The sequence below is a fragment of the Caballeronia sp. LZ003 genome (assembly GCF_031451465.1).
GTDB lineage: Bacteria > Pseudomonadota > Gammaproteobacteria > Burkholderiales > Burkholderiaceae > Caballeronia.
This window is the reverse complement of record NZ_JARUXJ010000001.1, coordinates 224990-340332: the sequence shown is the minus strand read 5'-3', so window position 1 is coordinate 340332 and position 115343 is coordinate 224990. Positions and strand designations below refer to the sequence as shown.

The window sequence follows — 115343 nt, the reverse complement described above, 5'->3', positions numbered from 1 at the left end:
CAAAGGCATCTCGGTCGTGGGGGTGTCGCTCACAGTGCTCATTCGAATTCTCCAATTAAGCTTCTAACCGCTATTGTAGGGCTCTTCCTAACATCGTGCTCGATGTCCATGAAATCAATGGGCTAAAGCAAATTCGACACAATTTGGCGCAGCGCGCGTCAGAACAAAAAAAGCCGCCGGCACGTGCGGTGCGGGCGGCTTTTTCGGGCAACTTCGCGTCCAGTAAGACGGAGGCGAAGCGCCAAAGCGCTTAACGCTTCGAGAACTGCTTCCGGCGGCGTGCCTTGTGGAAACCGACCTTCTTACGTTCCACTTCACGCGCGTCGCGGGTGACGAAGCCAGCGTTCGACAGTTGCGACTTGAGCGTTGCGTCGTAGTCCATCAGCGCGCGGGTGATGCCGTGGCGAACCGCGCCTGCCTGACCCGTTTCACCGCCGCCCGACACGTTGACCTTGATGTCGAACGTGCTTGCGTGATTCGTGAGTTCCAGCGGCTGACGCACGATCATCAGCGAGGTTTCGCGCGAGAAGTAGTCGGCGATGGGCTTGCCATTGACGACGATATCGCCCTTGCCCGACTTGATGAAGACGCGAGCGACGGCGCTCTTGCGGCGGCCCGTACCGTAGTTCCAGTTACCGATCATGTGGGCTCCCCTTAGATCTCGAGCGCTTTAGGCTGTTGAGCCGTATGCGGATGCGTTGCTTCGGCGTAGACCTTCAGCTTCTTGATCATTGCGTAGCCGAGCGGACCCTTCGGCAGCATGCCCTTCACGGCCTTCTCGAGCGCGCGGCCCGGGAAACGCTCTTGCATTTTGCCAAACGTCGTTTCATAGATGCCGCCCGGGTAGCCCGAGTGACGATAGTACTTCTTGTCCGTAGCTTTATTGCCCGTGACCTTCAGCTTGCCGGCGTTGATGATGATGATGAAATCACCAGTGTCGACGTGCGGGGTGAATTCAGGCTTGTGCTTGCCGCGAAGACGGCGTGCCACTTCGCTGGCGACACGGCCGAGAACCTTATCCGTCGCGTCAATCACGTACCATTCACGCGTCACCTCATGGGCTTTTGCGGAAAACGTCTTCATGATCGATCCAAAAATTTAAATCTGCCCTTGGCTGTTTTCAGCCTTTTACCTTTGTTCGGTCCTGCTTATATGAGCGTTCAAGAACTTGCGTTCAGGACGCGCTGCAGGCTCTCCCTGACTTCTCTTCGCGGGCGTGGAACGAAGAGAACTTTGAATTATAAAGGGAAATAGTCGCGGAGGTCAAAAGAATGACGCTTTTGGGCCCGCCACAAGGGCGCTGTGGGCGAAAAAAAGCCCGAGCGCTGAGGGCTCGGGCTTAATCCACCAAAGGAGGAGGTGGAGGAGACGCGGTAGATGTGTCTAACTGCGACAATCAATGAGACGAGTATAGGCACGGTCATGCGGGGAGACAAGAAGATTTGCATCGTGAAAGATGAGTTCATAATGTGGAATTTCCATAAAGGTGCAGTGCGCGCGACTTCCCCTTATAAAACATCGCGATAGAACGGATTCAGCGGTCATCCAGAGCGATTTACCCCGCTAGAGTCCTTCCTCCACTTCGCGAATCTGTTATCCGGCGGCATTACCCTCACGTAAAGGTTTGCTCGTCAACCGGTAGATGCGCGCATGCGCAGCCATCCCGACGACCGCGAGCCGCTACAATGAAAACCCTGTAAACGTAGAACGCTGGAGCCTGAGCATGGAAAGCAAAGTGAGCTGGATGGGACCGGACGGCATGGCGTTCGCGGCCGAAACGGGCAGCGGTCATATCGTTACGATGGACGGAGCGCCCGAAGGCGGCGGACGCAATCTCGCGCCGCGTCCGATGGAAATGGTGCTGCTTGGCACCGGCGGCTGCACCGCCTACGACGTGGTAATGATCCTGAAAAAGAGCCGCCAGGAGATTCAAGGCTGCTCCGTCACGCTCAAGGCCGATCGCGCGAGCGAAGATCCCAAGGTCTTCACGAAGATTCACTTTCACTTTACGGTCACGGGCAAGAATCTGAACCCGGCGACCGTCGAGCGCGCGATCAACCTGTCGCATGACAAGTATTGCTCGGCGTCGATCATGCTGGCGAAGACCGCGGAACTGACGCATTCGTTCGATATCGTCGAAGTCTGAGCGAGCGCGCAAGCAAAAAAGAGCCGGCGTCACGCGCGTGACGCCGGCTCTTTCTTTTGGAATACGACAAAGCGGGCCGATAAGCCGGATTCTGTGCACGCAATACGCCCGAAAGCGATCGCGCGTGGCAGTCATTCCTCTAGGCGCGCCATTGCTGACGCGCTCAAGCTTCCTACCCGCAGACGAACGGGGGCACCGTCCTGCATCTCGAAGATGCGCGCCTGCCTATTTGGAATTGCTCCGGGTGGAGGTTACCGTGCCGGCCAGTCTCACGATGGCCGCGGTGCGCTCTTACCGCACCGTTTCACCCTTACCTGATCTCCCGACTTGCGCCAGGAGCCATCGGCGGTTTGCTTTCTGTTGCCCTGTTCCGCGTGTTGCCACGGATGGCCGTTAGCCATCACCCTGCCCTGTGGAGTCCGGACTTTCCTCGCCCTCGACGCACGAAACGTCGAAGCCGCGACTGCCTGGCCTGCTTTGCGGGGTCGATTCTAGCATCGGGTGTCTACCGCATCTCGAGGAATAGCTTTTTGCCTGGCGAATCGTGCGCGCTGCGTTGGCCGCGACGTCTCACGCGCTGCGTCTGCCCGAACGAAACACTGTCGTATCGTCGTAAAACTCGGGGGATTCGTTTGCTTGCCACCAGCCCGGCACGCCAAGCACCGGTATCGGCGAGAAAGCGCGGCTTTCGATCGTCCCGGCATTCAGGCTTGCCGTTACGCGTTCATCGAGCAAGGCGCGGCGGGCGGTATCGTCAAGAGAGAAGTAGTCAGCGGGCACCGGCACGAGCCACGCGTGACCCGTGCACGCCTTGTACGGCGCAACGAGTTTTTCCAGCAGCGCGTGTCCGAAAATGCGCGCCTCACAGCGCTTACCCCACGCCGCACGGCCCTCGATGAAGAGCGCACGCCAGTCGAAGCGGCGCAAGGCATCGGCGAGCATTGCGTCCGAGTAAGCGAAAAACACCGCGTTTTCGTCGAAAAGCGTAAATGCATCGCGCACGCCGCCGCGCGTCGGACCGATACCGCGTGTCTCGATCTGCTCGGCCTGTCGCGCATTGAGCGCCGCCTTGACGCGCGGATACGCAAACCACATCTGGCCGTTGAAAAAATCGTGGAGGTTATGGCGCGTGGGCACGCATCCCGTTTCGGCGATATGCCCTTCATATGACGCCCCGTCCGGCAAGGCTTCCTGCGCGATAAACGCGAGCGGCCGAGCGCGCCCCGTGACATGCGCGGCGGCTCGGGCGTCGTCGTTCATGACGGACAAATAGCGCGCCGGGCTATCGAGCGCGGCGGCTTGCCAGCGCCTGCCGCGCGTTTCGATCGATGGTAACCACGGGCGCGTCCAGTCGATTGCCGCGAAACGGCCAACGCCGTCTTCAGCCGCCGCCCCCGACGCGCCGCTCACTCAACTTGCCTCCACGAAGCGCCATCCGATCGATTCCCCCCCACGCAGCGGCACGACCTCTTCGTCGCCGACGGAAAATTCGGCGGGCAGCGTCCACGATGCGCGCTCGAGCGTCACTTTCTCGGCACTGCGCGGCAGGCCGTAGAAATCCGCGCCATGAAAGCTCGCGAAACCTTCCAGTTTGTCGAGCGCGCCGGCTTTATCGAAGGCTTCCGTATAGAGTTCGAGCGCGTGGAGCGCCGTGTAACAGCCCGCGCAACCGCACGCGTGCTCTTTCAAGCCTTTCGGATGCGGCGCGCTGTCCGTGCCGAGGAAAAAGCGCGCGTTGCCGGAAGTCGCCGCCTCGACCAGCGCCACGCGATGCGTCTCGCGCTTCAACACCGGCAGGCAGTAGTAATGCGGCCGGATGCCGCCCACGAGAATGGCATTACGGTTGAACAGCAGGTGATGCGCGGTGATGGTCGCGCCGATCGTGCCATCGGGACCTTCGGCGTCGCGCACGTAATCGGCGGCGTCCTTCGTCGTAATGTGCTCGAACACCACCTTGAGCGCGGGGAAATCGCGGCGCAGCGGCAACAGCACGCGGTCGATGAACACCTTCTCGCGATCGAAGATATCGATATCGCCATCGGTCACTTCGCCGTGGATGAGCAGCGGCATGCCCGTTTCCTGCATGACTTCGAGCGTCTTCGCGCATTTGCCGAGGCTCGTCACGCCCGCGTCCGAATTGGTCGTCGCGCCCGCCGGATAAAGCTTCACACCGTGCACGAAGCCGCTTTCGCGCGCCCGGCGGATCTCGTCAGGCGGCGTGTTGTCGGTGAGATAGAGCGTCATCAGCGGCTCGAAACGCGCGGCGGCTCCGTCTTTCGACAGCGCGGCCAGAATGCGCTCGCGATAAGCCGCGGCCATTTCCGTAGTCGTCACGGGCGGCTTCAGGTTCGGCATGATGATCGCGCGACCGAACTGGCGCGCCGTATGCGGCAGGACGGCGGCGAGCATCGCGCCGTCGCGCACGTGCAGATGCCAGTCGTCGGGACGCGCAATCGTGAGTGTCGTGAGCGAATCGGGCGAGGCGGAATTGGACATGGCGTGATGGCGGCGGAAACGTTGGAGTCGGGAGATCTAAAGACCTGGCAAAAACATCCGTGGAAAATTGACAACGCCGCGTTTTGCCCGACGCCGTTCGAATTTTGGATGACTGCCCCGGTGATATGCTTGTCGGACGTATTGTAACAACGGGCTCAATGCCCTTACCGGCTCTCGCTTTCAGCAACATGTGCCAACTTCTCGGAATGAATTGCGCCGAACCGACCGATGTGACGTTCTCGTTCACCGGGTTCGCCGCGCGTGGCGGGGTCACGGATCACCACGCGGACGGCTGGGGTATCGCGTTCTTCGAGGACAAGGCGTGCCGGCTTTTCATCGACCATGAATCGTCCGCCAAGTCGCCGCTCGCGGAGATGGTGAAGCGCTATCCGATCAAATCGAAGAACACCATCGCGCATATTCGCAAGGCGACGCAAGGGCATATCCTGCTGGAAAACTGCCATCCGTTCCTGCGTGAGTTGTGGGGACGGCACTGGATCTTCGCGCACAACGGCGATCTCAAAGACTACGCGCCCGAACTGAACGGCCTGTATCAACCCGTCGGCAACACAGACAGCGAGCTTGCCTTTTGCACGCTGCTGGAAGGTTTGCGCAAGGCGTTTCCGCGCTCGCAACCGCCGCTGGAAGAATTGTTCGACGCGCTCGCTTCGCTCACAGGCGAGATCACGAAGCACGGCGTGTTCAATTTCCTGATGTCCAACGGCCAGGCGCTCTTCTCGCACTGCTCGACGCATTTGTACTATCTGGTTCGCAGTTGGCCGTTTTCGACCGCGCATCTGATCGACGCGGACATGTCGATCGATTTCGCCAAGTACACGACGCCGGAAGATCGCGTGGCGGTCATCGCCACCTCGCCGCTCACCGATAACGAAGTCTGGACGCGTTTTACGCCCGGCGATCTCGCCATGTTCCAGAAAGGCGCGCTCTCGCGCACGGTGAACATTCCGGTGCCGGATGAAGTCGCGAAGAAGGCCGCCGAGCCGCTTGCCAAAGCGTGCGTGGGATCGGCACTGAAGATCGAGGAAATTCAGTCGACGGCGTCGGTGGAAACCGAACTCGGGATCGAATAAAACGAATCGAACGCTGAATATAAACGGCCTTCCTCACGGAAGGCCGTTTTGCATGACGCCGCTAAAACGCGTCAATGCAGGATTTTCGCCAGAAAGTCCTTCGCGCGATCCGACTTCGGATTCGCAAAGAACGCTTCCTTCTGGTCGTCCTCGACGATCAATCCCTTGTCCATGAAGATCACGCGATGCGCGACCTTCTTCGCGAAGCCCATTTCGTGCGTCACGCACATCATGGTCATGCCTTCCTGCGCGAGTTCGACCATCACGTCGAGCACTTCGTTGATCATCTCGGGATCGAGCGCGGAGGTCGGTTCGTCGAAGAGCATGGCAATCGGGTCCATCGACAGCGCGCGGGCAATCGCCACGCGTTGCTGCTGACCGCCCGAGAGCTGGCCCGGAAACTTGTCCGCGTGCGCGCGCAGGCCCACGCGATCGAGCAGTTTGAGACCCTTCGTCGTCGCTTCGTCGTTCGAACGGCCCAGCACCTTGATCTGCGCGAGCGTCAGGTTCTGCACGATCGACAGATGCGGAAACAGCTCGAAATGCTGGAACACCATGCCGACCTTCGAACGCAGCTTCGAGAGATTGGTCTTCTTGTCCGTGAGCGATTGACCGTTGATGGTGATCTCGCCCTTCTGAAACGGTTCGAGCCCGTTCACGGTCTTGATGAGCGTCGACTTCCCCGAACCCGACGGGCCGCACACCACGACGACCTCGCCTTTCTTCACTTCGGTCGTGCAGTCCGTCAGCACCTGGAACTGCCCATACCACTTGGAAACATTCTTGATAGAGATCATCTTGCGACCTTTTTCTGAAGACTTTTTACGAGTGCCGATGCCAACACGCAAACCACGAAATAGCACGCGCCGGCGAACAGCACCATCTCGACGGTCGTGCCGTCGCGGTCGCCGATGTTCGTCGCCGTGCGGAAGAAGTCCGCGAGACTGATCACGTAGACGAGCGACGTATCCTGGAACAGGACGATCGCCTGCGTGAGCAACAGCGGCACCATTGCGCGGAAAGCCTGCGGCAGCACGACGAGTTTCATCGCCTGGCCGTAGGTCATGCCGAGTGCGAACGCCGCGTTCACCTGACCGCGCGCCACCGCCTGAATGCCCGCGCGAATGATCTCCGAATAGTACGCAGCTTCGAAGAGCGAGAACGCGACCATCGCGGAAGCGAGGCGAATGTCGATATCGGCGGATAAGCCGAGCACATTCTGCAGCAACTGCGGCACGATCAGGAAGAACCACAGCAACACCATCACGAGCGGAATCGAGCGGAACACCGTGACGTAAGCGCTTGCGAACCACTGCAAGGGCTTCACGCCCGACAGACGAAACAGCGCGAGCACCGTGCCCCAGACAATGCCGATCACGATGGCGAGCACCGTGATCTGCAGCGTGATGATGGCGCCCGTCCACAGCGTGGGCCACGCGCCCACAATGCCGCTCCAGTTGAATTGATGCATTACTTGCCTCCGATGTAGCCAGGCAACCGGGTTTTCGCTTCGACCCAGCGCATCAGGTTCATCACGACGAGGTTGATGAGCATGTAAGCGAGCGTCACCGCGATGAACGACTCATACGTCTGCGCCGTGTAGTCGACGAGTTGCCGCGCCTGCGCCGAAAGGTCGAGCAGACCGATGGTCGACGCGACCGCCGAATTCTTGAACACGTTGAGGAATTCCGACGTGAGCGGCGGCACGATGATGCGATAAGCGACCGGCATCAACACATAGCGATACGTCTGCCATTGCGTGAAACCCATCGCGAGACCCGCGTTGCGTTGACCAGGCGGCAGCGCGCTGATGCCCGAGCGCACCTGTTCGCACACGCGCGCGCCGGTGAAGAGTCCGAGACAAATGATCGACGAGGAAAAGAACTGCGCCGATGGCGGCAGTTGCTTGAACCAGTTGCCGATGGAAGGCGGCAGCAACTCGGGTATCACCAGATACCAGACGAAGAACTGCACGATCAATGGAATATTACGGAAGATCGCGACATAGACAGTGCCGATGGCCGCCAGGAAGCGATTCGGGACCGTGCGCAAGATGCCGAACAACGAGCCGACCACAAGCGCGATCACCCAAGCCGCGAGCGACACGGTAATCGTCACCCAGAAGCCGGAAATCAGCCAGCCGAGATACGTGGTGGGCTCGCCGGTCGAAACCGGACTCAGCAGAATGCCCCAGTTCCAGTGGTAAGACATGGACCTCACTCCAAAAAGAAACGGAAGAAGCAAGCTCCTTCCGTCTCGTTCGCTCGATAGTCGAACCGGTTAGTCGATTACTTTGTCATTCGGGCTCTTGAAGAGAGCCTTGATGTCGTCGCTTTCCGGGAAGTTGAGGTTGAGGCCCTTCGGCGGAATCGGGCTTTCGAACCACTTCTTGTAGATCTTGTCGGCGTCGCCCGAGGTTTCCACCTTGGCGATGGCGTCGTCCACGACCTTCTTGAACTCGGGGTCGTTCTTGCGCATCATGCAGCCGTACGCTTCATGCGATTGGGGCGCGCCGACGATCACGAAATCGTTCGGCGTGTTGGACTTGGCGCGTTCGCCCGCGAGCAACGCATCGTCCATCATGAACGCTACGGCGCGGCCGGTCGACAGCGTGAGGAAGGACTCGCCGTGATCCTTCGCGCTGATGATGTTCATGCCCATGCTCTTGTCCTGATTCATCTTGCGAAGCAGGCGCTCGGAAGTCGTGCCGGCGGTCGTCACGACCGTCTTGCCCTTCAGGTCCGCCCAGTCCTTCACGCCGGAATCCTTCTTGGTCATGAGGCGCGTGCCGATCACGAAAATCGTGTTCGAGAAGGCCACTTGCTGCTGACGTTCCGCGTTGTTCGTGGTCGAGCCGCACTCGAGGTCCACCGTGCCGTTCTGCACGAGCGGAATACGGTTTTGCGACGTGACCGGCGTGAGCTTCACCTTCAGATTCGGCATGTTGAGCTTCTGCTTGACCGCTTCCACGACCTGCAGCGCGAACTCATGCGAATAGCCGACGACGTTCTGCTTGTCGTCGTAGTACGAGAAAGGAATGGACGACTCGCGATGCCCCAGCGAGATCACACCCGTGTCCTTGATTTTCTTGAGCGTCCCGGCGTCTTGCGCGTGAGCGCTAGCCGCGATGAATCCGAGCGCGGCGATGAGCAGCGCAGCTTTTTTAATCTTCATGTGTTCGATCTCCTGTGGCAAAAATCGGGGCAAGTTTAGCAGGGTAATTATTCTGAAAGAATGATTGTTAACCCACTCTGTCTTATTTTCGGGATGTCGGCGGAAAGGTCACCGGCATTGGCGCTTGAGCACTTACTTCAGTCGAGCCGCGTCGCGACAGAAAACCGCGATGTTATAGCAATCCTCATGCAAATGCGGGCGACGTCCCGAAGGAGCGTCGCCCGCAAATTTCATCGATCGTTCATGCGGCACGCGTCATGCGAGCCGCTTGCCTCATGCCACATCCGACACGAGCGCGTGGCCATGCGATCAGGGATACAGGCCGCGCATTTCACGCGCCATGAGAATGCGCGTACAGGCCACGATGAAGGCCGCCGTGCGCACCGAAACCTTATGCTCGCTCGCCACTTGCCAAACCGCCGCAAACGCTTCACGCATGACACGTTCGAGCCGCTGGTTGATCTCGTCCTCGGTCCAGAAGAAGCTGGAGAAGTCCTGCACCCATTCGAAATACGACACCGTCACACCGCCCGCATTCGCCACCACGTCGGGGATCACGAGCACGCCCTTGTCGTGGAGGATGTCGTCGGCGGCCGTCGTGGTCGGGCCGTTCGCGCCTTCCACGACGATCTTCGTTCTGATCTTCGGTGCGTTCTTCTCGGTGATCTGGCCTTCCAGCGCGGCCGGAATGAGGATGTCGGTCTCGATGGTCCAGAACTCGTCCGCCGATACCGGATCGGCGCCAGCAAAGCCGCCAACGCCGCCGTTCTGCGCGACGTGCTCGGCGAGCGCGAGCGTGTCGATACCCTTCGAGTTGTACAGCGTGCCCGTGTGATCCTGCACGGCGATGACCCGCGCGCCCGCTTCCTGGAACAGCCGCGCCGCGATTCCGCCGACGTTGCCGAAACCCTGCACCGCGATACGCGCGCCTTCGATCTCAAGCCCCATGCGACGCGCCGCTTCCGAGCCGACGACGAACACGCCGCGCCCTGTCGCTTCCTTGCGGCCGAGCGAGCCGCCAAGCGCGATCGGCTTGCCGGTCACGACGCCCGTAGCCGTTTGCCCCTGGTTCATGGAGTACGTGTCCATCATCCAAGCCATGATCTGCTCGTTCGTGTTCACGTCCGGCGCGGGAATGTCCGTGTTCGGCCCGATGATGATGCCGATCTCGCTCGTGTACCGGCGCGTCAGACGTTCGAGCTCGCCACGCGATAGCATGCGCGGATCGACGCGAATACCGCCTTTCGCGCCGCCGTACGGCACGTTCACTGCCGCGTTCTTTACCGACATCCACGCGGACAAAGCCATCACTTCGGAAAGCGTCACGTCCTGGTGATAACGCACGCCGCCCTTGCCGGGACCGCGCGACGTGTTGTGCTGCACGCGATAGCCTTCGAAATGCGCGACGGTGCCGTTGTCGAGTTCGATCGGGCAATCGACTATGAGAATGCGCTTCGGGCGCTTGAGGGTTTCAAGCCAACGGGAGAGAGAACCGAGATACGGTGCGACGCGATCGACCTGCTGCAAGTAGTTGCCCCAGGGGCCGAGATCGTCGGCATGGAGGTACGACGGGATCGCGTGTTTGGCGTCCGGCGCTTGCAGCGAGTGCTTCGAAGAGGACAATTGATGCTCCAGCGGTGAAGGAATGCGCCCATTGTCGAAAAACAGCGTGCGCAATGCCAATGCCGTTTGCTCATTCGATCATGCGTTTCTTGCATAACGTTGCAAACGCTTATCCACCGGGCTTTTGCGCCGATGCATCGAGCACTTCTTCGCCTACTGCATCCCATAGCGCGCGGATCAACGCCTGACGCGGTTCCTCCCCTTGAGCGGCCAGTTTGTCGCGGTAGAGGCGGATCTCCATCGTCAGCGTGAACTGACCGGCGCTCGTGCCGCGTGTTCCCCTGTCGAGCCGGATCAGCTTGCCTTCTTCCACTGCGTCTTCGACCGCGCTGTGCGGCAGGAACGCGACACCGTGACCGGCAAGCGCCATTGCCTTGAGGCCTTCGGCCATGTCGGTCTCGTAGACCTTGTCGAGATAGAGGCGCGTGGGCGCCGTCGCGATGATCACCTCCGTCATGCGGCCGAGATACGCGTTCTGCGTGTAGGACAGATACGGCGCGGGCGCATCCGCGCTTGCGGGCAGCGTGTAGCGCGCGCGTCCGCCCTTGTTGGGCGCGGAGAATGGACTGATCGGTTCGCTACCGAGCGTGAGCATGTCGTAACGCGCGGGATCGAGCGCGACGGGATGACTCGGATGGTGATAACCCATCACGAGATCGCAGCCGCCTTCGACGAGCGACAGCACCGCGTCGTGCACGTTGAGCGCGCGCAAGCGTGTACGGATGCGCCCAAGCCGCGCTTCGACGTGTTCGAGCCAGCGCGGGAAATAAGTCAGCGACAACGTGTGCGGCACCGCGAACTCGATGGTCGCCGCGGGCACGCCGCCTTGACCGCGCAGCAGCATGCGGGCTTCGTGAAACTGCGAAAGCATGGCGAGCGCTTGCTCGTAGAAGACCTGACCGGCTTGCGTGAGACGCGTCGGATACACCGAACGGTCGATGAGCTCGGTGCCGAGCCACGCTTCGAGCGCCTGGATGCGCCGCGAAAACGCGGGCTGCGTGATATGCCGAAGTTCTGCCGAGCGGCTAAAGCTGCGCGTCTCCGCGAGCGAGACGAAGTCTTCGAGCCATTTGAGTTCCATCGTGGATGAGCGCCTTGCGCGCGCTATGCGGCGAAGAAAGCATTTTATAGGGATGCGCCCTGCACGCCCCATGAACCTCACGCAAGCGCGACGCACCATACCCATGCGGCTCGCGCACGAACGCGGTGCCGCAGCGCGCGCCTCGTCGCGTGGACATAAGGCGGGCAAGCGGCTCGCAAGCGTAAGCGGCACATGCCCTCAAGCCTCGCCGATAAGGGCGTCGCGCAGCCAGCCGATTGCGCACACATTTCTTTGGCATGGTGCTTGCAAATTTTCCTGGTCCCGCTCAAGCCGATTGCTCGCCTATGCGCTGCATGCTGATCGGTCAACCAGGCAGAAGCACTTCGCCACACGCCTACATCTGGAATTCGCAATGTCCAATCTGATCGCATCGCTCAAGAGCGGCAACTGGCGCTCGCTGCTCGCCTGTTTCCTGTACTTCGATACGGGCTTCACCGTCTGGGTGCTGTATGGACCGCTCGCGCCGTTCATCGGCCGGGACATCGCGATGACAGCGGCGCAGCAGGGCTTTCTCGTCGCGGTGCCGGTGCTCGCGGCGGCGATTCTGCGCGTGACGCTCGGCAACCTCTATCAATCGACCGATGGCCGTCGCGTCGCGCTGATGGGCGTGGTGCTCTCGTCGATTCCGTCGATCGTGCTGCCGTTGTTGCCCGGCGCGCCGTCGTATGCGCTCTTGCTCGTGCTCGGCGTATTCCTCGGCATGGGCGGCGCGAGCTTCGCCGTCGCGTTGCCGATGGCCGGCAGCAATTATCCGCCGAAGGTCCAGGGGCTGGTGCTGGGTCTCGCGGCTGCGGGCAACATCGGCGCGGTGCTCGACGGCTTCCTGTTCCCGCATCTCGCCGATGCGTTCGGCTGGCAGCTCGCCACCGCCGCAGCGCTGCCGTTGCTCGCGCTGACCGCCATCGCGCTGTACGCGTGGGCATCGGATCTCGGCGAGAAAAGCGGCAGCACAGGGCGCGCGCTGTCGAGTTTCACGGTGACGCTCGTGAGCCTCATCGTGCTGGTGCTGGCGGTAAGCGGCGGCATCTTCGGTGCAGGACGCACAGGCGTGTTGCTGCTGCCGGTGATAGGCGCGATCATCGCCATCGCGGTGTTGCCGGGCCGGTATCGCACCGTGCTGCGCGAGCGCGATACGTGGGTCATCATGCTCATCTACAGCATCACGTTCGGCGGCTTCGTCGGCATGTCGTCGTATGTGACGCTGCTGCTTACTTCGCTCTATCAGATGCCCAAGCTCGAAGCCGGGCTTTTCATGTCGCTGCTCGCGTTTCTCGGCGCGATCGTGCGGCCCTTTGGCGGCTATGTCGCGGATCGCGTGACCGGTGTGCGTGCGCTGCTCGTGCTGCTTGCCGTGATCGCCGTGGGCGACTTTGCCTTTGCTATCTGGATGCCGCCTGTCGCCGGCGGTTTGGCATTGCTGATCTGCCTGTATATCGCGTTCGGGCTTGGCAACGGCTCGACGTTTCAGCTCGTGCCGCATCGCTGGAAGGGCAAGACGGGCTTGCTGTCGGGGATCGTAGGCGCGGCGGGCGGTATCGGCGGATTCTATCTGCCGGTGGTGATGGGCATTGCGAAGGAAAGCACCGGCAGCTATCAGATGGGCTTCGCGACTTTCGGCGTGATCGCTACGTGCGCGTTCGGTGCGCTGTTCGTGCTGCGCGCGCAGTGGCTGCGTTGGTCATCGACGGCGGCGCTCGGGGCCGAAGGCATGGCGATGAACGGCGCGCATGCGATGGAGTAGCGCGTATTCCGAGGCGAGGGCGATCAAACCCCCGCCGTATCCCGCTGCCCCATCGCGGCGACATCATCGCTGCCGCGCTGCTGCTGAAGCGCCCACATTTGCGCGAAGAGACCACCCGCACGCAGCAGTTCCGCGTGCGTGCCGCGCTCCACGATGCGCCCGTGATCCATCACGATGATCTGCTGCGCATGCACCACCGTCGAAAGCCGGTGCGCGATGATAAGCGTGGTCCGCTCGCGAGCGATGTTATCGAGTTCATGCTGGATTGCGCGCTCCGACTTCGAATCGAGCGCGGAAGTGGCTTCGTCGAAGATGAGGATCGGCGGATTTTTCAAAAGCGTGCGCGCGATGGCCACGCGCTGCTTCTCGCCGCCCGACAACTTGAGGCCGCGTTCGCCGACCGGCGTGTCGTAACCCGCGGGCAGCGTTTCGATGAAGTCATGGATATGCGCCGCGCGCGCCGCCGCGATCACTTCGTCGCGCGATGCAGTGGGCTTTCCGTAAGCAATGTTGTAGTAGATCGAGTCGTTGAAAAGCACGGTGTCTTGCGGCACGATTCCAATTGCCGCGCGCAACGAATCCTGCGTCACGTCGCGAATGTCCTGACCATCGATCAGAATGCGGCCGCCCGCCGCGCGGTCGAGATCGTAGAAGCGAAACAGCAGCCGTCCCAGCGTCGATTTACCGGAGCCGCTATGACCCACCACCGCCGTCGTCGTGCCAGCGGGAATGGCGAAGTCGATGCCATGCAGGATGGGCCGCGCCGCCTCGTAGGCAAAGTTCACGTTCTCGAAGCGCACCGCCGCGCCCTTCACCGCAAGCGGCCGCGCATCGGGCGCGTCCGGCACTTCGCGGCCCGCGCCGAGCAGCGTGAACATGCGGTCGGTATCGGTCAAAGCCTGCTTCAGTTCCCTGTACACCACGCCGAGAAAGTTCAGCGGAATATACAACTGCAGCATGAAGGTGTTGATGAGCACGAGGTCGCCGAGCGTGAGCCGTCCGGCCATGACGCCTTGTGTCGCGCGCCAGAGAATGAACACGAGCCCCGTGCCGATGATCGTCTGCTGCCCGAAGTTGAGCATCGACAAGGAACGCTGCGACTGGATCGCCGCCGTTCTATAGCGCTGCAGGTTCTCGTCGTAGCGGCGCGCTTCCCACTCTTCGTTGCCGAAGTACTTCACCGTTTCGTAGTTGAGCAGGGAATCTATCGCGCGGGCGTTCGCCTTCGAGTCGAGATCGTTCATCGTGCGGCGAAAATGCGTTCGCCATTCCGTCACCTTCACAGTGAACACGATATACGTCACTAACGCGATGAACGTGACGATGGCGTAATACGCTTCGTACTTCGTCGCGAAGAAGGTGAGCACGAGCCCCACTTCGACGAGCGTCGGCAGAATGCTGTAGAGCGAATACGACACGAGTTGCTGAATGCCGCGCGTGCCGCGTTCGATATCGCGCGACATGCCGCCCGTTTGCCGCTCCAGATGAAAGCGCAGCGACAGCGCGTGCAGATGTCGAAACACCTTGAGCGCAAGCTGGCGCACCGCGCTCTCCGTGACCTTCGCAAAGAGCAGTTCGCGCAGTTCGGTGAAGATCGAAGTCGACAGCCGCACGAGCGCATAAGCGATTACCAGCAACCCGATTCCGCTAATCAGCACGAGCCCCGGCGCGTCCTGCGCGCGGCCAAGCGCGGTGAGATGCTGCACGGACGAGAGGCTATCGACGATATGCTTCATCACGATAGGCACGCCGAGGTTCGTCACCTTCGCACCGATGAGACACGCAAGCGCGAACGCCACGCGCACCTTGTACGTGGCGAGGTAAGGCAACAGCGAGCGGATCGTCTGCCAGTCGCGGCGCGAGCCCTTGGCAGGCGCGTCCGTCTCTCTCGTGGGGATGCGGCGCATGAGTCGTATTTTTCGGGCGCCTTCGGGCACGTTGCGCGGGGGCGGCGTTTCAGACGCTTGGGGTTCTTGCGGGAGCGCGATCTACGCGTGCTATCCCGGTACAATTCGCGAGACTCGCTGGCTTGCTGCTCGCGAGTCATCTATACATATGCATTGTCGCAGAAGGTTCAAGGCCCCGCTCACGGCCGCTGCGACGCAACACCGGACCCTTTCCATGCCCCAAGAATCCAGTCTTCCCCAAAAGCCGGTCGCCCTGCGTGTCGTCCCGCAGCCCGCCGACGCCAACGTGCACGGCGATGTCTTCGGCGGCTGGATCATGGCGCAGGTGGATATCGCGGGTTCCATTCCCGCGAGCCGGCGCGCGAACGGACGCGTGGCGACCGTCGCCGTGAACTCGTTTCTGTTCAAGCATCCGGTATTCGTCGGCGATCTGCTGAGCTTCTACGCGGACATCGTCAAGACGGGCAACACGTCGGTGACGATATCCGTCGAGGTCTATGCGCAGCGCATGAGTCTCGCGGAAGAAGTGGTCAAGGTGACGGAGGCGACACTGACCTATGTCGCCACGGATCGCGATCGTCGCCCGCGCGTGTTGCCCGCGCTCGATTGACCTTCTCGCAGACGTCTATTCGGTCAGGCCGAATTCGCGCATGGCCGGCAAGAAGTCGTGATTGAGTTTGTCTGCGTTGCGCGAGAGCTTGGCTAGCGCGTAACGCTGGAAGCGATCGAGCTTGCCCCAGCGCGACAAGCTCGGCGCGCTCACACCAGCTAGACTGCTCTGACGAATCACGGATTCAGGCACGGCATCGGCATGTGCCCAGACGGGATCGGTGTCGCGCTCGATTTGTTCCGGCGTGGCATTGGCATGTGTTTTCAGCATCTCCTCGAGCGCGAGATCGAAGTTCTTTTCGAGTTCCGCATCGTCTTCCACGGGAAAGCGTGCAAGCAACGCGCGATCTTCATACGGAAGCTGTTGCCATTCCTCGAGCGCGATACGCATGCCAAAGCGATCCAGATTGAAGCGCACGGCAAGCGGAATAAAACGCAAGTTGTCCGAGGATTCAACCTCGAAGCCGAAGAGACGAGCGGCGTCGTAAAGTCCCATGACGTTAGCCTCGTTGGATTGAGGGGCGCGCGCGGCGCGCATCGCCCGCTTAAGTTATTGTAGGGCTCTGAATCTGGCTGGAACCGTTGCAAATGAACCGCTGGCGCGCGCTTTAGAAAACGCGGACAGCATGACATGGCAGCAAGTGTCATACCCACACTTTACTTGAACGCGGCGGCCATGCGGTAAAGAAGGAGCAGCAAGTGAGTCGACTCGATACCGACGATCAACCCGGCTATGTCGAACGCAACGTGCGCAGACATCGCAAGGGCGAGAGCGCGATCGTCACGGATAACGTGGGCCAGGAATGGCCCGTTGCGCTCGTCTACAACGGCATTTCGCACGCGGTCATGATGTGCACGCCGCGCGATCTCGAAGCCTTCGCGGTGGGCTTCTCGCTGACGGAAGGTATTGTCGAGCGGGGCAGCGACATTCACGACATCGAAGTCTATTACCGCGATGAAGCAGACGCGCTGCCTCATGCCGAAGTGCACTTGCAAGTCGTGCAGCAGGCGTTCGTTTCGCTGAAGGACAAGCGGCGCGCATTGGCGGGCCGCACGGGTTGCGGCGTGTGCGGGATCGAGAGTATCGACTTGCTGGATTTGCAGCCCGAAGCCGTGCCGGATACTGGCTTTCTCGCGAAGCTCGCGCCCGATGCCATCGAACGCGCCGCGCGCGATCTGCCCGCGCATCAGCGGCTGACGAAGCTCACCGGCGGCCTGCACGCCGCTGCATGGAGCGACGAAACAGGCGCAGTGCTGCACGCGTTCGAGGATGTCGGCCGCCATAACGCGCTCGACAAACTCATCGGCCATCTCGTGCTGCAGCGTGTGGACACGACGCAAGGCTTCGTGTTTCTGTCGAGCCGCGCAAGCTACGAACTCGTGCGCAAGTCGGCGCGCGTTGGCGTTCCGATGATCGCGACTATCTCCGCGCCGACTTCGCTTGCCATCGCCATCGCGAAGAAAGCGAGCCTGAGGCTCGTCAGCTTCGCGCGCGAAAACAGCTTCGTCGAGTACGACGCGGACTGAGCGCGCTTCAGGCGTTTTGCGCAGGCTTTATTCGAACGCGCTGAAGTTCGGTTTGCGTTTCTCGAAGAACGCCTGAAACGCCTCACGCGCTTCCGGCGCGGCGAGCATGCGCGCAAAGTGCCCCGCTTCCTCGCCCATGCGCGCGGTGACTTCCGCCGCCTGTGCGCCCTTCAGCAAGGACTTGGTCGTGCGCAGCGACGACGCCGGCAACGCGGCCAGCTTCCTCGCCTTGCCAAACGCGTAGGCATCGAGTTCGGTGGCAGCGAGCACGCCGTTGACAAAGCCCATTTCGGTGGCTTCCTTGACATCGAACGCTTCGCCGAGCAGCAGCTTTTCCGCCGCACGCTGGTATCCGGCGATACGCGGCAACAATAGACTCGATGCCGCTTCCGGACACAAGCCGAGCTGCACGAAGGGCAGCGAGAACTTCGCGCCCTCGGCCGCGTAGACGAGATCGCAATGCAGAAGCATCGTCGTGCCGATACCTACCGCCACACCCGATACCGCCGCAACCACCGGCTTCGGCATCGCGCTCAGGCGGCGCAGGAATTGAAACACGGGCGCGTCCTGGTCTTTGGGCGGATCGTTGAGAAAGTCCTCGAGGTCGTTGCCCGCGCTAAAAGCGCCGCCGTTGCCGCGAATCAGCACGGCGCGCACGGAAGGATCTTTCTCGGCTTCGTAAAGACCGTCCGCCATCTCCTGATACATCGCAGCCGTGATCGCGTTCTTCTTCTCGGGGCGATTCAGCACGATGCAGAGCACGCCATCCGCGCGTTCGATGAGAATCTCCATCTTCCGTCTCCTGTCGTGATGGTCCGCTAACGCTCGACGCGCTGGCGGACCACGTCATCACAGCCGCTCGATGATGCCCGCAGCGCCCATTCCGGTGCCGACGCACATCGTCACCATGCCGTACTTCAGATTGCGGCGGCGCAGGCCATGTACGACGGTCGCCGCGCGAATCGCGCCGGTCGCGCCGAGCGGATGCCCGAGCGCAATCGCGCCGCCGAGCGGATTGACCTTCGAAGGATCGAGCCCGAGGTCCTGAATCACCGCGAGCGACTGCGCCGCGAATGCCTCGTTGAGTTCGATCCAGTCGATGTCATCCTGCTTGAGACCGGCGGCCTTCAATGCAGCGGGAATCGCTTCCTTCGGCCCGATGCCCATGATCTCCGGCGGCACGCCGCGCACTGCAAAGCTCACGAAGCGCGCGAGCGGCGTGAGGTTGAATTGCTTCAACACTTTCTCCGACACGACGATCAACGCGCCCGCGCCGTCGGAAGTCTGCGAACTGTTGCCCGCCGTCACCGAGCCCTTGTTCGCGAACACCGCGCGCAGCTTCGCGAGACCTTCGACGCTCGTATCGGCGCGCGGACCTTCGTCGAGCGTGATCTCGCGGGCATTCACGCGCACTTCGCCCGAAGCGAGATCGGGGAAGCGTTCGTTGAGCGTGTAAGCCGCGATTTCATCGGCGAATTCGCCCGCCTTTTGCGCCGCCAACGCACGCCGATGCGACTCCGCCGCGAACGCGTCCTGCGCCTCGCGGCTCACCTTCCAGCGCTCGGCCACGCGCTCGGCGGTCAGCCCCATGCCGTACGCAATGCCAACGTCCTCATTGCGATCGAAGATATGCGGCGACAGCGACGGCTTGTTGCCCATCATCGGCACCATGCTCATGGACTCGCAGCCGCCTGCGATCATCGCGTCGGATTCGCCCACGCGGATGCGGTCCGCGGCCATCGCGAGCGCCGTCAGACCCGATGCGCAGAAGCGGTTCACCGTCACGCCGCCGACCGTGTTCGGCAGACCCGCGAGCAAGGCGCCCATGCGCGCGACGTTCAGCCCTTGCTCGGCTTCGGGAATGGCGCAGCCGACGATCGCGTCTTCGATCACGCTCGTGTCGAGTCCGGGCACTTGCGCCACAGCCGAGCGGATGGCGTGGACCAGCAGTTCATCCGGGCGCGTGTTCTTGAACACGCCGCGCGGCGCCTTGCCAATAGGCGTGCGGCTCGCGGCGACGATATATGCGTCTTGCAATTGCTTGCTCATTATTTGCAGCTCCAATAGGTCGCGTGTTCAGTTACGAACCGGCTTGCCGGTCTGCAGCATGCCCATGATCCGTTCCTGCGTTTTCTGCGTGCCGAGCAACTCGACGAACGCGCGGCGTTCGAGCGCAAGCAGCCATTCTTCATCGACGAGACTGCCGGCTTCGACGTCGCCGCCGCACATGGCTTCCGCTATGCGGCTCGCGATTAGATAGTCGTGCTCGCTGATGAAGCGGCCATCGCGCATGTTGACGAGCGACGCCTTGATGGTCGAAATCGCCGAGCGGCCCGCCACCGGCACCTGTCTCACGCGCAAGGGCGGGCGGTAGCCGGTATCGGCGAGCGCGCGCGCTTCCTTCTTCGCGATGTCGAGCAACTCGTGCACGTTGAAGACGATGGTGTCCGTGGGCTTGAGATAACCCATCGCGCGGGCATCGAAAGCGGAGGTGGAAACCTTCGCCATCGCGGCGTTCTCGAACGACTTCTGCAGGAACTTGAGCAGATCGGTCGTTGCGTTGACGGCGTTCGCGGCATCGGCGGCGCGCAACGCGGCTTCCTTCAGGCCACCGCCCGCAGGCACGAGACCCACGCCTACTTCGACGAGACCGATATAGCTTTCGACGTGCGCCACGCGCTTGGCCGAATGCAGCAGCAACTCGCAACCGCCGCCAAGCGCGATGCCCGACACGGCAGCGATGACCGGCACATTCGCGTACTTCACGCGCAACATGCCTTGCTGGAACTTCTTCACGAACGGGTCGATGCCCTTCGCGCCGCCCATCATGAACGCGGGCATGGCTTCCTCGAGATTCGCCCCCGCCGAGAACGGACCGCCCGGCGCGCCGAGCGCAAGCGAAGTCGGCTGCCAGATCACCACGCCGCGATACGCTTTCTCGGCGAGTTCGATGGCTTGCGTGAGACCGTCGATCACGCCCGGGCCAATGGTGTTCAGCTTCGTCTTGAACGACACGATGACGACATCGCTTTGCTCGTCATCGAGCCAGGCGCGCACGCTTTCGGTTTCGAAGAGCGTCTTGCCGAAGGTCTTGGGATCGGCGCCGGTCTCGCCGACGAGCGGCGCGCGAAATACTTGCTTCTCGTACACGGACAAGCTCGAGCGCGGCACGAAGCGGCGTTCCCGCGGCGACCACGAACCCTCGCTCGTATGCACGCCGCCTTTTTCCGCGACGGGACCGTCGAGCACCCACGCGGGCAGCGGCGCTTTCGAGAGCGCCTTGCCTGCATCGATATCTTCCTGCACCCACTTCGCGATCTGCTGCCAGCCCGCGGCTTGCCAGCTTTCGAACGGCCCTTGATTCCAGCCGAAGCCCCAGCGAATGGCGAGATCGACGTCGCGCGCGTTATCCGCGATCGATTCGAGATGCACCGCGATGTAGTGGAACACGTCACGGAAAATGGCCCAGAGGAACTGTGCCTGCGGATTGTCCGTCTCGCGCAACAGCTTGAAGCGCTCGGCGGGCGGACGCTTCAGAATGCGGCCGACGAGTTCATCGGCCTTCGCGCCGCCATCGACGTATTGCGCGGTCTTCGGATCGAGCACCTTGATCGCGCGCCCTTCCTTGCGATAGAAACCGGCGCCCGTCTTCTGGCCGAGTGCGCCGTTTTCCACCAGTTTCGCGAGCACGGGCGGCGTGGCGTAGATGGGCAGGAAGGGATCGTCCGGCAGGTTGTCCTGCATCGTCTTGATGACATGCGCCATCGTGTCGAGACCGACGACATCCGCGGTGCGGAAGGTGGCGGACTTGGCGCGACCGAGACGCGAACCCGTGAGGTCATCGACCTGATCGAAGCGCAGACCGAACTTTTCCGCTTCGGAGATCACGGCGAGAATCGAGAACACGCCGACACGATTCGCGATGAAGTTCGGCGTGTCTTTCGCGCGCACCACGCCCTTGCCGACCACGCTCGTCAGGAACGTTTCGAGTTGATCGAGGATATGCGGTTGCGTGGTTGCGGTCGGAATAAGTTCGACCAGATGCATGTAGCGCGGCGGATTGAAGAAATGCACGCCGCAGAAGCGCGCCTTGAGTTCATCCGGAAAGCCGTTCGACAGTTCCGTGATCGAGAGACCGGACGTATTGCTTGCGAAGATGGCGTGCGGCGCGATGTGCGGCGAGACCTTCTTGTAGAGATCGTGCTTCCAGTCCATGCGTTCGGCGATGGCTTCGATGACGAGATCGCACTCGGCGAGTTTGACGATATCGTCTTCGTAGTTAGCCGGCTCGATGAAGTTCGCGTCGTCCTTGATACCGAGCGGCGCGGGCGAGAGCTTCTTGAGATTGTCGATGGCTTTGAGCGCGATGCCGTTCTTGGGACCTTCCTTGGCTGGCAGATCGAATAGCAGCACGGGTACGCGAGCGTTGATCAGATGCGCGGCGATTTGCGCGCCCATTACGCCGGCGCCGAGCACGGCGACTTTGCGAATGTTGAGAGTGCCCACGAATAAGCCTCCAAAAAAAGGGGTTGTGCGCGACTTGTATCGAATGGCTGCGCGCTACCCAATGAGCACCAAAACTAATGAACAAAACACGTTAGTCATTGGAAGTGCTCAATGGGCCTGTGATAAATAGCGGGAAACCGGTTGTTCTTCAGAAGGCGGGCTCGCCCTGAGATGAACCTGAGGCGTTGGACATTGGGAGCGCTCAAAGGGTTTGTGGTGAATAGCGGGGAACCAGTTGTGCTTCAGAAGCGGGTTCAGAAGCTGCTTTCTTTGGTGACTTTCTTTGCTGCTGCAAAGAAAGTTACCCCTCCGCCGGGGAGGCGGCTACTGCATGTAACCGCACGAAAGCAGCACAGGCTCCCCTAAAACAAATCAAAACAAAGCCTCGTCGTAATCCATCATAGGCTTGGCCCCCGCGCGAGCAGCACGAATAGTAGAGGCTGTCTCGGGCAGCAGCTTGGCGAAGTAAAACCGTGCAGTAGCGAGCTTGGCTTTATAAAAAGCATCGTCAGAAGAAGCGTTATCGAGCGCGACTCGAGCCATCCGCGCCCAAAAATAAGAAAACACCAAATGCCCGACCGTACGCAGATATGGCACCGCAGCCGCGCCCACTTCATCGGGATTCTGCATGGCTTTCATGCCGATCTCCATGGTGAGCTTCTGCACCTTGTCGCCGATATCCGCGAGCGGATTGATGAACTCCTGCATCTCCGGCTTGACGCCCTCTTCCTCGACGAAATCCGCGACCAGCTTGCCGAAGCGCTTCAACTTCGCGCCCATGTCGCCGAGAATCTTGCGACCGAGCAGATCGAGCGCCTGAATGGAATTCGTGCCTTCGTAGATCATGTTGATGCGCGCATCGCGCACGTACTGCTCCATGCCCCATTCGGAGATGAAGCCATGACCGCCGTAAATCTGCATGGCCATGTTCGTGCCTTCGAACGCGTTATCGGTGAGAAACGCCTTGATGACGGGCGTGAGCAACGCGACTAAATCCGCCGCCTCGCGACGCGCCGCTTCATCCGCGTGCGAAAGTTCCTTGTCGATATTGAGCGCCGCCCAATAAGCAAACGCGCGCCCCGCTTCGGCATAAGCTTTTTGCGTGAGCAGCATGCGCCGCACGTCCGGATGCACGATGATCGGATCGGCCGCCTTCTCCGGCGCCTTCGGACCGGTGAGCGAGCGCATCTGCAAGCGCTCTTTTGCATAGACGAGCGAGTTCTGATACGCGACTTCGGTGAGACCAAGACCCTGCATGCCGACACCCAGGCGTGCCGCGTTCATCATCACGAACATGGCGTTCAAGCCCTTGCTCTCTTCGCCGACGAGCCAGCCCTTCGCGCCATCGAGATTGATCACGCAGGTGGCGTTGCCGTGGATGCCCATCTTGTGTTCGATCGAACCGCACTTGACGCCATTGCGTTCGCCCAGTGCGCCGTTCGCGTCCGGCACGAACTTCGGCACGATGAAAAGCGAAATGCCCTTGGTGCCGGCAGGTGCGCCAGGCAGACGCGCCAACACGAGATGGACGATGTTCTCCGCCATGTCGTGCTCGCCGCTCGAAATGAAGATCTTCGTGCCGGTGAGCGCAAAGGAACCGTCGCCGTTCGGCTCGGCCTTCGTGCGCAGAATGCCGAGGTCGGTGCCGCAATGCGGCTCGGTCAGACACATCGTTCCGGTCCATTCGCCCGAAACGAGCTTCGACAGATACGTGCTCTTTTGCTCCGGCGTACCATGTGCGTGCAGACATTCATACGCGCCATGCGAGAGGCCGGGGTACATCGTCCAGGCCTGATTCGCGGAGTTGAGCATTTCGTAGAGCGCGTTGTTTACGAACGCGGGCAAGCCCTGTCCGCCAAACTCGGGATCGCAGCCGAGCGCGGGCCAGCCCGCCTCGACATACTGGCGATACGCCTCCTTGAAACCGGCGGGCGTGCGCACGACGCCATCGCCTTCATACGTGCAGCCCTCGCGGTCGCCACTCTGGTTGAGCGGAAAGACGACTTCGGCGCAGAACTTGCCGGCTTCTTCGAGCACCTGATTGATGGTGTCCGCGTCGAGATCGGCGTGCTTCGGCATGTTCTTCAGTTCTGCTTCGACATCGAGCAATTCGTGCAACACGAACTGCATGTCGCGCAACGGGGCGGCGTACTGTCCCATGAGTCTCTCCAGTTTCTTCGGGCTTCTCGTCAGGCGCCGCCAAATCGTTGTGCGATTCGTGCGGCGCCGCTAACGGCTATCGGGTTGTGGTGAAGCTAAAGTCGCCGTGGCGCCCACGCTTGCCGCGATACTGCTGTGCACGCGCGCGGTCGATTCCGGCGACTGATACGAATCGATCGTTTTTTCCAGCGCATCCCGCGTCAGTTGCACGGCTTCCGGCAAGTGAAGGAAGCGCGCGTCGTGATGCAGGCCCAGCGTGAAACTGTACAACTCGAAGAGCATCAGTTGCGGATCGGTATCCGGCTTCAAATGCCCCTCGTCCTTCGACTGGCGAATTGCGCGCAAGAGCGCCTCTCGCCAGGTCGTCACGCTGCTTACCAGTTGCTCTCGCACGGCGCTCGCCGCGCGGTCGTCGTACTCCACCGCGCCGCTGATATAGATGCAGCCCGTGGTCACCTCCTGGATACGCTTTTCCATCCAGCGATCCATCATGGCGCGCAGCCTCGGCAATCCGCGCGGCTCTCGCAGGCTCGGGAAGAACACTTCGTCCTCGAAGCGGCGGTGATACTCGCGTACCACTTCCACCTGCAAATCTTCGCGCGATCCGAAATGCGCAAACACTCCGCTCTTGCTCATTTGCATCCGCTCGGCCAGCAACCCGATGGTTAGCCCTTCCAGCCCGTCCCGGCTCGCCAATTCAAGCGCTGCGTCGAGAATCGCGGCCCGCGTCTGTTCGCCTTTTCGCATGATGTCTCTACCGTCCTCTCGTGACCCGATTTAAAACGAACGGCCGTTCTATTATTATGGCCAGTCGCCAATGAAACAAGAAAATTATTAGAAAACCGTTTCTAACCCGCCGCCAACGTCAATAGGATAAGTCTCAACATTAGCCGCTCGATTGTCCCTTTTTAATTGATAACTGCATGCTAGTGACTGCCCGAGTTCCCATTTTCTGAACCGGTCATGTTGCGGTGCATGAAGGAACAATTTGCTGCTGGTCAGCAGCAATCTACACGAATCGGGAGCCGAAATCGTAGTGATCAGTCGTATTGACCGATCGTGATGACTTTCATCATCAGACGATAAGTGTTGTAGGCGAACCAGCTCAGCATGCGCTCGGTGACGGGGCGCGCGGCGTAATGCTTCTGGTCGATAGGACGGCCTTCGTCGAAGGCGTTGAGGATAGCGTCGTGCAAACCGGCGATTTCCGGGTGATTCACGAGCACCATGTTGGCCTCGTTGTTCAAGACGAGACTGAGCGCGTCTAAATTGGAGGAGCCGATGGTTGCCCAGTCGGAATCCACGACGGCGACCTTGCCGTGAAGCATGGTTTTCTCATATTCGGCGATACGCACGCCGTGCTTGAGCAGGTTGCCATAGAGAAACGGCGTGGCGTAGTCGAGCGCCACGAATTCCTTGCGGCCAATCAGCAGTGAAACGCGCACGCCGCGCCGTGCCGCATACACGAGCGCACGCCGCAGTTTCCGTCCAGGCATGAAGTAAGGATTCGCGAGCAGCACTTCGCTTTCCGCATGCGAGATGGCACGCAGATACGCCTTCTCGATAGCTCGCCGGTTCAACAAATTATCGCGCGCGACGAAAGCGACGCACGGCTGATCGACGGCGTGGATTTCGCCGAGCTGGGCGCGTTTGCGCGCGCGCATCGAACGGCGCGCGCTCCAGCGGCTTTGCTGCGGCTCGGGCTCGCATCCCGGCTGGCGCGGCTGACGCGGTTTCACGCCAAGACGAATACGTTGCCATTGCAAATCGATCGCTTCGCCTACGTCCTTCACCACCGGACCTTGCGCTTCCATCGCGAAGTCCCAGCGTGGTTGTTCGAGGCGCGTGCCGTTCTGATCGTAATCGTCGACGATATTGATGCCGCCGCAAAACGCGTAAGTCTCGTCGACGATCGCGAGCTTGCGATGCGTGCGCGACCATCCTTGCGGCCCGAACAAAAGATGCGGATTGTAAATGCGATGCTCGACGCCGCTTTTCTTCCAGAGCGTGAACATCGGCAGTTTGCTGTCGGTGCCGATGCCATCGGTGATCACGCGCACCGTCACGCCGCGTTGGGCCGCGCGCACGAGCGCATCGGAGACGGCGCGGCCGATGTCGTCGTTGGCGAAGATATACGTTTCCAGCGACACCGACGTGCGCGCATTGTCGATGCGCTCTATCAACGCCGGGAAGAACTGCACGCCGCACTTGAAGATACGAACGTGATTGCCCGACGTGAAGCACAGACGCGACGGCCGACGGCCCGAGAAAAGCGCCTCGCGCAGCCGCTTGAATTTGCGTCGCGGGCGAATGTCCATCACCGGCTATGCGCCGCGAGGCGCTCGGGCAATTGCAGAATGGCTTCGCGGTTCGACCACGAGAAGCAGCGATCCGCGGCTTCGCGCAGAGGCAGCCACAAGTGTGAAGTGTGTTCGCGCGGCGCGAGTGTCACTTCGAGACAGTGCGGCACGAGCAGGCTGAACTGGTGTTCGGTATTGTGCGTGACGCCTTCGGCATAGCGATGCCGCCACCGCGGATAGATCTCGTACTGAATGCTGTGATTCCAGTCGAGCAACGCGTTCTCCGGCACGAGCGGACTGCCGATCACGATCCCCGTTTCCTCTTGCACTTCGCGCGCGGCGGTCTCGGCAAGCGGCTCGTCGATACGGTCCTTCGAACCCGTCACGGACTGCCAGAAGCCCTCGTGATCCGCGCGTTCGATGATGAGCACATCGAGCATTGGCGTGTGGATGACGACGAGTACGGATTCAGGGATTTTCGGCGGCTTGAGCATGACGGTTTATGCGCGCGTTTCATTGTGTGCCTCTATGGCGAATGACTGTAACGCAAAAACAGAAAAAGGCGCACTTGGCGCCTTCTTCATCGTGCTGTAGCGAACGCGGGTTACTGCGCCTTCTGCTCCGGCTGACGCAAGCGAATATGCAACTCGCGCAACTGGCGCTCGTCCACTTCGCTCGGCGCTTGCGTGAGCAAGTCCTGCGCACGCTGCGTCTTCGGGAACGCAATTACGTCGCGGATGGAATCGGCGCCGGACATCAGCGTGACGATACGATCCAGACCGAACGCAATGCCACCATGCGGCGGCGCGCCGTACTGCAACGCGTCGAGCAGGAAGCCGAACTTCAGGCGCGCTTCTTCAGCGCCGATCTTGAGCGCGCGGAACACCTTGCTCTGCACGTCTTCCTGGAAGATCCGCACCGAGCCGCCGCCGATTTCCCAGCCGTTTAGAACCATGTCGTACGCCTTCGCGAGACAGCGGCCCGGATCGGTTTCGAGATATTCGAGATGCTCGTCCTTCGGGCTCGTGAACGGATGATGCGCGGCCACGTAACGGTTCTCGCCTTCGTCGTATTCGAACATCGGGAAGTCGATCACCCACAGCGGCTTCCAGCCCGTTTCCAGCAGACCCGTGGACTTGCCGAATTCCGAATGACCGATCTTCAGGCGCAGCGCGCCGAGGCTGTCGTTCACGACCTTCGCGCGATCCGCCGCGAAGAAAACGATGTCGCCGTCTTGCGCGCCGGTACGCTCGAGAATGGCTGCGAGCGCTGCGTCATGCAGGTTCTTGACGATCGGGCTCTGCAGGCCGTCACGACCACGCGCCTTGTCGTTGACCTTGATCCACGCAAGACCCTTCGCGCCGTAGATACGCACGAATTCCGTGTAGCCGTCGATATCGCCACGCGAAAGTTCGCTGCCCTTCGGCACGCGCAAGGCGGCCACGCGGCCGTCTTTCGAGTTGGCGGGCATGCTGAACACCTTGAAGTCGACGTCCTTCACCGCGTCGGTGAGATCCGCGAATTCCAGCTTTACGCGCAGGTCGGGCTTGTCGGAGCCGAAACGACGCATGGCTTCCGAGTACAGCATGACCGGGAATTTCTCGGGCAGCGCGACGTCCATCGTCTCCTTGAAGACGTGGCGGATCATGTTCTCGAACAGATCGCGAATTTCCTGTTCCGTCAGGAACGAGGTTTCACAGTCGATCTGCGTGAATTCCGGCTGACGGTCGGCGCGCAGGTCTTCGTCGCGGAAACACTTGGTGATCTGGTAGTAACGGTCGAAGTTCGCGACCATCAGCAATTGCTTGAACAATTGCGGCGATTGCGGCAGCGCGAAGAACTGGCCCGCGTTCACACGCGACGGCACCAGGTAATCGCGCGCGCCTTCGGGCGTGCTCTTGGTCAACATCGGCGTTTCGATGTCGATGAAACCTTGCGCGTCGAGATACTTGCGCACTTCGATCGCCACGCGATAACGCAAACGCAGGTTCTTCTGCATCTGCGGACGACGCAGGTCGAGCACGCGATGCGTGAGGCGCGTGGTTTCGGAGAGGTTGTCGTCGTCGAGCTGGAACGGCGGCGTGACCGATGCGTTCAGCACTGTCAGCTCGTGGCACAGCACTTCGATCTTGCCGCTCGTCAGATTGGTGTTGATCGTGCCTTCCGGACGGTTGCGCACCACGCCATGAACGCGCACACAGAACTCGTTGCGCACGCCTTCGGCCACCTTGAACATATCGGCGCGGTCCGGGTCGCAGACGACCTGAACGAGCCCTTCGCGATCGCGCAAGTCGATGAAGATAACGCCGCCGTGATCGCGGCGGCGATGCACCCAGCCACACAGCGAAACGGTTTGGCCCAGCAGGGCCTCGGTCACCAGACCGCAGTATTCAGATCGCATCGACATGATGTTTGTGTCTTTCGTTGTTCGTTGATCAACGGCTCGCGCGCTGTGGTCATGTTCTTGATTGACTGACTGACTCACGTTTGGCGCGCGTGCCGGCATTACATCGGCGGCTCGGTGGGGCGGCGGGCAGGCGCGACCGGGATCGGTGCGCTCGGCGCCGGGGCTACCACGCCCATCGAGACGATGTACTTCAGTGCGGCGTCGACGGTCATATCCAGTTCGACGACTTCGCTTTTCGGCATCATCAGAAAAAAGCCGGAGGTCGGATTCGGCGTGGTCGGCACATAGACGCTCACGTGATCGCCCTCCAGATGATTCAGGACGTCGCCACCCGGAATGCCCGTCAGGAACCCGATGGTGTAGGAGCCCTTGCGCGGATATTCGATGAGCAACGCCTTGCGAAACGCATTGCCGCTCGACGAAAGCAGCGTGTCCGACACTTGCTTCACGCTCGTGTACAGCGGCCCGACCACCGGAATGTGGCGCACGATGGCGTCCCACCACAATACGAGTTTCTGGCCGATGAAGTTCTGCGTCAGCAAGCCGACGATAAAAATGAACGCGATGGTCAGTACCGCGCCCAGTCCAGGCAAATGGAAACCGAAGATGCGCTCGGGCTGCCACGATTCGGGCAACAGGAGCAGCGTCTGATCCATGGTTCCGATGACGAGGCCGAGCACCCACAGCGTGATGGCCAAAGGCACCAGCACGAGCAGGCCAGTCAGAAACACGGATTTCAGCGTAGTCTTTTTTGTCGTCACGTTGTAGTCGCTAAGGTCTTAGCCGAAGGTTGCACCGTTTCAGTTCGAAACGGCTGGCGGATGCCCGAATCGACGAGCGCGACAGCGATATTCGCCCGGAGATGCCGAACGGCATGCATATCGCGCAATGGCCGCGCTCTTGCGTTCAGCCGCTCAGGCCGCGCCCGACGTGGATGTGCCGGAAGAAGGCGTACTGCTTGCGGGCTTCGACGCTTCCGAGGACGACGCCTTCGCGCCGGCGTCATTCGAAGCGTTTGCATTGCCTGAACTGCCAGCTTCCGACGAAGCCGCGGGCGCATCCGAAGAGCCGTTCTCCGATTTGGCGGGCGCCGCCGCGTCCTTGGCCTTGCCGCCGTTATTGCCGCCGCGAAAATCGGTGACATACCAGCCCGAACCCTTCAACTGGAATCCGGCGGCAGTGACCTGTTTCGAAAACGTGGCCTGTCCGCAAGCGGGACATTGCGTGAGCGGTGCGTCGCTCATTTTCTGAAGCACGTCTTTTTCGTGGCCGCAGGAGGCGCAGCGGTACGCGTAAATCGGCATGGTGCTATCCCTACAATGATCTGTCGACGCTTGCAAAGCCTTGAATTATAGCCGCAAACGGATTTTGACCCGCGATTTTCGGGGGCTTCCGGCTACGACTTCCTGCCGCTAAATGGAGGCGTCGATGCCGAATTTCAAGCGCGCCGCCAGGTCATCCAGCGTTCGCGTCCGGCAAATACGGGAATGGAGTCTCGAACTTCCCGCTCGTCGACGAGTTCGAAGTGCGGCGTAAGAAGCGCGTGAAGTTCATCGCGTTCGATGCCGAACGGCGGACCTTTCGGCGTCGCGCCGAGGAAATAGAAGCCCGCGAGCAGCGCGCCGGGTTCGAGCAAATCGGCCATGCGCTGCGCGTAATCGGCCCAGCGGTTTTTCGGCAGCGCGCAAAGAAACGCGCGCTCGTAGATCCACGCGGGCGAAAACGGCGGCTGATACGCGAAGAAATCCGCCTCTTCGACGTTTTTCCCATACGCGCCCAGTTGCGCGCGTGCCGTTGCGACGGCGACCGGCGAGAAGTCGATCGCGCGCACCGTCCAGCTTCGCTCGGCCAGATAAAGCGCTTCATACGCGCTGCCGCAACCGGGAATCAGCACATTGTGCAGAGCGCGCGACGCCACAAACGCCTTGAACGCCTCCTGAACGCCCGCCTGATCCCACGGCATGAAACGCCGGTCGAAGCGTTCGTCCCAGAAATCAGGCGAATTGGGATCGCGATGATCGAAAGTTGGGACGTTGGGATCGCTCATCCGCCGTGCCCCAGCCACAACTGGGCGATAACCACGCCCGCACCCGCCATGGCAACGAGTCCGACCGCGAGCAGCGTAATCAGCAAGCGGTTCGTGCGCTTTTGCTCCGCGAGCAAGAGGCGCATGGTTTCGTCGCTGCTGCCTTTGGGCGCGTCGTGATGCTCGGCCAGAAGGTGATGAATCAGGCGCGGCAACTGCGGAATGGTCTTGCTCCATTGCGGCGCTTCTAACTGCAGACGTTCGTACCAGCCGCGCCAGCCGATCTGTTCGTTCATCCAGCGTTCGAGATACGGCTTCGCGGTCTTCCACAGATCGAGTTCAGGATCGAGCGAACGACCCAGGCCTTCGACGTTCAGCATCGTCTTCTGCAAGAGCACGAGTTGCGGCTGAATCTCGACGTTGAAACGACGCGACGTCGAGAAAAGCCGCATCAACACCTGACCGAGGGAAATATCCTTGAGCGCGCGATCGAAGTACGGCTCGCACACGGCGCGGATCGCGCTTTCCAGTTCCTCGACGCGCGTGCTCGGTGGCACCCAGCCGGATTCCAGATGCAGCGTGGCGACGCGATGATAGTCGCGCTTGAAGAACGCCAGAAAGTTCTGCGCGAGATAGTTCTTGTCGAAGTCCGACAGCGCCCCGACGATGCCGAAGTCCAGCGCGATATAGCGCCCGAAGGTTGCCGGATCAAGACTCACCTGGATATTGCCGGGGTGCATGTCGGCGTGAAAGAAGCCGTCGCGGAACACTTGCGTGAAGAAAATCTCCACGCCTTCGCGCGCCAGCTTCGGAATATCGACGCCCGCCGCGCGCAGCGTTTCAACCTGGCTGATCGGCACGCCGACCATGCGCTCCATCACGAGCACCGTGGGCGCGGACAAATCCCAGTACATTTCCGGCACGAGCAGCAGATCGAGACCCGCGAAATTGCGCCGCAACTGACTGCCGTTGGCGGCTTCGCGCATGAGGTCGAGTTCGTCGTGCAGATACTTGTCGAATTCGGCGACGACTTCGCGCGGCTTCAGCCGCCGTCCGTCCGGCCACAGGCGTTCGGCCCAAGTCGCGGCATCGCGCAGCAAGCCGAGATCCGAATCGATCACCGGCAGCATGCCGGGGCGCAACACCTTCACGGCGACCGACTTGCCCGCGTGCTCGCCGTGCTTGATTTTCGCGAAATGCACTTGCGCGATGGAAGCCGACGCCACCGGCACGCGCTCGAAATCGTCGAACAACACTTCGATAGGCGCACCCAGCGATTTTTCGATGATCTCCATTGCCACCGCCGAATCGAAGGGCGGAACCTGATCCTGCAGCTTGGCGAGTTCATCCGCGATATCGACGGGCAGCAGATCGCGCCGCGTCGACAACACCTGACCGAACTTGACGAAGATCGGGCCGAGACTTTCCAGTGCGAGGCGCAGCCGGATGCCGCGCGCCACTTCGAATTTGCGGCCGAACGTCGTGATGCGCATGAGATAGCGCACGCGACGATCGTTGATGCCGCTCATCACCAGCTCGTCGAGCCCGAAGCGGACAATCGTGAAGAATATTTTGAGGAAACGCAGAAAACGCATATTCGGTTTCGCTTCAGCTCGTTATTCGCGCGAGTCGCGCACGGACTCGCCACCGGGCCGCGCTGAGGCGCCGCGTTCCGGTTGTCGTCTTTCCAGTCTTTCGATGCGCTTTTCGAGGCGCGCCAGGGCGTCGCGCGTCGCGGAAAGCTCGGCGTTGAAACCGTCGAGCGCGCTTTTGCGTACGAGTTGCGGACGTTCATCGAGCAGATATTCGGCGACCGTATCCAGCAGATTGCGGCCGGTGCGTTGCGCCTGCTCCTGAACCGTCCGCGCGATTCGCCCGACGCGATGCGCGGGCGCGTCGCCGATGGCGCGCGCCAGATCCTCTTCCGGGTCCCAGCGCAAGTTTTCGGCGAGTTTGGCGAGCGTCGTGGCGAATTCGGCATCGCCTTCGATTCGAACGTGCTTCATCACGGCCGCCTGGCCGCCTTGCAGGAACGCGGGCAACGCGTCGAGCGGAACCGCGATGGTGACATCGAAACGCCCGGCTTCACCTTCGCTCGTCGCGGCAAAGAGACCGCCCGGTTGCACCACGAGCGCGATGGGAACAGGTCCGCAAGTCAGCTTGACGCACTTGCCGGCGTAAGGCTTGACGCGTTCGAGCGCCCACGGCTCGCGCACGAGCAGATGGTTCACCGCGGCCGAGAAGGCACCGGATGCGGTCTTGAAGGCAGGATTTAATGCAAAACGGGCGGATTCGTCTGCGTTCGTCATCGGCTCTGAGATGAAAAAACCCGCGCCAGCGGTGACCGGCGCGGGTTTCTATTCTACCTTCGCAACCGGCGTGATACCGGCCGCCGCCCCCGGTCTTTCGACCGGGCGCAATTGGATCGACAACTCAACTGACTTGCTGAATACCTGCCAGCAGCCAGCCTTCGTTGCCCGTCTTCTGCTTCGAAAGATTCCACACTTCGACGAACGGTTCGGCCGCTGAACCCTCGGACTCGCGAATGAGGCCGTGGAAACGCACGCTTGCCAGATACTCGTTCGCGCGGTCTTCGACGCCGAGCAGATCGGCATTGAGTTGCACGACGTCTGTACGGTTTGGCGTGCTGCCGCGCGCATCGACGTCGAGTTTCACTTCGGCGAACATTTCGGGCGTCGTGAACTCGCGGATGTCGTTGACATTGCCGCGATCCCACGCGTCCTGCAGGCGCACGAAGTAGACCTTTGCGTTGCGCACGAACGCTTCCGTGTCAAAGCCGGCCGGCACGTTCGGGTTTGTCACCGGCGGCTGGTTCGGCGAATCGATATAAGTCGCGCCGAGGCTCGTGGAACGCGGCGTTTGCGGCGGCTCCTGGTTCAAGTCGGTACGCGCCATTGCGCCGTAAGGCGACGCCGCGCCCGAAGCGCCAGCGTATGCGGGCGTGTTGCCCTGATTCGCTTGACGGCGGCGCATGAAGAAGCGGAACAGCATGACGGCCGCGAGCACGATCAAGCCGATGATGATCATATTGGCCATGGCGCCGGCGAAGGCTTCGCCCAAGCCGAAGTGCGACAACAGCGCCGCGATGCCGAGACCCGCCGCCAAACCTGCGAGCGGTCCGAGCCAGCGGTTGCGTGCCGGTTGCGCGGCCGCCGCCGCGGCGGGCGCGGCCGGTGCGCGCTGAGCTTGCGCGGCCTGGCCTTGCTGCATGGACTGTGACGGCGGCGTCGCCTGATGCTGCTGCGTGGCCGTTGCCGACTGACGGCCCATGCTGCGGCCGCCGCCCATGCGACGGGCATCTGCATCTTCAGTGTAGATTGCGCCAACCGTGATAACGCCAGCGAGCGCCAAGATTCCGGCCTTCCTGAACATGCTGCTCAGGAAACCCCGGGATTGGGGTATGCGCGAATCGGACATTTCGAATCCTATTAAGAGTGGAACACTAAAATTTGGTCCCGACGTGTAACGCTACCACGCCACCTGACAAATTGTAATATTCGACTCGATCCAAGCCAGCTTGTTCCATCATTGTTTTTAAAGTTTCCTGGTCGGGATGCATGCGGATAGATTCCGCAAGGTAGCGATAGCTGTCCGCATCCTTCGCGACTTTCTCTCCAAGCCACGGCAAAATCTTGAAACTGTAGATATCGTACGGCTTCTTCAGCGGCTCCCAAACCTTCGAGAACTCCAGAACGAGCAAACGACCACCGGGCTTCAGCACACGCTGCGTTTCTGCAAGCGCGCGCTCTTTGTGAGTCATGTTGCGTAGGCCGAAGGCGACTGTAACCACATTGAAATAATTGTCCGGGAAAGGAATCTTCTCGGCGTCGCACAGGAGCGCGGGCGTAATCACGCCTTTGTCGACCAACCGGTCGCGCCCGACGCGCAACATCGATTCATTGATGTCCGTGTGCCAGACTTCGCCGCTTTCACCCGCTTGCCTCGCGAAAGCCATCGCCAGATCGCCCGTGCCGCCTGCCAGATCCAGCACCTTGTAGCCCGGCCGCACTCGCGCCTGCCCGATCGTGAAATGCTTCCAGATCCGATGCAGTCCGCCGGACATCAGGTCGTTCATCAAGTCGTAGTTGCCCGCGACGGAGTGGAACACGCCCGCCACTTTCTTCGCCTTGTCCTGCTCGTCGACCGTTTCGTATCCGAAGTGGGTCTTGCTCATCGCGCTGATTCCTCGCCTGTCGTTTGTCGTGTACCCGCGCAAGCATCGCGCCGGGTCCGCGGCGTTATGCCGCGTATTTGGATTGAGTTCGAGTTTAGTGGCAATGCCCGCCGGACGCCTTCGCCGTCATGGGCGCGTCGCGGTCGAGGCCGGCAGCTTCCAGTTTCGCCAGATACTCGCGCCACAAATCGTCCTGCCGCGTCGCCAGGTTGTGAAGAATGTCCCAGGAATAGATGCCGGTATTGTGCCCGTCCGAAAAGTTCAGCTGCAGCGCGTAGTGACCGACCGCATCGACGCCGATCAGCGTGACATCGCGCTTGCCGGTCTGTAGCGTTTCCTGGCCGGGACCGTGGCCCTGAACCTCGGCGGAAGGCGAATAAACGCGCAGCAGTTCGAATGGCACGCGATACGACGTGTCGTCCGCATATTGCAGTTCGAGCACGCGGGATTTCGAATGCACGACGACGCCGGTGGGAATCGGCGTCGTGGAAGTGAGTCCGCTCATGGGGAGCCCTGGCTTTTGATGATGTTGTCTTATGGAGAGCCGAAGACCTGATTCAGCTCATGGCGCACGGCTTCGCGCAGCAAGGTGGCCTGCGCGCGGCGCTTCGAAAGCTGCGCTTCGGAAACGGTGCGCTGACGCGGCGCCCAAATGGGCAGGGGAAAGCGGGAATCGTTGGAAAAGCGCGGAATGACGTGCCAATGCACGTGGGGCACCTGATTGCCGAGACTCGCCAGATTGACCTTCTCCGGCACGAGAATGCGCCGCATGGCGCGCTCGACGCAGTTGACGGCGGTCATCAAGCGCGCGCGGTCGGCGTCTTGCAGATCCGACATCTCGGCGATATGCGCGCTCCAGATCACGCGGCACAAGCCGGGCCAGTCGGCCTCATCGGCGAGGACGACGCGCAATGCGTCGTCCGCCCACAGTACCTCGCCGCCGTCTTCACGGCAAAACACACAGTCCATCTCAAACCTCTAGCGAATCGAAACCCGATTTCGCTATTACACCAGTACGCGCTCGATACCGCCATTGTTCGCGCGCTCGACATACTGTTCCATCCAGTTCTCGCCGAGCACCTTGCGCGCCATTTCCACGACGATGTAATCCGCCTCGGTGTTGGCGTCCTCGTTGTAGCGCGACAAACCCTGCAGGCAGGACGGGCAGCTCGTGAGGATCTTGACGTCGGTGACGGCATTGTCCGGCTGCGGACCATCGCCCGCTTTCAGCACCGAACCCGGCTGCGCGCCCGCCGCACCGGCCGAGGCGTTCGCCATGTTGATGGCGTTCGCGCCCGCCTCCGCGACGAGCGGAATGCCGCGCAACTTCGCCGCGCCCTTGCGCATTTCCTCTTCCTTGCGAAAGCGCACTTGCGTGGAGATGTCCGGCCGCGTCACCGCGAGCGTGCCCGACTCGCCGCAGCAGCGATCATTTTTTTCGATCTTGTAGCCGTCCTGCTGCGAACCCATCAGCTCGTTGACGAGTTTGACCGGGTCCATCGTCTTGATCGGCGAATGACACGGGTCGTGATACATGTAGCGCGTGCCCTTCACGCCGTCGAGCTTGATGTTCTTTTCGAGCAGGAACTCGTGGATGTCGATGATCCTGCATCCCGGGAAGATCTTCTCGAATTCATAGCCCGCGAGCTGGTCGTAACAGGTGCCGCACGACACGACCACGGTCTTGATATCCAGATAATTCAGCGTATTGGCCACGCGATGGAACAACACGCGGTTGTCCGTGACGATCTTCTCGGCCTTGTCGAACTGTCCCGCGCCGCGCTGCGGATAGCCGCAGCACAGATAGCCCGGCGGCAGCACGGTCTGCACGCCCGCTTCCCACAACATGGCTTGCGTGGCGAGCCCGACCTGCGAGAACAGACGCTCGGAACCGCAACCGGGGAAATAGAACACGGCTTCCGAATCCACCGTGGTTTTCTGCGGATTGCGGATGATCGGAACGATCTTGTTGTCCTCGATATCCAGCAGCGCGCGCGCCGTCTTTTTAGGCAGATTGCCCGGCATCTTCTTGTTCATGAAGTGGATCACTTGCGTGACCACCGGCGGCTTGCCGACCGTCGCGGGCGGTTTGGCCGTCTGCTTCTTCGCGAACTTCTTGAGGATGTCGTTGCCCAGACGCTGCGCCTTGTAGCCCACGCCCATCATTGCGGTGCGCGCGACGTTGATCGTCTGCGGATTCGTCGCGTTGAGGAAGAACATGCCCGCCGCGTTGCCCGCGTTGAACTTCTTTTTGCCCATCTTGCGCAGCAGATTGCGCATGTTCATGGTGACATCGCCGAAATCGATCTTCACCGGGCACGGCGTCACGCACTTATGGCAGACCGTGCAGTGATCGGCGACATCGTTGAATTCGTCCCAATGCTTGATCGACACGCCGCGGCGCGTCTGCTCTTCGTACAGGAACGCCTCGATGAGCAGCGAAGTCGCGAGAATCTTGTTGCGCGGGCTGTAGAGCAGGTTCGCGCGCGGCACGTGCGTCGCGCACACGGGCTTGCACTTGCCGCAGCGCAGGCAGTCCTTGATCGATTCGGAAATCGCGCCGATATCCGACTGCTGCATGATGAGCGACTCATAGCCCATCAGGCCGAAGCTCGGCGTGTACGCGTTGCGCAAGTCCGCGCCTTCGAGCAATTTGCCCGCGTTGAAGCGCCCCTGCGGATCGACGCGCTTCTTGTAATCGCGGAAATCGCGGATTTCGTCATCGGTCAGGTACTCCAGCTTCGTGATGCCGATGCCGTGCTCGCCCGAGATCACGCCGTCCAGCGAACGCGCGAGCTTCATGATGCGCGCCACCGCGTGATGCGCGTCCTGCAGCATCGCGTAGTTGTCGGAGTTGACCGGAATGTTCGTGTGCACGTTGCCGTCGCCCGCGTGCATGTGCAGCGCGACGAACACGCGGCCGCGCAGCACTTGCTTGTGGATGGCCTGCGCTTCGTCGAGGATCGGCTTGAATTCGCCGCCGTTGAAGATTTGGCGCAATTCGCCGCGAATCTCCGTCTTCCATGAGATGCGCACGGTGCGGTCTTGCGCGACGTGGAACACGCTCGCATCCGGCTGGGTATCGACGCGATCCGCGAACTTCTCGGCGAGCCCTTCGTAGCCGAGATTCACGAGATAGTGCTGCGCCTCGCGCAAGGACATGTCGAGCTTGTCGCCGACGAAAGTCCAGCGCTCACGCACGCGCTTCATCAAATCGAGCGCCTGTTGCACGCGATCTTCGAGCAATTCGGCGGACGGAATCTCGTTCGCGTCGTCGCTCTTTCCGAGCGGCAGCTTGCCGGTCTTGAAGAACGCCTCGAGCGCGTCGACCAGTTGCAGCTTGTTCTTGATCGACAGCTCGATATTGATGCGCTCGATGCCGTCCGTGTACTCGCCCATGCGATTGAGCGGGATCACCACGTCTTCGTTGATCTTAAACGCGTTGGTGTGCTTCGCGATGGCGGCCGTGCGCGAACGGTCGAGCCAGAAGCGCTTGCGCGCCTCGGCGTTCACCGCGACGAAGCCTTCGCCGCTCTTGCCATTCGCCATCCGGACGACTTCGGAGGCGGCTTGCGCGACGGCATCGGCGTCGTTGCCGACGATATCGCCGATCAGCACCATCTTCGGAAACGCGTTGCGCTTGCTCTTGGTCGCATAGCCGACCGCGCGCAGATAGCGCTCGTCCAGATGTTCGAGTCCCGCGAGAATCGCGCCGCCCTGCTTCGACGTCTCGAACAGATAATCCTTGATCTCGACGATGCTCGGAATGGCGTCGCGCGCCTGGCCGAAAAATTCGAGACAGACGGTGCGCGTGTGCGCGGGCATCTTGTGCAGAATCCAGCGCGCCGACGTGATGAGCCCGTCGCAACCTTCCTTCTGCACGCCCGGCAAGCCCGCGAGGAACTTGTCGGTGACGTCCTTGCCGAGCCCTTCCTTGCGGAACGTGCGGCCGGCGATATCGAGCGCCTCGGTTTTCAGGAGCTTTTCGCCGGGCGCGCGTGTGCCGTCGAACCAGTCGAGCCGGAAGCGCGCCACCGGAATGTCGTGGATCTTGCCGCAGTTATGTTCGAGGCGCGTGACTTCGAGCCAGTTGCCTTCCGGGTCCACCATGCGCCACCAGGCGAGATTGTCGAGCGCCGTGCCCCACAGCACTGCCTTCTTGCCGCCCGCGTTCATCGCGACATTGCCGCCGACGCACGATGCATCGAGCGATGTCGGATCGACGGCGAACACGAAGCCCGCCTGCTCCGCCGCTTCCGTGACGCGTCGCGTGACCACGCCCGCGCCGGAGAAAATGGTCGCGACCTTGTGATCGACGCCCGGAAGATCGGTCATCTCCACCGGCCCGAGTTGTTCGAGCTTTTCCGTGTTGATCACCGCGGAAAACGGCGTGAGCGGAATCGCGCCGCCGGTATAGCCCGTGCCGCCTCCACGCGGAATCACGGTGAGGCCGAGCTCGAAACACGCCTTGATGAGACCCGCGATCTCCGCCTCGGTGTCCGGCGTGAGCACGACGAACGGATATTCGACACGCCAGTCGGTGGCGTCGGTGACGTGCGAAACGCGCGACAGACCGTCGAACTTGATGTTGTCCTTCTGCGTCTGTTTGCCCAGCACGCGCGACGCGCGGCGGCGTAACTCGGCCATGCGGCCGAATTCGGCGGAGAAGTCGTCCACGGAGCGGCGCGCGGCCGCGACCAGCAGTTGCACGCGTGCGGCGCGTTCCTGGCCTGCGTCGTCGCCGTGTTGCGAAAGATCGGCGTTACGGCGCTTTTCGATTTCAGCCAGCCGATGGTTCAGCGCTTCGACGAGCAAGACTCGACGCTTCGGGTTGTCGAGCAAATCGTCCTGCAGATACGGATTGCGGCGTACGACCCAGATGTCGCCGAGCACTTCGTACAGCATGCGCGCCGAGCGGCCGGTGCGTCTTTCGCCGCGCAGTTCGTCGAGTGCGGCCCAGGCTTCGTCGCCGAGCAGCCGCATGACGATCTCGCGATCGGAAAACGACGTGTAGTTATAGGGAATTTCGCGCAGACGGGGCTCGACGTCGAGCGGCAAGGCGGCATGGGCGCCGTTCGGATCGAAGGCTTGAGGTGCGTTCATGTTCGACGGTTCGGTGAGCCGGCGAGCGCGTCAGGAAGCGCAAAGTCACCGGCGATGCGCGTGGGGGCGCAGATTTTTGGATGAGACTGTTCTGTAGGAAGGCCGCCGCATCGCGCAAATCCGGCAATGACACGGATGTAATGACGAGCCAGATGCGACACGGCGCCTTCAATGAGTCCGGATCAACGCCACGATCGCGCATGGCGCGCATGCCGCTCCGCCGCAGCGTGAAGCACGCGGGGGACATACGCCAGTAAATCGATCCGAAGCTGCCAGTGCATCTGCCGATCCTGATTTGTAAAACGAAATTCTAACCCATCGCGAAAAAGGCCGTTCGTGACGGCTAGCAGGCAGAAGGGGCATTTGCGTGCCCGTTCACGACATGTTTCGGGCATTTTCCGCGCTTTTACTCCCGGCCGGTCGGTCGGCGATAAGGCGTCGTAGCCGGAATGCTGCTTCTTCCGCGCTATCATTCATGCTTTCGCCCTCAAAAAGCAGCGCGCAGCCGGCCTGCGCGACGATTTCGACGCATGACACATCCAGACTACCTGAAGAAAGTGCTGACCGCGCGAGTCTATGACGTCGCGCGCGAGAGCGAGCTCGAACCCGCGCGCAGTTTGTCCGCGCGCCTGCATAACGCCGTCTACCTCAAGCGCGAGGACAACCAGCCGGTGTTCTCCTTCAAGATTCGGGGCGCCTACAACAAGATGGCCAACCTGCCCGCCGACGTTCTGGCGCGCGGGGTCATTACGGCGTCGGCGGGCAATCATGCGCAGGGCGTGGCTTTGTCGGCGGCGCGGCTCGGCTGTCGCGCGGTGATCGCCGTGCCCACGACCACCCCGCAAGTGAAAATCGACGCGATCCGCGCGCATGGCGGCTCGACTGTCGAAGTGGTGCTGGCGGGCGAATCGTATAGCGACGCCTACGCGCGCGCCGTGCAGCTCCAGGAAGAGCGCGGCCTCACCTTCGTCCATCCGTTCGACGATCCCGACGTGATCGCCGGACAAGGCACCGTCGCCATGGAAATCCTGCGCCAGCATCAAGGTCCGATTCACGCGATCTTCGTGCCGATAGGCGGCGGCGGCTTGGCGGCGGGCGTGTCGGCGTACGTCAAGGCGATCAGGCCGGAGATCAAGGTCATCGGCGTGCAGACCGAGGATTCCTGCGCGATGGCGCAATCCATCGAGGCGGGCGAGCGCGTTACCTTGAGCGAAGTCGGCCTGTTTTCGGACGGCACGGCGGTGAAGCTCGTCGGCGAGGAAACCTTCCGCCTGTGCAGCGAGTTGCTCGATGAAGTCATCACCGTCGATACCGACGCGCTTTGCGCCGCCATCAAGGACGTCTTCCAGGACACGCGCAGCGTGCTCGAACCGGCGGGCTCGCTCGCGGTGGCGGGCGCGAAGGTCTATGCGGAACGCGAAGGTATCGAAGGAAAGACGTTGATCGCGGTGACTTCCGGCGCGAACATGAATTTCGACCGCATGCGCTTCGTGGCGGAACGCGCGGAAGTGGGCGAGGCGCGCGAGGCCGTGTTCGCGGTGACGATTCCCGAGGAACGCGGCAGCTTCAAACGCTTTTGCGAACTCGTCGGCGATCGCAGCGTGACCGAGTTCAACTACCGTATCGCGGATGCGGCGGCCGCGCATATCTTCGTCGGCGTGCAGATCAAGTCGCGCAACGAGACGGTGCAGATGCGCTCGGCGTTCATCGAGCACGGGTTCGCGACGGTCGATCTGTCGCACGACGAACTCTCGAAGCAGCACATTCGCTACATGGTCGGCGGCCATTCGCCGCTCGCGCATGACGAACGCCTGCTGCGTTTCGAATTTCCCGAGCGGCCGGGCGCGCTCATGCGCTTCCTTTCGTCGATGGCGCCGGACTGGAACATCAGCCTGTTCCACTATCGGAATCAAGGCGCGGACTACAGCTCGATTCTCGTTGGCATTCAGGTGCCGCGGGCGGATAACGCCGAGTTCGAGCGCTTTCTCGCGACGCTCGGTTATCCGTGGTGGGACGAGCAGCAGAACCCCGTCTACAAGCTGTTCCTGGCGTAAGTCGAGACTTCATGTCCAAGTTCACGCTCGAAGACAAACTCGTCGTCGCGATTTCGTCGCGCGCGCTCTTCGACTTCGAGGAAGAAAACAGCGTGTTCGAGGCGGGCGATCTCGCGCGTTACGAAGCGCTGCAACGCTCGCGGCTGGACAATCCCGCGAAACCGGGCGTGGCATTCGGACTCATCCGCAAACTGCTCGCGCTCAATGCGGGCGAGCAGCGCGTGGAAGTAGTGATCCTTTCGCGCAGCGATCCTATCAGCGGCCTGCGCGCGTTCCATTCGTGCCGTGAGCATGGACTGGCGATCGAACGCGGCGTATTTACGCGCGGCCGTTCGCCCTTCAGCTACTTGAAACCGCTGCGTGCGTCGCTATTTCTATCGGCGAATCCCGACGATGTACGCGACGCGCTCGCCGCCGGTTTTCCCGCCGCGCGCGTGCTGCCGGAAACGCCGCGCGCAGCGAGCCGTTACGCGGATGAAATTCGCATTGCGTTCGATGGCGACGCCGTTCTCTTCTCCGATGAAGCCGAGCGCGTGTTTCAGGCCGACGGTTTGCTCGCCTTCGTCGGCCATGAAACGAACAAGAAAGATCTGCCGCTGCCGGGCGGACCGTTGAAGCCGCTGCTCGAAGCGCTGAACAAACTGCAACGCATTGCCGCCGCGAATGAAGGCGAGCAGGCGGCCATGCATATCCGCACCGCGCTCGTCACCGCGCGTTCCGCTCCCGCGCACGAGCGCGCGATCCGGACGTTGATGGCGTGGGACATCGAAATCGACGAAGCGATGTTCCTGGGCGGTCTGGACAAGGGCGAATTCCTGCGTGAATTCGAGCCCGACTTTTTCTTCGACGATCAAATTCGCCATTGTGAATCGGCCCGCGGCGTGAGTCCGACCGGGCATGTTCTCAGCGGCATAGCGAACGCAACATGACACCCGAACAATCTCCGCTCGGCAAGCCTGTCCACTACACCGAACAGTACGATGCGTCGCTGCTGTTTCCGATAGAGCGCAAGAGCGCGCGCGATGCCATCGGCGTCGGCGCGCGGCTGCCGTTCTTCGGCACCGACATCTGGAACGCTTACGAGCTTTCGTGGCTGAACGCGCGCGGCAAGCCGCAGATCGCGGTGGCGACGTTCTTCGTGCCGGCAGATTCGCCGAATATCGTCGAATCGAAGTCGTTCAAGCTTTACCTTGGCTCGTTCGCGCAGACGAAGTTCGATTCCATCGACGACGTGCGCGCGGCCATCAAGCGCGACGTATCGGCGATCTGCGGAGCGACCGTATCGGTGCAACTTGCCGCGCCGGCAGATTTCGGCAAGCTCGCGATGGAAGAGTTCGATGGCTTGTCGCTCGACAGGCTCGATCTGGATACGGACATCTATATGCCCGATCCTTCACTGTTGAGCGCGACGCATGGCGAAGCACCGGTCGACGAGACGTTGTATTCGAATCTGCTGAAGTCGAATTGCCCGGTGACGGGACAGCCGGATTGGGGCAGCGTGCAGATTCGCTACTACGGCGGGCAGATCGATCACGCGGGTTTGCTGCGCTATCTGATTTCGTTTCGTGGACATACCGGCTTTCACGAGCAATGCGTCGAGCGCATTTTCATGGACGTGATGCGGGAATGTCAGCCGGAAAGGCTCGCGGTGTACGCGCGTTACACGCGGCGCGGCGGGCTGGATATCAATCCGTTCCGGACGAATTTCAATTTGCCGATGCCGGATAATGCGCGGTTGGCGCGGCAGTGAAGCTCGTCAATGCGGCTCCGACTTCCCGGAGCCGCATTGACGTTCAAGCCGACGCCTTCTTATAAGCCACGCAATCCACCTCGACCTTGCAATCGATCACCATCGACGACACCACGCAAGCTCTCGCCGGCGGATTCGCGCCGAAGTACTCCTTGAAGATCTTGTTGAAAGAAGCGAAGTCGCGCGGATCGTCCAGCCAGACGCCGCAGCGCACGACATGCTCCGTGCCGTATCCCGCTTCCGTCAGAATGGCGATCACGTTTTGAATTGCCTTATGCGTCTGCTCGACGATTCCGCCGTTGATCACTTCGCCGTTCTCCATCGGCGTCTGGCCCGACACGAAGAGCCAGCCATCGGCCTCCACCGCGCGTGCAAAAGGCATATGCGCGCCGCCTTGTCCCTTGCCGCCTTCAACGCCATATCGCTTCATCGTTCAACTCCTTGATTCAATCGTAAAGAATTCAAAACGCGCCCTGCGCATCCAGCTTGGATGCCGCGCCGCGCGCCACGAAACGTCCCGCGCGCGCGCCGGTCACGGCGGCATCGCGATACGTCAAAACCCCGTTCACCCACACCGCGTCGATGCCGTCCGCCGCCTGCTGCGGCTTCGCGAAGGTCGCGGCATCGCGCACACGCTCGGGATCGAACACGACCAGATCGGCGTGATAACCCACTTTCACTTCGCCACGCTCGGGCAGGCTGAAACGCCGCGCCGTCAGGCTCGTCATCTTGCGCACCGCTTCTTCGAGCGGCATCAGCGCCGTATCGCGCGCGTAGTGGCCAAGCACGCGCGGAAACGCGCCCCACAAGCGCGGATGCGGCAGCGGATCGTTCGGCAAGCCATCAGAGCCAACCATCGTCGCGGGATGCGCGAGAATGCGCCGCACATCGTCTTCCGACATGTTGTGATACACCGCGCCCGCCGGCTGCAAGCGTTTCGCCGCATCCTGCTGGCTCACGTTCCACTCGGCCGCCACCTCGCGAATCAGCTTGCCCGCCATCTCCGGATGCGGCTCCGACCACGTGATGGTGATGTCGATATCCCCCGTCACCTGCTTCAGATCCAGCGTCGACGAACTGCGGTTATACGGATAACAATCGCAACCGAGCGGCTGACCTTCGCGCACCGTTTCGAGCGACTTCAGCACTTCCACGCTGCGTCCCCAGTTCGACGGTCCCGCGCACTTCAAATGCGAAATCACCACCGGCACACGCGCATGGCGACCGACGCGATACGCCTCTTCCATTGCATCGAGAATTGCATCGAACTCGGTGCGCATGTGCGTCGTGTATAGCGCGCCTGCCTTGGCAAGCGGCTCGGCAAGCGCCTCCACTTCCTCTGGCGGCGCGTTGAACGCCGAACCATAAGCCAGCCCGCTCGATAACCCCAGCGCGCCGTTATCCAGCGCTTCTTCGAGTTGCGCTCGCATGCCTTCCACTTCAGCGCCGTTCGCCGCGCGATCCAGCCGGTCCATGTGATTGTTGCGCAGCGCCGTATGGCCGATCAGCGCGCCGACATTCACGGCGGGACGCGCTTCGTTGACGGCATCGACATAAGCGGCGAAGGTCGGATATTTGAACGCGTCGGCGTCGCCGAGCAGATTCATCGGATCGGGCGGGTTGCCCTTCAACGTCACCGGCGACGCGCTGATCCCGCAATTGCCGACGATCACCGTGGTCACGCCTTGCGTGATCTTCGGCATCATCTGCGGCGAGCGGATCACGTGCGTGTCGTCGTGCGTATGGACGTCGATGAAACCGGGCGCCAGCACCTTGCCCTGCGCGTCGAACACTTCATCGGCGTTCCAGTCGGCGAGGGCGCCGGGCGCCACGATGGCGACGATGCGGCCATCGCGCACCGCGACATCGCGCTCGACGGCGGGCGCACCCGTGCCGTCGATCACACGCGCACCGATGATCAACGTATCGGCCTTCTGCTTCGAGGGCGATTCCATGTCAGTCTCCCAAAGGTTGCCGCTCGCCGCCGCCACGATGCGCATCGAGCGCGTGCTTCATGCGGCGCAGCAGTTCACGGCTATGATCGGCCTGCTTCACCGCGAGTTCGGTGACCAGCAGATCGAGCGCCATCATCATTGCGTAACGCGACGACGAAGGCTTGTAGATGAAATCCGTTTCTATCGCGATGACCGGAATGAGCCAGTCCGCGAGCTGCGCCAGCGGCGACGCCGGCGCGGTCAACGCGATCACGCACGCGCCGTATTCACGCGCGATCCGGCAGCTTTCTAGCATCTCCGGCGTCTGCCCCGTCACGGACAGCGCGACAACGACGTGTTCGCTCGATAACGTCGATGCCACCATGCGCTGCAGCAGTCCGTCCTGATACGACGCCACCGGCCGCCCGAGCCGCACGAGACGAAAGCGCATCTCGTCGGCGAGCGCGGTCGAGCCGCCGCCCATGCCGAACACGTAGATCATCGACGCAGCCGCGAGTGCATCGGCGGCTTGCGCGATGGGCGCGGCACGCAGCGCACCCTGATTCTGTGCGAGCGTGGCCTGCACTTCCTCGAAGATGCGCGCGGCGAGTGTTTCAGGCACGGCGTCCGGTTCGGGCTTTAGAAAGCGTTGCCCGACGCCCGCCGCCTGCGCGAGCCGCAGCTTGAGTTCGCGCACGTCCTGACAGCCGACCGCTTTCGCAAAGCGCGTGACCGTGGCGATACTTACTTCCGCCTTGTCCGCAAGCGCGCCGATGCTTGCCCGCGACGCGCCCGTGAGATCGTCGAGGATCAGCGCGGCGACCTTGCGCTCGGCGCTGCGCAATTCGGGCGCGCGTTGCGCGATGCGCGCGACGATATCGAAGGTGAGCGAATCGGCATGGCCGTTCATGGTGCTGACAGGGTTAACCCACAGTGTATGTTACTAAATAACATTTCAACGAGAATGCTACTTTGGTAACATGATGCCGTCAACCGCGACGCCATTTTAAGTACCGACAGAATCTATTCATCCGGACGATGGAGTAGCAGCACATGAAAGTTACAAACTATCAGAACGCGACAATCGACCCGTTTGGCAAGGGTCTCGGCATGGTGCCGGGCACGGGCATCAATCTGACGGACGCGGCTCGTCTGCAATGGAACCTGCTCGAAGAGGACGTGAGCTTGCCTGCCGCCGTGCTGTATGCAGAGCGCATCGAACACAATTTGAAGTGGATGCAGGCGTTCGTCGAAGAGTACGGCGTGAAACTCGCCCCGCACGGCAAGACCACCATGGCGCCGCAACTCTTTCGCCGCCAACTCGACACCGGCGCGTGGGGCATCACGCTTGCCACGGCGCATCAGGTGCGCGCGGCGTATCGCGGCGGCGTGTATCGCATCCTGCTGGCGAATCAGCTCGTCGGCAAACGCAACATGGGCATGATCGCCGAGCTGCTGACGGACCCGAACTTCGAGTTCTTCTGTCTCGTCGATTCAGCGGATGGCGTCGATCAACTGGGCGCATTCTTCAGCGACGTGCACAAGAAGCTGAACGTGCTGATCGAACTCGGCGTGCCGGGCGGACGCACGGGGGTGCGCGACGACGCGCAGCGCGAAGCCGTGCTCGCGGCCATCGCGCGCTGGCCGGGCACGATCGAACTGGCGGGAATCGAACTATACGAAGGCGTCTTGCAGGACGAATCGAAGGTACGCGACTTTTTGAAGAGCGCCGTCGACACCACCCGCGCTCTGATCGATGCTGGCAAGATCGCGCGCAAGCCGGCGATTCTCTCGGGCGCGGGATCGGCATGGTACGACGTCGTCGCCGACGAATTCGCCAAGGCGAATAGCGACGCCGTTGAAGTCGTACTGCGTCCCGGCTGCTATCTGACGCACGACGTCGGCATCTACAAGAAAGCGCAGAACGAAATCTTCGCGCGCAATCCCATCGCGAAGAAGATGGGGCAAGGGCTTAAACCCGCGCTGCAATTGTGGGCGTACGTGCAGTCCATTCCCGAGCCGGACCGCGCGATCATCGGGCTCGGCAAGCGCGATTCCGCATTCGACGCGGGCTTGCCGGAACCGGCGAAGCATTTTCGTCCGGGCACGGAAGCGCCACGCGATATCTCGACGGCTGAAGGCTGGGAAATTTTCGGCCTGATGGACCAGCACGCTTACTTGCGCATCAAGCCCGGCGATGACCTCAAGGTCGGCGACATGATCGCCTTCGACATCTCGCACCCGTGTCTCACGTTCGACAAGTGGCGTCAGGTGCTCGTGGTCGATCCTAAATACCGCGTCACCGAAGTGATCGAAACGTTCTTTTGACGCGTCAGGCTTTTTCGGCGGCGGTATCGACGAGTGCGGCGTTCGCCGCGTTTTGCACCGCGACTTCCTGAATGCGCGCTTCGAGCATATGAAGTGCGCCCGACAGCGCCTCGATGGCGTCGTCCGGCAACGATGCCATGGTGTCGTGCAGAAACGCCGTGCGGCGCGGCATGCCCTCTTCCGCCGCCGCGCGGCCTTGCGCTGTCAGCGCGACATTCGACACGCGATTGTCGCGGACATCCACGCTGCGCACGACCCAGCCGAGACCTTCCAGCGTCTTCAACTGACGAGTCAGCGCGCCCGGGTCCACGCGCAGGCGTTCGACGAGTTTCTTCTGCGACACCTCGCCCTCGTGCTCATGCAAGGCGAACAGAATGCGCCAGCGCGGCATCGGCTGGCCGACGGCTGCTTCGAACGCCGACATGAAAGCGCGATACGTCCGCCCGAACTGCTGCACCACCGCGATACGTTCCTGTTCGTTCATGCTCTCGATTCCGTTGTAATTCATTCGGCGAGGATGACCGGTTCGAGCGTTCGTTTCAAGCGCACGGGCGGCACGCGGCGCGACTGCCAGAGCGAAACGACCGCGACGACGGCCGCGACCGCCAGGCCGATGTGGATCGCCGCCACCAGCGATTCGCGCGCGGATTCGAGCAGCATCGCGCCGTTATGACCCGCAGCCGCAAGCTGCGCGAGCAGCGTGTCCTGTCCTTCGCGATTGATGAGGATTTGCGGATCGGAAAGATCGCCGAGCCAGTGCATTGCGTGATCTCGTTCAAGCGCGAGGCTCACGCCGCTCGCGTACAGATGGCTCACGAGCGTGCCGGTCAATGCCGTGCCGATCATCCCGCCGATCATGCGTAGCGATTGCAACAATGCCGTCGCAATTCCCAGATGCTGACGTCCCGCGGTCTGTTGCGCGAACACGGTGAGGTTCGGCATGACGAAGCCCAGCCCGAGCCCGCCCATCAGCATGACGACGAGCAGCATGGAACGCGGCATCGTATGCGTGGCGATCACCACGCCGAAACACGACGCGGCGAGAAACGCGAAACCCACGTACAGCATGAGATTCGCGTTCTTCAAACGCGTCACGATTCGTCCGTTCACGATACTGCCAATGGTAATGAACACGACGAGCGGCGTGATCATCATGCCCGCGTCTTTCGGCGACATGCCGAAGCCGCCCTGGAACAGCAGCGGCGCGTAAAACAGCAGCGAGAACATGGTGAAGCCGCCGAGAATCGCCAGCGTGAACAGTGCGGCGAGGCTCTTGTTGCGGAACATGTCGACGGGAAGAATCGCGTAGCTGCAACGCAGTTCCCACTTCCACAGGCTGTAGGACGCCACGATGGCCACCGCCAACAGCATCGCCGTCTCGACACTGATGCCGTGCTTCGGCAACATCTCGACGAACAATTGCAGCGCGCCGAGCGCAACCGCGATCAGCGCGGCGCCGGGCCAGTCGAGCCGCATCTTGCCTTCGTGCGCCACATGCCGCAGATGCGGCAAAAAGCGCCAGACGAAGAACAGCGACAGCACGCCGACGGGCAAATTCACGTAGAACACCGAGCGCCAGCCGTAATACTGCGTGAGAATCCCGCCGAGCGAAGGGCCGACCGCATTGGCGATGCCGAAAGCGGAACTCATCAGCACCTGCCAGCGCAGGCGCACGACCGAATCCGGGAACAGATCCGCGATGCACGCGAACGCGGTGCCAACCAGCATCCCGCCGCCGATGCCCTGCAAACCGCGCGCGAGCACCAAAAACATCATGCTGTTGGCGAGTCCGCACAACACGGACGCCACCGTGAACACGATAATCGAAGCGATCACGAAGGGTTTGCGACCGTAGTAGTCACCGAGCCGCCCGAAAATAGGCACGGTAATGACGGAGGTCAGCAGATAGGAGGTCGCGACCCAGGCGTAGAGATCGAAGCCTTTGAGTTCGGCCACGATAGTAGGCAGCGCGGTGCCCACGACGGTCTGGTCCAGCGCGACGAGCATGGTGACGAAAGAGATGCCCAACATCGCCATGAGCGATTCGCGGAAGGGCAAGACCTGTCCGCTGGAGTGATGCGCGGCTGTGTGAACGGCCATTTTTGTGGACGCAATTATTGACGAGTCAAAGAATGGGGAATCATAGCACGCTCGCGTGCTCTAAGCCGTGTGGCCCACCGCTCTCTTCATGCACGTTCCCGGACATTTTTCGTATGCAACCGACGCCCATCATCACTTCGCCGCTTACTGCCGAAGATTTCACCGCTCTGTCCCGCGCGAAGGAGCGCTCGAAAGCCCTTCGCTCACGATGAAACTGGCGAGCGTGGTCGGCGCGCCGATCGAAAAACTCATGGGACGGCTTCCAGCCTCGGCCCAGGGGAAAGTCGACGAAGCCACGCAAGTCGCGCTCAAGAAATGCCTGCAGCTTGCGCTGCGCACGCTCGGCAACAGCGCGCCGTCCGACTCGCTGCTCGCGCCGCCGCCGGACAAACCGCGCAATCTGATGCACAAACTCGCCGTCGCGACGACGGGTGCGGCGGGCGGCGCATTCGGCTTGTTTGCGTTGCCCGTCGAGTTGCCCGTCACGACCACGTTGATGTTTCGCTCGATTTGCGACATCGCGCGCAGCGAAGGCGAGGACGTGCATCGCGTGGAGACGCAGTTGCAATGCATGATGGTGCTCGGCATGGGCGGCACCCACAAAGACGACGATAACGCCGACATCGGCTATTTCATCGTTCGCGGCGCGCTCGCGCAGTCCATCTCGCGCGCGACCAACGAAATCGCGGCCAAGGGATTGAGCAGTCATGGCTCGACCGCGTTGCTCAAATTCTTGCAGACCATCGCGTCGCGCTTCTCGGTGCAGGTCAGCGAGCAGGTCGCGGCCAAGTCGATTCCGGCCATCGGCGCGGTTCTCGGCGCCATGGTCAACACCGTGTTCATCGACCATTTTCAGCAGATGGCGCTCGGACACTTCACTGTGCGCAGACTCGAACGGCAATACGGAACGGCGGCGGTCGAGCGCGCGTATCAGACCATCGAGGTGATCGGCGGGCGCTGAGCGTTGCCGGCGCTCGTCGTGGTCGATATGAAACGCGCGGCTTGCGTGAGCGCATCGCGCGCTTCGGGCATGAATGGCGCCCAGATCTGGAAAATATGCGGGACGTTGCGCCAGATTTGCAATTGCAAGTCCACGTTGGTTTCGCGCGCTATCTTCGCGACGCGCGTGGCATCGTCGAGAAGCAATTCCGTGTCGCCTGCTTGAATCAGGAGCGGCGGCAGGCCTCGATAATCGCCGAAAAGCGGTGACGCGTAGGGATCACGCGAATCGGCATCGCCGAGATAGAGCGCGGCCACGCGCGGGAAGACCGATGCGTGGAACATCGGGTCACGGCCTTCGTTTGCTTGCATCGACGCGCCGCCGCAGGTCAGGTCGGTCCACGGCGAAAACAGCACCGCGCCGGCGGGCAATGGAACCCGCGCATCGCGAAGCGCGAGCAATGTGGCGAGCGTGAGGCCACCGCCGGCCGAATCGCCCGCAATGACGATCGATTTTGCATCGATGCCCGACGCGAGCAGGCGGCGGTAAGCGGCAACGGCGTCGTCGAGCGCGGCCGGAAAGCGATGCTCGGGAGCCAGCCGGTAATCGAGCGAAAACACGTCGGCATCCGCACGCGTCGCAAGACCGAACGTGATCGCTCGATGACTGCGCGGCGAGCAAAAGTAATAGCCGCCGCCGTGGAGATAAAACACCGTTCGTCGATCACGCGCGGCGCTCTCGCGGTGCAACCATTCGCCATCCGGCTCGATATCGAGTCGCCATCCCTTCGGTACACGCGGCAACCAGATTCAGCGCGATGCGTAGGTCCGCGCGCGCTCGACATCGAGTGTCGGCTTCGCCGTTTCCGGCCGCATTTGCCGCTTGAGCAGCCAGCATGCGAACGCGCTTTGCCAACTCATCGTAGCGGGCTCAGGCTTTGAGTCGAGCCGATCAGTTCGATGGCATCACCTGACCGCGAATCTCGCCGGTCGGGTTTTCCTGTGTGTGAATGTTGAAATACCATTGCCCGGCCATGAGGTCCGTGACCTGCTGCTCGGTGAGCGTGGCCCGACCTTTCATCGGACTGGCGAGCGCATGTTTGTCGGCGGGTACTTGCGGCTTCGCGTTCTGACCGACGGGCGCGGGACCGTGGAAGTGGGCCATCGTGACCGGGCCGGAAAGCTTGGCGTAAGTCGCGGTCCAGGTGATGACCTTGGTGTCGGTGTCGAACGTGGCGTCGAGCATGCCGTGGCCTTTGCTGACGCGCGGCGGGACTTCGCTCGATGGCTGCAGATTTGCCTTCAGCGCGATGGTATCGGCGAATGCCGCCGAGGATGCGAGCAACGTGAACATCATGGCTGCGATGCAGCGGACATGTGGTCTGCATGTCGGGATCATTCTGGCTCTCCTTGGTGACGGCCAAGCGCTTCGCTTTCATATCGTTGATGCGCTTACGGCATCGCCATGGTAGAGCATTCGGATGATCGATGTTTTCCAGCGTGCGCCGTTCACGCGCGCGAATGCAAAAAGGGCGCCGCGCGGCGCCCTTTTTTTCTACTGCTAGCTAGCTACTGCTTACAACTCAGCCCGCTTTAGAAGCGGTGACGGATACCAGCCGTCACGAGAACCTGACGGCTGCTCGACGATGCTGCTGCACCGCTGATTTGAGCCGACGGGTATTCGTTTTCCGGCAGACCGCTTGCAATTTGCATCACGCCTTCAGCGTAGACGTCCGTACGCTTGGACAACGCGTAGTCGGTCTGCAAGCCGAACTGGTGATAGCGAACGCGCGTGGATTCGCCCACGGCACCGAGCTTCTGGTTGGTGAACGTGTAGGCCGCACCCAGCGACAGCGCCGGCGTCAGAGCGTAACGAGCGTTTGCTTCGTAGTTGTTCGTGACGGCCGTGGCGTCGAAGTTGCTGCCGTCTTGACGAACTTGCGTCCACAGCAGGCCGAATTGCATAGCATTCGTCGAGTAGCTGGCGCCTGCGCCGAACGTACGTTGACGGATCGTGCCGAATGCGGCTTCTGCGGCCTCTGCCGGCTGACCGGCTGCTACAAAAGCGTCACCGACGACATGCGGAACGACCGTAGCACCGTTGATGGCGCCAGCGTTGTTGCTGTTGATACCATTTGCTTGCGTGTATGCAATGCCAGCCTTGATCGGGCCGTTAGCGTAGCCAGCACCCAGGCTGTACGCGCGATTCGCCGCGAAGCTGCCTGCCGAGTTCGAGAAGCCGTACTCGCCGCCGAACGTCAGACCAGCATAGTTGGCGCTCTGGAACTTGACCGAGTTGCTGAGACGGAAGTTGTTGCCGTCCAGGTTATCCAGGTTGTCCGGGTGCGCGAAGTACGTGCCGCCGAACGTGCCCGTTGCGCTCAAAGGACCGAGGTAGTCAGCCACGGCGTCGTTCTGACGACCCAACGTTACCGTGCCTTGGTTCGTCGAAATGCCGACATACGATTGGCGAGCAGCACCGGCGCCGCTACCGTTTGCCGGGTTGAAGCCGCTTTCCAGCCTGAAGACTGCCTTCATGCCGTTGCCCAGATCTTCAGCGCCCGTCAGGCCCCAACGGCTGTCTTGCACGTTGTTGCCAGTGACGCCCCATGCGCTTGCCTTGTTGTAGTCCGAACCCGGTGCCGAGCGCACGTTGTTCACGAACGTGAAACCTGCGTCCAACGTGCCGTACAGCGTGACGCTGCTTTGTGCGCTTGCAGCCGTGGCGAACGATGCAGCCAGAGCGGCCACTGCGGCTCCGATAAGATTCTTTTTCATGCGAATTCCTTTGATTGAGTCACGAGACTCGATGAGTTGCTTAAGGCCGCGGCGCGGCACATCTGGGATCGAAGCCCCGGAGAAAGCCTCACACCGATATTCGGCAGCCCAAAGTGTATGGCGCAGCTTTTTGCAGAGACCACCAAGGAACACGCAAAAGGTCTTTCGAATAAATCAAAAAATAGAATTTCAATATGACTTAACGCTTACACATCTGGTACTTACCCGAATGCTTTTTCTTTAACGAGATGGACCAGGCGCAGCATCGTTGCACACATGCGACAGTGGCTGACGAGCGACAGCGAGAAGACATCGGAGTCATCCTATTCACAAGATGTATCGGGCTACGTAACATCGCGCACGCGAGGCGGCACTCCTGCCCTCGCTGACTTCGTACCGATCACCCGCAGCTCACGCTTTCGTCAGGCCATCCGCTCATGAACCAATTACAGGCGATGCGCGTCTTCCTCAAAGTCGCGGAGACATCTTCTTTTGGCCGTGCGGCCGCAGCGCTCGATCTTTCGAACGCCGTGGTCACGCGCTATGTCTCGCTACTCGAAGCGCATCTCAATACCCGCTTGCTGAATCGCACGACACGAAGCGTGTCGCTGACTGAAGCGGGCAAGGAATACGCCGATGGCTGCCGAACAGTGATCGAACACGTCGAGAATATCGAGGCATCAGTAGCGAACAGTTCAGTCGATCCATCCGGAACACTCAAGCTCGTTGCATCGGCATCGTTTTCCTTGCTCGAACTCACGCCCATGCTGCGCGCTTATCGCGATCGCTATCCGAGCGTGAAGCTCAGCCTTACGCTGCTCCATCGGCCGGTCGATCTCGTCGATGAAGGCTTCGATGTCGGCATCGTCGTGCCGCATCTCGTCAATAGCGGCACGCTCATCAACCGGCCGCTTTTCAAGGTCGCCGCGGCACTCGTCGCATCGCCCGACTATCTCGCCCGCCGCGGCCTGCCGGCGCGGCCCGCCGCTCTCGTCAAACACGAGTTTCTCGCGCCGTCCACGGACATTCACGGATCGAAGTGGTCATTCACCAGTCCGACGGGTTCGCTCGAAGAAGTGTCGATCGACCCGTCGTACACGGTGAACAGTTCACCCATGTTGCGGCAGGCGGCGATATTGGGAATGGGCATTGCCGTATTGCCCGAGAGCTATGTCCGGCAGGACGTCGAAGCGGGCGCGCTCGTGCGCCTGCTGCCGGCCTACACGCTGAACGACGCGGACAAGGAAGTGTCGATCGTTTATCCGGGACGCAGACACGTATCGGCCAAGACGCGTTCATTCGTCGACTTTGCGCTGACGCATTTCCGGGACCGTGCGACGTCCGATTTCGGCGCGGCCGGTCTTTCCGACTAAAAGAAAAAAGCGCGAGGCGGTTTGATTCGCGTCGCGCTTTGATTGATTCGACCGCTTAAACGAGCTCGGCGCCTTGCGCCTCTATGCGTTCGAGCAATTGCCTGCAGCGAACGATCAACAGATTTCCGTCCCGTCGACGCATTGCAAGTGGCTTACTCGACAAGTCACGCCTGAATGTTTCCAGCGCATCAAGCAGCGGCCGATACTGCAAGACGCTCGCCGCCCCAGACACGCGATGATGCCATTCGCGCAAGTGTTCCACCGTGCCGCGTGCGAGCAGTGGTTCGAGCGCGGCGAGATCGTCGCGGAACGAGGACACGAAGGCATCGAGAAGCGCCTTGACGGTCGCCTCGCTGCCCCAAAGTTGCGCCATCGCGCCAAGGTCGATTTCGTCTTCTTCCGCGTGCCTTGCTTCGGCGCCGCCGACTGCCCGTCCTTCCGGTTCAGGCGCGATCGTGTCCTTCAACCACCACCGGTTAAGATGCTCGCGCAGCGTCGCGAGCCGAGTGGGCTTGATGAGGCAATCGTCCATACCCGCGTCGCGGCACATGGTGCGCTCCTCGGCCGCCGTGCTCGCGGTGATGCCGAGAATCGGCAGGCGGACCGCTGTTCCCGCTTCGTTGGCGCGCACGCGTCTCGTCAGTTCGTAGCCGGTCATGTTCGGCATATGGCAGTCCGTGATCAGAAAGCCGTAATGCGTTTGTTCGAGCGCCGCGAGCGCCTCGACGCCATCCTGCACAACATCGCAGGCGAACCCGAGCAACGAAAGCTGGTGGCGAATCAACTCCTGATTAACCGGATGATCCTCCGCCACGAGCACGAGCCTGCCGTTGCGCAAAGCAGCCTCGCGGTCGGGCACTTCCTTCTTCGGTTCGAGGCCCATCGTCGCGCGCGCCGCAATCTGCGGCATGCCGGTCAAGGCCGCGACGCAGGCAGCGCCAAGCCCTCGCCAAGAGATGGGATTGATGCTGACGCGAATATCGTCTTCAAGAATTCGATAACCAGTTGGCTTCGGCTTTTCCGTCGCGTGAATGACGCGCGAGCCGAACGGCAGCTTGTCCTTGTGCGTATCGCTTAGAAATACGATATCGACGCCTTCGAACGTCTCCAGAAGCATCAGGCTCGGGCTATCCGACGAAATGCGCTGAAGCACCAGACCGAGCGCCTGTCCGTAGTTCACCAACGCGTCGGCGACGCGATCTTCGTCGATCGCCACGATGCCTCTCCGGCCGCGCAAGCCGTCGATCTGATACTGCAAAGTCTCGACCGGCATTTCGAGGCGAAGCGTCATGGATGTGCCGACGCCTACTTCGCTCTGCAACGTTAGTGTGCCACCCATCAAATCCACGAGCCGATTGACGATAGTCAGTCCGAGGCCCGTACCGCCGAAGCGTCGAGTAGTGGACTTTTCCGCTTGCACGAACGGCTCGAAGAGACTCGCCTGCGCCTCGGACGCGATACCAATGCCCGTGTCCTTCACGCAGAGTTCGAGCAGCTGAGTGGACTCCGTCGATCCCACTTCCCGTACGTGCACAGCGACTTCACCAACACTGGTGAACTTGATCGCGTTGCTCATCAGGTTGAAGATGATCTGCCTCAGACGCACGCTGTCGCCCTGCACGGTAGCCGCCACTTCCGGCGCGACATTGACTCGCACTCGCAAGCCCTTTTCGTGTGCCCTGCCCGCCAGCAAGCCGACGGCGCTATCGACGAGTTCGCGCAAATCGATCGCGGTCGGTTCGATCGTCAGACGGCCTGCTTCGATCTTCGAATAGTCCAGGAGATCGTCGAGAATCTGAAGTAAAGCGCTGGCTGAATCCTGAATCATGCCGAGCATTTGCGACTGATCCGGATTGAGCGGCGTATTTTCGAACACTTCGACGAGACCCAGAACGCCGTTCATAGGCGTGCGGATCTCGTGGCTCATCATGGCGAGAAAATCGTCCTTCGCTCTCGATGCGGCTTCCGCGATATCTCTCGCCCGCGCAAGCTCTTCAGCGCGCGCGTGCTCGACGCTCGCATCCACCCAATATCCGCTCCAGACCACGGCGCCGTCGTCTTCGCAATGAGCGACGAGGTCTGCGCGAAACCAGCGCGTCACGCCGCCGACGACGGCTCGAAACTCCGTATGCAACGGCTCGAGCGTGAGCGATGACCGCTCGATTTCCGCCAGCAGGCGCACGCCGTCCTCGGAATTGACTTGACGCAATACCTTGAGCGGATCGTTAGCCAACGCTCCAAGATCGAGGCCAAGCAGTTGCCGCGTGTCGCCGTCGATATACGGAAGACTGTAAGCGCCATCGCGCGCACGCCGCAGTTGGAAGACGACAGCGGGAAGCGAGCGTGTAACATCGTGCAGGCGCCGTTCTGTGCGACGGGCGTGCATCTCGGCGTCGCGAATATCGGTAATGTCGATCATCGTGCCGACTACGCCTGCTCGCTCGCCGTCCGGTGCCAGAAATGCACCGGTCCAGAAGAGGCCGTAGCGCGACCTGCCGAACTCGTCGAAGAACTCGGCCTCGACTTCCTGACGCTTGCCCGTGGCGAGCGTGCAACCAGAGAGATCGTGCAGCAAACGGCTGTGCTTTGCTCCCCACGCGCCCACTTCGAGCGCCGTCTGTCCGACGATATCCGTCCTGCGAACGCCCAGGGCCTCCTCGAACGCACGGTTGACCGCGACGTAGCGATTGTCCATGTCCTTCGCGACAAGCGGATACGGCACGACTTCCATCATGGTCTGCTGGAAGCTCAACTGCGTCGCGAGTTGCTGTTCGATGGTGAGACGCTTTCGCATTTCCCGCTGCAACAGGACGAATGCACGAAGCGTGACGATCAAAACGGCCAGCACGCCAATGAGTGCAGGAAGCAGGCGCAGTGCGGTAACGCTCAGAACACGGGACGGCGCTGCCGAGACATAAACGTTCGAGAGCGCGTCGTTAGCGCGAAACATGAAGGCATCCGCATCGATAGGCGGAATGCTTTCTCTGGTGGGCGAGATTTCAGCCGCGGTCGCGCGCGCGTCAGGCGCGACACTATCCGCGCGCACCTCCGTGCAATACGGTGACAGGAGCACGACGAGCAAGAACCAGCAACGCACGACGACGGAACTCAAATCGAATCTCTCAAAGGTAGAAGTCGGCGTCGTTGAGAAGACACCGCATGGGAAATCTTGCGTACGCTGCAACACGGGCTGTCGCTGGCGCCGTCGAACAGTAAAGTCTGATACGCATCCGTTGGCGCAGACATCGGAACCGTCTTAAATAATTCTGATGACGCCAACCGTCCACTTCAGTCAGACGAGGCCCACCTGCCTGAAATACTCGACGAGATCGGCCTCCGAACTAAGACCCAGCTTCCGCATGCCACTGCGTTTCTGGGTAGCAATGGTTTTACTGCTTCGTCCGAATCGGCTTGCAATCTCGTGCACCACCATGCCACTGGCGTACAGCCGAAACACTTCCCACTCGCGCCGGCTCAATACGCCGACACATGCGGGCATGGTTTCTGGAAGGCTGCTCAACGCATCTATGGCAAGCGGCGAGGCGAACCGTCTGCCTGCGCTGATGGCCGCAATTGCGGTTTCGAGAGACTCCAGTCCGTCGCGCTTGTCGACCACACCGTCGACGCCCATTCGTATGAGTCCCGCTAGCATTCGAGCTTGTGAAAGCATGGTGATGACGACCAGCCTCGGCCGCTCGATCCGACTCGAAAAACGCCTCAGAAATGTGATGGAACTGCTCTCACCTTCCATCCCCTGCATTCCAATGTCAGAAAAGACGAAGTCACAAGCAGTCGAATCCAGCGCTTCGGCCAGCTCTTGGGTGTCGTGCGCCGTCGCCACTACTTCGACGGCGCCGTCCCGTTCGAGATAGCTCTTGATACCCTTCACGACAATTGGGTGATCATCGGCGATGATTGCCCTCAGCGGCATTCTTGTTTTCATTGGTCTCTTTTATTTTAGAAGCCGGCATGCCCTTCTAACGAGGGCAGTGCGTCTCCACGCCCGCCGGCAGTGCTGCTTGTAAGCGCGCGTCAGATCAGGTCCGTGTCCGCAACGAAGCGATACAGATCTGCGTCCGTGGACAGATCCAGCTTGCGCATGGCGGCGCATTTCTGAGCGCTGATAGTCTTTACGCTACGGCCCAGCTTCCTTGCGATCTCAGTCACGTTGGCACCGCGCGCATAGTTTTCAATGACTTCCATTTCCCGGCTAGTCAGTCTCTGCCGAATGAACAGAGCGTGACTTTCCGTATTTGCAATGGCCAAAGCACGGCGAATTGCCGGTCCGAGATAGGTCTCGTTGGCAATGACCGAGACGATCGCGACGTAGATGAGGTCAAGCCGGTCCTCTTTGCTGAGGAACGCGTGCGCGCCTGCGTCCAGCGCCTGCTTGATGAGCGTCGCGTTATCGGTGCGCGATAGCACGACGATGTGCACATTCGGATAAGTCGCAGAAATGTGCTGCACGAGTTGAACGCCGTCACCATGGCGCCCCCCCGGCATGAAGAAGTCGACGATGGCCACGTCGCATTCGCCGCGTGCCAGACACTCGTCGAGCTGCGTGGAATCGATGCTTCGACTCACCACTTCTACATTGGGAAAATTCCCAGCCAGCCGTTCGATAGCGAGAATGACGAGCGGATGATCGTCCGCTATTGCTAACCGAATTCTCCTGGCATGCGAGAACACTTGACCTTCATTCAATGATTCCATCACTTAAAACCTTCACGCGTTGAGCGAACTCAAGTTCATTCTTGACACCGATAAGAATCGGATACCGAAACATTAAAAAACATAAGATGCATCCGAATTCGAACTCACCACACCGATAACTCAGCCGAGTCCTTGAGCGCGTACAAACGCGAACAAACCCGGGTCGTTTCTAATTCCGAGCTTGTTCATCGCATCTCGCTTCTGTCGACTGATAGTGCGTACATCGCGGTTCAACGCTTTGGCGATTTCGGTGATCGTGCGACCCTTGGCAAACAAACGAACGACTTCTTCTTCCCGGGGCGAAAGCCGCGGTTCCTCCGGTGATGACTCGGTTTCGGCGCCCGCTTCCGCTAACGCGGTAACAAAAGACCCACTGACATAACGGCGATCGATTCCCGCATGGCGCACGGCAGTCGCCACGAGTTCAATAGCCTCCGCCTTATTCACGAGTCCGATGGCACCGGCATTCAGAATAGAACGAAGAATCGCGACATTACTGACGCTCGTCAGCACGACGATTTTGATGCTTGGCCACTCTTGCTTGACTCTACGAATCAGCCGTAAACCGTCTAGCGCGTCCGGCCCAGGCTCAGGCATGGCGAAATCCGTGACAAGCACGTCACATGGCGTCTTCGCGAGTTCGACCACGAGACTGCTCGCATTATTCGCCTCACCGACGACATCGATCCCCTCGTCGGCCTTGAAAAGCGCCTTTACGCCAAGGACCACGAAAGGATGATCGTCGGCCAGCACTACGCGAAGTTTCAAAGTCGCCCCTCTAAATGATGTTGTTGATTTTTAATTTGGTCAGAACGCATTTATTGCTTTATGCAATCAACGAAGTCTCTCTTCCGTTACGTTTGCTCGAACTCAATAAAATCGAGTAAACATCTGAAATCAATAAATGAATGCCTAAAAGCAGCGAGTAACTAAACGTTCTAAACTCGATGAATCAAAGTAGGACGCAAACAAGCCGCGCACCATAGGACTACTCCGATTAGGCTTCCAATGACTCCTTGTTGACGGGATTAAAGCCACCTATTCGCGATTAATCGGAAGCGTAATACGGCTGCGGGAATCGCGGAGAGCCTCGAAGTGATATTTCGGAAAGCGCCTTGCCGATTTGATAAAAAAGCCTCCGACAATTAATGCCAGAGGCTTAGTGTTTAAACGAATTTGTTGCGACTTGTCAGAACGGGATATCGTCGTCCATGTCTTCAAAACCGCCGCCCGCAGGTTGGCTCGGACGGCTCGATCCGCCACCCGCTCCACCGCCCGCAGCGCGCCCGCCTGCCGACGCGCGGCCGCCACCACCACCACCGCCGCCTGAACGCTCCATCGGCGCGCTGCGGCTGTAGCCGCCGTCATCGCCGCCGCCTGCTCCGCCGCGGCCACCGAGCATTTGCATCTGATCGGCAACGATCTCGGTCGAATAGCGCTCTTGCCCCGCCTGATCGGTCCACTTGCGCGTGCGAATGCGCCCTTCGATATACACCGACGAGCCCTTCTTCAAATACTCGTTCACGATCTCGGCAAGACGCCCGAAGAACGCCACGCGATGCCACTCCGTGAGTTCCTTCATCTCGCCAGACGACTTTTCCTTGTAACGGTCGGTCGTCGCGAGACGAATGTTGGCCACGGCGTCGCCGCTCGGAAGGTAGCGCGTTTCCGGGTCGGCGCCCAGATTGCCTACGAGAATGACCTTGTTGACAGATGCCATGATTTCTCCGGTAAATTCCTTGCCCACTAGCAGTTATGCGACGTTATCAGTTCAACCCTCTTCCACGGAAGAGGACGGGAAACATCGCACTGCCTCAATATGATTAATACAGATTCGCTACGCCGCGCGCTCGACCCTGCGCGGCGGCGCCTTCATTTTCGACGCGACGATCAACCATGCCAGCACCAGCGCCGAACACGAGAAGAACACCGCACTCGGGCCATCCAGCTTGAGCAGCCAGCCGCCGATGACGCCGCCAAGCGCGAGCCCGATGGACTGCGTCGTGTTGTACACCCCGGCGGCCGCGCCCTTGCGGGTGCCTGGCGCCAGCTTGGACACGAGCGAAGGTTGCGACGCCTCCAGCACGTTGAAGCCCAAGAAGTACACAAACAGGATCGCGGCCACAGACCATAGCGTATGGGGAGCCGCGCCTAATAACAACTGGCCGATCAGGATAAGAAAAATCGCACTCAACATGACCGCTTTCATCTTGCCGCGCTTCTCGGCAGCGATGATTGCCGGAACCATCATCACGAAAGCGAGGCCCATCACCGGAAGATAAATCTTCCAGTGCGAGGCGACCGGTAACCCGCCCGCTTCGAGAATGCGCGGCACGACGAGAAAGAGCGCGGTTTGGGTTGCGTGCAGCACCAGCACGCCGAAGTTCAGACGCAGCAACTCGACGTTGTGCAGCACCTCGGCGAATGGTGCCTTGACGTGAACCGGCGGCACGGGCGGGTCCGGCACGACCCACAGGACCACGCCGACCGCGACGATCGACAGCACGCCGATCACCGTGAACAGGCCGCTCATGCCGACCCAGTGGAACAGAATCGGTGCGCCAACGATAGCGACCGCGAACGAAACGCCGATGCTCGCGCCGACCATCGCCATGGCCTTGGTGCGATTTTCTTCTTCAGTCAGATCGGCGATGAACGCGATCACCGCCGACGACACCGCGCCCATGCCCTGAATCACACGTCCGGCGATGATCCACGCCATGGAGTGCCCTGCCGCCGCCACGAAGCTGCCGAGCGCGAACACGAGCAGGCCGAATGCGATCACGGGTTTGCGGCCCAGCTTGTCTGAAATCCAGCCATAGAAGATGTAGAGCATGGACTGCGTGACGCCGTAAGCGCCGAGCGCTATGCCCACGAGAAACACGTCATCGCCGCCAGGGATGGTTTTCGCGTAAATGGAAAACACCGGCATGATCATGAAGAGGCCGAGCATGCGCAGCGCGAAGATCGCGGCGAGCGACACGGTTGCGCGCAATTCCGGCGCGGACAAACGTGTGGACGTGGCAGACGGATTGGACATCAGGAACGGAAATGGGTGAGGGTCGCGACTGGCCTGACGCGTGGGGAGCGCGGCGCGGCCGCCTTGTTCTGGCTCGAAACGGCACTATATGCGACACACGGCGGCTCGCGCGCCGCACGACCTGCGGCCATTAACGCGAAGGCGCCTGGGAAACGGAAAAGCCGTTGGAAAGCCGCCGAGAAGCCTTGAGAGCCCCTGAGAGCCCCTGAGAGCCTTTTGGCACGGGCGCCGCACCCTGCAAAAGTCGTTATAGTAGCAGGTTTAGCCCCCTTACTTTGTCGTCCGGTAGTCGCAGGAAACCCCGCGCCACGACCTAAAAGACGCCCGAAAGACCCCCGAAAGAACCCGGAAGAGACTCGTGGAAGAAATTCGTATTCGTGGGGCTCGCACCCACAATTTGAAGAACGTCAATCTCGACTTGCCGCGTCACAAGCTGATTGTGATTACGGGGTTGTCCGGGTCGGGCAAGTCGTCGCTCGCATTCGATACGCTTTACGCCGAAGGTCAGCGCCGCTACGTCGAGAGCCTCTCGGCATACGCGCGGCAATTTCTGCAGCTGATGGAAAAGCCGGATGTCGATCTGATCGAAGGCCTCTCACCGGCCATTTCGATCGAACAAAAAGCCACCTCGCATAATCCGCGTTCGACGGTCGGCACCGTCACCGAGATTCACGATTATCTGCGTCTGCTGTTTGCGCGCGTCGGCACACCTTATTGCCCCGATCATCTGATTCCGCTCGAAGCGCAAAGCGTCTCGCAGATGGTCGATGCCGCGCTCGCGCTGCCCGAGGAAACCAAGCTGATGATCCTCGCGCCCGTCGTCGTGGATCGCAAGGGCGAGCACGTCGAATTATTCGAAGAGATGCAGGCGCAGGGCTTTATCCGCTTTCGCATTCGTTCGGGCGGCGGCACGGCGAACGAAGGCGTCGCGAAAATCTATGAAGTGGACTCGCTGCCGAAGCTCAAGAAGAACGACAAGCACACCATAGACGTGGTGATCGACCGGCTTAAAGTGCGCCCGGACATGAAGCAGCGCCTGGCGGAATCGTTCGAGACCGCGCTGCGTCTCGCCGACGGCCGCGCGATCGCGCTCGAAATGGATACCGAGAACGAAAAGCTCTTCAGCTCGAAGTTCGCGTGCCCGATCTGTTCGTACTCGCTGCCGGAACTGGAGCCGCGCCTTTTCTCGTTCAACAATCCGATGGGCGCATGCCCGGAATGCGACGGCTTGGGCCAGATCACGTTTTTCGATCCGAAGCGCGTGGTCGCGCATCCTTCGCTCTCGCTCGCGGCGGGCGCGGTGAAGGGCTGGGACCGGCGCAATCAGTTCTATTTTCAGATGCTGCAAAGTCTCGCGGCGTTCTACGAATACGACATCGACGCGCCGTTCGAGGAACTGCCGGAAAAGGTGCGCAAGACGCTTTTGTACGGTTCGGGCAAGCAGGTCATTCCGTTCTCGTACATCAACGAGCGCGGGCGCGCTTCGGTGAGAGAGCACGCATTCGAAGGCATTCTGCCGAATCTGGAGCGTCGTTATCGCGAAACGGACTCGGCCGCCGTGCGCGAGGAACTGGCGAAGTATCAAAACAATCAGGCGTGCCCGGCCTGCGAGGGCACGCGTCTGCGCCGCGAGGCGCGTTTCGTCAAAGTCGGTTCCGGCGATGACGCTCGCGGCATCTACGAAGTCAGCGGCTGGCCGTTGCGCGATACGCTCGGCTACTTCCAGACGCTGCGGCTCGACGGCGCGAAAGGTGAGATCGCGGACAAGGTGGTCAAGGAAATCGTCGCGCGGCTGTCGTTCCTGAATAACGTCGGGCTCGATTACCTGTCGCTCGAACGCAGCGCCGAAACGCTCTCGGGCGGCGAGGCGCAGCGCATCCGGCTCGCGTCGCAGATCGGCTCGGGCTTGACCGGCGTGATGTACGTGCTCGATGAGCCGTCCATCGGCCTGCATCAGCGCGACAACGACCGGCTCATCGCCACGCTCAAGCATCTGCGCGATATCGGCAACTCGGTGATCGTGGTCGAGCATGACGAAGACATGATCCGCATGGCCGATTACGTCGTCGACATGGGGCCGGGCGCGGGCGTGCATGGCGGCGTGATCGTCGCGCAAGGCACGCCGAATCAGGTGCAGAAAGACCCGAATTCGATCACGGGACAGTATTTGTCGGGCAAGCGGACTATCGGTTATCCGTCCGAGCGGACCGCGCCGGACGAGCGGCAGCTTCGTATTGTCGAGGCGTACGGCAATAATCTGAAGCGCGTGACGCTCGATTTGCCCGTCGGGCTTCTGACTTGCGTGACCGGCGTCTCGGGTTCGGGCAAGTCCACGCTCATCAACGACACGTTGCAACACGCGGTTGCCCAACATTTGTACGGATCATCGACCGAGCCCGCGCCGTATGAGTCCATCGAAGGTCTCGAACACTTCGACAAAGTGATCGCCGTCGATCAATCACCCATCGGCCGCACGCCGCGCTCGAACCCGGCCACTTATACCGGACTGTTTACGCCCATCCGCGAACTCTTCGCCGGCGTGCCGGCCGCGAAAGAGCGCGGTTACGATCCCGGCCGTTTTTCGTTCAACGTGAAGGGCGGACGCTGCGAGGCGTGTCAGGGCGATGGCGTCATCAAGGTCGAAATGCATTTTCTGCCGGATGTCTATGTGCCCTGCGACGTGTGCCACGGCAAGCGCTACAACCGCGAAACGCTCGACATTCAGTACAAGGGCAAGAACATCAGCGAAGTGCTCAACCTCACGGTGGAAGCCGCGCACGAGTTCTTCAAGCCGGTGCCGGTCGTCGCGCGCAAGCTGAAGACGCTGCTGGAAGTGGGCCTCGGTTATATCCGGCTCGGCCAGTCGGCGACCACGCTTTCGGGTGGCGAGGCACAGCGCGTCAAGCTTTCGCTGGAACTGAGCAAGCGCGACACCGGTCGGACTCTTTATATCCTCGATGAACCGACGACCGGTCTGCACTTCCACGACATCGCGCTTCTGCTCGAAGTGATCCACCGTCTGCGAGATCAGGGCAACACGGTCGTGATCATCGAGCATAATCTCGACGTGATCAAAACGGCGGATTGGGTCATCGACCTCGGTCCGGAAGGCGGCGCGGGCGGCGGCCAGATCATCGCTCAGGGAACACCCGAGCAGGTCGCGAAATCGAAAGCGAGCTTTACGGGCAGATATCTGGCACCCTTGCTGCAACGGCCCAAGTCGGCGGCGTAGCATGGTTGCGGCGCGTCACTTGCGCCGCGCGCCATAGCCGTTCGAAATGCGCCGCGATACGCGGCACGAATAACCGTCGCACGCAGGGAAAAGGAACGCAGTCATGGCGAAGCGCAACGAAGCGGCCAACGAGGAGCGACGCATACGGGATCTTCCCGCGCGCCCCGTCAGGCTGACGAGCGACATGAGCATGCCGAAGTTGTCCGCCGTGGAGATCGGCAGCTATCTGGCGGCGTTCGCGGGTATGTACCTGGTTTTGCAGCTCAAGTTGTTGGGCGGACTGCTCGCCGGCATGCTGGTGTTCCAACTGGTTCACATGATCGCGCCCGTGATCGAGCGGCACGTCATGAGCCGCGGCGCGCGGCTGGTGTCCGTCGTCATCATCTCCACGATCATCATCGGCGGGCTCACGTTCGCGACGATAGCCATCATCGAGCACTTCCAGCAAGACGTGCCGAGTCTGCAAAAATTGCTGGATCAGTTGATGAGCATCACGTCGCACGCAAGGCTGCGCGTGCCGGATTGGATCGCCAATTACCTCCCGGTCGATGCCGATCAGATGAAAGACCGCGCCGCCGACCTCATGCACAAGCACGCCGAGCAATTGCAGCAAGGCGGCAAGGAAATGGCGCGCGGCTTCGGGCATATTCTGATCGGCATGATCATTGGCGCGATCATCGCGGTCGGAGCGCCGAAGCAGGCGCATCGGTTGCCGTTATCCACCGCGCTCGTCACGCGCGTGTCGCGCTTCTCGGATGCCTTCCGCCGCATCGTCTTCGCGCAGATCAAGATTTCGGCGATCAACGCGGTTTTCACCGCGCTGTATTTGCTGGTCGCGTTGCCGCTCTTTCACGAGCGTTTGCCGCTGTCGAAGACGCTCGTGCTGATCACGTTCATCGTCGGTCTGCTGCCGGTAATCGGCAATCTCATTTCCAACACCATCATTGTCGGGATTTCATTGTCGGTTTCGTTCGGCACGGCGGTGGCGTCGCTCGGCTTTCTCATCGTCATTCACAAGCTCGAGTATTTCCTGAACGCGCGCATCATCGGCGGGCAGATCGAGGCGCGCGCGTGGGAACTGCTGCTCGCCATGCTCGCGATGGAAGCCGCGTTCGGTCTTCCGGGCGTAATCGCCGCGCCGATTTTCTACGCGTATATCAAGCGCGAACTGATTTATTTGCGGCTCGTCTGAAGCGTGCATCGACATAAAAAAACCCCGCTGAATCTTTGAATTCAGCGGGGTTTCTCGTTTTGACGGCGATGCTTACCGGAACACCACCGTCTTGCTCCCATTCAGCACGACGCGATGCTCCACATGCCACTTCACCGCGCGCGCGAGCGTCACGCATTCGACATCGCGGCCAATGGCGGTCAGTTGATCCGGCGTCATGTTGTGATCGACGCGCTCTACTTCCTGCTCGATGATCGGCCCTTCGTCGAGGTCGGACGTCACGTAATGGGCGGTCGCGCCGATCAGCTTCACGCCGCGATCGAACGCCTGATAGTACGGCTTCGCGCCCTTGAAGCTCGGCAGGAACGAGTGATGAATGTTGATCGCGCGGCCCGCGAGCTTGTCACACATTTCGGTGGAGAGAATCTGCATGTAGCGCGCGAGCACGACGAGGTCGGTATCGTTCTGGTCGATGATCTCCATCACGCGCGCTTCCTGCGCGGCCTTCGCCTGCGGCGTGCCGTTGAGAAGCGGCAGATGATGGAACGGAATGTCGTAGCTCGCGGCGAGCTGATAAAAATCCTTGTGATTCGACACGATAGCCGCGATGTCGATCTGCAACTGGCCCGTGCGATACCGGAACAGCAGATCGTTCAGACAGTGGCCGATCTTCGACACCATGATGACCACGCGCGGCTTCACCGATGCATCGTGCAACTCCCAGCGCATGCCGAACGTTTCGGCCAGTTCGCCGAACGACGTGCGCAGCGCATCGAGGCCGGGATCGCCGCCGACTTCCTGAAAATGCACGCGCATGAAGAACTCGCCGGTGTGGCTGTCGCCGAACTGCGCCGAGTCCAGAATGTTCGCGCCGAGATTGAACAGAAACCCGGAAACGGCATGCACGATTCCCGGACGGTCCGGGCACGACAACTTCAGGATGAAACTATGTTCGGTCGACATGACCCGGTTACTCCTTAATCATTGTTAGAGCGATGGCGGCGTGTAGAGCGCGGCGATGCCTTCGCACGCTTCCTCGTCGATCCAGCGGTGGCGCAGCAGGCAATCGAGGGTGGCGAGCGTCGCATCGACGGTGAATTCGCCTTCCTCTATCCAGCGCGCGACATCCTCGATGCGCGCCAGGCGATGTTCGCCGACTTCGCCGTCCTGATTTTGCGGCGTGAAGTCGTCCGGAAGCTCGATGTCGTAGACGAAAAGCTGCTCGGCCTGCGTGCCTTCGGGAATCATCTGCAGCACGTGGAGCGTGCCGCCGGGCGTGGCCGTCGACGCGAGTTCGGCCGGCATGCCCGCTTCTTCCCAGCATTCCTTCACGAGCGTCGGCTCGATATCCATACCCCAGCCGATGCCGCCCGCGACCACGTTGTCGAGCCTGCCGGGATCGACGGACTTGGTATCGCTGCGGCGCGCGATCCACAACCGCGGCGCGCCATCGCGATATTTTACGATGCCGTTCAGATGCACCGCATAAGTCATCGTGCCGAAGAAGCGCGAGGCCGCGCGTTCGATGAACGCGAGCGGCGCTGCTTGGAAGTCGTTGCGAATCGCGTAGGTTTCGTTGCGCCAGCCGGGAATCTTGCCCTGCTGAGCGAGCGTGTCGATGACATCGTGAAGCGCGGCCGTGCGCGCATCGACGTCGTTCAGCGATGGATGCAGCCGCACCGCGGTTGCATCGACTACGAAGATGTTCGGCCAGCGCGTGAGCGATGCGACATCGAAAGCGCGGATCCAGCCGACGCGCTCCTCGCCGATCAGAAAAGGCACATGCAGGGTGGCGTCGAAATGGCGGGCAGCGGCGATCGAAGGCAGGGACATGAAGGCTCCGGCAGGCTCGGCGGCCCGTGAAAGGCCGAAAATTGTAGCGCGGCCAATTGAATCGAAGGCTGGGCTTTCGCGCTCGCGGCTTGAGCGTTGGTGAGCGTTGGTGAGCGCTCGTGAGCGTTCGGTGAGCGTTGGTGAGCGCTCGTGAGCGTTCGGTGAGCGCTGGTGAGCGCTGGTGAGTGTTCGTGGCGTTCGTGAGCGTTCGAAAGCGCCCGCCTCAATCTTTCAACGCGACGCGAATCCCGAGCGCGATGAACGTCACGCCAGCCAGACGATCCAGCCACAAGCCCACGCGCGGACGGCGCTTGAGCCACGAACCGATCATGCCCGCGCCGATGCCGAAGAGCGAGAACACCACGACCGTTTGCAGCATGAACGCGCCGCCAAGTTCGAACATCTGCAGCATCACGCTTTGCGCGCCGTGCGGATCGACGAATTGCGGCAGAAACACGATAAAGAACAGCGTGACTTTCGGATTGAGCATGTTGCCGATCACGCTCTGCCGGAACACGGTCGAAAGCGGTTGGCTCGCGCGTTCATGCGCGGTCGCGATGCCACGGCTGCGCAAAGCCTTGATGCCGATCCACACGAGATAAGCCGCGCCCGCGAGCTTCACGGCCTCGAACGCCATCGGCGAAGAGCGCAAGAGCGCCGCAATGCCGAGCGCCGCGAGCGTCGTGTGAAAGATCACGCCGCACGCAAAGCCGAGCGCCGCCACGATGCCCGCAAGCCGTCCTTGCGAGATGCCGCGCGCAAGCACTTGCAGATTGTCCGGCCCCGGCGCGACGGTAATCGCCACCGATGCGGCAAGAAAGAGGAGGAAATTCGGCATCTCAATGCCCCGCGAATTCACAAACGGTGTAAAGCGGCACGCCGCTTTCACGCAGCAGTTTCGAGCCGCCCAGATCCGGCAAGTCGATGATTGCCGCCGCTTCCACCACTTCCGCACCGAGCCGGTCCAGCAGAATCTTGCCTGCCATCATGGTGCCGCCGGTCGCGACCAGATCGTCGACGAGCACGATGCGATCGCCCGGTTTGCACGCGTCTTCGTGAATCTCGACGGTCGCGCTGCCATATTCGAGCTCGTAGGACTGTGAGAGCGTCTTGTACGGGAGCTTGCCTTTCTTGCGGATCGGCACGAAACCAAGGCTCAATTCGTACGCGAGAATCGGCCCGATGATGAAACCGCGCGCATCGAGACCGGCGATCGAATCGAGTTTTGCATCGATATAACGCTGCACGAACAGGTCGATCAACGTGCGCAGCGCGCGCCGGTCCTGCAAGACGGGCGTGATGTCGCGAAACTGCACGCCGGCCTGCGGCCAGTTTTCGACGGTGCGCACGCGCTCCTTGATGAAACGCGCGGCGTCCGGCGTGACGTTCGTAGGGGTAAAGGACATGACTTCTCCAAGTCCGCGCTGTGAGGCCGCGCCCGCCTTGACGATGAAGAGAAAAAGTTACGCTGCCCGGCGGTTGCGCGAAAGCCGCTCTTCGGCTTGCGCGAGCCCTTCGGGCATGCCGCGCAAGACGACGATGTCGTTCGCGCGCAGCTTGGTGTCGGGGGCAGGTTCGACGCCCCGGATGCCGTGGCGCCGGATCGCGGTGACCTCGACACCGTTGCCGACGAGCCCCAGATCGTCGAGCGAATGCCCGACCGCGTCCGATTTCTCGTCGATCGGTACGGATTGTAGCCGTACCTGCTCGTGGCCATCGTCGTCGTCATCGTCATCGGCGCCGTGGAAGTAGCCGCGCAGCATGCTGTAGCGCGCGTCGCGCATTTCCTCGACGCGCCGCACGACGCGGCGCATCGGCACGCCCATCAGCACGAGCGTGTGCGACGCCAGCATCAGGCTGCCTTCGACGATCTCCGGAATCACTTCCGTCGCGCCCGCTGCGGTGAGCTTTTCGAGATCGGCGTCATCGACGGTACGCACGATCACCGGCAAGGTGGGCGCGAGTTCGTGGATGTTGTGGAGCACGCGCATCGCGGATGGCGTATTCGCGTAAGTGATCGCGACCGTCGCCGCGCGATGCAGACCCGCCGCGAGCAGCGATTCGCGGCGCCCGGCATCGCCGAACACGACCGATTCGCCGGCCGCCGCCGCTGCCGCCACGCGATCCGGGTCGAGGTCGAGCGCCACGTAGGAAATGCCTTCCTGCTCCAGCATGCGCGCGAGATTCTGCCCGGCGCGGCCGTATCCGCAAATGATCACGTGACCGCTTTGCTTGAGACTTTGCGTCGCGATCTTCGTCATTTGCAGCGATTGCAGCATCCATTCCGTCGACGACAGCCGCAGCACGATCCGGTCGGCGTTCTGGATGATGAACGGCGCGGCGAGCATGGACAGCAGCATCGCGGAAAGAATGGCCTGCAGGATGGTCGGATCGACGAGATGCGAATCCAGAATCAGATTCAGCAGCACGAAGCCGAATTCGCCCGCCTGCGCGAGCCCAAGACCCGTGCGCATGGCGACGCCCGGCGTCGCGCCGAACAGACGCGAGAGCCCGGTGATCATCACGGCCTTGAGCAGAATCGGCAGGATCAGAAAGCCGAGCACGAGAAACGGATGCTCCCAGATCACGCGCGGGTTCAAGAGCATGCCGGTCGTCACGAAGAAAAGCCCGAGCAGCACGTCGCGAAAGGGCTTGATGTCCTCTTCCACCTGATGCCGGTAAGGTGTCTCGGCGATCAACATGCCCGCGATGAACGCGCCGAGCGCAAGCGACAGCCCAAACTTGTCGGTGATGAACGCGGCGCCGAGCGTCACCAGCAACAGGTTCAGCATAAAGAGCTCTTGCGAGCGCCGGCGCGCGACCAGATCGAACCAGCGCGTCATGAACTTCTGGCCGATGAACAGCAGCACCGTCAACGCGACCACGATCTTGATCGCCGCGATGCCGAGCCACATCGCGAGTTGCGACGAATTGCCGTTGCCGAACGCCGCGATGATGATGAGCAGCGGCACCACCGCCAGATCCTGGAACAGCAGCACGCCGAAGATGTTGCGACCGTGCTCCGATTCGAGTTCGAGCCGTTCCGCGAGCAGCTTGCTGACGATCGCGGTCGAGGACATCGACAACGCGCCGCCGAGCGCGAAGCTCGCCTGCCAGGACATCGGAATCCAAAAGTTGGCGATCCACCCGAACAGCAGCGCAAGCACGATGGTCGCCCCGACCTGGCTCGCGCCGAGTCCGAACACGATGCGCCGCATCGAGCGCAGCTTCGACAGCGAGAATTCGAGTCCGATGGAAAACATCAGGAACACCACGCCGAATTCGGCGAGATGCTGGGCGCGGTCGCTATCCGGCGCGATGCCGGCCGCATGCGGACCCACGATGATGCCGACGGTCAGATAACCGAGCATCGGCGGCAAATTGAAAAAGCGAAATACGACGACGCCTGCCACTGAGCAGAGCAGCAACAACAGCGTCATTTCGAGCGGAGAAATCATCCGTCCAGCGTCCTCGTTCGTCGGCATTCCGGCACGCGCGAAGGCCGCGCGACGGTGTCGTGGAAAGGCCCCTGACGCCGGGGCCTGCGGGGGCGGATAGGCGGCGGCGCGTCACGCCCTTGAGCGGCGCGGCGAAGAAACGCCTTTGCTATACTCCGCGCATGATAGCGAAAATCAATGGCGACCGGGCACTGGGACTCGCTCGCGACGTGATCCAGATCGAAGCCGACGCCGTTCGCGGGCTTTCAGAACTTCTCGACGAAAACTTCACGAACGCAGTCGAAACGCTGCTTGCCTGCCGCGGGCGCGTGGTCGTGTCCGGCATCGGCAAGTCGGGACACGTGGCGCGCAAGTTCGCCGCCACGCTCGCAAGCACGGGCACGCCGGCGTTCTTCGTGCATCCGGCTGAGGCGAGCCATGGCGACCTGGGCATGGTCACGGCCGACGACATCTTCATCGCGTTGTCCAACTCGGGCGAAACCGAGGAACTCGTCGCTATTTTGCCGCTCATCAAGCGTCTTGGCGCAAAACTCATCGCCATTACGGGACGGCCCGAATCCAGCCTCGCGCAACTTGCGGACATGCATCTGAACGTGCGCGTCGAAAAGGAAGCGTGTCCCATGAATCTCGCGCCCACGGCCAGCACCACGGCCGCGCTTGCCATGGGCGATGCCCTCGCCGTCGCCGTGCTCGATGCGCGCGGCTTCGGTCCCGAGGATTTCGCGCGTTCGCATCCGGGCGGCGCGCTCGGCCGGCGCCTCCTGACTTATGTGCGCGACGTAATGCGCGTGGGCGACGAAGTGCCGGTCGTCTCGCTCGACGCCACGGTATCGGACGCGCTCTTTCAGATCACAGCCAAGCGCATGGGCATGACGGCGGTCATCAACGGCGATCGTCACGTGGAAGGCATCTTCACGGACGGCGACCTGCGTCGCATCCTGCAGCGCGACGGCGATTTCCGCGCGCTGAAACTCGCCGATGTCATGACGCGTAATCCGCGCACGATCGGTCCCGACCATCTTGCCGTCGAAGCCGTGGAACTGATGGAGCGCTTTCGTATCAATCAGATGCTGGTCGTGGACGCCGACGCGACACTGATCGGCGCGCTGAACATGCACGACCTCTTTTCCAAGAAGGTGATCTGATGGCGCAAACGCCTTCTTCCGCCGCTTCTGACGCATCCGCCGCGTCCGCTATCGAACGCGCGAGCCGCGTGAAGCTCATGATTTTCGATGTCGACGGTGTCTTCACCGACGGCAGCCTCTTCTTCACCGCCGAAGGCGACGCGATGAAATCGTTCAACTCGCTCGACGGCCACGGCGTGAAGATGCTTCAGTCGGTCAGCGTGCAGACGGCGATCATCACGGGCCGCAAGTCGGGCATCGTCGCGGCGCGCGCGAAGGAACTGGGCGTCACGCATCTTTATCAGGGCGTAGCGGACAAGACCGTTGCCCTCGCCGAGTTGCTCGCCGCGACCAAAATAGCCGCCGACGAATCCGGCTACATGGGCGACGACTGGCCCGACCTCGCCGTGATGCGCCGCTGCGGTTTCGCGGCCGCGCCGGCGAACGCGCATCCGGAAGTGATCCAACGCGTGCATTTCGTGGCCGAAGCGCGTGGCGGTCAAGGCGCGGTGCGCGAAGTCTGCGACGTCATCTTGCGCGCGCAGAACCGCTACGACGCGCTGCTCGCCGCGGCGCTCGGAGAATAAGCCAATGCCTCGTCCCGGCCGTTTCTCCTCCTTACTGCCGCTCGTCGCCATGGCGGCGCTCGCGGGCATCACCTATTGGCTTCTGCAGAGCACGCTGCCGTCCGGTGCGCCCGCGCCCGAGCAGCCAAAGCGTCATACCGCCGATTACTTCGCCGAGAATTTTTCCGTCTCCGAACTCGATACCTCGGGCACGACGCAGTATCGCCTCACGGCCAAGTCCATGGTGCATTACGAAGACGACGAAAACAGCGACCTGACGCTGCCCGCCATGCGCATGTTCCAGCCGCAAAAGCCCACCGTCACGGCGACGGCGCAGCGCGGCACGGTGAACGGCGACGTGTCCATCGTCGATCTCTACGACAACGCCCGCATCCTGCGCGCAGCCGGTTTCGGCGATCCGCAGATGCAGGCGGATTCGCAGCATTTTCGCGTGCTGGTCAACGACGATGTCATCGAGACGGAAAAACCGGTTAGACTTCAGCGCGGCCCGTCCGTGATGACGGCCAACGGCATGAACTACAACAACGTGACCCGGGAAATGAAGCTCTTTGGTAACGTGCGCGGCGCGATAGCCGCGTCGGACATCAATGGCGGCTCGTCAAAGTAACCTAGTTATCCCGGCAAATCCTTCCGAATTTTGTGACTGCATGAACCAAAGCTTCCCTCGTCCCGATGGCGGCCACACGCGCGCAATGTTCGCGCGCCGCACCGCGCACGCCGTGCGGGCCGGGCTCGCGGCCGCCCTGGTCTCGCTGACTTCGCTCACCGCGATGCTGGCGCTGCCAACTCCGGCGCACGCCGAAAAGGCCGACCGCGACAAGCCGCTCAACATCGAAGCGGACAACATGTCCTACGACGACCTGAACCAGAAGAACGTGTTCACCGGTCACGTCGTTGCGACCAAAGGCACGATCGTCATCAAGGCGGATCGCGTCGATGTCACGCAAGATCCACAGGGCTATCAGTACGCGACCGGCACCTCGACCGGCAACAATCTCTCGTACTTCCGTCAAAAGCGCGATGGCCTCGACGAGTACATCGACGGCAACGCGGTTCGTATCGACTACGACGGCAAGAACGACTTCACCAAACTCACGACGCGCGCCACCGTGCGCCGCCTGCAAGGCCTGACCAAGGTGCAGGACGAAGTGCACGGCAGCGTCATCACCTACGACGGTCAGAAAGACTTCTACACGGCAACCGCTGGCAAGGACGTGGCCTCACCAGGCAATCCGACCGGCCGCGTGCGCGCCATGCTCGCGCCGCGCAGCGGCAACGCGGCGTCGCTGGATGGCCCGCCCGCCACGCTTGCACCGTCGAACACTCTAAAGGGAACGCCGCAGCAGTGAACTCGCCAGCCATGCCCCACCGTAAGCCGGAAGGCCAGTCGAGCTCGCTGGTCGTGCGCAATCTGAAGAAGCGTTACGGCTCGCGCACCGTGGTGAAAGACGTGTCGCTCGATGTGAAGAGCGGCGAAGTCGTCGGTCTGCTCGGGCCGAACGGCGCAGGCAAGACTACGTCGTTTTATATGATCGTCGGCCTCGTGCCGCTCGACGCGGGCGAAATCGTGCTCGACGATACCTCGATCAGCCTTCTGCCCATTCACCAGCGCGCGCATCTCGGTTTGTCGTATCTTCCGCAGGAAGCCTCGGTGTTTCGCAAGCTCACCGTCGAGCAGAACATTCGTGCGGTGCTCGAACTGCAGACGGACGAAACGGGCAAACGCCTGTTCAAAGACGCCATTACACAGCGCGCCGAAGCCCTGCTCGATGAACTGCAGATTGCGCATCTGCGTGAGAATCCGGCATTGTCGCTGTCGGGCGGCGAGCGCCGGCGCGTTGAAATTGCGCGCGCGCTTGCAACTAACCCGAGCTTCATCCTGCTCGACGAGCCGTTCGCGGGCGTCGATCCTATCGCGGTGCTGGAAATCCAGAAGATCGTGAAGTTTCTGAAGCAGCGCAACATCGGCGTGCTGATCACGGACCACAACGTGCGCGAGACGCTCGGCATTTGCGACCACGCGTACATCATCAGCGATGGCAGCGTGCTGGCAGCGGGTGCGCCGAGCGAGATCATCGAGAATGAAAACGTGCGGCGCGTTTATCTGGGTGAGCATTTCCGCATGTAACGCGTAGGACGAAAGGCGCGTGTACCGCGCCGCATCAAGTCGCAAGTGCAATTTTTACGTGCCGCCCACCGAGGCGGCACACGCTTTTTTGGATTCGCCGCGAGGTTTCGCGCGCGTGGCAAACTCTCTACAATGAATAAAAATTTGCCATGAAAGCCAGCCTCCAACTCCGACTATCGCAGCATCTTGCGCTGACCCCACAACTGCAGCAGTCCATCCGGCTGCTGCAGTTGTCGACGCTCGAATTGCAGCAGGAAGTGGCGATGGCCATCGCGCAAAATCCGCTGCTCGAGAACGAGGACGACTGGATTGCAAGCCCGCTGCGCGTCGCGGCAGACGGCTCGCTGATCTCGTCTCCCGCTTCGAACAATTCGGCGCCCGAACCCATGATGAGCAACGGCTCGTCATCGAGCACATCGAGTTCCGATCGCTCGGAGAATGGCGAGCCGCAAGGTGTCGACGAATACAACGGCATGGGCTCCGACAACGGCGCGGATTCGAGTTCGTGGAACCTCGAAGACTATGGCCGTTCGAATAACGCCTCCGACGACGACGATCTCCCGCCGCTGCAAATCCACGAATCGACCACGACGCTGCGTGACCATCTGACCGCGCAGTTGCGCATGACGTCGGCGAACCAGCGCGATCGCGCGCTGATTACGTTCCTAATCGAGTCATTGGACGAAGACGGTTATCTCACGGCCACGCTCGAAGAAGTCCAGGCCGATCTGCCCGACGAACTTGAAGTCGATGTCGATGAACTTAGCGCGGCACTCGCCTTGCTGCAGAGTTTCGATCCGCCCGGTGTGGGCGGCCGCTCGGCATCCGAGTGTTTGAAGCTGCAATTGCTGCGACTGGATGGTTCGCCCACGCGCACGCTTGCGCTGGACATCGTCAACAATCATCTGGAATTGCTTGCCGCGCGAGATTTCACGCGTCTGCGCAAGCATCTGAAGGCGAGCGACGATTCGCTGCGGGACGCGCATTTGCTAATCAAGTCATTGGAGCCGTTTCCAGGAGCTGCATATGGCAAGAGCGAAGCCGATTACGTCGTACCGGACATTCTCGTGCGCAAGATGTCTGGCGGGTGGACCGCTGAGTTGAATCCGGAGATTGTGCCGAAGCTGCGTATCAACCACTTGTACGCGAACATTTTGCGTAACAACCGTGGTGATCCGGGCAGCGGTTCGTTGCGGCAACAACTTCAGGAAGCGCGCTGGCTCATCAAGAATATTCAGCAGAGATTCGAGACGATTCTTCGCGTCGCGCAGGCCATTGTCGAGCGTCAGAAGAACTTCTTCGCTCATGGCGAAATCGCCATGCGGCCCTTGGTTTTGAGGGAAATAGCTGATACGCTGGGTTTACACGAGTCGACGGTTTCACGCGTGACGACCGGAAAGTACATGCTCACCCCATTCGGGACGCTTGAATTTAAGTACTTCTTCGGATCGCATGTTTCGACTGACACTGGAGGCGCGGCATCGTCCACGGCGATCCGGGCCCTCATCAAGCAACTGATAGGAGCGGAAGACCCTAAAACTCCTCTTTCAGACAGCCGCATCGCCGAACTGCTGGCGGAACAAGGCTTCGTGGTTGCGCGGCGCACTGTCGCCAAGTATCGCGAGGCACTGAGAATTCCCGCAGTGAATCTGCGCAAGTCTCTTTAACCCGTCTCTATAGTCTGTCGCATGTCGCGACGGACGTTTACCGGCCGCAGCGCAAATGCGCGGACGAGCCGGCCGGTGCGCCCTTCCTCACGCGCTCGTAGCTCATGCGCTCTGGAGCCGCATCGCCGACCGGTATCGGACGAGCCTTGGCCTGGCGGCCATCAGCTTGGAGAGCAACTATGAACTTGAAGATCAGTGGACACCACCTCGAATTGACGCCTGCGTTGCGCGAGTACGTGATCACGAAACTGGACAGGGTGCTGCGTCACTTCGATCAAGTGATCGACGGCAGCGTTGTCCTCTCGGTCGACAATCATAGGGAAAAGGACAAGCGGCAAAAGTGTGAAATCAACTTGCACGTGAAGGGCAAGGACATTTTCATAGAGAGTTGTGACGTTGATATGTACGCGGCCATCGATCTGATGGTGGACAAGCTGGATCGTCAAGTCATCAAGCATAAGGACAAGATCCAGGGCCACGCTCACGAGGCCATCAAGTACCGCGCCGAAGCGCAAGAACTGGAAGCGCCGTCGCCCTGAATGCGGCGCGTCGCGTGATCCGAAGTCGTTTTGCACGTGCCCGCCGCCAGCCGGTGGGCGGGTTTGGAGGAAATCCTCCAACCTTGGCCGAACAGTCATCGAGAGCACAGACCAGAGCAAAGCCGCCCGCCTTGGCGGCTTTTTTGTTGGCAACGGGTTACGAGTCAGCACAAGCCATTGATTTCCCGGGTTTTGTACTGCACATTGAGTTGCAAATAGGGCGATGGCGCGCCGCACCATGACGCATTACCCTGTTCTATAATGGCCCGGTTGTTACAGGGGTTAACCAAACAGATACGCTGCAGGAAGCCCAAGCGCATTTTCCGTCCGATCGTCGCCGTGAGCGCTTACAGTAGCCACGATGAGGAGCTATCAGGCCACGCATCAGCCTGCCAACATGAATCGTTTAGCTAAATTTCTTCCCATCGAGAACGTGGTTCTCGGACTGGCCGTTACCAGCAAGAAGCGTGTATTCGAGCAGGCGGGTCTGATTTTCGAGAACCAGAACGGCATCGCCCGCAGCATCGTCACCGACAATCTCTTCGCTCGTGAGCGTCTCGGCTCGACTGGCCTTGGCGAAGGCGTCGCCATTCCGCATGGCCGCATCAAGGGGCTGAAGCAGCCGCTCGCCGCCTTCGTGCGCCTGGCGGAGCCTGTCGCGTTCGAATCGCCCGACGGGCAGCCGGTTTCCCTCCTGATCTTCCTGCTCGTGCCCGAGCAGGCGACCCAGCAGCATCTTGAAATTCTCTCGGAGATCGCGCAATTACTCTCCGACAGCGAAGCGCGCGAGCGTTTGCACAAGGAAGAAAATCGCGAGGCCCTGTATCAGGTCCTCACGCAGTGGCAGCCATAAGCGGCGCGCTCGCACTGCCGAGAGCCGCATTTGCAGCAGGTCAGCCGCCCTTTCCAGGCTTTTTGGGGCGTCTCGCTTATGCGGTGCTTCTGCGGCACAATCGTTTCAAACGCGGTCTGAACGCGGGTCAAACGCAGTAAAATGCAGCACCATGCGGCTGATTGAAGCAATTCGCTTCGGCGCGCGTTGGCTGCTCCCGGCTTCCAACGGAGTTCCGGCCTCATGGATACGTCCAGCATCAACGCCCAAAGCATTTTCGACGACAACGCCGCCACTTTGAAGCTCAGTTGGCTGACTGGGCACGAAGGCTGGGAACGCGGGTTTTCGAGCGAAACCGTTGCCAACGCGACCTCCAGCGCGGACCTGGTCGGCCACCTGAATCTGATTCACCCCAACCGTATCCAGGTGCTCGGCGACGCCGAGATCAACTACTACCAGCGCCAGTCCGACGAAGACCGTTCGCGCCACATGGCCGAACTGATCGCACTGGAACCGCCGTTTCTCGTGGTGGCCGGCGAAGTCGGCGCGCCGCCGGAACTCGTGCTGCGCTGCACGCGATCGTCCACACCGCTTTTCACGACGCGCATGTCCGCGGCCGCGGTCATCGACAGTCTGCGCGCTTACATGTCACGCATTCTCGCGCCACGCGCCACGCTGCATGGCGTGTTCATCGACATTCTGGGTATGGGAGTGCTTCTGACCGGCGACTCCGGCCTCGGCAAAAGCGAACTCGGGTTGGAGTTGATCAGCCGTGGTCACGGTCTGGTGGCCGACGACGCCGTGGATTTCGTGCGCCTTGGTCCTGATTTCGTCGAAGGGCGCTGCCCGCCCCTGCTGCAAAATCTGCTCGAAGTGCGCGGTCTCGGTCTGCTGGACATCAAGACGATTTTCGGCGAGACCGCCGTGCGCCGCAAAATGAAACTCAAGCTGATCGTGCAACTGGTTCGTCGGCCGGATGGCGAGTTCCAACGGCTTCCGCTGGAAAGTCAGACCGTGGATGTCCTCGGTCTGCCGATCAGCAAAGTGACGATTCAAGTCGCCGCGGGCCGAAACCTTGCTGTGCTGGTAGAAGCGGCGGTACGCAATACGATCCTGCAATTGCGCGGCATCGACACGTTGCGGGACTTCATGGACCGTCAGCGGCTCGCCATGCAGGACCCGGATAGCCAGTTCCCCGGCAAACTGATCTGATTTCCCGCCCGAGTTCACGCTCGAAGCGCGAAAAAACGGACCCGAAGCCAGTGCTAAGATAAGGCAATTGAAGCGAAGCCCATGCGTATCATCCTGATCACCGGCATCTCCGGCTCTGGCAAATCGGTTGCGCTGAACGCTCTCGCGGACGGCGGCTACTACTGCGTCGACAATCTGCCGCCGCGCTTCTTGCCCGAACTGGCCGATTACCTGTCGAGCGAAGGACAGCAGCGTCTCGCCGTCGCCATCGACGCGCGTTCGAGCCATTCCCTGGACGATGTCCCCGGCATCATCCACACACTGTCTAGCAAGTACGACCTGCGCGTGTTGTTCCTCAACGCAAGCACGCAGTCGCTCATTCAGCGCTTCTCCGAGACGCGTCGCCGTCACCCGCTTTCCGGTTCACCCATGCACGAGGCCGATGTCGGCGTGCTCAACTCGCTCGCGGAAGCCATCGAGCGGGAACGCGAACTCGTGGCCGACCTGGCCGAATACGGCCATCAGATCGACACCAGCAATTTGCGCGCGAACGTCCTGCGCGCGTGGGTCAAGCGCTTCGTCGAAACCGATGCCGCCGACCTCACCCTCATGTTCGAATCGTTTGGCTTCAAGCGCGGCGTGCCGCTCGACGCCGATCTTGTTTTCGATGTGCGCACACTGCCGAATCCTTATTACGACCGCGAGTTGCGCCCGTTCACGGGCCTCGATCAGCCGATCATCGACTATCTTTCGGCGCAGCCCATGGTCGGCGAGATGATCGACGACATTGGCGAATTCGTCGGCAAATGGCTGCCGCGCTTTCGCGACGATAACCGCAGCTATCTCACGGTTGCGATCGGCTGCACGGGCGGGCAACATCGCTCGGTGTACATCGCACAGGCGCTGGCCGCGCGCTTTCGCGGCGACGCCAATGTGATCGTGCGGCATCGTGACGCGCCCATCCCCGTGGATGACAGCGCAATCCACACGCGAACCTGATCGCCGCGTCGGCGGTCGCAAACTGGAGGCGCGCAATGTCCTCGAACCCCGTTCTAGCCGACTTGCCGCTGTTTCCGCTTCACACCGTCCTCTTTCCCGGCGGCCTGCTGCCGCTCAAGATTTTCGAGGCGCGTTATCTCGACATGGCGCGTTCGTGTCTGCGCGAGAAGTCGCCGTTCGGCGTGTGCCTGTTAAAGAGCGGTCATGAGATCGCGTCGCCGGGAGATCCGTCGGTGCCGGAAAGCATCGGCTGTCTTGCCGAAATCACGGAATGCGATGTCGATACCTTCGGCCTCCTGCTCGTGCAGGCGCGCGGAACGGAACGCTTTCGGCTCGTGACGCATCGCGTCGACCCGAGCAATCTGCTGGTTGGAACGGCGGAAGTGCTGGGCGAGGATCAGCCGCTGCATGGCGCCGAAACGCTCGCCAAGTTCGGCGCGTGCGCGGAGGTGCTGGAGCGCATCATCGAGACCATCAAAACGCGCGAGCCGCAGAACCTTCCGTTCGTCGAGCCCTATCTCTTCGACGACCCCACCTGGGTGTCGAACCGTCTTGCCGAAATCCTGCCGATTCCCATGCGCGCGCGCCAGAAGCTCATGGAACTGATGGATGCCGGCGCGCGTATCGACGTCGTGCATCACTACATGCAGCATCATCAACTGCTTTAGCGCTTCAGATGAGCGAGCCGGTGAGCCCGTCGAGCAGCTTGCGAACGGGCGCGGGAACGCCGAACGCATCGAGCCGCGAAAGCGGCGCCCAGACGGTTTGCGCGTCGTTCAGTTCGCGCGGCGTGCCACGGGTTTCGCCGAGACGCGGCTCTATTTCCAGTTTGAAATGCGTGAACGTATGCGAAAGCGGCGCAAGCCGCTGCAAGTGCGCGTCGCCGCCAAAACTGTGCGCCACGGCCGCGAGCGCGGCTTCGTCGGCGGCTTCGGGCAAGCTCCAGAGACCGCCCCAGATTCCCGTCGGCGGACGCTTTTCTAGCAGGATCGAATCGCCGTCTTTCAGCACCAGCATCCACGTCTTGCGCGTCGGCACCGCTTTCTTCGGACGCGCCGCCGGCAACTCGCGCTGACGTCCTTCCACGTTCGCCACGCAATCCGGCGCGAACGGACAGCGCGCGCAATCGGGCTTGCCGCGCACGCACAGCGTCGCGCCGAGGTCCATCAGGCCTTGCGTGTAGGCGGTGACTTCATCCTTGTTGGCGGCATCGGGCAAGAGCGATTCGGCGAGCGTCCACATTGCGTTCTCCACACGCTTTTCGCCCGGAAAACCTTCGACGCCGAACACGCGCGCAAGCACACGCTTCACGTTGCCATCGAGGATCGTCGCGCGTGCGGCGAACGCGAACGATGCAATCGCCGCCGCCGTCGATCGGCCGATGCCCGGCAATTCCGCGAGCGCTTCGACTGTGCGCGGAAACGCGCCACCGTGTTCGAACGCCACGACCTGCGCGCAGCGATGCAGATTGCGCGCGCGCGAGTAATATCCGAGCCCGGCCCAGAGCGCCATCACGTCGTCGATCGGGGCGTCCGCGAGCGCAGTCACGGTCGGGAAACGTTCGAGAAAACGCGCGTAGTACGGAATGACCGTGCTGACCTGCGTCTGCTGCAGCATGATCTCCGAGAGCCAGATGCGGTAAGCATCGCGCGTGTTCTGCCACGGCAGGTCGTGACGGCCGTGAATGCGTTGCCACGCGATCAGGCGCGCGGAAAAGTCTGTAAGAGCGAGCATTGTGTTCAACGTTGGCAGCGCGGGCAGAAGTACGTCGAGCGTTGCCCCTGGACGATTTGCTTGATGGCGGTGCCGCAAACATGGCAGGGCAATCCGGCGCGATCATAGACGAAATAGTCGAGCTGGAAGTAGCCCGATTCGCCATTGCTGCCGACAAAGTCGCGCAGCGTGCTGCCGCCCTTTTCGATCGCCGCCGCGAGCGTCACGCGCACGGCATCGGCGAGCAGATCGTAGCGCACGAGCGAGATGCGCCCGGCGGCAGTCGTCGGACGAATGCCCGCGCGAAACAAGCTCTCCGACGCGTAGATATTGCCCACGCCCACGACGATTCCACCCGCAAGCAGCGCCTGCTTCACCGACACCTTGCGCCCGCGCGTCGCGCGAAACAGCAGCGCGCCCGAGAATTCGGGCGAGAACGGTTCGACGCCGAGACTCGCGAGCAAGGGATGAGCGAGCACGTCGCCATCGGCGCGTGCGTGCCACAGAATCGCGCCGAAGCGACGCGGATCGCGAAAGCGCAGGATGAAGTCATCGAACACGATATCGACGTGATCGTGCTTGGCGGCATCCGGTGGGCGCGGCACGTTACGCAAGACGCGCAGCGTGCCTGTCATGCCGAGATGCACGATGAGCCAGCCTTCGGCCGTCTCGAACAGCAGATATTTGCCGCGCCTTTCGACCTTCTCTATTTTCAGGCGCGCGAGCGTCTTTGCGAGATGCGCCGGAATGGGCCAGCGCAGCGCGGGCGTACGCACATCGACATGCTCGACGCGCCTTCCGGCGACATAAGGTTCGATTCCGCGACGGGTGACTTCTACTTCCGGCAGTTCTGGCATATTTCCTGGAGAGCGTCTTGCTGGGACGAGTGTGCCGGTATTTTAGCCACCGCGTTACAATCGACCGAAACATCGTCTGGATTTCCATGAACCCGTTCGAAATCAAACTGAATACGTTGCGTCAGGCCGGCCTCATCCGATCGCATGCACCGTCAAGGGCGCGGTTCACGCGCATGGCCGGCGCGATTGCAGTTGCATTGTCCGCGATCGCCTTCACGCCCGCGCACGCTCAGGTACCGAACGCGACACCCGTGCCGAGCACCGACGATCAGGCCGCGGCGCAAAACGCGTCTGATCTTCTGACCGCGCCTGTCAATAACGCGGAGTCGCAGGACTTGCCGAACGTGGCGGCATCCAGCCAGATCGTCTTTCAGGTTCTGGCGGCGGAAGTCGCCTTGCAGCGCGGCCAGGCCGCGCCCGCCTACCAGACTTACCTCTCGCTCGCGCGTGACACGCATGATCCGCGCTTCGCTCAGCGCGCCACGGAAATCGCCATTGCCGCGCAGAGCCCCACCGACGCAATGACCTCCGCGCAGCTTTGGCAGCAATTTGCGCCGCATTCCGAGCGCGCCGCGCAGTTGAGCGCTTCGTTGTTGATCGTGTCCGGCAAGCCCGACGACGCGAAGCCCACGCTGCAAAACGAACTCGCCAAGGTTCCGGCCGAGCAACGCGGCGAAGCCATTCTTTCGTTGCAGACGCTGCTTGCACGCGGACCGAATCGCGTAGGCGGCCTGAATGTCCTGAAGGATCTCTCCGCGAACGACTTGGATCTGCCCGAAACGCAACTCGCGCTCGCCCGTCAGCAGTTGCTCGCGGACGACCAGCCGGGCGCGAAGGCATCGCTGGAAAAGGCGTTGAAGCTGCGCCCGGATTACTTGCCCGCGGCGCTCACGCTCGCGCGCATGGGCCCGGAAGAGCGCAAGGAAGGCATCGCTTCGTTCGAGAAGTATCTCGACAAGAATCCGAAGTCGCATGACGCGCGGCTCGCGCTGGCGCAGTTGTATCTGTCGTCGGACCGGCTCGACGACGCGCAGAAGCAGTTCGAGATCATGCGCAAGAACGACTCGAAAGATCTGACGCCGCTCATGGCGCTCGCGCTCATCGACATTCAGAAGAAGCAGTTCGACAAGGCGCAGGACCTGCTCAAGCAGTACGCGCAGGCTGCGGAGGCGTCGCCCAACGGCGATCCGGGACAGGCTTACATCTACCTCGCACAACTGTCGCTCGAACAGAAGGACGAGGCGCAAGCGAGCCAGTGGCTCGACAAGATTCCGCGCACGAGCCAGCAGTATTTGCCCGCGCAGATCACGCGCGCGCAACTGCTCGCGAAGCAAGGCAAGGTGGATGAAGCGCGATCGCTTCTCAATGGCCTGCAAAGTTCCGATCCGCGCGACCTCGCACTGCTCGCGCGCACCGACTCGGCGATTCTTTTCGAGGCGCATCGCTACGACGAAGCGGAAGCGAATCTCGCGAAGGCCGTGGCCGCGTTCCCGGACGATCCGGATCTCGCCTACGACTACGCCATGGCCGCCGAAAAGAACGGTCACTACGACGTAATGGAAACGCAGTTGCGCAAGCTCATGCGCGTGGACCCGAGCAATCCGCAGGCATATAACGCACTCGGCTACTCGCTCGTGGATCGCAACCAGCGTGTTGACGAAGCGGTGAAGCTGATCGAGAAGGCGGTATCGCTCGCGCCGAACGACGCCTTCATCATGGACAGCCTCGGCTGGGCGCGCTTTCGCCAGGGCAACGCGGCCGAAGCCGAAAAAATTCTCTCGGACGCCTACAAGATTCAGCCGAACGCGGAGATCGGCGCGCATCTCGGCGAGGTGCAGTGGAAGTCCGGGGAGCAGGATCAGGCGCGCGCCACGTGGCGTCAGGCGCAGAAGCTCGAACCCGACAACGACACGCTCGTCAAAACGCTCAAACGACTTCAGGTAAACGATCTTTGATGGCTTTCGATTTCATTGCCGGCGCGTCGCGCGGTTTCATGCGCAAAGGCGCGCTCGGTTTCACGGCCGCGACCGTGTTCATGCTTGCCGGTTGCGCATTGCAGCCGCGTTTGCCGACCACATCGGATAAGACGACTTCGCTCACCACGCAGACGAGCCGCGCGTATCACGGACGCTTCGCCGTGCAGTACAACGACCAGAACGGCACGACGCGCAACGCCTACGGCAACTTCGACTGGCAGGAAACCGGGGACACCGTGACGCTCCAGTTGCGCAACCCGCTCGGCCAGACCATGGCGATCGTCACTTCGTCGCCGTCGCTCGCGACGCTCGAACTGCCGAACCGGCCGCCAGTGAACGCCGAGAACGTGTCGGAGCTGATGCAGAACACGCTCGGCTTCGCGCTGCCGGTCGAGGGCTTGCGCTACTGGCTGCAGCCGTCCGCGGCGCCAACTTCGCGCGCGCAGACCACGCTCGATCCCGAAGCCAACAACGGCCGCCCCAAAGAGATCAAACAGGACGGCTGGACCATCGACTATCTCGCCTATGCCGACGCGCCCGCGACGGGCGTCAAGCGCGTGAACCTGGTCCGCTCGGAACCGCCGCTCGATATCAAGCTGGTGCTCGATCAATAACGCCTTCGCATCAGAAATGTCATCGACTCACGACTCGCTTCGCAACTGCCTCGCGCCCGCGAAGCTGAACCTCTTTTTGCACATCACGGGCCGTCGTCCGGATGGCTATCACTCGCTGCAGACTGTCTTCCAGTTGCTCGACTGGGGAGACATGCTGCACTTCAAGCGACGCGATGACGGCATCGTTACGCGCAAGACGCTCGTGCCGGGCGTACCCGAAGCGGACGATCTGGCCGTGCGCGCGGCGCGCCTGCTGCAGAAGCACACCGGCAGTCGCTTTGGCGTCGAGCTCGAGATCGACAAGCATCTGCCAATGGGCGCGGGGCTTGGTGGAGGAAGTTCCGACGCGGCAACGACTCTTTTAGCGTTGAATCGTCTCTGGGGTGTTGATCTTTCGCGTGAAATTCTGCAGAATCTCGCCCTGCAACTCGGCGCGGACGTGCCGTTTTTTGTCTTTGGGCAAAATGCTTTTGCAGAAGGTGTTGGCGAAGCGCTGCAGGCAGTCGTTCTGCCCAAGCGTTCTTTCCTGGTAGTTACTCCTTCAGTTCACGTCCCGACCGCGGCGATTTTTTCGGAAAAGGCCTTGACAAGGGATACGAAGGTCGCCACAATGACGGACTTTCTTGCAGCGCAAAAGTCAGACACTAACTGGCCAGACAGCTTCGGTCGAAATGACATGCAGGCTGTAGTCGCAAGAAAGTACGCGGAAGTTGCACAGGTGCTCGAGTGGTTTTCCAATCTCGCACCCGCGCGAATGACCGGATCTGGAGCAAGCGTGTTCGCCGCTTTCCCGAGCCGAGCCGAAGCAGAGATGGCGCAAGCCAAACTCCCGGCAAGCTGGAAGAGCGTGGTGACAAGCAGTCTGGAACGTCATCCTCTCTTTGCTTTCGCGTCATAGGTTTCGTTTTGCCGGGTATGTCCTACACTTCCCGGCGAGACTCAAAGTTGTGTAGGGGAGTCGCCAAGTTGGTCAAGGCACCGGATTTTGATTCCGGCATGCGAGGGTTCGAGTCCTTCCTCCCCTGCCATTCCTTTTCTCGCGTTTTTCCTCTCGCCTCCAGCCGCAGACAGGTGCACGATGAGCAGTGACGGCCTGATGGTATTTACTGGCAACGCAAATCCCGCGCTTGCACAGGAAGTCGTCAAGATCCTTGGAATTCCTCTCGGCAAAGCGATGGTCAGCCGTTTCTCCGACGGCGAAATCATGGTCGAGATTCAGGAAAACGTTCGAGGTAAAGACGTATTCGTTCTGCAGTCCACCTGCGCACCGACGAACGACACCCTGATGGAACTCATGATCATGGTCGATGCGCTCAAGCGCGCATCAGCAGGCCGGATCACCGCAGCCATCCCCTACTTCGGCTATGCGCGTCAGGACCGCCGTCCGCGTTCCGCGCGAGTGGCCATCTCGGCGAAGGTCGTCGCGAACATGCTGGAAATTGCCGGCGTCGATCGCGTGATCACCATGGACCTTCACGCCGACCAGATTCAAGGTTTCTTCGACATCCCCGTCGACAACATTTACGCCACGCCCGTTTTGCTCGGCGATCTGCGTAAGCAAAATCACGATCATCTGCTAGTTGTATCGCCGGACGTCGGCGGCGTGGTGCGCGCACGTGCACTCGCCAAGCAGTTGAACACGGATCTCGCGATCATCGACAAGCGTCGTCCGAAAGCGAATGTCGCCGAAGTGATGAACGTGATCGGCGAAGTGGAAGGCCGTACCTGCGTCATCATGGACGACATGGTCGACACCGCCGGCACGCTCTGCAAGGCAGCGCAAGTGCTGAAAGATCGCGGCGCGACTCAAGTTTTCGCATATGCCACGCATCCGGTGCTGTCGGGTGGCGCGGCGGAGCGTATCGCGGCGTCGCAATTGGACGAACTCGTGGTGACGGACACCATTCCGTTGTCGGCGGAGTCGCTCGCGTGCCCGAAGATTCGTCCGCTGTCGAGCGCGGGTCTGCTCGCCGAGACGTTCTCCCGAATCCGGCGCGGCGACTCGGTCATGTCGCTTTTCGCGGAAGGTTGAGCAAGAATTAGCAAGGAACGCGGAGCACGAGCTTCGCGTTTTTGCATGATCGGCAGGAACGAACGAAGGTTCTTGCCGTTGTTGTGGGATCAGCGCATTTTCGTTGATCCCGATTTTCACTGCCTGGTCGCGGGCAGATATAGGAGTTTCAAATGAAAGTCGTCGCTTTCGAGCGTAGCAAGCAAGGTACGGGTGCGAGCCGCCGCCTGCGCAATTCGGGCAAGACCCCGGCTATTGTGTACGGTGCGGACAAGGACGTTCAACTGGTCGAACTGGACCACAACGCCCTGTGGCACGCGCTGAAGAAGGAAGTTTTCCATTCGTCGATTTTGGAACTGGAAGTCGCTGGCGGTTCGCAACAAGTTCTGCTGCGCGACGTGCAATATCACCCGTTCAAGCAACTGGTGCTGCACGTGGATTTCCAGCGTGTCGACGCGAACAAGAAGCTGCACACCAAGGTGCCGCTGCACTTCATGAATCAAGAGACCAACCCGGCCGTGAAGCTCGCGGGCGCGGTGATCTCGCACGTCGTGACGGAACTGGAAGTGGAATGCCTGCCGGCAGACCTGCCCGAGTTCCTGGAAATCGATCTGGCGACCATCGAAGCCGGCCAGACGATGCACGCAAAGGACATCCCGCTGCCGAAGGGCGTGAGCCTGACGATCGCGATCGAAGCGGAAAACCCGGTGGTTGCATCGGCTACCATTCCGGCTGCTGTCGTGTCGGATTCGACGGACGAAGCCACGGGTGAAACGCCGGCTGCTGAGTAAAACGCATCAGCTAGCGAAGTATCGCTATCCTCTCGATCCGTTCGCAAGAACGGTCGACGTGACCCGCCGGCGCGCAAGCCTCGGCGGGTTTTTTTTCGCATCAACACCAAACGATACGAGCAGGCTTCTTAGCCTGCGATGATTCGACATGATCAAGCTGATCGTTGGCCTGGGAAATCCGGGCGCCGAATACACCGCGACGCGCCATAACGCGGGCTTCTGGCTAGTCGACCAATTGGCGCGCGACGCCGGCGCGAGTCTGCGCGACGAGCGCCGCTTTCACGGTCACTATGGCCGCGGACGTCTGAACGGGCATGAAATCCATTTGCTGGAACCGCAGACGTTCATGAACCGCTCGGGACAATCGGTGGTTGCGGTCGCGCAGTTCTTCAAGATTCTTCCCGATGAGATTCTCGTCGCACACGACGAACTCGATCTTCCGCCCGGCACCGTCAAGATGAAGCTCGGCGGCGGCAGCGGAGGCCACAACGGGCTCAAGGATATTTCCGCACATCTGTCGTCGCAGCAATATTGGCGGCTGCGCATTGGCATCGGGCATCCGCGTGATCTGATTCCCGAAGGCGCGCGTGCGGGCGCGAAGCCGGACGTCGCCAATTTCGTGCTGAAGCCGCCGCGCCGCGAAGAGCAGGACGTGATCGATCAGTCGATCGAGCGCGCGCTCGCCGTCATGCCCTTCGTCGTCGCGGGCGAAAACGAACGCGCGATGATGAACCTGCATCGCAATCCCTGACTTCCACTGGAGCAGACCGTGAGCCGTTTCTGGAGCGATATCGTCCATCGACTGACGCCTTATGTGCCGGGCGAACAGCCCGCGCTGGCGCATCCCATCAAGCTCAACACCAACGAGAATCCGTATCCGCCGTCGCCGCGCGTGGTCGAGGCGATTACGCGCGAACTCGGCAAGGACGGCGCGTCGCTGCGCAAGTACCCAGATCCGACCGCGCGCGCGTTGCGTGAGGCGGTGGCGAAGCATCACGGTTTGCGCGTGGAGCAGGTGTTCGCGGGGAACGGTTCGGACGAAGTGCTCGCGCACGCGTTTCAGGCGCTCTTGAAACACGACAGGCCGATTCGTTTTCCCGACATCACGTACAGCTTCTATCCGGTTTATGCCCAGTTGTACGGTGTGGAATACGAGGCGATCCCGTTGAACGCGGATTTCGGTATCGATACCGACGATTACCGCGCGCCAGGCGGCGGCGTGCTGTTGCCGAACCCGAACGCGCCGACGGGCCGCGCCCTGCCGCTCTCCGAAATCGAGGTGCTGCTGAAGGCGAATCCGGATGCGCCAGTCATCATCGACGAAGCGTACGTGGATTTCGGCGCGGAATCGGCCGTGAATCTGGTCGATGCTTATCCCAATCTGCTCGTCGTGCACACGACTTCGAAGGCGCGTTCGCTTGCGGGCATGCGCGTGGGTTTCGCATTCGGCGATGCAAGCCTGATCGAAGCGCTAACGCGCGTGAAGGACAGCTTCAACTCGTATCCGCTCGACCGGCTCGCGCAAGTAGCGGCGCTCGCTTCGTATGAAGACCGCGCGTGGTTCGAGGAGAGTTGCGGCAAAGTCGTCACGAGTCGCGACAAGTTGACGGCGCAATTGAGCGCGCTGGGATTTGAAGTGGTGCCGTCGGCGGCGAATTTCGTCTTCGCGAAACACCCCGCGCACGACGCGCTCGCGCTCGCCACCGCGCTTCAAACGAAGGAAATCTTCGTGCGGCATTTCAAGCTGCCGCGCATCGACCAGCATTTGCGGATAACGGTCGGCACGCCAGACGAATGCGATGCGCTCGTCGCTGCACTGACCGAACTCGCCAGCGCGTAAGAACAGAGATAAGGCGGTTACTCGCCTTTCGTCGCCATCAACGCGCGGTATTTGTCCATCAACTGCTCCGGCGACTCGACGTGCGCCGGGTCGCGCGGAATGCATTCGACGGGGCACACCTGTTGACACTGCGGCTCATCGAAGTGGCCGACGCATTCCGTGCACTTGTTCGGATCGATCACGTAGATCTCCGTACCCATCGAAATGGCGTCGTTCGGGCACTCGGGCTCGCACACGTCGCAGTTGATGCACTCGTCGGTAATGATCAAAGACATGATGCTTCATTCTCTTGCGCCGGCGATGTTCCGGCATGGAGTCCGCGCATCGCGCGAGCGCTGATACGCGGACCCGGCGCTCAAGGCGCCGAAGGATCTTTCTGGGCGGCCACGCCGACCTTGTCGGTCAGCCGCTTCTCCACCGATGGAAACACGAACTTGCTCACATCGCCGCCAAGCTGGGCGATCTCGCGCACGATGGTGCCCGAAATGAACTGGTACTGGTCCGACGGCGTCATGAACATGGTTTCGACGTCGGGCAAAAGATAGCGATTCATGCCGGCCATCTGAAACTCGTACTCGAAATCCGATACGGCGCGCAGGCCCCTCACGATCACGCGCGCGTTGTTCTTGCGCACGAAATCTTTTAGTAGCCCGGTGAAACTGCTTACCTGGACGTTCGGATAATGCCCGAGCACGTCGTGGGCGATATCCAGCCGTTCCTGCAGCGAAAAAAACGGCTTTTTCGCGCGACTGTCGGCCACGCCGACTACCAGCGTATCGAAAATGCTCGATGCGCGCCGGACGATGTCTTCATGCCCGCGCGTCAGCGGGTCGAACGTTCCCGGGTACACGGCGACAACCATGAGCTTTCTCCTCTTTTATTTACCTTGGACCGCGTGACAGCGATGGCCCATTTTCCCCGCCCCCGTCCGAACGCGCCGGGCGCGCCAGATCGGGGAACGCGCATTATTCATCATTTTGGCGGCGCAGCAAATGATAGCGAACCATGCCCGCTTTCCCTTCGCGCGTGATTTCCCAGCCCGCCAGAGCGTCGATGCTCGACGGTTCCAGCGGATCGCCGCATTCGACATAGAGCGCGCCATCCGCGGCGACGAGCGGCGCGGCGATCTCAAGCGCGCGCAAGAGCAAAGCCTGATCGCCGAAAGGGGGATCGAGGAACACGACATCGAACGAGCCTGGCGCGAGACTGCGGGCGAGACGCAGCGCGTCGGCTTCGGCGATCTCGATGTTGCGCGCATCCAGCCGCGCCTGATTCGCTTTGAGTTGCGCGACCGCTCGGCCGCTACGCTCGACCATGAGCACGCGTGCCGCGCCGCGCGACGCGGCTTCGAAACCGAGCGCGCCGCTGCCGGCGAACAGGTCGAGACAGCGCTGGCCATCCAGGTCCTGGCCGAGCCAGTTGAAGAGCGTTTCGCGAACACGGTCAGGCGTGGGTCTCAGACCGTCGAGATCGAGGACGGGCAGCGGCGTGCGCTTCCAGTTTCCGCCGATGATGCGAATGGTGTGCGGCTTGCCGCTGCGCGATGACGCGCGGCTCGAAGAGGCCGAGGAACGGGCCAGAATATGCGGACGAGTGTCGGACGAACGGGACATAAAAGAGATTGAGTGAGACTGGCGCGCGGCCCGGCCGATGGGCGTTTTGACTGTTCCCGGCGACTGGCGCGGGCCGTGAGCGCCCACGTTACCACAGCGCGGCGTCGTGCCGGGAGGCGCACAGGCGCGTCGGGCCGCGCCTGATAAAATACGCGGCTTATACATCTCAGCGCGAGCCGCGCAAACGCGAGCGCATCGGCGCGTAGACGCGAACCGGCAAGCACGCGCGCTCTCCTCACATACCATGTTCAGCTTCTTCAAACGATTCAAAAAGCCGGCTGACGAGCCGCTCGACACGCCGGAAGAGGACAACCTCGAAGCGGACGACGACGGTTCCTCGGTTGCATTAGAGGACGAGGCGTCGGGCGAGCATGTTCATGGTGAAGACGCGGCGGCCTCGAACACGCAAGCTATTCGCGGCGACGCGGCGGCGTCTGACGAGCATGTTCATGGCGGCAACGCGAAGCCGCATCAGGCTGAAGCTGCAAACACTTCATCACATCAAGCACCGGCGCCTTCGGCCGCCGAGCCTACGCAATACTGGCAAGGCCGCACCGAATCTCAATGGCTGCGCGCGCCCGAGACCGATCAGGCGAGCGAGGAAATCATGCCGCCGCCCGAGCCCGATCCCGCCGCGCGCAAGTCCTGGCTCGCGCGTCTGCGCAATGGGTTATCGAAGACGAGCACGAGCCTCACGGGAATCTTCGTCGGCGCGAAGATCGACGAAGATCTCTACGAGGAGCTCGAAACCGCGCTTCTGATGTCCGACGCGGGCGTCGATGCCACCGAATATCTGCTTGAATCCTTGCGCGAAAAAGTGCGCGCCGAGCGTTTGACGGACGCCACGCAAGTGAAGGCCGCACTGCGCGTGCTCTTGATCGACTTGCTGCGTCCGCTCGAAAAGTCGCTGATGCTCGGCCGCGCCCAACCGCTCGTGATGATGATCGCGGGTGTGAACGGCGTCGGCAAGACGACGAGCATCGGCAAGCTGGCGAAGCATCTGCAGCATTTCAATCAGTCGGTGCTGCTCGCCGCCGGGGACACGTTCCGCGCCGCCGCGCGCGAACAGCTCACGGTCTGGGGCGAGCGCAACAACGTGATGGTGATCGCGCAGGAAAGCGGCGACGCGGCCGCCGTCATCTTCGACGCCGTGGGCGCGGCCCGCGCGCGCAAGATCGACGTGATGATGGCCGACACCGCCGGCCGCCTGCCGACGCAGTTGCATTTGATGGAAGAACTGCGCAAGGTGCGCCGCGTGATCGCCAAGGCGATGCCCGACGCGCCCCACGAAGTGCTGCTCGTGATCGATGCCAACACGGGACAGAACGCTCTCGCGCAAGTGAAGGCTTTCGACGACGCGCTCGGCTTGACGGGTCTTATCGTGACCAAGCTGGACGGCACGGCGAAAGGCGGCATTCTCGCGGCTATCGCGCGTCAGCGGCCGATTCCGGTGTATTTCATCGGCGTTGGAGAAAAGGTCGAGGATTTGCAGCCGTTCAGCGCGGAGGAGTTCGCGGACGCGTTGTTGGGGTGAGGTGTGGCGCTGATGAGATTCGATGAGATCGGCGTTAATCTTATCAATCTTATCAAGCCGATGATAAGATTAAGCTATTCTTATCATCGGCGCCCTTATGATCGACCAATCGCTTCTTCTAGCCATCGTCCAGTGCGTAGCGCAACGCATCGAGGCGGGTGATCCCGGTGTTTCTGCTGGCGTCATCGAGGCAAGCATCGGGCCGTGGTCCAGACCGACAGTCAACCGCGCTCTGGCCCGGCTGGTCGCGCAAGGCTCACTGGAGCGACAAGGCGCGGGAAGGTCGACCATCTATCGAACGACCAATTCTTCGTCGTTGTTCGAGGTGCAAGAGGAGCTCCGCGGGCCTGCCGGTACACGCTATCGTGCGTTGGATGACGAAGCGCGCAAACTGATTGCCGCGCTGTCGGCTCCGCTGGGAATGCGACAACCTGTCTCTTATCAACGCTCATTTGTCGATGCTTATCGGCCGAATTTCGGCGGTCTACTGCCCGCCGCTCTAGCCGAAGATCTGTATTCAAAAGGCAAGTCGCAGGATCAACAGCCTGCCGGAACATATGCGCGAAAAGTTTTGGAACAACTGCTCATCGACTTGTCATGGTCGTCATCGCGACTCGAAGGCAATCAGAAGACCCTGCTAGATACGCGAGAACTGTTCGAAAGGGGACGAACGGAAACCGATGACCGCGACGCGACCATGCTTTTGAATCACAAGGAAGCGATCGAATTCATGGTCGATGCGGTTCCCACCGAAGGCATGACGGTGCCTGTCGTTCGAAATTTGCAGAGTCTGCTCATGCGCGATCTTCTGCCGGATGCAGCCGATCTCGGTGCTATCCGAAGCAAGATCGTTAGCATTCATGGGTCGGTGTACATGCCCAGTCAGGTGCCGAAGCTGCTCGAAGAGATGCTTTTGCAAATCATCGATAAAGCGACTCGAATCCATAATCCTGTGGAAGCAGCGTTTTTCGTTTGGGTGAATCTCGCGTATCTGCAGCCTTTCGTCGACGGGAACAAGCGCACTAGTCGCCTGAGCGCAAATATGCCGCTCATGTTGTCGAATTGCGCACCCTTGTCCTTCCTCGACGTCGAGCAAAGCGATTACGCGCTGGCGATGATAGGCGTCTACGAGCGACTCGACGTCACTTTGGCAATCGATTTGTTCGAGTGGACCTACCGCCGCTCGATCGATAAATATCAGGTCATCGTCGAGTCCATGGGCGGCCCAGACCCGTTGAGAGCCCGCTATCGTGAGCAGCTTGGTGAAGCGATTCGACAGATCGTGTTTTTCGGTTCTACCTTGAATCAGGCAGTCGAAGGCGCAGGCTTATCCGAAACCGATATGGCCGCTTTCAACGGAATGCTCAGGACAGAACTCGAGCACCTCGAAGCGTTCAACTGTGCAAGATATCGTCTCCCGATGATCAAGACACAGGAATGGATAGACAAAGGACGCCGCTTCTAGCGTCGGCTTGCTTCATGGCGCGCTGGACTCTTCACCGCGCCACCACCAACGTCCCCGCAATCCACCACATCACGCAGCCGACGATCACATCCAGCACGCGCCACGACACGTCCTTCTCGAACCACGGTTTTAGCAACCGCGCGCCATACCCTAGCGCCGTGAACCAGACGACCGACGAACACATCGCGCCCGCCGCGAACCACGCGTTTCCCGGCCACGCATAGCGCGCGCCGATTCCGCCCAGCAGCACCACGGTATCCAGATAAACATGCGGATTGAGCAGTGACAACGCAAAAACCGTTGCCGCCGCGCCAGCCGCCGTCTGCGAATCGCGCTCCGAGGCATTCAAATGTCCCGGCCCGCGCCACGCCGCGAGAAACGCCCGCACGCCGTAGAGAAAGACGAAAGCCGCGCCCGCCCAGCGGATCACGTCGAGTAGAACCGGTGCACGCTGATCAGCGCGCCCATTCCGCCAATGCCAAGCCCGATCAACATGACGTCGATAGCCGCGCAGATCGCCACGACAATTCCCACGTGCTGGCGTTTCAGACCCTGCCGCAACACGAACGCGTTCTGCGCGCCGATCGCGACGATCAGACTCGCGCCCAAACCCGCGCCCGACAGATAACTCGACAGCGCACCCGCCGGAATCACTGCCGTCATTCGGCGTCCGGTTGCTGGCTAGGCGCGGCGCGCGCGAACGCGTCGATCTGGCCGGCGTGATCGGCAATGCGCGTGATCGTCGGATACGCATTCAGATCGATACCGAAGCGTCGCGCATTGAACACCTGCGGCACGATGCACAAATCGGCGACGGTCGGGGTATCGCCGAAAGTGAGCGCGCCGACGCGCTCGTCGCGCGCCAGCCGCCTCTCAAGCGATTCGAACCCCGCCTCCACCCAGTGCCGGTACCAGGCGTCCTTCACGTCATCAGGCGTCTTCACCGCGTGCTTGAGGTATTTGAGCACGCGCAGATTGTCGAGCGGATGAATCTCGCACGCGACCTGCAGCGCGACCGAACGCACGAACGCGCGATCCACCGGGCGCTCGGGCAACAGCGGCGGCTGCGGATGCGTCTCCTCCAGATACTCGATGATCGCGAGCGACTGCGTGAGCACGTCAGCGCCATCGACGAGCGTCGGCACGATGCCGTCCGGATTGAGCGCGCGGTATTCGGGCTTCAGTTGCTGACCGCCTTCGCGCAGCAGATGAACGCCCTCGTACTCGTAGCCGAGCCCCTTCAGATTCAACGCGATACGCACCCGATACGCCGCCGAGCTGCGAAAGTAGCTATAGAGCTTCACGGGCGAGCCTCAAACCACGCGCACGGAGAAATCGCCGATTCCTTCCACGCCGCCCTTGAGCAGATCGCCCCTCACCACCGCGCCGACGCCTTCGGGCGTGCCGGTGAAAATGAGATCGCCAGGGAAGAGTTCGAAAAGCGTGGAAAGGTAAGCCACCGTCTCGCCGACCGACCAGATTAGCTGCGAGATGTCGGAGCGCTGCTTTTCCTCGCCGTTGACGGTCAGCCAGATCGCGCTTTTTTCCAGATGCCCGACTTTCGATACCGGATGAATCGGACCGATGGGCGCGGAGCGGTCGAAACCCTTCGCGGTATCCCACGGGCGCCCCATTTTCTTCGCTTCGGCTTGCAAGTCGCGACGCGTCATGTCGAGGCCGAGCGCGTAACCGTAGACGTAATCGAGCGCCTCGTCGGCGGGAATGTCCTTGCCCTGCTTGCCGATAGCGGCGACGAGTTCCATCTCGAAGTGCAGGTTTTTCGTCTGCGACGGATACGGAAACTCGCCCGTGGCTCCCGGCGCGACATACAGCACGGCATCGGCGGGCTTGCTGAAGAAGAACGGCGGTTCGCGGTCGGGATCGTGGCCCATTTCACGCGCGTGCGCTTCGTAATTGCGGCCGACGCAGTAAATGCGGCGCACCGGGAATTGCTCGCTCGAACCGTCGACTGGCACCGCCGCTGCGGGCGCCGGAGGAAACACGTAACTCATTCCGCTCTCCTTTTGCTGTTTTCTGGGTTGCCGCCTCGTTCGGTGCGAACACGCGGCGAGAGAGCGAGTGTAACGCGCGAGGCCGAATCGTGGCGGCGCTTGTCTGGCGGGCTTTCGCGGGCATTTGCGTGCTTTCGCCGAGCCGACAGCGGGCTTACCGGCGCGAACGGATTCGGCGTTGGCAACTTGCCAGCATCGCTTAAATGCGATACTGAAGGTCTATCCCGCTCCTTCGAACTCGCGTGCCGCATCGCTCACGAACTTGAACATCGAGCCTGCGGCCCGCGCAAGCCACCAATGACAGAGACAGAAACCCCCGCCAACCACTTTGCCTGCGCACGCTACATCAAGGAAATCGGCCGCGGGCCGAACGGCGCGCGCGCATTGTCTCGCGACGACACCTACGCGCTCTACGAAGCCATGCTCGACGGCCGCGTGTCCGATATCGAACTCGGCGCCGTGCTGCTCGCTTATCGCGTGAAGGGCGAGACATCAGCCGAACTCGCCGCGATGCTTGCCGCCGCGCATCGCTCGTTCGAGCCGCTGCACGTGCAGGAAGGCCGCGAGCATGCGCGGCCCGTGTCGATTCCAAGCTACAACGGCGCGCGCAAGCAGCCCAATCTCACGCCGCTCCTGTCGCTTTTGCTCGCGCGCGAAGGCGTGCCGGTGCTGGTGCATGGTGTCGTCGACGATCCCGGCCGCGTGACGAGCGCCGCGATTTTCGGCGAACTCGGCATTCCGCACGCGGCTTCCCGCGACGAAATCGAGGATAGTCTCGCGTCCCGCCGGCTCGCGTTCGCGCCGATCGCCTCGCTCGCGCCGAAGCTCGCGCGCCTTTTGAAACTGCGCCGCGTGATGGGCGTGCGCAATTCGACGCATACGCTCGTAAAGATTCTTCAGCCGTTCGCCGATCCGGGCTTGCGGCTCGTGAACTACACGCATCCGGAATATCGCGAGAGCCTGACCGGGCTTTTCACCGAGCATCCGGACGCCGCTGCCGGCGGTGCGCTGCTCGCGCGCGGCACGGAAGGCGAAGCGGTGGCAGACACGCGCCGGCAAGTCCAGGTCGACTGGTTCCACGACGGCCACGCGGAAACGCTGATTTCGCCCGAACATTCGCAACCGGATGCGCCGCCCATCGATTTGCCCGAGTCGCTCGATGCCGCGATCACCGCGCGCTGGATCGAAAGCGTGATGCGCGGCGACGTGCCCGTGCCGCCCGCCATCGCGCGTCAGGTGGAAGTCATCGCCGGGATCGTTCGAAAGCCGGTCTGAGTGCCCCGGATTCGGCTTGTGCCGATTGCAAAAAGATTCAGCACGTATTTGACACGATCTTAAGCAGTGGTTTAGAGTGCAAATATGCGTCTCACCCAGTCTTCCTCCCTCCGAATTATTTCGGGCCGCCTAGCGCGGCCCCTATCGCTACGTCTAGCGTAAATCGCCAGGCGTAGCGCCTCGCGTCGTCAAGGCGCGCGGTCCTGCCAGTAGTTCTCGTAGTTCCTTCCTTACCACTTGTAGTCGTCAGCTTTTCGGCTCGCTCATCCTGCGAACTGAAAACGCGAGGGTCAAATGCACGCTGCTTCGCGCACGTTCACGTTGGTCGCAGGCGTCACCATCGCCGGGACGCAACGTGTACGCTCGCCAGGCGCTGTCTCACGTGCATCGCGCCATTGCCGGCCAGCCGCCGGTGAAGGCATCTCTTGCAGACGCTACGCAAACTGTCCGAAGAGAGATCGACGATCATGATGCCGAACCCCGCCGAGAAATACCGCCCGTTTCCGCAAGTCCGCCTGAATGGCCGCCGCTGGCCGAACCGCACGATCGAAAAAGCGCCCATCTGGATGAGCACCGATCTGCGCGACGGCAACCAGTCGCTCATCGAGCCGATGAGCATCGCCGCAAAGCTCGAATTCTTCGAGATGCTGGTGGCAACGGGCTTCAAGGAAATCGAGGTGGGGTTTCCGTCGGCATCGCAGACGGATTTCGATTTCGTGCGCAAGCTGATCGACGAGAAGCGCATCCCGGACGACGTGACGATCGAAGTGCTGGTGCAATCGCGCCGCGAATTGATCGAGCGCACGTTCGAGGCAGCGGAGGGCGCGAGCAAGGTGATCGTGCACTTGTACAACGCGATCGCGCCATCGTTCCGGCGCATCGTGTTCAATCAGTCGCAGGAAGAAGTTAAGGCGCTGGCGGTGGAAGGCACGCGCATCATCAAGGAATGCGCCGATGCACGGCCGCAGACGCGCTGGACCTACCAGTACTCGCCCGAGACCTTCAGCATGACGGAGTTGCCGTTCGCGCGTGAAGTCTGCGACGCCGTCGCGCAAATGTGGCGTCCGACGCCCGATCACAAGATGATCGTCAATTTGCCGGCCACCGTGGAAGCCGCGACGCCGAACGTATTCGCCGATCAGGTCGAATGGATGGACCGCAATCTCGGTTATCGCGACAGCATCGTGCTTTCGGTGCATCCGCATAACGATCGCGGGACGGCGGTCGCGGCCGCGGAGCTCGCGGTGCTCGCGGGCGCGGAACGCGTCGAAGGTTGTCTTTTCGGCAACGGCGAGCGCACGGGCAACGTCGATCTCGTCACGCTTGCGCTCAATCTCTACACGCAGGGCGTCGATCCGGGCCTCGATTTCTCCGATATCGACTCGGTGCGTCGCGTCGTCGAGCGCTGCAATCAGTTGCCGGTGCATCCGCGTCATCCGTATGCGGGCGATCTCGTTTTTACGGCGTTTTCGGGCTCGCATCAGGACGCCATCCGCAAGGGTTTTGCGCAGCGTCAGCCGGGCACGGTCTGGGAAGTGCCGTATTTGCCGATCGATCCCGCCGATCTCGGCCGCAGCTACGACGCCGTGATCCGCGTGAACAGCCAGTCCGGCAAGGGCGGCGCGACTTATCTGCTCGAACGCGGGCTCGGCTTCACGCCGCCGCGCCGCGTGCAGATCGAGTTCAGCCACGCCGTGCAAAGACTCGCGGACACCTCAGGCGAGGAAGTCACCGGTGACGCAATCTGCACACTCTTCAAGCAGGAATATTTCGACGCGGGCGGCGTGGTCGCGCGCGTCGATGCGGCGACGCTCTCCGTGTTCGGGCGCAACGTCGCGGTGCCGCCGGCATCAGGCGCGACGAGCGGCGATGTCTACGCGCAAGCCGTGGCGGCGTGTTTCGATGTATCGGCAAACGTGAGCTGGTTCGAAACGGCGGTAACGGCGAGCGGCGATACGGCCGTCTTCGTAGGCTGCCGCGTCGGCGACGAGCCGTTGCGCTTCGGCGTCGCGGTGCACGCGAATCCGGCGTTGGCTGTCGTGGATGCGGTCGTCAGTGCGGTGAATCGGTCGAAACCATTGGGCCGTCAGGCAGAGCGGCAAGACGAAGCGGTCGAGGCTTGATGCCTCGACGTCGCGCGCGGCGGCTACTCCAGCGCCACGCGCGTCGCCTGCAAGGCTAGCAGCAGCCATTGTCCGTCGGTCTGAACGTGAACCGCGGTGTAGGCAATGGGAAACAGCAGCGCGCCGTTTTTCGATTCCATCTCGATCAGCGCCCGTCCCGAGACCAGGCACGTGTCCTTGCCGGCGACGATCACGTCCTGCGACTGGATCTCGATCTGCCGATAGCGGCGTCGACCAGCGGTGATCGCGTCGATGAACTGGCGCTTCGTCTCGCGCTTGCCGTTCGTGTGAACGTAGCTGACGTTCTCGGCCAGAAGCGCATCCAGAGCCGGGCCGTCGCTGTCGACCATCGCCCGGAAGCGATCGCGCTCGAGGCCTCGAATGGCCTCCATGGATTTTGCCGGCATCTGTCGGTTCCCCTTGTGTCGAGAAACCGATGCGCCGGCGCCCCGTCAGAAGTTGTATTGCAGATATAGCTGGCTGAAATTTATACCAGGATTCGGCTCTTTGATACTGGCGTTCGACAGATGCTGAAACCGGAAGCCCGCCTGATAGTTCTGCTTCTCGCCGAAGATCGCACCGACGCCGACCATATCCGCGAACTGGAACGCGGACGACACCGTGAAATCCGTCGTGATTCGCGTATGCGACAGAAGCCGCACGCCGACGCCCGCTTCAATGAACGGCCGGATATATCCCGAACTCTTCACGAAGCGCAGAACCGGCGTCACACCGAATTCCCAGATGTTCGGGTGCACGGCGTTGCTTTCCTGCGAGTGCCAGTAGGCAACGTGACCTTCGCCGAGCAAGGTGAAATGGAAGCCGCCGATTTCCCACCAGGTCAGATTCGGGTCCCATACGAAGCCGAGATCCGCCTTTTTGATGTCGCGATCGGCCACGCCGCCCGCGATTTGCAAACCAAAGCGGTCGGCATGCGCTGCCGCCGACGTGACTCCTAGCAACAGGGCAATTGCGCCATGGGACAACAGATGACGCCAAGGGCCTTTATTTTTCTGCATGGACACCCCATCTGTGGGATTGACGAGTCGAGCCGCCAAGCGGGCTTCGCGCATTGTAGATTCATCGTCTCATAATTGCACGAATGATTGCCATTAGCCAATTTGCTTGAATATCCTGTCTTCCTTACGTCAAAGTAAGGTAACTAATTCAATCTCAAGTGACGAATCGGTAATAATGGTACGATTCGGATACAGTGCTCAGCTATGAATCCACAAAGTTGATAGCTTTGTGGGAACTCTCACATTCGTTTCCCCTCTAACACTTAGCACTCGTTGAAGCGGAGTGCTAATATCATGTCTGACTTGCCGCGCCTTTGCGGCAACAGGCATTTGTTGATAAGGAGCTTATGAGCGTGTCCAATGCGATGACCCTTCCGAATGTTCTTAGCTCGGCACCTGCCAAGGCAACTTCGGCAGGCGCGCTGACGTACGCACAATCGTCCATGTTGACCGGCCAGATCGGCAACATCGATTCATACATACAAGCGGTGAACCGCATTCCAATGCTTTCGCAAGCAGAGGAGCGTCAGTACGCCACCGAATTCCGCGAACAGGGCAACCTGAATGCGGCGCGGCAACTGGTGCTTTCGCACCTGCGCCTCGTCGTGTCCATCGCCCGGAATTACCTGGGTTATGGTCTGCCGCACGCGGACCTGATCCAAGAAGGCAATATCGGTCTGATGAAGGCCGTCAAGCGCTTCGATCCCGAACAAAACGTACGCCTCGTGTCGTACGCCATGCACTGGATCAAGGCGGAGATTCACGAGTACATCCTGCGCAACTGGCGCATGGTGAAGGTCGCGACGACCAAGGCGCAACGCAAGCTGTTCTTCAACCTGCGCAGCCACAAGACCGGCACTTCGGCGTTCACACCGGAGGAAATCGAAGGTCTGGCAAGCCAGTTGAACGTGAAGCGCGAGGAAGTGGCCGAGATGGAAACGCGTCTGTCGGGCGGAGATATCGCGCTCGAAGGCCAGGTCGAAGATGGCGAGGAAGCCTATGCGCCGATCGCCTATCTGGCTGACTCGCATAGCGAGCCGACGAATGTCATCGCCGCGCGTCAGTTCGACAAGTTGCAAAGCGACGGTCTGGCTTCCGCGCTTGAATCGCTGGATGCGCGTAGCCGCCGTATCGTCGAAGCGCGCTGGCTCGAAGTGCAGGACGACGGCTCGGGCGGCATGACGTTGCACGAACTGGCGGACGAATTCGGCGTATCGGCTGAGCGAATCCGTCAGATCGAAGCGAGCGCGATGAAGAAGATGCGTTCCGCGCTGGCCGAGTACGCGTGATATCGCGGTAGTTCGATGACCGTAGTTCGGTGCTGAAGTAAGTTCGAAGCCCGCTGTTCCGAAAGGACAGCGGGTTTTTGTTTTTAGGCGGAGGTGTGCCGTAACGGCAGCAGTGACTTAAACGTCGCCCACTATAAAAACGGCGCCCGAAAGCGCCGTTCATCAAACCAGACCGAATTCCGCATCAAGCCGGCAACGGCGATGCCCCGCCGCCACTTCCCGGCACGCGCGTCGCGAGTTGTGCCGCGTAACGCTGCGCGGCCGCGCCCACGACGATGTGGAACGTATCCGCCGAAACCCACGCGACATCCAGCGTCGACAGGCGCTGACGATCCACCGCCGAAGGATCGCGCACGACCACGCGCAGTCGCGTTTGCGCGACGGCATCGAGCGTGACGACATTGGTCGCGCCGCCGAACACCGCCAGCCAGCGCAGCGGATCGGGATCGAGCGGGCCGGCAGTCTGATCGAAGGCGCCAACGTTCGCGGAAGCCACCGAAGCAGCGGCCGGAGCGGACGAAGCCGGCGTCGCTCCGCGCGTCGACGAATGTTCGAGTTCACCGCGAATTTCATCGGCGATGATGTCCGCTTCCGGTCCGATGATCACCTGCACGTTCGTCGCGCCCCGCTTGAGCACGCCACGCGCGCCGATGCTATTCAACTGCGTTTCCGACACCTTCTCCGTATCCGCCACCGACAAACGCAGACGCGTCGTGCAGGCATCGACGAGCGTCAGGTTCGACGCGCCGCCCAGCGCCGCAATGTACTTCGCGGCGCGCGTGTTCGCTGCACCCGGCAGCGGCGTGCCGTAGCCGCCTGCAACCGGCGTGGCGGACGTTTCGGCATCGGTCGTGGCCGGCTCGCGGCCCGGCGTCGCCATGTTGAACTTGCGGATGAAGAAGCGGAACAGGCCGTAATAGATCACGCCGTAGACGAGCCCGAGCGGAATTGCCATCCAGCCGCGTTGCGACAGACCGTAGTTCAGCACGTAGTCGATCGCACCCGCCGAAAACGTGAAGCCCAGATGAATGCCGAGCGCCGAGCAGATCGCGAGCGACACGCCGGTAAGTACCGCATGGATCGCGTACAGCACCGGAGCCAGGAACATGAAGCTGTATTCGATCGGCTCGGTCACGCCCGTCAGGAACGCGGTGAGCGCCATCGAAAACAGCAGGCCGCCGACGACCGCGCGGCGCTCTTTCGGCGCTTCGTGGAACATCGCCAGACACGCGGCCGGAAGGCCGAACATCATGATCGGGAAGAAGCCCGTCATGAAGCCGCCCGCGGTTTTATCGCCGGCAAAGAAGCGGTGCAGATCGCCATGAACGACCGCGCCACCATCCGGCGGCGTAAACGAGCCGAACACGAACCACGCGAGCGAGTTGATGATGTGATGCAGACCCGTCACCAGCAGAATGCGGTTCAGCACGCCGAAGACGAAAGTGCCGAGCGCGCCCGCCGTGGTGAGCCACGTTCCGGCCAGGTCGATAGCCGCCTGCACCGGCTGCCAGATGTAGCCGAATATGATGCCGAGCGCGAGACACGCGACCCCCGTGACGATGGGCACGAAACGCTTGCCGCCGAAGAACGCCAGATATTCCGGCAGCTTGATGTCCTTGTAGCGGTTATACAGATAGCCCGCGACCACGCCCGCGACGATCCCCGACAACACGCCCATGTTGAGCTTGTCGTTGATGTCCTTCATTACGGCGATCTCGATGAGATAGCCGATGGCACCGGCAAGACCCGCCGTGCCGTTGTTGTCCTTCGCGAAACCGACCGCCACGCCGATGGCGAACAGAAGCGGCAGGTTCGTGAAGATGGCGTCGCCCGCGTCGGCGATCATCTTGATGTTGAAGACATCGGGCTGGCCTAGACGCAATAGCAGGCCGGCTACCGGTAGTACGGCAATCGGCAGCATCAGGGCTCGGCCCAGGCGCTGCATCTTTGCAAACGGGTTAGCGTCCATCGGGGTTCTCCAAAAGATATAGGTCTTGTCTTTGCTGCTTGGGGATTACTGCGTTCGTCAGTCTTGCGGCCAGATTTCAAGGCTGGCCGCTCTTACTGCCTGCGCGGATTCGAGCGCGAGCACGTCTTCCGCGCGCTGCCGGCAAAGCTGGTAATCGAGATTACGCACGCGCGCCTTGATGCCCGGCACCGCCACCGGATCGACCGACAATTCCGTCACGCCGAGGCCGATCAGCAACGGCACCGCGAGCGGATCGCCACCGAGCGCACCGCACACGCCGACCCACTTTCCGTGCTTTTGCGCGCCTTGCACGGCCGTCTTGATGAGCCGCAGCACGGCCGGATGCAGGCCGTCGGACTGCGCGGCGAGATCGGGCTGGCAACGGTCCATCGCGAGCGTGTACTGCGTGAGGTCGTTGGTGCCGATGGACAGAAAATCCGCGTATTTCGCGAGCTGATCGGCAAGCAGCGCCGCTGACGGCACTTCGATCATCACGCCCACTTCGATCGGTTCCGTGCGGCCCGCTTCGCGCGCCAGTTCGTCGATCCGTACCCGCAGGCGTTGCAGTTCGCCGGAGTCGGTGACCATCGGCAGAAGAATGCGCACCGCGCCGAGCGGCTTCACGGCGAGCAGACCACGCAGTTGATCGTCGAGCAGATCGGGCCGCACTTGTGCGAGGCGAATGCCGCGCAGACCGAGCGCCGGATTTTCCTCGGGCGGCAGCGTCAGATAATCGACTTCCTTATCCGCGCCGACATCCAGCGTGCGAATGATCGCGGTGCGGCCCTGCAGCGCATCCACGATTCCCTGATAGCTCGACGCATGTTCGCCGGGCGTCGGCGCCGACTGACGATGAATGAACAGCAATTCGGTACGCAGGAGGCCGACCGCGTCGGCGCCATTTTCGACAGCGGCTTGCGCATCTTCGAGCGTGGCGATGTTCGCGGCGATTTCGACGGCGTGGCCGTCGCGGGTCGTCGCGGCCTGTCCCGACATCTTGCGATTCGCCTCGCGCACGTTCAAAAGACGATCGCGTTCGTTGCGCGCGCGTTCGACATCGAGTTCGGTCGGCGCATGTTCGATACGTCCCGCCGACGCGTCCACGACCACTTGCGTGCCTTCGGGAATCGCGTGCAGTGCATCGCCGATGGCGACGAGCGCCGGAATGCCCACCTGTCGCGCGATGATCGCCGCATGCGAGGTGGCGCCGCCGCGCGACATCACGAGCGCGGTCACGCGCGTGCGGTCGAGCGAAGACAAATCGGAAGGCGTGAATTCGACAGCCGCGAGCACGGCTTCAGCGGGCAATTCGCGCGCGGCGGTGTTCGTGTGGCCGAGCGCGCGCAGCACGCGTTTCTCGATATCGCGCAGATCGGCGGCGCGTTCGGCGAGCAGTTCGTCCTTCACGTTGTTCAAGAGCGCGATTTGCGCGCGGATCGCCTCGCGCCACGCGAAGCCCGCGCTCTTGCCGAGGCTGATGAGATCGCGCGCGGCATCGACGAGCGTCGGGTCTTCCAGCAACACGCGATGCACCGCGAAGATTCCCGCCTCGCCGACCGCGCCGCGTTGCGATGCGGTGCGTACGGTTTCGTCGAGTTCGGCATCGACTTGCGAGATGGCGCGGTCGAGTGCACGGCTTTCCGCCGCCGACGATTGCGTGGCCGCTTCAGGCGGCACGATTTCCTTGTCGTCCCAGCGCACCAGTGCGCCGACCGCGATGCCCGGCGCCGCGCACACGCCCGCAAGCGTGTTCGGCGCGAGCGGTTGCGCGACCGCGCTCGCAGCGACGACCGGCGCGGGCGATTTCGCGCGTGCCGGTGACTCTTCGACTTCGCCCTGACCCGCGCGCAGCAATTCCGCCGCGACGGCTTCGACGGCTTCCTTCGCCTGCGCGCCGATACCCAGCAGCTCGACGGTCGCGCCTTCGCCCGCGCCGAGACCCAGCAACCCGACGACGCTTTCCACCGGCGCCTTGCGGCCTTGATAACGGATCTCGACCTTTGCATCGAAACCGCGTGCGGCTTCGCGCGCGCGCGCCGCCGGACGCGCATGCAAACCGCCCGCGTGACCGAGCGTCAACGTGCGGCGCGCTTCTTCCGTCACGTTCGCGCTCGAACGCGCGCTTTCGGCCCTGGCGCCGTCTTTCGCGCGCAGCACGAGCATGCGTGCGCCAGCCTTCAACATGCCGCGACCGGCACGCTCGATGACTTCGAAGGCATCGCCATTGGCGACGGCAATAACGGAGACGAGACTCGGCGCGTGCTGCGCGACGAAATCCGCATTGAACTCGATGAGCGGCTGACCCGCGCGCACGGTTGCGCCCTGCTCGATCATCGGCGCGAAGCCCTTGCCGCCCAATTCGACCGTATCGATGCCGATATGCACGAGAATTTCCGCCCCGTGCGGCGTGCGCAATGTGACCGCGTGATGCGTGCGCGCCAAATGCGTCACCGTCCCGTCGCAAGGCGCGACGAGCACGCCATCGAGCGGATCGATGCCGATGCCGTCGCCGAACATGCCTTCCGCGAACACAGGGTCCGGCACGTCGGCGAGCGGGACGACGGGGCCGGTGAACGGCGCGAGCAACACGACGTCGTTCGGGTTATCGATGGGATGATTCAACAGTGACTCCTCGGCGCGACGCATCGGCTTACTCGCTTAGTGGGTTTCGGTGACCTTGTTCAGGTGGCGCGGCGCGTCGGGATTGCGCCCGCGCGCGGCGGCCAGACCCGCGGCCATCACATAGAACGAAAGGATTGCGGCGATCGGATCGAGCGCCGGGTGATTAGTGGCGACGAGCGGCAATTCCGCGCCGGGCACGTCGGCAGGCGCCGCGAGCAGCACGCGTGCGCCGCGTGCGCGCATGTCGGCCGCCAGTTGAATCAAGCCTGCCTGCTCCGGCCCGCGCGGGGCGAACACGAGCAGCGGATAGTCCTTGTCGATGATCTCCATCGGACCATGACGCACTTCGGCGCTGGAGAACGCTTCCGCCTGAATGCCGGAGGTTTCCTTAAGCTTGAGCGCAGCTTCCTGCGCGATAGCGAGACCGAGACCACGGCCGATCACGATCATGCGATCGACGTTCGTGAGTTCGTTCACAGCACGCGTCCAGTCGAGCTTGCCCGCCGCGCGCAAGGCGTCCGGCAACGACTCGAGCGCGTCGAGCAGTTCGGTATCGCGTTGAACATGCGCGACGACGATGGCCGAGAGCGACAGCATGGCGATATAGCTCTTGGTTGCCGCCACCGACAATTCCGGCCCGGCGAAAAGCGGCAGATACCACTCGCACGCCTTTTCCAGCGGGGAGTTCGCGACATTGACGGCAGCAACGGTGAACGCGCCCGCATCGCGCAACGCCTGCATCGTGCCGACGAGATCGGGGCTCTTGCCCGACTGCGAGAACGCGACCGCGAGCTGGCCCGACACGCGCAGCGGTGCTTGTTGAAGCGTCGCCACGGACATGGGCAGCGAAGCAACCGGCACGCCGATGCGGCTCATCGTCAGGCTTGCGAAATAACTGGCGGCGTGGTCCGAACTGCCGCGCGCAACGGTGAGCGCGACATGGCGCGGCTGCTCGGCGAGCTTGACCGCGAGCGCTTCGATGCGCGAGGTATCGGCGAGCTGGGCCGCGACGACGTCGGCGGACTCCAGGGCCTCGTTAAGCATATTCGACAATTGATTCTCCTTCGACATACGTGGCGCTCAGCGCGAGTTCCCGGTCGAGCACGACGAGATCGGCCCATGCGCCACGCGCGATGCGGCCGCGATCTTCGAGTCCGAGGTAATCGGCGGGAAAGCGTGACAAACGGTTCGAGACGTCCGCGAGCGGAATGCCCAGCGAGACGAGATTGCGCAGCGCCTGATCCATGGTCAGCGTGCTGCCGGCGAGCGTGCCGTCCGCGAGACGCACGCCGCCCATGCACTTGGTGACGTGCTGGCTGCCAAGGCGGTATTCGCCGTCCGGCATGCCGGCCGCCGAGGTGCTGTCGGTAACGACGTAAAGGCGCGGAATTGCGCGCATCGCGGCGCGAATCGCGCCCGGATGAACGTGCAGCAAATCCGGGATCAGTTCCGCGTACTCGGCGTGCGCGAGCGCGGCGCCGACCATGCCCGGATCGCGATGATGCAGCGGCGACATCGCGTTGAAGAGATGCGTGAAACCGCGCGCGCCGTGCTTGAGCGCATTGACGGCGTCATCGTAAGTGCCGAGCGAATGACCGAGCTGCACGCGCACGCCGCGCGAGGCGAGTTCGGAAATGATCTCTAGATGCCCGGAGATTTCCGGCGCGATGGTCACGACGCGAATGGGCGCGAGCGACAGATATTCGAGCACTTCATCGCGCACCGCGACGGCCGCGGCGTCCGGCTGCGCGCCGAGCTTGCCGGGATTGATATACGGCCCTTCGAGATGCACGCCGAGCACGCGCGCGCCGCTTGCGGCACGGCGCTTCGCCTGCTCGCCCAAGCCCGCGAGAACTTGCAGGAGTTCGTCGCGCGGCGCGGTCATCGTGGTGGCGAGCAGGCCCGTGGTGCCGTGTTGGGCGTGTTGCCGCGCGACGGTATCGGCTGCGTCGCCGCCTTCCATGATGTCGCGCCCGCCGCCGCCATGCACGTGCAGGTCGATGAAGCCGGGCAGGATATACGGCGCGTCGTTCGTGGAGGGATCGGCGATATGACCTTCCAGCGCCGTCACCCGACCGTTTTCGAAGCGAAGCGAACCGTTGATCCAGCCATCGGTCGTGAGTATGTTTCCTTTCAGCATGAAGTTCTCTGGAAGTGCGCTATGCATGATGAGGTTCAGTGCCATCCGCGCCTTGCTGCGAGCAGGCCTGTTCGCTGGCCCCGTGTGACCGGCGAACGTGCGGTGGCGGCTTTCGGGTCCTCTCGTTCTGATCTTGCTGCTTCTGCTTTCCCGCTTTTTATCGATGCAATTCCGCGACGAAGTCGTAGTAGTCGTCGCGGCAATACGTGTCCGTCAGTTCGATGGCGCGCTGCTCCGCCGAGTAGCCGATACGGGTGATCACGAGCAGCGCCGCGCGTGGAGCAATGCCCATCAGCCGCGCAATCTCGGCTCCGGCGTTGACCGCACGAAAGTGCTGCAACGCGCGCACCACCGACTGCCCGCGCGCTTCGAGATAGCAATACAGCGACGCGCCGATCTCGAACGGCTCCGGAACGACGGACACCGGTAACGCCGAATGTTCGACCGCCATGACGATGCCGTTCGCGCGGCGAAGTCTGCCGAGACTCGCGACCGATGCGCCCGGCGCGAGCCCGAGACGGACGGTTTCATCGCGACTCGCTACGCGCACGTCACGCCGGAGCCACACCGAGTCAGGTGCGAAACCGCGCTGTTCCATCTTCTTCGTGAAGCCCGTCAGCACCGACAGTGGATCTTGCGTGCGCGGCGTGATGAAACTGCCTGCGCCGCGTACTCGCCGAATGAGCCCGCGCTCGACGAGCAAAGCCAACGCCTTTCGCGCGGTGATACGCGAAACCCCGACCGCTTCCGACAACGTGCGCTCCGCTGGCAACGCCTCACCTGCATTCCAGGCGCCGCGCTGAATAGCTGCAGCAAGACGCGTGGCGAGCTGCAGATACAGCGGTGTGGGACTCGACGCGTCGGGCGTCAATTCCCGTAAGCGTCCATTCATGAAGTTCCCTGCAGGCCTCGAATTGGAGCCCATTATATAACCAACATAATACCAGTCAAACCTTCTGCGTCACTTGATGCCAACAGGCAATAACATCGCAAAATCAATGGTTTATAACAACAATAACTTGAACAACTTGGAGACGACAGCCATCGGGATTTACCCTCATGTCAAGCCCAAAACTACAAAATGGTCTACATATCGACGGGCGCTTAAAATCAGGCCAATTGGCAATAGCACGATCGTTCTTTCTTTGGCACAATGGTGCAATTGGTTCGGAATCGCAACTAATTAAATAATAAAACTGATTATTGAGAGAGATAAAAGTCGATGGGCTCTTCAGATCCGAGTCGAGCGGTAGACGTCGTCAGACGCTTTAATCGCTTCTTCGCTCGCCATGCGGGCGCCTTGCACGAGCGGCTTCACAAAAGCCACTTTTCCCTAACGGAGGTGCGCATCCTCCACGAACTTGCGCACGATCGCGCACGCACCGCAGCCGACTTATCGCGCAATCTGGGCCTGGACACAGGCTACCTGAGCAGGCTGCTCACCAACTTCCAGAAGCTCGGGCTTATTGTGCGCGGCAGGAACGAATCCGACGGCCGCGCACATTTGCTCACCATTACAGCGGACGCGCGAGCCAAGGTCGACGAGATCGACCTGCATGTCTCGGCCGAAGCGGCCACTTTGCTCAGTCGGCTCACGCCCGGCGAGATCGAGCAGTTATCCAATGCAATGATCGACATCGAGCGGCTGCTCAGTCCTCATCATGGCGAAGGCCACAACACGCGTTTGCGCAGCCCTCGCCGTGGCGACTTCGGCTGGATCGTCGAGCGTCACGCGCATCTGGAATCATCCGACCGTGCGGCCCATTCCAACGAAGCCTATTCGGCGAAAGTCGTCGCGCGTTTTCTCGGCGCCGTGCAGAGTGGAACGCCACGCATTGCTTGCTGGGTGGCGGAACGTGAAGGCGCCGCGCGCGTCGGCGCGGCGCTCTTAAGCGCGCAGTCGGAGAAAGAGGCGCGAATCGAGTTGTTGTTCGTCGAACCGGGCGCGCGTCGGCGGGGCTTGGGCGTGCAACTCGTATCCGCCTGTACGAACTTCGCGCATGGCGCGGGCTACGATAACGTGATCTGCCGGATGCCAATGGTGCATGAGGACCTGTGCGCGCTATTCAAACGCACTGGCTTCACGGCGAAGCAGGATGGCGATTCGGGTGTGATCTGGCATCGCGAGCTTCGGCGTGTTTATGCGGACTGAGGGCTGATTTCGCTCGCTCGTCGTGTCGCTTCAGATGAAGAGAGACGGCAGCGAGCATTTTAGTCACGTCGCGCCATGTGAAAGAAGGCGATACGCACGTGATCGGCGTGGTAATGCTTCGAGATGTTTGCGTGGACCGAGTGCTGACATAGCCCTCGGTCCCCAAGGCGTCGGACAGCAAAACGGCGTCCCAAGGGACGCCGTTGGCAAACCGTACGTTCTCGATCAGAACGAAGGTACAACCGAGCCTTTGAACTCGCTCTTCATGAACTGGCGCACGTCTTCGGACTGATACGCCGCGACCAGCTTCTTCACCCACGGCTGGTCTTTGTCCTTGGCGCGGACGGCAATCAAGTTCGCGTAAGGGCTGTGCACGTCCTCTAGCGCGATAGCGTCCTTGGTCGGCTGCAAGCCCGCCGCCAGCGCGAAGTTCGTATTGATGGCGGCGGCATCGACGTCTGCGAGCGTGCGTGGCAGTTGCGCGGCGTCGAGTTCGAGTAGCTTGAGCTTCTTCGGGTTCTCGGCGACATCCAGCGGCGTCGCGCTGTTTCCGTTCATGCCAGCGCCGGCCTTGAGCTTGATCACGCCCTGCGCTTGCAGCAAAAGAAGCGCTCGGTTTTCGTTCGACGGATCGTTCGGCACCGCGACCTTCGCGCCTTGCGGCAGATCCTTCAGCGACTTCAGCTTCTTCGAATACACGCCAAGCGGCGAGATATAGGTCAGTCCCGCATTCACGATCTTGTAGCCGCGCTGCTTCACCTGACTGTCGAGATACGGCTGATGCTGGAAGCTGTTGGCGTCGAGGTCGCCAGCATCGAGTGCGGCGTTCGGCTGAACGTAATCGTTGAACTCGATCACCTTGACGTTGAGGCCTTCGCGCTTCGCGACCTTCTGCACGACTTGCCAGATTTGCGCGTCGGGTCCGCTGATGGTGCCGACCTTGATGACCTTGTCATCGGCATGCGCGGTGACGCTAATGAAATAAGCGGCAGACGCCGCGACGACGGTAAGAGCTTTAAGCAAATTTCTGCGCTGCATGGTGTTCCTGTTTCAATGCGAGGTTGCTGCAAAATTGCCGCTTGAGTGCCCGCGATGGATTCATCGCCCTCGGTCGATGCCAACCGGGAAACGAATGTTCGCACGGCTTTGGTGCGACGGAAAAGACAGAATGTTCATGTCGATATCCGGCTCGCGCTTTGACGTCTAGAATCGCTACAGACCGATTTCTGAGACACCATCATGTACATGATCAATCTGCGTTATACCGGCGCTCTTGCGGAAATCGACGATGCGCTCGAAGCCCATCGCGAGTATCTGCAGCGCTACTTCGCCGCTGGTGTCTTCGTGATCGCGGGTCCGAAAGTGCCGCGCGAAGGCGGCATCATTCTGGCGTCGGCCATCGAGCGTGAGCGGCTCGACGCGATCATCGCGGAAGATCCGTTCGCGCAGCAGAACTTGGCTCACTACGATGTCACCGAGTTCAAGGCGACACGTCTTGCGCCCGGACTGAAGTTGCCGGAGCCTGCCGCGGAATGAAGAAAGCGGCCCGCAGGCCGCTTTCTCCAAACCAACGATGCGCCGATCTCAGTCGATCAGCAGCTTCAAGTCATGCACCCACGGCTCGACGCCCTGACCGTCGCGCGCGAAAAGACGCAGTTTGCCGTCCTTGTCGAACACGTAGCTCGCGGCGGTGTGATCCATCGTGTAGTCGTCCGCCGTCTTGCCGTTGGACTTCGCGTAGTACACGCGGAAATCCTTCGCGACTTTGGCAAGCTCGGCGTCGTTTGCCGGCCGCAAGCCGACATACGCCGGGTTGAACGCCGTCACGTATTGACCGAGAAGATCGGGCGTGTCGCGCGCGGGATCGACCGTGACCATGAGCACCTGCACGTCCTTCGCTTTACCGCCGAGTTGCTGCAATGCTTGCGAGAGTTCGGCGAGTGTGGTCGGGCAGACATCCGGGCAATGCGTATAGCCGAAAAACAAAACCACGGCCTTGCCTTTGAAGTCACCGAGCGTGCGTGTCTTGCCGCTGGTGTCGGGCAACGAGAAGTCGCTGCCAAACTGCTTGTTGCCCGTGATGTCGAGGTTCTTGAAATCGGGCGCCTTCTCGCATGCAGAGAGCAGCGCCATGCTCGCCAGCGCGAGCAAAAGCGGAGCGAGCATCTTGCGAAAGAACGCCCTCATGCACCGATCACCGTGCGAACGTAATGATCGACCAGAAGCGCGCCGAACAAGAGCGACAGATACACGATCGAATAACGGAAGGTCTTGCGCGCCAGCGCGTCCGAGTAATCGCGATAAATCTTCCACGCGTAACCGAGAAACACCGCGCCCAGCGCAACCGCGCTCGCCAGATAGATCACGCCGCTCATGCCCGAGATGAACGGCATCAGCGTGACCGCGAACAGGATGACCGTGTACAGGAAGATATGCAGACGCGTG

103 protein-coding genes, 1 tRNA gene, 1 other RNA gene and 3 pseudogenes (2 of these 108 running past the window's edge) are annotated in these 115343 nt (G+C 61.4%); 39 read left to right on the top strand and 69 right to left on the bottom strand.

Features of this window, described 5'->3' with window-relative positions:
- The 3 genes from erpA to rplM form a co-directional block, all read right to left on the bottom strand.
- Positions 1-42: the start of an iron-sulfur cluster insertion protein ErpA gene (gene erpA, locus QCE79_RS01625; protein WP_244826990.1), read on the bottom strand. The gene continues 324 nt to the left of window position 1, outside the view; only the first 42 of its 366 coding nucleotides appear in the window; the start codon lies at positions 40-42; the stop codon falls past the left edge of the window.
- 208 nt (positions 43-250) lie between these two features.
- A complete protein-coding gene (rpsI, locus tag QCE79_RS01620) occupies positions 251-643 on the bottom strand; it encodes a 30S ribosomal protein S9 (RefSeq protein ID WP_244826989.1) in 393 nt (130 codons plus the stop codon).
- A gap of 11 nt (positions 644-654) precedes the next feature.
- Positions 655-1083, bottom strand: coding sequence for a 50S ribosomal protein L13 (rplM, locus tag QCE79_RS01615; protein WP_244826988.1), 429 nt, complete (start codon positions 1081-1083; stop codon positions 655-657).
- 640 nt (positions 1084-1723) lie between these two features.
- On the opposite strand from rplM, the gene QCE79_RS01610 reads away from it, so the two are divergent.
- A complete protein-coding gene (locus QCE79_RS01610; protein WP_244826987.1) occupies positions 1724-2146 on the top strand; it encodes an OsmC family protein in 423 nt (140 codons plus the stop codon).
- 64 nt (positions 2147-2210) lie between these two features.
- Here the strand turns inward: QCE79_RS01610 and rnpB are convergent.
- The 3 genes from rnpB to pyrC form a co-directional block, all read right to left on the bottom strand.
- An RNA gene (gene rnpB, locus QCE79_RS01605) (RNase P RNA component class A) lies at positions 2211-2625 on the bottom strand.
- 91 nt (positions 2626-2716) lie between these two features.
- The gene (locus QCE79_RS01600; protein WP_309841335.1) at positions 2717-3556 is read right to left on the bottom strand and encodes a DUF3025 domain-containing protein; all 840 of its coding nucleotides are present in this window, start codon (positions 3554-3556) and stop codon (positions 2717-2719) included.
- The gene (gene pyrC / locus QCE79_RS01595) at positions 3557-4642 is read right to left on the bottom strand and encodes a dihydroorotase (protein WP_309841334.1); all 1086 of its coding nucleotides are present in this window, start codon (positions 4640-4642) and stop codon (positions 3557-3559) included.
- Between the two features lie 188 nt (positions 4643-4830).
- On the opposite strand from pyrC, the gene QCE79_RS01590 reads away from it, so the two are divergent.
- Positions 4831-5733, top strand: coding sequence for a class II glutamine amidotransferase (locus QCE79_RS01590; protein WP_309841332.1), 903 nt, complete (start codon positions 4831-4833; stop codon positions 5731-5733).
- A gap of 71 nt (positions 5734-5804) precedes the next feature.
- On the opposite strand, the gene QCE79_RS01585 is transcribed toward QCE79_RS01590, so the two are convergent.
- The 6 genes from QCE79_RS01585 to QCE79_RS01560 form a co-directional block, all read right to left on the bottom strand.
- Positions 5805-6530, bottom strand: a complete 726-nt coding sequence (locus tag QCE79_RS01585; RefSeq protein ID WP_244826983.1) for an amino acid ABC transporter ATP-binding protein — start codon at positions 6528-6530, stop codon at positions 5805-5807.
- Positions 6527-7204: a glutamate/aspartate ABC transporter permease GltK gene (gene gltK / locus QCE79_RS01580; RefSeq protein ID WP_244826982.1), complete on the bottom strand. Its 678-nt coding sequence runs from the start codon at positions 7202-7204 to the stop codon at positions 6527-6529. Before gltK ends, QCE79_RS01585 begins: the two co-directional genes overlap by 4 nt.
- Positions 7204-7944: an amino acid ABC transporter permease gene (locus QCE79_RS01575; RefSeq protein ID WP_250462988.1), complete on the bottom strand. Its 741-nt coding sequence runs from the start codon at positions 7942-7944 to the stop codon at positions 7204-7206. Before QCE79_RS01575 ends, gltK begins: the two co-directional genes overlap by 1 nt.
- 69 nt (positions 7945-8013) lie before the next feature.
- Entirely contained in the window at positions 8014-8907 is an 894-nt protein-coding gene (locus QCE79_RS01570; protein WP_244826980.1) for a glutamate/aspartate ABC transporter substrate-binding protein, read from the bottom strand.
- 309 nt (positions 8908-9216) lie between these two features.
- The gene (locus QCE79_RS01565) at positions 9217-10530 is read right to left on the bottom strand and encodes a Glu/Leu/Phe/Val dehydrogenase (RefSeq protein ID WP_244826979.1); all 1314 of its coding nucleotides are present in this window, start codon (positions 10528-10530) and stop codon (positions 9217-9219) included.
- Between the two features lie 109 nt (positions 10531-10639).
- Entirely contained in the window at positions 10640-11611 is a 972-nt protein-coding gene (locus QCE79_RS01560; RefSeq protein WP_244826978.1) for a LysR family transcriptional regulator, read from the bottom strand.
- A 373-nt stretch (positions 11612-11984) separates the two neighbouring features.
- Between QCE79_RS01560 and QCE79_RS01555 the strand changes: the two genes are divergently transcribed.
- Complete coding sequence (locus QCE79_RS01555; RefSeq protein WP_309841327.1) at positions 11985-13373, top strand: MFS transporter; 1389 nt, start codon at positions 11985-11987, stop codon at positions 13371-13373.
- A gap of 23 nt (positions 13374-13396) precedes the next feature.
- Here the strand turns inward: QCE79_RS01555 and QCE79_RS01550 are convergent, their stop codons facing one another.
- Positions 13397-15280: an ABC transporter ATP-binding protein/permease gene (locus tag QCE79_RS01550; protein WP_250462979.1), complete on the bottom strand. Its 1884-nt coding sequence runs from the start codon at positions 15278-15280 to the stop codon at positions 13397-13399.
- Positions 15281-15494: 214 nt separating this feature from the next.
- Between QCE79_RS01550 and QCE79_RS01545 the strand changes: the two genes are divergently transcribed.
- On the top strand, positions 15495-15890 hold the full coding sequence (locus QCE79_RS01545) for an acyl-CoA thioesterase (protein ID WP_244826974.1): 396 nt from the start codon (positions 15495-15497) through the stop codon (positions 15888-15890).
- Between the two features lie 15 nt (positions 15891-15905).
- Here the strand turns inward: QCE79_RS01545 and QCE79_RS01540 are convergent, their stop codons facing one another.
- Positions 15906-16385: a nitrate reductase associated protein gene (locus tag QCE79_RS01540; protein WP_244826973.1), complete on the bottom strand. Its 480-nt coding sequence runs from the start codon at positions 16383-16385 to the stop codon at positions 15906-15908.
- A gap of 203 nt (positions 16386-16588) precedes the next feature.
- On the opposite strand from QCE79_RS01540, the gene fdhD reads away from it, so the two are divergent.
- The gene (gene fdhD / locus QCE79_RS01535) at positions 16589-17416 is read left to right on the top strand and encodes a formate dehydrogenase accessory sulfurtransferase FdhD (RefSeq protein ID WP_309841322.1); all 828 of its coding nucleotides are present in this window, start codon (positions 16589-16591) and stop codon (positions 17414-17416) included.
- Between the two features lie 27 nt (positions 17417-17443).
- Here the strand turns inward: fdhD and QCE79_RS01530 are convergent, their stop codons facing one another.
- The 18 genes from QCE79_RS01530 to QCE79_RS01445 form a co-directional block, all read right to left on the bottom strand.
- Complete coding sequence (locus tag QCE79_RS01530) at positions 17444-18208, bottom strand: enoyl-CoA hydratase (protein WP_250491769.1); 765 nt, start codon at positions 18206-18208, stop codon at positions 17444-17446.
- A 57-nt stretch (positions 18209-18265) separates the two neighbouring features.
- Complete coding sequence (locus QCE79_RS01525; RefSeq protein ID WP_309841319.1) at positions 18266-19465, bottom strand: acetyl-CoA C-acyltransferase; 1200 nt, start codon at positions 19463-19465, stop codon at positions 18266-18268.
- A 27-nt stretch (positions 19466-19492) separates the two neighbouring features.
- Complete coding sequence (locus QCE79_RS01520) at positions 19493-21922, bottom strand: 3-hydroxyacyl-CoA dehydrogenase/enoyl-CoA hydratase family protein (RefSeq protein WP_309841317.1); 2430 nt, start codon at positions 21920-21922, stop codon at positions 19493-19495.
- A 372-nt stretch (positions 21923-22294) separates the two neighbouring features.
- The gene (locus tag QCE79_RS01515) at positions 22295-24082 is read right to left on the bottom strand and encodes an acyl-CoA dehydrogenase C-terminal domain-containing protein (RefSeq protein ID WP_250525370.1); all 1788 of its coding nucleotides are present in this window, start codon (positions 24080-24082) and stop codon (positions 22295-22297) included.
- A gap of 69 nt (positions 24083-24151) precedes the next feature.
- On the bottom strand, positions 24152-24829 hold the full coding sequence (locus QCE79_RS01510; RefSeq protein ID WP_244826967.1) for a TetR/AcrR family transcriptional regulator: 678 nt from the start codon (positions 24827-24829) through the stop codon (positions 24152-24154).
- Between the two features lie 293 nt (positions 24830-25122).
- Positions 25123-26400 (bottom strand): phosphatidylserine/phosphatidylglycerophosphate/cardiolipin synthase family protein, encoded by a 1278-nt coding sequence (locus QCE79_RS01505; RefSeq protein ID WP_250525398.1) that lies wholly within the window; start codon positions 26398-26400, stop codon positions 25123-25125.
- A complete protein-coding gene (gene nudB / locus QCE79_RS01500; RefSeq protein WP_244826966.1) occupies positions 26400-26876 on the bottom strand; it encodes a dihydroneopterin triphosphate diphosphatase in 477 nt (158 codons plus the stop codon). The genes QCE79_RS01505 and nudB overlap by 1 nt, the downstream gene beginning before the upstream one ends.
- A gap of 110 nt (positions 26877-26986) precedes the next feature.
- Entirely contained in the window at positions 26987-28789 is a 1803-nt protein-coding gene (aspS, locus tag QCE79_RS01495) for an aspartate--tRNA ligase (protein ID WP_309841313.1), read from the bottom strand.
- A gap of 98 nt (positions 28790-28887) precedes the next feature.
- Positions 28888-29550, bottom strand: coding sequence for a DUF502 domain-containing protein (locus tag QCE79_RS01490; RefSeq protein WP_244826964.1), 663 nt, complete (start codon positions 29548-29550; stop codon positions 28888-28890).
- Positions 29551-29703: 153 nt separating this feature from the next.
- Complete coding sequence (locus QCE79_RS01485; RefSeq protein ID WP_250491764.1) at positions 29704-30093, bottom strand: FmdB family zinc ribbon protein; 390 nt, start codon at positions 30091-30093, stop codon at positions 29704-29706.
- A 134-nt stretch (positions 30094-30227) separates the two neighbouring features.
- Entirely contained in the window at positions 30228-30836 is a 609-nt protein-coding gene (locus tag QCE79_RS01480) for a methyltransferase domain-containing protein (RefSeq protein ID WP_309841310.1), read from the bottom strand.
- Positions 30833-32410, bottom strand: coding sequence for a ubiquinone biosynthesis regulatory protein kinase UbiB (ubiB, locus tag QCE79_RS01475; RefSeq protein WP_250462951.1), 1578 nt, complete (start codon positions 32408-32410; stop codon positions 30833-30835). The genes QCE79_RS01480 and ubiB overlap by 4 nt, the downstream gene beginning before the upstream one ends.
- A 21-nt stretch (positions 32411-32431) precedes the next feature.
- Positions 32432-33124 carry an SCP2 sterol-binding domain-containing protein gene (locus QCE79_RS01470; protein WP_309841308.1) on the bottom strand — a complete coding sequence of 231 codons (693 nt, stop codon included), beginning with the start codon at positions 33122-33124 and terminating at the stop codon, positions 32432-32434.
- Between the two features lie 124 nt (positions 33125-33248).
- Complete coding sequence (locus tag QCE79_RS01465; RefSeq protein ID WP_244826959.1) at positions 33249-34253, bottom strand: Tim44 domain-containing protein; 1005 nt, start codon at positions 34251-34253, stop codon at positions 33249-33251.
- A 25-nt stretch (positions 34254-34278) separates the two neighbouring features.
- Positions 34279-35010, bottom strand: coding sequence for a bifunctional demethylmenaquinone methyltransferase/2-methoxy-6-polyprenyl-1,4-benzoquinol methylase UbiE (gene ubiE / locus QCE79_RS01460; protein ID WP_309841305.1), 732 nt, complete (start codon positions 35008-35010; stop codon positions 34279-34281).
- A gap of 94 nt (positions 35011-35104) precedes the next feature.
- Positions 35105-35515: a DUF971 domain-containing protein gene (locus QCE79_RS01455; protein ID WP_309841304.1), complete on the bottom strand. Its 411-nt coding sequence runs from the start codon at positions 35513-35515 to the stop codon at positions 35105-35107.
- Positions 35516-35544: 29 nt separating this feature from the next.
- A complete protein-coding gene (locus QCE79_RS01450; protein ID WP_244826956.1) occupies positions 35545-35979 on the bottom strand; it encodes an HIT family protein in 435 nt (144 codons plus the stop codon).
- A gap of 36 nt (positions 35980-36015) precedes the next feature.
- Positions 36016-40113, bottom strand: coding sequence for an FAD/FMN-binding oxidoreductase (locus tag QCE79_RS01445; protein ID WP_309841303.1), 4098 nt, complete (start codon positions 40111-40113; stop codon positions 36016-36018).
- A 449-nt stretch (positions 40114-40562) separates the two neighbouring features.
- On the opposite strand from QCE79_RS01445, the gene ilvA reads away from it, so the two are divergent.
- From ilvA to queF, 3 genes are read left to right on the top strand one after another with little or no spacing between them, the layout of a single operon-like run.
- Positions 40563-42167: a threonine ammonia-lyase, biosynthetic gene (ilvA, locus tag QCE79_RS01440; RefSeq protein ID WP_284503748.1), complete on the top strand. Its 1605-nt coding sequence runs from the start codon at positions 40563-40565 to the stop codon at positions 42165-42167.
- Between the two features lie 11 nt (positions 42168-42178).
- Complete coding sequence (locus QCE79_RS01435) at positions 42179-43096, top strand: 5'-nucleotidase (RefSeq protein WP_250462936.1); 918 nt, start codon at positions 42179-42181, stop codon at positions 43094-43096.
- Complete coding sequence (gene queF / locus QCE79_RS01430; protein ID WP_244826952.1) at positions 43093-43917, top strand: NADPH-dependent 7-cyano-7-deazaguanine reductase QueF; 825 nt, start codon at positions 43093-43095, stop codon at positions 43915-43917. Before QCE79_RS01435 ends, queF begins: the two co-directional genes overlap by 4 nt.
- A 43-nt stretch (positions 43918-43960) precedes the next feature.
- Here the strand turns inward: queF and QCE79_RS01425 are convergent, their stop codons facing one another.
- Genes QCE79_RS01425 through QCE79_RS01415 form a run of 3 tightly spaced genes read right to left on the bottom strand, consistent with a single transcriptional unit; the run spans position 43961 to position 46761 of the window.
- Positions 43961-44347 carry a RidA family protein gene (locus tag QCE79_RS01425; RefSeq protein WP_244826950.1) on the bottom strand — a complete coding sequence of 129 codons (387 nt, stop codon included), beginning with the start codon at positions 44345-44347 and terminating at the stop codon, positions 43961-43963.
- 31 nt (positions 44348-44378) lie between these two features.
- Positions 44379-45872, bottom strand: coding sequence for a D-aminoacylase (locus tag QCE79_RS01420; protein WP_309841298.1), 1494 nt, complete (start codon positions 45870-45872; stop codon positions 44379-44381).
- Position 45873: 1 nt separating this feature from the next.
- Positions 45874-46761, bottom strand: coding sequence for a MurR/RpiR family transcriptional regulator (locus QCE79_RS01415; protein WP_309841297.1), 888 nt, complete (start codon positions 46759-46761; stop codon positions 45874-45876).
- 143 nt (positions 46762-46904) lie between these two features.
- Here QCE79_RS01415 and QCE79_RS01410 point away from each other — a divergent pair, with 143 nt between their 5' ends.
- Positions 46905-48179, top strand: coding sequence for an amino acid deaminase (locus QCE79_RS01410; RefSeq protein ID WP_309841295.1), 1275 nt, complete (start codon positions 46905-46907; stop codon positions 48177-48179).
- A gap of 4 nt (positions 48180-48183) precedes the next feature.
- Here QCE79_RS01410 and QCE79_RS01405 read toward each other — a convergent pair whose 3' ends face one another.
- Both QCE79_RS01405 and QCE79_RS01400 read right to left on the bottom strand, forming a co-directional pair.
- On the bottom strand, positions 48184-48663 hold the full coding sequence (locus QCE79_RS01405; RefSeq protein ID WP_250462921.1) for a MarR family winged helix-turn-helix transcriptional regulator: 480 nt from the start codon (positions 48661-48663) through the stop codon (positions 48184-48186).
- A 20-nt stretch (positions 48664-48683) separates the two neighbouring features.
- Entirely contained in the window at positions 48684-50279 is a 1596-nt protein-coding gene (locus tag QCE79_RS01400; protein WP_309841291.1) for an MDR family MFS transporter, read from the bottom strand.
- Between the two features lie 113 nt (positions 50280-50392).
- Here QCE79_RS01400 and QCE79_RS01395 point away from each other — a divergent pair.
- Positions 50393-51240 (top strand): annotated as a pseudogene (locus tag QCE79_RS01395) (EcsC family protein).
- Here QCE79_RS01395 and QCE79_RS01390 read toward each other — a convergent pair.
- From QCE79_RS01390 to QCE79_RS01380, 3 genes and pseudogenes are all read right to left on the bottom strand, one after another.
- Positions 51210-52139 (bottom strand): annotated as a pseudogene (locus tag QCE79_RS01390) (alpha/beta hydrolase). The pseudogenes QCE79_RS01395 and QCE79_RS01390 sit on opposite strands and share 31 nt — an antisense overlap.
- Positions 52140-52170: 31 nt before the next feature.
- The gene (locus tag QCE79_RS01385; protein WP_309841289.1) at positions 52171-52617 is read right to left on the bottom strand and encodes a CHRD domain-containing protein; all 447 of its coding nucleotides are present in this window, start codon (positions 52615-52617) and stop codon (positions 52171-52173) included.
- Positions 52618-52811: 194 nt separating this feature from the next.
- Positions 52812-53996 (bottom strand): porin, encoded by a 1185-nt coding sequence (locus QCE79_RS01380; RefSeq protein WP_309841286.1) that lies wholly within the window; start codon positions 53994-53996, stop codon positions 52812-52814.
- A gap of 437 nt (positions 53997-54433) precedes the next feature.
- Here QCE79_RS01380 and QCE79_RS01375 point away from each other — a divergent pair, with 437 nt between their 5' ends.
- Entirely contained in the window at positions 54434-55369 is a 936-nt protein-coding gene (locus QCE79_RS01375; RefSeq protein WP_309841284.1) for a LysR family transcriptional regulator, read from the top strand.
- A 55-nt stretch (positions 55370-55424) separates the two neighbouring features.
- Here QCE79_RS01375 and QCE79_RS01370 read toward each other — a convergent pair whose 3' ends face one another.
- The 6 genes from QCE79_RS01370 to QCE79_RS01345 all read right to left on the bottom strand — a co-directional run bounded on the left by QCE79_RS01370 (position 55425) and on the right by QCE79_RS01345 (position 63122).
- A complete protein-coding gene (locus tag QCE79_RS01370; RefSeq protein WP_309841282.1) occupies positions 55425-58481 on the bottom strand; it encodes an ATP-binding protein in 3057 nt (1018 codons plus the stop codon).
- Positions 58482-58661: 180 nt separating this feature from the next.
- Positions 58662-59312 (bottom strand): response regulator transcription factor, encoded by a 651-nt coding sequence (locus QCE79_RS01365; RefSeq protein WP_309841280.1) that lies wholly within the window; start codon positions 59310-59312, stop codon positions 58662-58664.
- Positions 59313-59401: 89 nt separating this feature from the next.
- Entirely contained in the window at positions 59402-60082 is a 681-nt protein-coding gene (locus QCE79_RS01360; protein WP_250525353.1) for a response regulator transcription factor, read from the bottom strand.
- 120 nt (positions 60083-60202) lie between these two features.
- Positions 60203-60850, bottom strand: coding sequence for a response regulator transcription factor (locus QCE79_RS01355; protein ID WP_250508536.1), 648 nt, complete (start codon positions 60848-60850; stop codon positions 60203-60205).
- Positions 60851-61271: 421 nt separating this feature from the next.
- Positions 61272-61802: a single-stranded DNA-binding protein gene (locus tag QCE79_RS01350; protein ID WP_250525351.1), complete on the bottom strand. Its 531-nt coding sequence runs from the start codon at positions 61800-61802 to the stop codon at positions 61272-61274.
- Between the two features lie 117 nt (positions 61803-61919).
- Positions 61920-63122, bottom strand: a complete 1203-nt coding sequence (locus QCE79_RS01345) for an MFS transporter (RefSeq protein ID WP_250462885.1) — start codon at positions 63120-63122, stop codon at positions 61920-61922.
- Positions 63123-63480: 358 nt separating this feature from the next.
- Between QCE79_RS01345 and uvrA the strand changes: the two genes are divergently transcribed.
- Together uvrA and QCE79_RS01335 are read left to right on the top strand one after the other, a co-directional pair.
- Complete coding sequence (uvrA, locus tag QCE79_RS01340) at positions 63481-66354, top strand: excinuclease ABC subunit UvrA (protein WP_250462882.1); 2874 nt, start codon at positions 63481-63483, stop codon at positions 66352-66354.
- Between the two features lie 103 nt (positions 66355-66457).
- Positions 66458-67546: an AI-2E family transporter gene (locus QCE79_RS01335; protein ID WP_244826933.1), complete on the top strand. Its 1089-nt coding sequence runs from the start codon at positions 66458-66460 to the stop codon at positions 67544-67546.
- 72 nt (positions 67547-67618) lie between these two features.
- On the opposite strand, the gene purU is transcribed toward QCE79_RS01335, so the two are convergent.
- From purU to QCE79_RS01310, 5 genes are all read right to left on the bottom strand, one after another.
- On the bottom strand, positions 67619-68488 hold the full coding sequence (gene purU, locus QCE79_RS01330) for a formyltetrahydrofolate deformylase (protein ID WP_250491744.1): 870 nt from the start codon (positions 68486-68488) through the stop codon (positions 67619-67621).
- A gap of 24 nt (positions 68489-68512) precedes the next feature.
- The gene (locus QCE79_RS01325; protein WP_250462876.1) at positions 68513-69358 is read right to left on the bottom strand and encodes an NUDIX hydrolase family protein; all 846 of its coding nucleotides are present in this window, start codon (positions 69356-69358) and stop codon (positions 68513-68515) included.
- A gap of 223 nt (positions 69359-69581) precedes the next feature.
- Positions 69582-70196: a LysE family translocator gene (locus QCE79_RS01320; RefSeq protein ID WP_309841275.1), complete on the bottom strand. Its 615-nt coding sequence runs from the start codon at positions 70194-70196 to the stop codon at positions 69582-69584.
- Between the two features lies 1 nt (position 70197).
- Positions 70198-70764 carry an adenine phosphoribosyltransferase gene (locus QCE79_RS01315; protein ID WP_244826929.1) on the bottom strand — a complete coding sequence of 189 codons (567 nt, stop codon included), beginning with the start codon at positions 70762-70764 and terminating at the stop codon, positions 70198-70200.
- A gap of 57 nt (positions 70765-70821) precedes the next feature.
- Positions 70822-72816, bottom strand: coding sequence for a monovalent cation:proton antiporter family protein (locus QCE79_RS01310; RefSeq protein WP_250462867.1), 1995 nt, complete (start codon positions 72814-72816; stop codon positions 70822-70824).
- Positions 72817-72977: 161 nt separating this feature from the next.
- Between QCE79_RS01310 and kdsD the strand changes: the two genes are divergently transcribed.
- The 11 genes from kdsD to QCE79_RS01255 all read left to right on the top strand — a co-directional run bounded on the left by kdsD (position 72978) and on the right by QCE79_RS01255 (position 82551).
- Positions 72978-73961, top strand: a complete 984-nt coding sequence (gene kdsD / locus QCE79_RS01305) for an arabinose 5-phosphate isomerase KdsD (RefSeq protein ID WP_244826927.1) — start codon at positions 72978-72980, stop codon at positions 73959-73961.
- Positions 73961-74527: an HAD family hydrolase gene (locus tag QCE79_RS01300; RefSeq protein ID WP_309841271.1), complete on the top strand. Its 567-nt coding sequence runs from the start codon at positions 73961-73963 to the stop codon at positions 74525-74527. Before kdsD ends, QCE79_RS01300 begins: the two co-directional genes overlap by 1 nt.
- A 4-nt stretch (positions 74528-74531) precedes the next feature.
- The gene (lptC, locus tag QCE79_RS01295; RefSeq protein ID WP_244826925.1) at positions 74532-75134 is read left to right on the top strand and encodes an LPS export ABC transporter periplasmic protein LptC; all 603 of its coding nucleotides are present in this window, start codon (positions 74532-74534) and stop codon (positions 75132-75134) included.
- Positions 75135-75174: 40 nt separating this feature from the next.
- The gene (lptA, locus tag QCE79_RS01290) at positions 75175-75876 is read left to right on the top strand and encodes a lipopolysaccharide transport periplasmic protein LptA (RefSeq protein WP_309841269.1); all 702 of its coding nucleotides are present in this window, start codon (positions 75175-75177) and stop codon (positions 75874-75876) included.
- Positions 75877-75887: 11 nt separating this feature from the next.
- Positions 75888-76655, top strand: a complete 768-nt coding sequence (gene lptB, locus QCE79_RS01285; protein ID WP_309841267.1) for an LPS export ABC transporter ATP-binding protein — start codon at positions 75888-75890, stop codon at positions 76653-76655.
- A 149-nt stretch (positions 76656-76804) separates the two neighbouring features.
- Complete coding sequence (locus QCE79_RS01280) at positions 76805-78322, top strand: RNA polymerase factor sigma-54 (protein WP_244826922.1); 1518 nt, start codon at positions 76805-76807, stop codon at positions 78320-78322.
- 179 nt (positions 78323-78501) lie between these two features.
- The gene (gene hpf, locus QCE79_RS01275; protein WP_244826921.1) at positions 78502-78861 is read left to right on the top strand and encodes a ribosome hibernation-promoting factor, HPF/YfiA family; all 360 of its coding nucleotides are present in this window, start codon (positions 78502-78504) and stop codon (positions 78859-78861) included.
- A gap of 397 nt (positions 78862-79258) precedes the next feature.
- Complete coding sequence (ptsN, locus tag QCE79_RS01270; RefSeq protein ID WP_244826919.1) at positions 79259-79714, top strand: PTS IIA-like nitrogen regulatory protein PtsN; 456 nt, start codon at positions 79259-79261, stop codon at positions 79712-79714.
- A gap of 222 nt (positions 79715-79936) precedes the next feature.
- Positions 79937-80905, top strand: a complete 969-nt coding sequence (hprK, locus tag QCE79_RS01265; RefSeq protein WP_061172712.1) for an HPr(Ser) kinase/phosphatase — start codon at positions 79937-79939, stop codon at positions 80903-80905.
- An 81-nt stretch (positions 80906-80986) separates the two neighbouring features.
- Positions 80987-81883: an RNase adapter RapZ gene (rapZ, locus tag QCE79_RS01260; RefSeq protein ID WP_250462862.1), complete on the top strand. Its 897-nt coding sequence runs from the start codon at positions 80987-80989 to the stop codon at positions 81881-81883.
- Between the two features lie 35 nt (positions 81884-81918).
- A complete protein-coding gene (locus tag QCE79_RS01255; RefSeq protein ID WP_244826917.1) occupies positions 81919-82551 on the top strand; it encodes an LON peptidase substrate-binding domain-containing protein in 633 nt (210 codons plus the stop codon).
- 4 nt (positions 82552-82555) lie between these two features.
- On the opposite strand, the gene mutY is transcribed toward QCE79_RS01255, so the two are convergent.
- Both mutY and mutM read right to left on the bottom strand, forming a co-directional pair.
- Positions 82556-83617, bottom strand: a complete 1062-nt coding sequence (gene mutY, locus QCE79_RS01250) for an A/G-specific adenine glycosylase (RefSeq protein WP_244826916.1) — start codon at positions 83615-83617, stop codon at positions 82556-82558.
- 5 nt (positions 83618-83622) lie between these two features.
- Positions 83623-84453 (bottom strand): bifunctional DNA-formamidopyrimidine glycosylase/DNA-(apurinic or apyrimidinic site) lyase, encoded by an 831-nt coding sequence (gene mutM, locus QCE79_RS01245; protein WP_250491739.1) that lies wholly within the window; start codon positions 84451-84453, stop codon positions 83623-83625.
- An 86-nt stretch (positions 84454-84539) separates the two neighbouring features.
- Here mutM and QCE79_RS01240 point away from each other — a divergent pair, with 86 nt between their 5' ends.
- The 8 genes from QCE79_RS01240 to hisC all read left to right on the top strand — a co-directional run bounded on the left by QCE79_RS01240 (position 84540) and on the right by hisC (position 91685).
- Complete coding sequence (locus QCE79_RS01240) at positions 84540-86408, top strand: tetratricopeptide repeat protein (RefSeq protein ID WP_250525341.1); 1869 nt, start codon at positions 84540-84542, stop codon at positions 86406-86408.
- Complete coding sequence (lolB, locus tag QCE79_RS01235; protein ID WP_309841261.1) at positions 86408-87043, top strand: lipoprotein insertase outer membrane protein LolB; 636 nt, start codon at positions 86408-86410, stop codon at positions 87041-87043. Before QCE79_RS01240 ends, lolB begins: the two co-directional genes overlap by 1 nt.
- 16 nt (positions 87044-87059) lie before the next feature.
- Positions 87060-87941, top strand: a complete 882-nt coding sequence (ispE, locus tag QCE79_RS01230) for a 4-(cytidine 5'-diphospho)-2-C-methyl-D-erythritol kinase (RefSeq protein ID WP_309841259.1) — start codon at positions 87060-87062, stop codon at positions 87939-87941.
- A 53-nt stretch (positions 87942-87994) separates the two neighbouring features.
- Positions 87995-88071, top strand: a tRNA-Gln gene (locus QCE79_RS01225).
- A 50-nt stretch (positions 88072-88121) separates the two neighbouring features.
- Positions 88122-89075, top strand: coding sequence for a ribose-phosphate pyrophosphokinase (locus QCE79_RS01220; protein WP_244826911.1), 954 nt, complete (start codon positions 88122-88124; stop codon positions 89073-89075).
- A gap of 152 nt (positions 89076-89227) precedes the next feature.
- Entirely contained in the window at positions 89228-89845 is a 618-nt protein-coding gene (locus QCE79_RS01215) for a 50S ribosomal protein L25/general stress protein Ctc (protein ID WP_244826910.1), read from the top strand.
- Positions 89846-89993: 148 nt separating this feature from the next.
- Positions 89994-90596: an aminoacyl-tRNA hydrolase gene (gene pth / locus QCE79_RS01210; protein ID WP_244826909.1), complete on the top strand. Its 603-nt coding sequence runs from the start codon at positions 89994-89996 to the stop codon at positions 90594-90596.
- Positions 90597-90614: 18 nt separating this feature from the next.
- Complete coding sequence (gene hisC, locus QCE79_RS01205; protein ID WP_309841256.1) at positions 90615-91685, top strand: histidinol-phosphate transaminase; 1071 nt, start codon at positions 90615-90617, stop codon at positions 91683-91685.
- A 17-nt stretch (positions 91686-91702) separates the two neighbouring features.
- Here hisC and QCE79_RS01200 read toward each other — a convergent pair whose 3' ends face one another.
- The 3 genes from QCE79_RS01200 to rsmD form a co-directional block, all read right to left on the bottom strand.
- Positions 91703-91960, bottom strand: coding sequence for a YfhL family 4Fe-4S dicluster ferredoxin (locus QCE79_RS01200; protein WP_244826907.1), 258 nt, complete (start codon positions 91958-91960; stop codon positions 91703-91705).
- An 80-nt stretch (positions 91961-92040) separates the two neighbouring features.
- Positions 92041-92547 (bottom strand): pantetheine-phosphate adenylyltransferase, encoded by a 507-nt coding sequence (coaD, locus tag QCE79_RS01195; protein ID WP_244826906.1) that lies wholly within the window; start codon positions 92545-92547, stop codon positions 92041-92043.
- Positions 92548-92650: 103 nt separating this feature from the next.
- Entirely contained in the window at positions 92651-93265 is a 615-nt protein-coding gene (gene rsmD / locus QCE79_RS01190) for a 16S rRNA (guanine(966)-N(2))-methyltransferase RsmD (RefSeq protein WP_309845114.1), read from the bottom strand.
- A 277-nt stretch (positions 93266-93542) separates the two neighbouring features.
- Between rsmD and ftsY the strand changes: the two genes are divergently transcribed.
- Both ftsY and QCE79_RS01180 read left to right on the top strand, forming a co-directional pair.
- Positions 93543-94832, top strand: a complete 1290-nt coding sequence (gene ftsY, locus QCE79_RS01185; RefSeq protein WP_309841254.1) for a signal recognition particle-docking protein FtsY — start codon at positions 93543-93545, stop codon at positions 94830-94832.
- A 97-nt stretch (positions 94833-94929) separates the two neighbouring features.
- Positions 94930-96297, top strand: a complete 1368-nt coding sequence (locus tag QCE79_RS01180; protein ID WP_309841252.1) for a Fic family protein — start codon at positions 94930-94932, stop codon at positions 96295-96297.
- Between the two features lie 31 nt (positions 96298-96328).
- Here QCE79_RS01180 and QCE79_RS01175 read toward each other — a convergent pair.
- From QCE79_RS01175 to QCE79_RS01165, 3 genes and pseudogenes are all read right to left on the bottom strand, one after another.
- Positions 96329-96960: pseudogene (locus QCE79_RS01175) on the bottom strand (LysE/ArgO family amino acid transporter).
- Positions 96957-97601, bottom strand: a complete 645-nt coding sequence (gene maiA, locus QCE79_RS01170) for a maleylacetoacetate isomerase (protein WP_309841250.1) — start codon at positions 97599-97601, stop codon at positions 96957-96959. Before maiA ends, QCE79_RS01175 begins: the two are co-directional and overlap by 4 nt.
- Before the next feature lie 9 nt (positions 97602-97610).
- On the bottom strand, positions 97611-98309 hold the full coding sequence (locus QCE79_RS01165; protein WP_309841248.1) for a fumarylacetoacetate hydrolase family protein: 699 nt from the start codon (positions 98307-98309) through the stop codon (positions 97611-97613).
- 297 nt (positions 98310-98606) lie between these two features.
- Here QCE79_RS01165 and ybiB point away from each other — a divergent pair, with 297 nt between their 5' ends.
- Both ybiB and leuA read left to right on the top strand, forming a co-directional pair.
- Positions 98607-99584 (top strand): DNA-binding protein YbiB, encoded by a 978-nt coding sequence (ybiB, locus tag QCE79_RS01160; protein WP_244826899.1) that lies wholly within the window; start codon positions 98607-98609, stop codon positions 99582-99584.
- A 467-nt stretch (positions 99585-100051) separates the two neighbouring features.
- Positions 100052-101707: a 2-isopropylmalate synthase gene (leuA, locus tag QCE79_RS01155; protein ID WP_244826898.1), complete on the top strand. Its 1656-nt coding sequence runs from the start codon at positions 100052-100054 to the stop codon at positions 101705-101707.
- Positions 101708-101730: 23 nt separating this feature from the next.
- Here leuA and QCE79_RS01150 read toward each other — a convergent pair whose 3' ends face one another.
- A complete protein-coding gene (locus QCE79_RS01150; protein WP_250508523.1) occupies positions 101731-102114 on the bottom strand; it encodes a nuclear transport factor 2 family protein in 384 nt (127 codons plus the stop codon).
- Positions 102115-102159: 45 nt separating this feature from the next.
- Positions 102160-102726 (bottom strand): acyloxyacyl hydrolase, encoded by a 567-nt coding sequence (locus QCE79_RS01145; RefSeq protein ID WP_284502949.1) that lies wholly within the window; start codon positions 102724-102726, stop codon positions 102160-102162.
- A 353-nt stretch (positions 102727-103079) separates the two neighbouring features.
- On the opposite strand from QCE79_RS01145, the gene rpoH reads away from it, so the two are divergent.
- On the top strand, positions 103080-104015 hold the full coding sequence (rpoH, locus tag QCE79_RS01140) for an RNA polymerase sigma factor RpoH (RefSeq protein ID WP_244827955.1): 936 nt from the start codon (positions 103080-103082) through the stop codon (positions 104013-104015).
- Positions 104016-104199: 184 nt separating this feature from the next.
- Here rpoH and nagE read toward each other — a convergent pair whose 3' ends face one another.
- From nagE to QCE79_RS01115, 5 genes are all read right to left on the bottom strand, one after another.
- On the bottom strand, positions 104200-105984 hold the full coding sequence (nagE, locus tag QCE79_RS01135) for an N-acetylglucosamine-specific PTS transporter subunit IIBC (protein ID WP_309841241.1): 1785 nt from the start codon (positions 105982-105984) through the stop codon (positions 104200-104202).
- Between the two features lie 57 nt (positions 105985-106041).
- Complete coding sequence (gene ptsP, locus QCE79_RS01130; RefSeq protein ID WP_309841239.1) at positions 106042-108630, bottom strand: phosphoenolpyruvate--protein phosphotransferase; 2589 nt, start codon at positions 108628-108630, stop codon at positions 106042-106044.
- A gap of 12 nt (positions 108631-108642) precedes the next feature.
- A complete protein-coding gene (locus tag QCE79_RS01125) occupies positions 108643-109650 on the bottom strand; it encodes an SIS domain-containing protein (protein ID WP_244827954.1) in 1008 nt (335 codons plus the stop codon).
- Positions 109643-110746: an N-acetylglucosamine-6-phosphate deacetylase gene (gene nagA / locus QCE79_RS01120; protein WP_244826893.1), complete on the bottom strand. Its 1104-nt coding sequence runs from the start codon at positions 110744-110746 to the stop codon at positions 109643-109645. Before nagA ends, QCE79_RS01125 begins: the two co-directional genes overlap by 8 nt.
- 157 nt (positions 110747-110903) lie before the next feature.
- Positions 110904-111638 (bottom strand): GntR family transcriptional regulator, encoded by a 735-nt coding sequence (locus tag QCE79_RS01115; protein ID WP_309841236.1) that lies wholly within the window; start codon positions 111636-111638, stop codon positions 110904-110906.
- Between the two features lie 330 nt (positions 111639-111968).
- On the opposite strand from QCE79_RS01115, the gene QCE79_RS01110 reads away from it, so the two are divergent.
- Positions 111969-112898 (top strand): GNAT family N-acetyltransferase, encoded by a 930-nt coding sequence (locus QCE79_RS01110; protein ID WP_404988821.1) that lies wholly within the window; start codon positions 111969-111971, stop codon positions 112896-112898.
- Between the two features lie 225 nt (positions 112899-113123).
- On the opposite strand, the gene QCE79_RS01105 is transcribed toward QCE79_RS01110, so the two are convergent.
- Positions 113124-113936: a MetQ/NlpA family ABC transporter substrate-binding protein gene (locus QCE79_RS01105; protein WP_309841234.1), complete on the bottom strand. Its 813-nt coding sequence runs from the start codon at positions 113934-113936 to the stop codon at positions 113124-113126.
- A gap of 201 nt (positions 113937-114137) precedes the next feature.
- Here QCE79_RS01105 and QCE79_RS01100 point away from each other — a divergent pair, with 201 nt between their 5' ends.
- Positions 114138-114434 carry a YciI family protein gene (locus QCE79_RS01100; protein WP_244826889.1) on the top strand — a complete coding sequence of 99 codons (297 nt, stop codon included), beginning with the start codon at positions 114138-114140 and terminating at the stop codon, positions 114432-114434.
- A gap of 48 nt (positions 114435-114482) precedes the next feature.
- Here QCE79_RS01100 and QCE79_RS01095 read toward each other — a convergent pair whose 3' ends face one another.
- Both QCE79_RS01095 and cyoE read right to left on the bottom strand, forming a co-directional pair.
- Positions 114483-115085: an SCO family protein gene (locus QCE79_RS01095; protein ID WP_250525329.1), complete on the bottom strand. Its 603-nt coding sequence runs from the start codon at positions 115083-115085 to the stop codon at positions 114483-114485.
- Positions 115082-115343: the final stretch of a heme o synthase gene (gene cyoE, locus QCE79_RS01090; RefSeq protein WP_244826887.1), read on the bottom strand. 644 nt of this gene lie beyond the right edge of the window; the window shows 262 of its 906 coding nt (coding positions 645-906); the start codon falls outside the window, past its right edge — the gene reads right to left on this strand; it ends in the stop codon at positions 115082-115084. The genes QCE79_RS01095 and cyoE overlap by 4 nt, the downstream gene beginning before the upstream one ends.

Bases quoted from the DNA above. Each gene is read 5' to 3' on its own strand.
- rpsI (WP_244826989.1), bottom strand. From the start codon at position 643: ATGATCGGTAACTGGAACTACGGTACGGGCCGCCGCAAGAGCGCCGTC.
- rplM (WP_244826988.1), bottom strand. From the start codon at position 1,083: ATGAAGACGTTTTCCGCAAAAGCCCATGAGGTGACGCGTGAATGGTAC.
- QCE79_RS01610 (WP_244826987.1), top strand. From the start codon at position 1,724: ATGGAAAGCAAAGTGAGCTGGATGGGACCGGACGGCATGGCGTTCGCG.
- pyrC (WP_309841334.1), bottom strand. From the start codon at position 4,642: ATGTCCAATTCCGCCTCGCCCGATTCGCTCACGACACTCACGATTGCG.
- QCE79_RS01590 (WP_309841332.1), top strand. From the start codon at position 4,831: ATGTGCCAACTTCTCGGAATGAATTGCGCCGAACCGACCGATGTGACG.
- QCE79_RS01585 (WP_244826983.1), bottom strand. From the start codon at position 6,530: ATGATCTCTATCAAGAATGTTTCCAAGTGGTATGGGCAGTTCCAGGTG.
- gltK (WP_244826982.1), bottom strand. From the start codon at position 7,204: ATGCATCAATTCAACTGGAGCGGCATTGTGGGCGCGTGGCCCACGCTG.
- QCE79_RS01575 (WP_250462988.1), bottom strand. From the start codon at position 7,944: ATGTCTTACCACTGGAACTGGGGCATTCTGCTGAGTCCGGTTTCGACC.
- QCE79_RS01570 (WP_244826980.1), bottom strand. From the start codon at position 8,907: ATGAAGATTAAAAAAGCTGCGCTGCTCATCGCCGCGCTCGGATTCATC.
- QCE79_RS01560 (WP_244826978.1), bottom strand. From the start codon at position 11,611: ATGGAACTCAAATGGCTCGAAGACTTCGTCTCGCTCGCGGAGACGCGC.
- QCE79_RS01555 (WP_309841327.1), top strand. From the start codon at position 11,985: ATGTCCAATCTGATCGCATCGCTCAAGAGCGGCAACTGGCGCTCGCTG.
- QCE79_RS01550 (WP_250462979.1), bottom strand. From the start codon at position 15,280: ATGCGCCGCATCCCCACGAGAGAGACGGACGCGCCTGCCAAGGGCTCG.
- QCE79_RS01545 (WP_244826974.1), top strand. From the start codon at position 15,495: ATGCCCCAAGAATCCAGTCTTCCCCAAAAGCCGGTCGCCCTGCGTGTC.
- QCE79_RS01540 (WP_244826973.1), bottom strand. From the start codon at position 16,385: ATGGGACTTTACGACGCCGCTCGTCTCTTCGGCTTCGAGGTTGAATCC.
- QCE79_RS01530 (WP_250491769.1), bottom strand. From the start codon at position 18,208: ATGGAGATTCTCATCGAACGCGCGGATGGCGTGCTCTGCATCGTGCTG.
- QCE79_RS01525 (WP_309841319.1), bottom strand. From the start codon at position 19,465: ATGAGCAAGCAATTGCAAGACGCATATATCGTCGCCGCGAGCCGCACG.
- QCE79_RS01515 (WP_250525370.1), bottom strand. From the start codon at position 24,082: ATGGGACAGTACGCCGCCCCGTTGCGCGACATGCAGTTCGTGTTGCAC.
- QCE79_RS01510 (WP_244826967.1), bottom strand. From the start codon at position 24,829: ATGCGAAAAGGCGAACAGACGCGGGCCGCGATTCTCGACGCAGCGCTT.
- QCE79_RS01505 (WP_250525398.1), bottom strand. From the start codon at position 26,400: ATGGACATTCGCCCGCGACGCAAATTCAAGCGGCTGCGCGAGGCGCTT.
- nudB (WP_244826966.1), bottom strand. From the start codon at position 26,876: ATGCTCAAGCCGCCGAAAATCCCTGAATCCGTACTCGTCGTCATCCAC.
- aspS (WP_309841313.1), bottom strand. From the start codon at position 28,789: ATGTCGATGCGATCTGAATACTGCGGTCTGGTGACCGAGGCCCTGCTG.
- QCE79_RS01485 (WP_250491764.1), bottom strand. From the start codon at position 30,093: ATGCCGATTTACGCGTACCGCTGCGCCTCCTGCGGCCACGAAAAAGAC.
- QCE79_RS01480 (WP_309841310.1), bottom strand. From the start codon at position 30,836: ATGAGCGATCCCAACGTCCCAACTTTCGATCATCGCGATCCCAATTCG.
- ubiB (WP_250462951.1), bottom strand. From the start codon at position 32,410: ATGCGTTTTCTGCGTTTCCTCAAAATATTCTTCACGATTGTCCGCTTC.
- QCE79_RS01470 (WP_309841308.1), bottom strand. From the start codon at position 33,124: ATGACGAACGCAGACGAATCCGCCCGTTTTGCATTAAATCCTGCCTTC.
- QCE79_RS01465 (WP_244826959.1), bottom strand. From the start codon at position 34,253: ATGTCCGATTCGCGCATACCCCAATCCCGGGGTTTCCTGAGCAGCATG.
- ubiE (WP_309841305.1), bottom strand. From the start codon at position 35,010: ATGAGCAAGACCCACTTCGGATACGAAACGGTCGACGAGCAGGACAAG.
- QCE79_RS01455 (WP_309841304.1), bottom strand. From the start codon at position 35,515: ATGAGCGGACTCACTTCCACGACGCCGATTCCCACCGGCGTCGTCGTG.
- QCE79_RS01450 (WP_244826956.1), bottom strand. From the start codon at position 35,979: ATGGACTGTGTGTTTTGCCGTGAAGACGGCGGCGAGGTACTGTGGGCG.
- QCE79_RS01445 (WP_309841303.1), bottom strand. From the start codon at position 40,113: ATGAACGCACCTCAAGCCTTCGATCCGAACGGCGCCCATGCCGCCTTG.
- ilvA (WP_284503748.1), top strand. From the start codon at position 40,563: ATGCTGCTTCTTCCGCGCTATCATTCATGCTTTCGCCCTCAAAAAGCA.
- QCE79_RS01435 (WP_250462936.1), top strand. From the start codon at position 42,179: ATGTCCAAGTTCACGCTCGAAGACAAACTCGTCGTCGCGATTTCGTCG.
- queF (WP_244826952.1), top strand. From the start codon at position 43,093: ATGACACCCGAACAATCTCCGCTCGGCAAGCCTGTCCACTACACCGAA.
- QCE79_RS01425 (WP_244826950.1), bottom strand. From the start codon at position 44,347: ATGAAGCGATATGGCGTTGAAGGCGGCAAGGGACAAGGCGGCGCGCAT.
- QCE79_RS01420 (WP_309841298.1), bottom strand. From the start codon at position 45,872: ATGGAATCGCCCTCGAAGCAGAAGGCCGATACGTTGATCATCGGTGCG.
- QCE79_RS01415 (WP_309841297.1), bottom strand. From the start codon at position 46,761: ATGAACGGCCATGCCGATTCGCTCACCTTCGATATCGTCGCGCGCATC.
- QCE79_RS01410 (WP_309841295.1), top strand. From the start codon at position 46,905: ATGAAAGTTACAAACTATCAGAACGCGACAATCGACCCGTTTGGCAAG.
- QCE79_RS01405 (WP_250462921.1), bottom strand. From the start codon at position 48,663: ATGAACGAACAGGAACGTATCGCGGTGGTGCAGCAGTTCGGGCGGACG.
- QCE79_RS01400 (WP_309841291.1), bottom strand. From the start codon at position 50,279: ATGGCCGTTCACACAGCCGCGCATCACTCCAGCGGACAGGTCTTGCCC.
- QCE79_RS01385 (WP_309841289.1), bottom strand. From the start codon at position 52,617: ATGATCCCGACATGCAGACCACATGTCCGCTGCATCGCAGCCATGATG.
- QCE79_RS01380 (WP_309841286.1), bottom strand. From the start codon at position 53,996: ATGAAAAAGAATCTTATCGGAGCCGCAGTGGCCGCTCTGGCTGCATCG.
- QCE79_RS01375 (WP_309841284.1), top strand. From the start codon at position 54,434: ATGAACCAATTACAGGCGATGCGCGTCTTCCTCAAAGTCGCGGAGACA.
- QCE79_RS01365 (WP_309841280.1), bottom strand. From the start codon at position 59,312: ATGAAAACAAGAATGCCGCTGAGGGCAATCATCGCCGATGATCACCCA.
- QCE79_RS01360 (WP_250525353.1), bottom strand. From the start codon at position 60,082: ATGGAATCATTGAATGAAGGTCAAGTGTTCTCGCATGCCAGGAGAATT.
- QCE79_RS01350 (WP_250525351.1), bottom strand. From the start codon at position 61,802: ATGGCATCTGTCAACAAGGTCATTCTCGTAGGCAATCTGGGCGCCGAC.
- QCE79_RS01345 (WP_250462885.1), bottom strand. From the start codon at position 63,122: ATGTCCAATCCGTCTGCCACGTCCACACGTTTGTCCGCGCCGGAATTG.
- QCE79_RS01335 (WP_244826933.1), top strand. From the start codon at position 66,458: ATGGCGAAGCGCAACGAAGCGGCCAACGAGGAGCGACGCATACGGGAT.
- purU (WP_250491744.1), bottom strand. From the start codon at position 68,488: ATGTCGACCGAACATAGTTTCATCCTGAAGTTGTCGTGCCCGGACCGT.
- QCE79_RS01325 (WP_250462876.1), bottom strand. From the start codon at position 69,358: ATGTCCCTGCCTTCGATCGCCGCTGCCCGCCATTTCGACGCCACCCTG.
- QCE79_RS01320 (WP_309841275.1), bottom strand. From the start codon at position 70,196: ATGCCGAATTTCCTCCTCTTTCTTGCCGCATCGGTGGCGATTACCGTC.
- QCE79_RS01315 (WP_244826929.1), bottom strand. From the start codon at position 70,764: ATGTCCTTTACCCCTACGAACGTCACGCCGGACGCCGCGCGTTTCATC.
- QCE79_RS01310 (WP_250462867.1), bottom strand. From the start codon at position 72,816: ATGATTTCTCCGCTCGAAATGACGCTGTTGTTGCTGCTCTGCTCAGTG.
- kdsD (WP_244826927.1), top strand. From the start codon at position 72,978: ATGATAGCGAAAATCAATGGCGACCGGGCACTGGGACTCGCTCGCGAC.
- QCE79_RS01300 (WP_309841271.1), top strand. From the start codon at position 73,961: ATGGCGCAAACGCCTTCTTCCGCCGCTTCTGACGCATCCGCCGCGTCC.
- lptC (WP_244826925.1), top strand. From the start codon at position 74,532: ATGCCTCGTCCCGGCCGTTTCTCCTCCTTACTGCCGCTCGTCGCCATG.
- lptA (WP_309841269.1), top strand. From the start codon at position 75,175: ATGAACCAAAGCTTCCCTCGTCCCGATGGCGGCCACACGCGCGCAATG.
- lptB (WP_309841267.1), top strand. From the start codon at position 75,888: ATGCCCCACCGTAAGCCGGAAGGCCAGTCGAGCTCGCTGGTCGTGCGC.
- QCE79_RS01280 (WP_244826922.1), top strand. From the start codon at position 76,805: ATGAAAGCCAGCCTCCAACTCCGACTATCGCAGCATCTTGCGCTGACC.
- hpf (WP_244826921.1), top strand. From the start codon at position 78,502: ATGAACTTGAAGATCAGTGGACACCACCTCGAATTGACGCCTGCGTTG.
- ptsN (WP_244826919.1), top strand. From the start codon at position 79,259: ATGAATCGTTTAGCTAAATTTCTTCCCATCGAGAACGTGGTTCTCGGA.
- hprK (WP_061172712.1), top strand. From the start codon at position 79,937: ATGGATACGTCCAGCATCAACGCCCAAAGCATTTTCGACGACAACGCC.
- rapZ (WP_250462862.1), top strand. From the start codon at position 80,987: ATGCGTATCATCCTGATCACCGGCATCTCCGGCTCTGGCAAATCGGTT.
- QCE79_RS01255 (WP_244826917.1), top strand. From the start codon at position 81,919: ATGTCCTCGAACCCCGTTCTAGCCGACTTGCCGCTGTTTCCGCTTCAC.
- mutY (WP_244826916.1), bottom strand. From the start codon at position 83,617: ATGCTCGCTCTTACAGACTTTTCCGCGCGCCTGATCGCGTGGCAACGC.
- mutM (WP_250491739.1), bottom strand. From the start codon at position 84,453: ATGCCAGAACTGCCGGAAGTAGAAGTCACCCGTCGCGGAATCGAACCT.
- QCE79_RS01240 (WP_250525341.1), top strand. From the start codon at position 84,540: ATGAACCCGTTCGAAATCAAACTGAATACGTTGCGTCAGGCCGGCCTC.
- lolB (WP_309841261.1), top strand. From the start codon at position 86,408: ATGGCTTTCGATTTCATTGCCGGCGCGTCGCGCGGTTTCATGCGCAAA.
- ispE (WP_309841259.1), top strand. From the start codon at position 87,060: ATGTCATCGACTCACGACTCGCTTCGCAACTGCCTCGCGCCCGCGAAG.
- QCE79_RS01220 (WP_244826911.1), top strand. From the start codon at position 88,122: ATGAGCAGTGACGGCCTGATGGTATTTACTGGCAACGCAAATCCCGCG.
- QCE79_RS01215 (WP_244826910.1), top strand. From the start codon at position 89,228: ATGAAAGTCGTCGCTTTCGAGCGTAGCAAGCAAGGTACGGGTGCGAGC.
- pth (WP_244826909.1), top strand. From the start codon at position 89,994: ATGATCAAGCTGATCGTTGGCCTGGGAAATCCGGGCGCCGAATACACC.
- QCE79_RS01200 (WP_244826907.1), bottom strand. From the start codon at position 91,960: ATGTCTTTGATCATTACCGACGAGTGCATCAACTGCGACGTGTGCGAG.
- coaD (WP_244826906.1), bottom strand. From the start codon at position 92,547: ATGGTTGTCGCCGTGTACCCGGGAACGTTCGACCCGCTGACGCGCGGG.
- ftsY (WP_309841254.1), top strand. From the start codon at position 93,543: ATGTTCAGCTTCTTCAAACGATTCAAAAAGCCGGCTGACGAGCCGCTC.
- QCE79_RS01180 (WP_309841252.1), top strand. From the start codon at position 94,930: ATGATCGACCAATCGCTTCTTCTAGCCATCGTCCAGTGCGTAGCGCAA.
- QCE79_RS01165 (WP_309841248.1), bottom strand. From the start codon at position 98,309: ATGAGTTACGTGTTTCCTCCGGCGCCCGCAGCGGCGGTGCCAGTCGAC.
- ybiB (WP_244826899.1), top strand. From the start codon at position 98,607: ATGACAGAGACAGAAACCCCCGCCAACCACTTTGCCTGCGCACGCTAC.
- leuA (WP_244826898.1), top strand. From the start codon at position 100,052: ATGATGCCGAACCCCGCCGAGAAATACCGCCCGTTTCCGCAAGTCCGC.
- QCE79_RS01150 (WP_250508523.1), bottom strand. From the start codon at position 102,114: ATGCCGGCAAAATCCATGGAGGCCATTCGAGGCCTCGAGCGCGATCGC.
- QCE79_RS01145 (WP_284502949.1), bottom strand. From the start codon at position 102,726: ATGCAGAAAAATAAAGGCCCTTGGCGTCATCTGTTGTCCCATGGCGCA.
- nagE (WP_309841241.1), bottom strand. From the start codon at position 105,984: ATGGACGCTAACCCGTTTGCAAAGATGCAGCGCCTGGGCCGAGCCCTG.
- ptsP (WP_309841239.1), bottom strand. From the start codon at position 108,630: ATGCGTCGCGCCGAGGAGTCACTGTTGAATCATCCCATCGATAACCCG.
- QCE79_RS01125 (WP_244827954.1), bottom strand. From the start codon at position 109,650: ATGCTTAACGAGGCCCTGGAGTCCGCCGACGTCGTCGCGGCCCAGCTC.
- nagA (WP_244826893.1), bottom strand. From the start codon at position 110,746: ATGCTGAAAGGAAACATACTCACGACCGATGGCTGGATCAACGGTTCG.
- QCE79_RS01115 (WP_309841236.1), bottom strand. From the start codon at position 111,638: ATGAATGGACGCTTACGGGAATTGACGCCCGACGCGTCGAGTCCCACA.
- QCE79_RS01110 (WP_404988821.1), top strand. From the start codon at position 111,969: ATGGGCTCTTCAGATCCGAGTCGAGCGGTAGACGTCGTCAGACGCTTT.
- QCE79_RS01105 (WP_309841234.1), bottom strand. From the start codon at position 113,936: ATGCAGCGCAGAAATTTGCTTAAAGCTCTTACCGTCGTCGCGGCGTCT.
- QCE79_RS01100 (WP_244826889.1), top strand. From the start codon at position 114,138: ATGTACATGATCAATCTGCGTTATACCGGCGCTCTTGCGGAAATCGAC.
- QCE79_RS01095 (WP_250525329.1), bottom strand. From the start codon at position 115,085: ATGAGGGCGTTCTTTCGCAAGATGCTCGCTCCGCTTTTGCTCGCGCTG.